The sequence below is a fragment of the Streptomyces sp. Act143 genome (genome assembly GCF_003143935.1).
GTDB lineage: Bacteria > Actinomycetota > Actinomycetes > Streptomycetales > Streptomycetaceae > Streptomyces.
In genome coordinates, this window is the sequence record NZ_QFRX01000001.1 from 4,451,957 (window position 1) to 4,565,277 (window position 113,321).

102 protein-coding genes and 1 tRNA gene (1 of these 103 cut by a window edge) are annotated in these 113,321 nt (G+C 72.2%); 51 read left to right on the forward strand and 52 right to left on the reverse strand.

Annotated features, from left to right (window positions below; all coding sequences use genetic code 11):
* Nucleotides 1-77 precede the first annotated feature (77 nt).
* The 3 genes from DI272_RS20010 to DI272_RS20020 all read left to right on the forward strand — a co-directional run bounded on the left by DI272_RS20010 (nt 78) and on the right by DI272_RS20020 (nt 2,423).
* The gene (locus tag DI272_RS20010) at nt 78-1,769 is read left to right on the forward strand and encodes an IclR family transcriptional regulator C-terminal domain-containing protein (RefSeq protein ID WP_109496687.1); all 1,692 of its coding nucleotides are present in this window, start codon (nt 78-80) and stop codon (nt 1,767-1,769) included.
* Between the two features lie 120 nt (nt 1,770-1,889).
* A tRNA-Arg gene (locus DI272_RS20015) sits at nt 1,890-1,962 on the forward strand.
* A gap of 110 nt (nt 1,963-2,072) precedes the next feature.
* Nucleotides 2,073-2,423, forward strand: coding sequence for a hypothetical protein (locus DI272_RS20020; protein WP_146238367.1), 351 nt, complete (start codon nt 2,073-2,075; stop codon nt 2,421-2,423).
* A 106-nt stretch (nt 2,424-2,529) separates the two neighbouring features.
* On the opposite strand, the gene DI272_RS20025 is transcribed toward DI272_RS20020, so the two are convergent.
* Nucleotides 2,530-4,539, reverse strand: coding sequence for a hypothetical protein (locus DI272_RS20025; RefSeq protein ID WP_109496689.1), 2,010 nt, complete (start codon nt 4,537-4,539; stop codon nt 2,530-2,532).
* 679 nt (nt 4,540-5,218) lie between these two features.
* On the opposite strand from DI272_RS20025, the gene DI272_RS20030 reads away from it, so the two are divergent.
* A complete protein-coding gene (locus tag DI272_RS20030; RefSeq protein WP_109496690.1) occupies nt 5,219-6,589 on the forward strand; it encodes a hypothetical protein in 1,371 nt (456 codons plus the stop codon).
* A gap of 577 nt (nt 6,590-7,166) precedes the next feature.
* Nucleotides 7,167-8,249, forward strand: coding sequence for a PP2C family protein-serine/threonine phosphatase (locus tag DI272_RS20035; RefSeq protein ID WP_181387254.1), 1,083 nt, complete (start codon nt 7,167-7,169; stop codon nt 8,247-8,249).
* A gap of 290 nt (nt 8,250-8,539) precedes the next feature.
* Here the strand turns inward: DI272_RS20035 and chvE are convergent, their stop codons facing one another.
* Nucleotides 8,540-9,637 carry a multiple monosaccharide ABC transporter substrate-binding protein gene (chvE, locus tag DI272_RS20040; protein WP_109496692.1) on the reverse strand — a complete coding sequence of 366 codons (1,098 nt, stop codon included), beginning with the start codon at nt 9,635-9,637 and terminating at the stop codon, nt 8,540-8,542.
* A gap of 915 nt (nt 9,638-10,552) precedes the next feature.
* On the opposite strand from chvE, the gene DI272_RS20050 reads away from it, so the two are divergent.
* The 3 genes from DI272_RS20050 (at nt 10,553) to DI272_RS20060 (ending at nt 13,131) form a co-directional block, all read left to right on the forward strand.
* On the forward strand, nt 10,553-11,290 hold the full coding sequence (locus DI272_RS20050; protein ID WP_258314610.1) for a glycoside hydrolase family 11 protein: 738 nt from the start codon (nt 10,553-10,555) through the stop codon (nt 11,288-11,290).
* A 43-nt stretch (nt 11,291-11,333) separates the two neighbouring features.
* Nucleotides 11,334-12,263, forward strand: a complete 930-nt coding sequence (locus DI272_RS20055; protein WP_109500936.1) for a polysaccharide deacetylase family protein — start codon at nt 11,334-11,336, stop codon at nt 12,261-12,263.
* A 103-nt stretch (nt 12,264-12,366) separates the two neighbouring features.
* Complete coding sequence (locus tag DI272_RS20060) at nt 12,367-13,131, forward strand: hypothetical protein (protein WP_109496694.1); 765 nt, start codon at nt 12,367-12,369, stop codon at nt 13,129-13,131.
* A gap of 21 nt (nt 13,132-13,152) precedes the next feature.
* Here DI272_RS20060 and DI272_RS20065 read toward each other — a convergent pair whose 3' ends face one another.
* Genes DI272_RS20065 through DI272_RS20075 form a run of 3 tightly spaced genes read right to left on the reverse strand, consistent with a single transcriptional unit; the run spans nt 13,153 to nt 14,412 of the window.
* Nucleotides 13,153-13,536: a peptidase inhibitor family I36 protein gene (locus DI272_RS20065; RefSeq protein ID WP_109496695.1), complete on the reverse strand. Its 384-nt coding sequence runs from the start codon at nt 13,534-13,536 to the stop codon at nt 13,153-13,155.
* A gap of 13 nt (nt 13,537-13,549) precedes the next feature.
* Nucleotides 13,550-14,047: a hypothetical protein gene (locus DI272_RS20070; protein ID WP_309221664.1), complete on the reverse strand. Its 498-nt coding sequence runs from the start codon at nt 14,045-14,047 to the stop codon at nt 13,550-13,552.
* Complete coding sequence (locus tag DI272_RS20075) at nt 14,044-14,412, reverse strand: hypothetical protein (protein ID WP_146238369.1); 369 nt, start codon at nt 14,410-14,412, stop codon at nt 14,044-14,046. The genes DI272_RS20070 and DI272_RS20075 overlap by 4 nt, the downstream gene beginning before the upstream one ends.
* Nucleotides 14,413-14,545: 133 nt before the next feature.
* Between DI272_RS20075 and DI272_RS20080 the strand changes: the two genes are divergently transcribed.
* Nucleotides 14,546-14,767: a cold-shock protein gene (locus tag DI272_RS20080; RefSeq protein WP_109496697.1), complete on the forward strand. Its 222-nt coding sequence runs from the start codon at nt 14,546-14,548 to the stop codon at nt 14,765-14,767.
* Here DI272_RS20080 and DI272_RS20085 read toward each other — a convergent pair.
* Together DI272_RS20085 and DI272_RS20090 are read right to left on the reverse strand one after the other, a co-directional pair.
* A complete protein-coding gene (locus DI272_RS20085) occupies nt 14,721-15,959 on the reverse strand; it encodes a DegT/DnrJ/EryC1/StrS family aminotransferase (protein WP_109496698.1) in 1,239 nt (412 codons plus the stop codon). The two genes, DI272_RS20080 and DI272_RS20085, sit on opposite strands and share 47 nt — an antisense overlap.
* An 85-nt stretch (nt 15,960-16,044) precedes the next feature.
* Nucleotides 16,045-17,166: a GNAT family N-acetyltransferase gene (locus tag DI272_RS20090; RefSeq protein WP_109496699.1), complete on the reverse strand. Its 1,122-nt coding sequence runs from the start codon at nt 17,164-17,166 to the stop codon at nt 16,045-16,047.
* Between the two features lie 212 nt (nt 17,167-17,378).
* Here DI272_RS20090 and DI272_RS20095 point away from each other — a divergent pair, with 212 nt between their 5' ends.
* The 5 genes from DI272_RS20095 to DI272_RS46005 are packed head-to-tail and all read left to right on the forward strand — an operon-like array spanning nt 17,379 to nt 21,193.
* Entirely contained in the window at nt 17,379-18,452 is a 1,074-nt protein-coding gene (locus DI272_RS20095; RefSeq protein WP_181387255.1) for a toll/interleukin-1 receptor domain-containing protein, read from the forward strand.
* 21 nt (nt 18,453-18,473) lie between these two features.
* Nucleotides 18,474-18,872 carry a hypothetical protein gene (locus tag DI272_RS20100; RefSeq protein WP_109496701.1) on the forward strand — a complete coding sequence of 133 codons (399 nt, stop codon included), beginning with the start codon at nt 18,474-18,476 and terminating at the stop codon, nt 18,870-18,872.
* A gap of 5 nt (nt 18,873-18,877) precedes the next feature.
* Nucleotides 18,878-20,152 (forward strand): toll/interleukin-1 receptor domain-containing protein, encoded by a 1,275-nt coding sequence (locus DI272_RS20105; RefSeq protein ID WP_109496702.1) that lies wholly within the window; start codon nt 18,878-18,880, stop codon nt 20,150-20,152.
* 31 nt (nt 20,153-20,183) lie between these two features.
* Nucleotides 20,184-21,017 carry a helix-turn-helix transcriptional regulator gene (locus DI272_RS20110; protein ID WP_109496703.1) on the forward strand — a complete coding sequence of 278 codons (834 nt, stop codon included), beginning with the start codon at nt 20,184-20,186 and terminating at the stop codon, nt 21,015-21,017.
* Nucleotides 20,978-21,193 carry a DUF397 domain-containing protein gene (locus DI272_RS46005; protein WP_309221695.1) on the forward strand — a complete coding sequence of 72 codons (216 nt, stop codon included), beginning with the start codon at nt 20,978-20,980 and terminating at the stop codon, nt 21,191-21,193. The genes DI272_RS20110 and DI272_RS46005 overlap by 40 nt, the downstream gene beginning before the upstream one ends.
* Here DI272_RS46005 and DI272_RS20120 read toward each other — a convergent pair.
* Entirely contained in the window at nt 21,089-22,327 is a 1,239-nt protein-coding gene (locus tag DI272_RS20120) for an MFS transporter (RefSeq protein ID WP_258314611.1), read from the reverse strand. The two genes, DI272_RS46005 and DI272_RS20120, sit on opposite strands and share 105 nt — an antisense overlap.
* Nucleotides 22,328-22,398: 71 nt before the next feature.
* Here DI272_RS20120 and DI272_RS20125 point away from each other — a divergent pair, with 71 nt between their 5' ends.
* The 3 genes from DI272_RS20125 to DI272_RS20135 all read left to right on the forward strand — a co-directional run bounded on the left by DI272_RS20125 (nt 22,399) and on the right by DI272_RS20135 (nt 24,832).
* Nucleotides 22,399-23,385, forward strand: a complete 987-nt coding sequence (locus tag DI272_RS20125) for a helix-turn-helix transcriptional regulator (protein WP_109496705.1) — start codon at nt 22,399-22,401, stop codon at nt 23,383-23,385.
* 9 nt (nt 23,386-23,394) lie between these two features.
* The gene (locus DI272_RS20130) at nt 23,395-23,901 is read left to right on the forward strand and encodes a glutathione peroxidase (protein ID WP_109496706.1); all 507 of its coding nucleotides are present in this window, start codon (nt 23,395-23,397) and stop codon (nt 23,899-23,901) included.
* A gap of 79 nt (nt 23,902-23,980) precedes the next feature.
* Nucleotides 23,981-24,832, forward strand: a complete 852-nt coding sequence (locus DI272_RS20135; RefSeq protein WP_375138051.1) for a MerR family transcriptional regulator — start codon at nt 23,981-23,983, stop codon at nt 24,830-24,832.
* A gap of 6 nt (nt 24,833-24,838) precedes the next feature.
* Here DI272_RS20135 and DI272_RS20140 read toward each other — a convergent pair whose 3' ends face one another.
* The gene (locus DI272_RS20140; protein WP_109496708.1) at nt 24,839-26,779 is read right to left on the reverse strand and encodes a hypothetical protein; all 1,941 of its coding nucleotides are present in this window, start codon (nt 26,777-26,779) and stop codon (nt 24,839-24,841) included.
* 216 nt (nt 26,780-26,995) lie between these two features.
* A complete protein-coding gene (locus DI272_RS20145; protein ID WP_109496709.1) occupies nt 26,996-29,440 on the reverse strand; it encodes a D-alanyl-D-alanine carboxypeptidase in 2,445 nt (814 codons plus the stop codon).
* Nucleotides 29,441-29,689: 249 nt separating this feature from the next.
* On the opposite strand from DI272_RS20145, the gene DI272_RS20150 reads away from it, so the two are divergent.
* From DI272_RS20150 to DI272_RS20160, 3 genes are all read left to right on the forward strand, one after another.
* Nucleotides 29,690-30,448 (forward strand): GPP34 family phosphoprotein, encoded by a 759-nt coding sequence (locus DI272_RS20150; protein ID WP_109496710.1) that lies wholly within the window; start codon nt 29,690-29,692, stop codon nt 30,446-30,448.
* Between the two features lie 363 nt (nt 30,449-30,811).
* Nucleotides 30,812-31,669: a helix-turn-helix transcriptional regulator gene (locus DI272_RS20155; protein WP_109496711.1), complete on the forward strand. Its 858-nt coding sequence runs from the start codon at nt 30,812-30,814 to the stop codon at nt 31,667-31,669.
* 238 nt (nt 31,670-31,907) lie between these two features.
* A complete protein-coding gene (locus tag DI272_RS20160) occupies nt 31,908-32,099 on the forward strand; it encodes a DUF397 domain-containing protein (RefSeq protein ID WP_059196003.1) in 192 nt (63 codons plus the stop codon).
* 162 nt (nt 32,100-32,261) lie between these two features.
* Here the strand turns inward: DI272_RS20160 and DI272_RS20165 are convergent, their stop codons facing one another.
* Nucleotides 32,262-33,101 (reverse strand): hypothetical protein, encoded by an 840-nt coding sequence (locus DI272_RS20165; RefSeq protein WP_109496712.1) that lies wholly within the window; start codon nt 33,099-33,101, stop codon nt 32,262-32,264.
* Nucleotides 33,102-33,181: 80 nt separating this feature from the next.
* Between DI272_RS20165 and DI272_RS20170 the strand changes: the two genes are divergently transcribed.
* The gene (locus DI272_RS20170) at nt 33,182-33,967 is read left to right on the forward strand and encodes an SDR family oxidoreductase (protein WP_109496713.1); all 786 of its coding nucleotides are present in this window, start codon (nt 33,182-33,184) and stop codon (nt 33,965-33,967) included.
* 128 nt (nt 33,968-34,095) lie between these two features.
* Complete coding sequence (locus tag DI272_RS20175; RefSeq protein WP_109496714.1) at nt 34,096-35,661, forward strand: sodium:solute symporter family protein; 1,566 nt, start codon at nt 34,096-34,098, stop codon at nt 35,659-35,661.
* Nucleotides 35,662-35,668: 7 nt separating this feature from the next.
* On the opposite strand, the gene DI272_RS20180 is transcribed toward DI272_RS20175, so the two are convergent.
* Together DI272_RS20180 and DI272_RS20185 are read right to left on the reverse strand one after the other, a co-directional pair.
* Entirely contained in the window at nt 35,669-36,784 is a 1,116-nt protein-coding gene (locus DI272_RS20180; protein ID WP_109496715.1) for an ADP-ribosylglycohydrolase family protein, read from the reverse strand.
* Between the two features lie 128 nt (nt 36,785-36,912).
* Nucleotides 36,913-40,182: an ATP-binding protein gene (locus DI272_RS20185; RefSeq protein WP_109496716.1), complete on the reverse strand. Its 3,270-nt coding sequence runs from the start codon at nt 40,180-40,182 to the stop codon at nt 36,913-36,915.
* A gap of 90 nt (nt 40,183-40,272) precedes the next feature.
* Here DI272_RS20185 and DI272_RS20190 point away from each other — a divergent pair, with 90 nt between their 5' ends.
* Complete coding sequence (locus DI272_RS20190; protein ID WP_109500938.1) at nt 40,273-40,779, forward strand: DUF2165 domain-containing protein; 507 nt, start codon at nt 40,273-40,275, stop codon at nt 40,777-40,779.
* A 1-nt stretch (nt 40,780) separates the two neighbouring features.
* Here DI272_RS20190 and DI272_RS20195 read toward each other — a convergent pair whose 3' ends face one another.
* The 4 genes from DI272_RS20195 to DI272_RS20210 form a co-directional block, all read right to left on the reverse strand.
* Entirely contained in the window at nt 40,781-41,320 is a 540-nt protein-coding gene (locus DI272_RS20195) for a hypothetical protein (protein ID WP_109496717.1), read from the reverse strand.
* A gap of 47 nt (nt 41,321-41,367) precedes the next feature.
* The gene (locus DI272_RS20200) at nt 41,368-41,919 is read right to left on the reverse strand and encodes a hypothetical protein (protein ID WP_375138052.1); all 552 of its coding nucleotides are present in this window, start codon (nt 41,917-41,919) and stop codon (nt 41,368-41,370) included.
* Between the two features lie 68 nt (nt 41,920-41,987).
* Nucleotides 41,988-44,579 carry a bifunctional FO biosynthesis protein CofGH gene (locus DI272_RS20205; RefSeq protein WP_109496719.1) on the reverse strand — a complete coding sequence of 864 codons (2,592 nt, stop codon included), beginning with the start codon at nt 44,577-44,579 and terminating at the stop codon, nt 41,988-41,990.
* A 44-nt stretch (nt 44,580-44,623) separates the two neighbouring features.
* Nucleotides 44,624-45,457, reverse strand: a complete 834-nt coding sequence (locus DI272_RS20210) for an LLM class F420-dependent oxidoreductase (RefSeq protein ID WP_109496720.1) — start codon at nt 45,455-45,457, stop codon at nt 44,624-44,626.
* A gap of 132 nt (nt 45,458-45,589) precedes the next feature.
* Here DI272_RS20210 and DI272_RS20215 point away from each other — a divergent pair, with 132 nt between their 5' ends.
* Both DI272_RS20215 and DI272_RS20225 read left to right on the forward strand, forming a co-directional pair.
* A complete protein-coding gene (locus DI272_RS20215) occupies nt 45,590-47,092 on the forward strand; it encodes a CehA/McbA family metallohydrolase (RefSeq protein ID WP_109496721.1) in 1,503 nt (500 codons plus the stop codon).
* Between the two features lie 107 nt (nt 47,093-47,199).
* Nucleotides 47,200-48,069, forward strand: a complete 870-nt coding sequence (locus DI272_RS20225) for a hypothetical protein (RefSeq protein WP_109496722.1) — start codon at nt 47,200-47,202, stop codon at nt 48,067-48,069.
* Between the two features lie 21 nt (nt 48,070-48,090).
* Here DI272_RS20225 and DI272_RS20230 read toward each other — a convergent pair whose 3' ends face one another.
* Nucleotides 48,091-48,588 (reverse strand): protease inhibitor I42 family protein, encoded by a 498-nt coding sequence (locus DI272_RS20230; RefSeq protein WP_109496723.1) that lies wholly within the window; start codon nt 48,586-48,588, stop codon nt 48,091-48,093.
* A 31-nt stretch (nt 48,589-48,619) separates the two neighbouring features.
* Nucleotides 48,620-49,447 (reverse strand): endonuclease/exonuclease/phosphatase family protein, encoded by an 828-nt coding sequence (locus DI272_RS20235; RefSeq protein ID WP_258314612.1) that lies wholly within the window; start codon nt 49,445-49,447, stop codon nt 48,620-48,622.
* A 37-nt stretch (nt 49,448-49,484) separates the two neighbouring features.
* On the opposite strand from DI272_RS20235, the gene DI272_RS20240 reads away from it, so the two are divergent.
* Entirely contained in the window at nt 49,485-49,877 is a 393-nt protein-coding gene (locus DI272_RS20240; protein ID WP_109496725.1) for a nitroreductase/quinone reductase family protein, read from the forward strand.
* Nucleotides 49,878-49,902: 25 nt separating this feature from the next.
* On the opposite strand, the gene DI272_RS20245 is transcribed toward DI272_RS20240, so the two are convergent.
* A complete protein-coding gene (locus DI272_RS20245) occupies nt 49,903-50,331 on the reverse strand; it encodes a DUF4267 domain-containing protein (RefSeq protein ID WP_109496726.1) in 429 nt (142 codons plus the stop codon).
* Between the two features lie 41 nt (nt 50,332-50,372).
* Entirely contained in the window at nt 50,373-50,819 is a 447-nt protein-coding gene (locus DI272_RS20250; protein ID WP_109496727.1) for a DUF1772 domain-containing protein, read from the reverse strand.
* A gap of 91 nt (nt 50,820-50,910) precedes the next feature.
* On the opposite strand from DI272_RS20250, the gene DI272_RS20255 reads away from it, so the two are divergent.
* Nucleotides 50,911-51,489, forward strand: coding sequence for a TetR/AcrR family transcriptional regulator (locus tag DI272_RS20255; protein WP_109496728.1), 579 nt, complete (start codon nt 50,911-50,913; stop codon nt 51,487-51,489).
* Between the two features lie 12 nt (nt 51,490-51,501).
* On the opposite strand, the gene DI272_RS20260 is transcribed toward DI272_RS20255, so the two are convergent.
* The 6 genes from DI272_RS20260 to DI272_RS20285 all read right to left on the reverse strand — a co-directional run bounded on the left by DI272_RS20260 (nt 51,502) and on the right by DI272_RS20285 (nt 58,885).
* A complete protein-coding gene (locus tag DI272_RS20260) occupies nt 51,502-52,995 on the reverse strand; it encodes an aldehyde dehydrogenase family protein (protein ID WP_258314613.1) in 1,494 nt (497 codons plus the stop codon).
* Nucleotides 52,992-54,716: an amidohydrolase family protein gene (locus DI272_RS20265; protein WP_109496729.1), complete on the reverse strand. Its 1,725-nt coding sequence runs from the start codon at nt 54,714-54,716 to the stop codon at nt 52,992-52,994. Before DI272_RS20265 ends, DI272_RS20260 begins: the two co-directional genes overlap by 4 nt.
* A gap of 15 nt (nt 54,717-54,731) precedes the next feature.
* Nucleotides 54,732-55,850, reverse strand: coding sequence for an LLM class flavin-dependent oxidoreductase (locus DI272_RS20270; RefSeq protein ID WP_109496730.1), 1,119 nt, complete (start codon nt 55,848-55,850; stop codon nt 54,732-54,734).
* 97 nt (nt 55,851-55,947) lie between these two features.
* A complete protein-coding gene (locus DI272_RS20275) occupies nt 55,948-56,718 on the reverse strand; it encodes an SDR family NAD(P)-dependent oxidoreductase (protein ID WP_109496731.1) in 771 nt (256 codons plus the stop codon).
* Between the two features lie 11 nt (nt 56,719-56,729).
* The gene (locus DI272_RS20280; protein WP_109500940.1) at nt 56,730-57,644 is read right to left on the reverse strand and encodes a TIGR03619 family F420-dependent LLM class oxidoreductase; all 915 of its coding nucleotides are present in this window, start codon (nt 57,642-57,644) and stop codon (nt 56,730-56,732) included.
* Entirely contained in the window at nt 57,644-58,885 is a 1,242-nt protein-coding gene (locus DI272_RS20285) for an amidohydrolase family protein (protein WP_109496732.1), read from the reverse strand. The genes DI272_RS20280 and DI272_RS20285 overlap by 1 nt, the downstream gene beginning before the upstream one ends.
* A 269-nt stretch (nt 58,886-59,154) precedes the next feature.
* Here DI272_RS20285 and DI272_RS20290 point away from each other — a divergent pair, with 269 nt between their 5' ends.
* The gene (locus DI272_RS20290; protein WP_109496733.1) at nt 59,155-62,112 is read left to right on the forward strand and encodes a BTAD domain-containing putative transcriptional regulator; all 2,958 of its coding nucleotides are present in this window, start codon (nt 59,155-59,157) and stop codon (nt 62,110-62,112) included.
* Between the two features lie 220 nt (nt 62,113-62,332).
* Nucleotides 62,333-62,530: a hypothetical protein gene (locus tag DI272_RS20295; protein WP_109496734.1), complete on the forward strand. Its 198-nt coding sequence runs from the start codon at nt 62,333-62,335 to the stop codon at nt 62,528-62,530.
* 235 nt (nt 62,531-62,765) lie between these two features.
* On the opposite strand, the gene DI272_RS20300 is transcribed toward DI272_RS20295, so the two are convergent.
* Entirely contained in the window at nt 62,766-64,349 is a 1,584-nt protein-coding gene (locus DI272_RS20300; protein WP_109496735.1) for a FadD3 family acyl-CoA ligase, read from the reverse strand.
* Nucleotides 64,350-64,444: 95 nt separating this feature from the next.
* On the opposite strand from DI272_RS20300, the gene DI272_RS20305 reads away from it, so the two are divergent.
* The 3 genes from DI272_RS20305 to DI272_RS20315 are packed head-to-tail and all read left to right on the forward strand — an operon-like array spanning nt 64,445 to nt 66,792.
* Entirely contained in the window at nt 64,445-65,593 is a 1,149-nt protein-coding gene (locus DI272_RS20305; RefSeq protein WP_109496736.1) for a lipid-transfer protein, read from the forward strand.
* A 12-nt stretch (nt 65,594-65,605) separates the two neighbouring features.
* Nucleotides 65,606-66,025 carry a Zn-ribbon domain-containing OB-fold protein gene (locus DI272_RS20310; protein ID WP_109496737.1) on the forward strand — a complete coding sequence of 140 codons (420 nt, stop codon included), beginning with the start codon at nt 65,606-65,608 and terminating at the stop codon, nt 66,023-66,025.
* Complete coding sequence (locus DI272_RS20315; protein ID WP_181387256.1) at nt 66,022-66,792, forward strand: enoyl-CoA hydratase/isomerase family protein; 771 nt, start codon at nt 66,022-66,024, stop codon at nt 66,790-66,792. Before DI272_RS20310 ends, DI272_RS20315 begins: the two co-directional genes overlap by 4 nt.
* Here the strand turns inward: DI272_RS20315 and DI272_RS20320 are convergent.
* The 3 genes from DI272_RS20320 to DI272_RS20330 form a co-directional block, all read right to left on the reverse strand.
* Nucleotides 66,779-67,270, reverse strand: a complete 492-nt coding sequence (locus tag DI272_RS20320; protein WP_109496739.1) for a hypothetical protein — start codon at nt 67,268-67,270, stop codon at nt 66,779-66,781. The two genes, DI272_RS20315 and DI272_RS20320, sit on opposite strands and share 14 nt — an antisense overlap.
* Before the next feature lie 212 nt (nt 67,271-67,482).
* Entirely contained in the window at nt 67,483-69,834 is a 2,352-nt protein-coding gene (locus tag DI272_RS20325) for a PQQ-binding-like beta-propeller repeat protein (protein WP_109496740.1), read from the reverse strand.
* Nucleotides 69,835-70,003: 169 nt separating this feature from the next.
* Nucleotides 70,004-70,765, reverse strand: a complete 762-nt coding sequence (locus DI272_RS20330) for a VOC family protein (RefSeq protein WP_109496741.1) — start codon at nt 70,763-70,765, stop codon at nt 70,004-70,006.
* 135 nt (nt 70,766-70,900) lie between these two features.
* Between DI272_RS20330 and DI272_RS20335 the strand changes: the two genes are divergently transcribed.
* The gene (locus DI272_RS20335) at nt 70,901-71,536 is read left to right on the forward strand and encodes a TetR family transcriptional regulator (RefSeq protein ID WP_079310070.1); all 636 of its coding nucleotides are present in this window, start codon (nt 70,901-70,903) and stop codon (nt 71,534-71,536) included.
* 198 nt (nt 71,537-71,734) lie between these two features.
* Here DI272_RS20335 and DI272_RS20340 read toward each other — a convergent pair whose 3' ends face one another.
* A complete protein-coding gene (locus tag DI272_RS20340) occupies nt 71,735-72,205 on the reverse strand; it encodes a nitroreductase/quinone reductase family protein (RefSeq protein WP_109496742.1) in 471 nt (156 codons plus the stop codon).
* Nucleotides 72,202-73,377, reverse strand: coding sequence for an acyl-CoA dehydrogenase family protein (locus tag DI272_RS20345; RefSeq protein WP_109496743.1), 1,176 nt, complete (start codon nt 73,375-73,377; stop codon nt 72,202-72,204). Before DI272_RS20345 ends, DI272_RS20340 begins: the two co-directional genes overlap by 4 nt.
* A gap of 83 nt (nt 73,378-73,460) precedes the next feature.
* On the opposite strand from DI272_RS20345, the gene DI272_RS20350 reads away from it, so the two are divergent.
* A complete protein-coding gene (locus tag DI272_RS20350) occupies nt 73,461-74,627 on the forward strand; it encodes an acetyl-CoA acetyltransferase (RefSeq protein WP_109496744.1) in 1,167 nt (388 codons plus the stop codon).
* Nucleotides 74,628-74,681: 54 nt separating this feature from the next.
* On the opposite strand, the gene DI272_RS20355 is transcribed toward DI272_RS20350, so the two are convergent.
* Nucleotides 74,682-76,013, reverse strand: coding sequence for a DUF11 domain-containing protein (locus DI272_RS20355; protein ID WP_146238372.1), 1,332 nt, complete (start codon nt 76,011-76,013; stop codon nt 74,682-74,684).
* Between the two features lie 131 nt (nt 76,014-76,144).
* Here DI272_RS20355 and DI272_RS20360 point away from each other — a divergent pair, with 131 nt between their 5' ends.
* Nucleotides 76,145-76,570: a pyridoxamine 5'-phosphate oxidase family protein gene (locus DI272_RS20360; protein ID WP_109496746.1), complete on the forward strand. Its 426-nt coding sequence runs from the start codon at nt 76,145-76,147 to the stop codon at nt 76,568-76,570.
* A gap of 35 nt (nt 76,571-76,605) precedes the next feature.
* Nucleotides 76,606-77,274: a pyridoxal 5'-phosphate synthase gene (locus DI272_RS20365; protein WP_109496747.1), complete on the forward strand. Its 669-nt coding sequence runs from the start codon at nt 76,606-76,608 to the stop codon at nt 77,272-77,274.
* Nucleotides 77,275-77,302: 28 nt separating this feature from the next.
* On the opposite strand, the gene DI272_RS20370 is transcribed toward DI272_RS20365, so the two are convergent.
* The 3 genes from DI272_RS20370 to DI272_RS20380 form a co-directional block, all read right to left on the reverse strand.
* Nucleotides 77,303-77,911, reverse strand: a complete 609-nt coding sequence (locus DI272_RS20370) for a GNAT family N-acetyltransferase (protein WP_109496748.1) — start codon at nt 77,909-77,911, stop codon at nt 77,303-77,305.
* A 123-nt stretch (nt 77,912-78,034) separates the two neighbouring features.
* Nucleotides 78,035-78,430, reverse strand: a complete 396-nt coding sequence (locus tag DI272_RS20375; RefSeq protein WP_109496749.1) for a Zn-ribbon domain-containing OB-fold protein — start codon at nt 78,428-78,430, stop codon at nt 78,035-78,037.
* Nucleotides 78,427-78,876, reverse strand: coding sequence for a DoxX family membrane protein (locus DI272_RS20380; protein ID WP_109496750.1), 450 nt, complete (start codon nt 78,874-78,876; stop codon nt 78,427-78,429). The genes DI272_RS20375 and DI272_RS20380 overlap by 4 nt, the downstream gene beginning before the upstream one ends.
* Before the next feature lie 224 nt (nt 78,877-79,100).
* Between DI272_RS20380 and DI272_RS20385 the strand changes: the two genes are divergently transcribed.
* The 5 genes from DI272_RS20385 (at nt 79,101) to DI272_RS20405 (ending at nt 86,969) form a co-directional block, all read left to right on the forward strand.
* Nucleotides 79,101-80,693, forward strand: coding sequence for a subtype B tannase (locus DI272_RS20385; protein WP_109496751.1), 1,593 nt, complete (start codon nt 79,101-79,103; stop codon nt 80,691-80,693).
* A gap of 249 nt (nt 80,694-80,942) precedes the next feature.
* Nucleotides 80,943-82,160 (forward strand): NAD(P)/FAD-dependent oxidoreductase, encoded by a 1,218-nt coding sequence (locus tag DI272_RS20390; RefSeq protein ID WP_109496752.1) that lies wholly within the window; start codon nt 80,943-80,945, stop codon nt 82,158-82,160.
* Nucleotides 82,161-82,340: 180 nt separating this feature from the next.
* Entirely contained in the window at nt 82,341-83,822 is a 1,482-nt protein-coding gene (locus tag DI272_RS20395; protein ID WP_109496753.1) for an FAD-dependent oxidoreductase, read from the forward strand.
* A 136-nt stretch (nt 83,823-83,958) separates the two neighbouring features.
* Nucleotides 83,959-86,184 carry an acetate--CoA ligase family protein gene (locus DI272_RS20400; protein WP_109496754.1) on the forward strand — a complete coding sequence of 742 codons (2,226 nt, stop codon included), beginning with the start codon at nt 83,959-83,961 and terminating at the stop codon, nt 86,182-86,184.
* Nucleotides 86,175-86,969 carry an enoyl-CoA hydratase/isomerase family protein gene (locus DI272_RS20405; protein WP_109496755.1) on the forward strand — a complete coding sequence of 265 codons (795 nt, stop codon included), beginning with the start codon at nt 86,175-86,177 and terminating at the stop codon, nt 86,967-86,969. The genes DI272_RS20400 and DI272_RS20405 overlap by 10 nt, the downstream gene beginning before the upstream one ends.
* Before the next feature lie 6 nt (nt 86,970-86,975).
* Here DI272_RS20405 and DI272_RS20410 read toward each other — a convergent pair whose 3' ends face one another.
* Entirely contained in the window at nt 86,976-87,917 is a 942-nt protein-coding gene (locus DI272_RS20410; RefSeq protein WP_109496756.1) for a hypothetical protein, read from the reverse strand.
* Between the two features lie 81 nt (nt 87,918-87,998).
* Here DI272_RS20410 and DI272_RS20415 point away from each other — a divergent pair, with 81 nt between their 5' ends.
* Entirely contained in the window at nt 87,999-88,595 is a 597-nt protein-coding gene (locus DI272_RS20415; RefSeq protein WP_109496757.1) for a flavin reductase family protein, read from the forward strand.
* 15 nt (nt 88,596-88,610) lie between these two features.
* Here the strand turns inward: DI272_RS20415 and DI272_RS20420 are convergent, their stop codons facing one another.
* Nucleotides 88,611-89,933 carry an MFS transporter gene (locus tag DI272_RS20420; RefSeq protein ID WP_258314614.1) on the reverse strand — a complete coding sequence of 441 codons (1,323 nt, stop codon included), beginning with the start codon at nt 89,931-89,933 and terminating at the stop codon, nt 88,611-88,613.
* Between the two features lie 185 nt (nt 89,934-90,118).
* Here DI272_RS20420 and DI272_RS20425 point away from each other — a divergent pair, with 185 nt between their 5' ends.
* Nucleotides 90,119-91,090 carry a GlxA family transcriptional regulator gene (locus DI272_RS20425; protein WP_258314894.1) on the forward strand — a complete coding sequence of 324 codons (972 nt, stop codon included), beginning with the start codon at nt 90,119-90,121 and terminating at the stop codon, nt 91,088-91,090.
* Between the two features lie 266 nt (nt 91,091-91,356).
* Here the strand turns inward: DI272_RS20425 and DI272_RS20435 are convergent, their stop codons facing one another.
* The 3 genes from DI272_RS20435 to DI272_RS20445 form a co-directional block, all read right to left on the reverse strand.
* On the reverse strand, nt 91,357-92,406 hold the full coding sequence (locus DI272_RS20435) for a Zn-dependent alcohol dehydrogenase (protein WP_109496759.1): 1,050 nt from the start codon (nt 92,404-92,406) through the stop codon (nt 91,357-91,359).
* Entirely contained in the window at nt 92,406-93,554 is a 1,149-nt protein-coding gene (locus DI272_RS20440; protein WP_109496760.1) for an acyl-CoA dehydrogenase family protein, read from the reverse strand. The genes DI272_RS20435 and DI272_RS20440 overlap by 1 nt, the downstream gene beginning before the upstream one ends.
* A 107-nt stretch (nt 93,555-93,661) precedes the next feature.
* Nucleotides 93,662-94,576: an SDR family oxidoreductase gene (locus DI272_RS20445; RefSeq protein WP_109496761.1), complete on the reverse strand. Its 915-nt coding sequence runs from the start codon at nt 94,574-94,576 to the stop codon at nt 93,662-93,664.
* Between the two features lie 85 nt (nt 94,577-94,661).
* On the opposite strand from DI272_RS20445, the gene DI272_RS20450 reads away from it, so the two are divergent.
* Nucleotides 94,662-95,588, forward strand: a complete 927-nt coding sequence (locus DI272_RS20450; protein ID WP_109496762.1) for a cyclase family protein — start codon at nt 94,662-94,664, stop codon at nt 95,586-95,588.
* 352 nt (nt 95,589-95,940) lie between these two features.
* Here DI272_RS20450 and DI272_RS20455 read toward each other — a convergent pair whose 3' ends face one another.
* The 4 genes from DI272_RS20455 to DI272_RS20475 form a co-directional block, all read right to left on the reverse strand.
* On the reverse strand, nt 95,941-96,429 hold the full coding sequence (locus DI272_RS20455) for an ATP-binding protein (protein WP_109496763.1): 489 nt from the start codon (nt 96,427-96,429) through the stop codon (nt 95,941-95,943).
* 508 nt (nt 96,430-96,937) lie between these two features.
* On the reverse strand, nt 96,938-97,804 hold the full coding sequence (locus tag DI272_RS20465; protein ID WP_109496765.1) for an acyl-CoA dehydrogenase family protein: 867 nt from the start codon (nt 97,802-97,804) through the stop codon (nt 96,938-96,940).
* 1 nt (nt 97,805) lies between these two features.
* Nucleotides 97,806-98,939: an acyl-CoA dehydrogenase gene (locus DI272_RS20470; protein WP_109496766.1), complete on the reverse strand. Its 1,134-nt coding sequence runs from the start codon at nt 98,937-98,939 to the stop codon at nt 97,806-97,808.
* Nucleotides 98,939-100,171, reverse strand: a complete 1,233-nt coding sequence (locus DI272_RS20475) for an amidohydrolase family protein (protein WP_109496767.1) — start codon at nt 100,169-100,171, stop codon at nt 98,939-98,941. The genes DI272_RS20470 and DI272_RS20475 overlap by 1 nt, the downstream gene beginning before the upstream one ends.
* A 99-nt stretch (nt 100,172-100,270) precedes the next feature.
* Between DI272_RS20475 and DI272_RS20480 the strand changes: the two genes are divergently transcribed.
* Nucleotides 100,271-101,788, forward strand: coding sequence for a class I adenylate-forming enzyme family protein (locus DI272_RS20480; RefSeq protein WP_109496768.1), 1,518 nt, complete (start codon nt 100,271-100,273; stop codon nt 101,786-101,788).
* Nucleotides 101,789-101,839: 51 nt separating this feature from the next.
* Here the strand turns inward: DI272_RS20480 and DI272_RS20485 are convergent, their stop codons facing one another.
* Nucleotides 101,840-102,352, reverse strand: coding sequence for an EF-hand domain-containing protein (locus DI272_RS20485; protein ID WP_109496769.1), 513 nt, complete (start codon nt 102,350-102,352; stop codon nt 101,840-101,842).
* Between the two features lie 159 nt (nt 102,353-102,511).
* Here DI272_RS20485 and DI272_RS20490 point away from each other — a divergent pair, with 159 nt between their 5' ends.
* Nucleotides 102,512-103,081 (forward strand): hypothetical protein, encoded by a 570-nt coding sequence (locus tag DI272_RS20490; protein WP_181387257.1) that lies wholly within the window; start codon nt 102,512-102,514, stop codon nt 103,079-103,081.
* Here DI272_RS20490 and DI272_RS20495 read toward each other — a convergent pair.
* On the reverse strand, nt 102,981-103,361 hold the full coding sequence (locus DI272_RS20495; protein ID WP_109496770.1) for an STAS domain-containing protein: 381 nt from the start codon (nt 103,359-103,361) through the stop codon (nt 102,981-102,983). The genes DI272_RS20490 and DI272_RS20495 overlap by 101 nt on opposite strands.
* A gap of 330 nt (nt 103,362-103,691) precedes the next feature.
* Between DI272_RS20495 and DI272_RS20500 the strand changes: the two genes are divergently transcribed.
* The gene (locus tag DI272_RS20500; RefSeq protein WP_109496771.1) at nt 103,692-104,273 is read left to right on the forward strand and encodes a sigma-70 family RNA polymerase sigma factor; all 582 of its coding nucleotides are present in this window, start codon (nt 103,692-103,694) and stop codon (nt 104,271-104,273) included.
* Nucleotides 104,270-105,709: a zf-HC2 domain-containing protein gene (locus tag DI272_RS20505; RefSeq protein ID WP_375138053.1), complete on the forward strand. Its 1,440-nt coding sequence runs from the start codon at nt 104,270-104,272 to the stop codon at nt 105,707-105,709. Before DI272_RS20500 ends, DI272_RS20505 begins: the two co-directional genes overlap by 4 nt.
* A 39-nt stretch (nt 105,710-105,748) precedes the next feature.
* On the opposite strand, the gene purU is transcribed toward DI272_RS20505, so the two are convergent.
* Together purU and DI272_RS20515 are read right to left on the reverse strand one after the other, a co-directional pair.
* Nucleotides 105,749-106,630: a formyltetrahydrofolate deformylase gene (purU, locus tag DI272_RS20510; RefSeq protein ID WP_109496772.1), complete on the reverse strand. Its 882-nt coding sequence runs from the start codon at nt 106,628-106,630 to the stop codon at nt 105,749-105,751.
* A gap of 46 nt (nt 106,631-106,676) precedes the next feature.
* Nucleotides 106,677-107,177 carry a hypothetical protein gene (locus tag DI272_RS20515; protein ID WP_079310506.1) on the reverse strand — a complete coding sequence of 167 codons (501 nt, stop codon included), beginning with the start codon at nt 107,175-107,177 and terminating at the stop codon, nt 106,677-106,679.
* Nucleotides 107,178-107,294: 117 nt separating this feature from the next.
* On the opposite strand from DI272_RS20515, the gene DI272_RS20520 reads away from it, so the two are divergent.
* Nucleotides 107,295-108,602, forward strand: a complete 1,308-nt coding sequence (locus tag DI272_RS20520; protein ID WP_109496773.1) for an ABC transporter substrate-binding protein — start codon at nt 107,295-107,297, stop codon at nt 108,600-108,602.
* Between the two features lie 24 nt (nt 108,603-108,626).
* On the opposite strand, the gene DI272_RS20525 is transcribed toward DI272_RS20520, so the two are convergent.
* Both DI272_RS20525 and DI272_RS20530 read right to left on the reverse strand, forming a co-directional pair.
* The gene (locus DI272_RS20525; protein WP_109496774.1) at nt 108,627-110,273 is read right to left on the reverse strand and encodes a hypothetical protein; all 1,647 of its coding nucleotides are present in this window, start codon (nt 110,271-110,273) and stop codon (nt 108,627-108,629) included.
* Nucleotides 110,274-110,475: 202 nt separating this feature from the next.
* A complete protein-coding gene (locus DI272_RS20530) occupies nt 110,476-111,861 on the reverse strand; it encodes a transcriptional regulator (protein WP_109496775.1) in 1,386 nt (461 codons plus the stop codon).
* Nucleotides 111,862-112,145: 284 nt separating this feature from the next.
* Here DI272_RS20530 and DI272_RS20535 point away from each other — a divergent pair, with 284 nt between their 5' ends.
* Together DI272_RS20535 and DI272_RS20540 are read left to right on the forward strand one after the other, a co-directional pair.
* Nucleotides 112,146-112,808 carry a bifunctional DNA primase/polymerase gene (locus tag DI272_RS20535; protein WP_109496776.1) on the forward strand — a complete coding sequence of 221 codons (663 nt, stop codon included), beginning with the start codon at nt 112,146-112,148 and terminating at the stop codon, nt 112,806-112,808.
* 38 nt (nt 112,809-112,846) lie between these two features.
* Nucleotides 112,847-113,321, forward strand: partial view of an ABC transporter ATP-binding protein gene (locus DI272_RS20540; RefSeq protein WP_109496777.1) — the 5' portion only. Its footprint extends 299 nt past the window's final position; 475 of the gene's 774 nt are visible here — the first part of the coding sequence; the start codon lies at nt 112,847-112,849; its stop codon lies off the right edge, out of view.

Consider the following 113,321-nt stretch of genomic DNA (forward strand, 5'->3'; position numbering starts at 1 on the left):
GGGCCGTACGGGGTACGACCTGGATGGCGCGCGCCGGATTACCGTAGGGCTCCCGTGCCTGCCGTACCGGAGACCGAATGCCCGCGAAGACGACCACCACCACGGACGACGCCGTGGCTGCGACGGACCCCGCCGCCGTGCCGGCGGAGGCGGTCACGCCGTTGATCCGCGGGATCGCGGTGCTGCGTGTGCTGACCGAGGCCGGCGGGACGCTGAGCCCGAGCGCGCTGGAGCGGGCGACCGGCCTCGCGCGCTCCACGGTCGACCGCATCACCGCCACCCTCGCCCGTATGGGATACGTCCGCCTCGACGGCCGGGACGTGGTGCTCACCCCCCGCCTGATGGAACTCGGCAACGCCTACCTGGCCGCCCTGCGGCTGCCCGCGCTGCTGGACGCGCGCGCCGACGAACTCGCCGACGAACTGGACGAGTCGGTGTCCCTGGCGGTCGCCGACCGGGACGGAATCCGCTTCATCCACCAGGCCACCCGGCGCCGCGCGATGTCCCTGAGCTTCCGTATCGGCGACCTGCTCCCGGCCGAACGCACCGCGCCGGGCGCCCTGTTCGCGACGGAGTGGACGGACGCGGACCGGCGGGCGTGGCGGGAGCGCCGGGCGGCGGACCCCGAGGACCGGGGCTTTCCGGCCGTACCGCCACGCGAACACCCCTGTCCGGACGCCGAGTTCGAGAGCCGGGTGACACAAGCGGCGGCGGACGGCTGGGCGTTGGACGACCAGCTCATCGAACCGGGTTTGGTGGCGGTCGCGGTCCCGGTACGCGACCCGCGCACCGGGCGGATCGCCTGCGCGGCGAGCGTCGTCAGCCACACCAGCCGGCACACGGCGTCCGGTCTGCGCGAGACGCTGCTGCCCCGGCTACGGGCGGCGGTGGCGGACATGGAGCGGGAACTGCGGCAGGCGTCCGCGCCGGAGCCGGTGACCGGCCCGTCGGATCTGGCGCTCTGGACCGGCGCCTCCAAGCAGGAACTCGGCAGGGGGTTCGTGGAGTCCCTGGCACGCGGGCTGACCGTGCTGACGGCGTTCGGCGAGGGCCGGGCCGCCCTGACACTGACGGAGGTGGCGAAGGCGACGGGGCTGGCGCGGGCGACGGCCCGCCGGGCCCTGATCACCTACGAGCACCTGGGCCTGGTCACCGCGACCGCGCACCGCACCTTCACCCTCACCCCGCGGGTGCTGTCCCTGGGTTTCCCGGCGCTGGCCCGGACCTCACTGGCCGAGATCGCGACCCCGCACCTGTCGGACCTCGCCGCCCGCATCCACGAGTCGGCGTCCCTGGCGGTGCTCACCCCGGCCGGCGACGAGATCCAGTACACCGCCCGCGTCGCCACGAACCGGGTGATGAGCGTGAACCTCACCGTCGGCACCCGGCTCCCGGCGTACGCCACCTCCATGGGCCGGGTCCTGCTGGCCGACCTCCAGCCGACGCGCCGCACCCTCGGCGCGCTGCGCCCGCTGACCCCGCACACCCTCACGGACCCCGCGGCCCTCGACCGCGTCCTGACCGAGGTCCACGCCCAGGGGTACGCCCTCGTCGACGAGGAGTTGGAGGCGGGCCTGCGCTCGATCGCGGTCCCGGTGCGCGACCACCGGGGCCGGGTGGTGGCGGCCCTCAACACCGCCATGCACATCACCCGCCGCACCCCCGCGGAGTGCGTGACCGATCTGCTGCCCGAGCTCCGGGCCACCGCGACGGCGATCGAGCGGGACTTCCACACGGCGGACCGCTTCACCCGCGTCCCGACCACCTGACCCACCCACGCCCCCCGTCCCCTCCCCCACCAGCCACACCTGACCTGCGAGAACGGGAACCTTCCCATCCCCCATCCCTTATCCGCTAGGCTGGTCGCGGATCTCACCGAGATCTTTGTCGCCTTCGTAGCTCAGGGGATAGAGCACCGCTCTCCTAAAGCGGGTGTCGCAGGTTCGAATCCTGCCGGGGGCACGCGACCAAGGGCCGGTTCAGGGGCTTGATCCCCTCGAACTGGCCCTTTGCCGTGATCGCGGCCGTTGGCCGCCTCGCGCGGCGCTGATCAACCAGCACATGGTGTCCGTGTGTCGAAGATCGCGGGAGTGCGCTGGGGCGGGTGGCGCGCCTCAGCGCCCTCTGTATGCGCCTTCACTCCTCTTTGGGGGAACGACCGTTCGGGTACGGAAGAGCCAGGGAGGTTCTTCATGTGGAGTGCGATGTTCGAGGAGTTCGGTAAGGGGCTCGTGAACGGCGTGGGCCGGGAAGTTGCATCGGCTGTCGCCGAATGGGTCAAGGCTGCTGAGAACCGGGAGACGGTCAAGAAGGTGGCCACATACTCGGCGATAGGCGTAGCGGGGCTGGCCGCCGGGGTGCTGATCGTCAGCGCCGTGGCCGTTGTCCCGGTCGAGGCCGTGGTCATCGTGGTCTTCGCGTGAAGTTCACAGTTTGCGGCGAACGGGTCGGGCAGTTGGAGGTCCCCCGTTCCTGGTGGACGGGGGCCTTCGTCTGTCGTGGGGGTCTGCGCGGGGGTGTGGGGCGTGGTCAGCCGGGGGTGGGGAGGGTGGGGTCTGTCGCGTAGGTCATTCCCTGTTCGTACGACAGGGCGCGGCCCGCGTCGTAGGTGCGCTCGTAGGCCGGGGCGCCGATCGTGTGGCGGATGGCGTGTTCGCAGGCCTGGCGGGCGGCGATCAGGTCCGGGGAGTTGAGCTGGGCACGGCCCCCGGCGCGGTCCCACAGGCGCTGGGCGATGCCGAGGAGGCCGGCCGCCCGGTGCGCTTCGCCCGCGGCGGTGGTGGCGGACGCCAGGGTGTCGAGGGCCAGGGCCGCGAGGCTGCCGGCGCTGTGCAGCAGCCGGTGTGCGGCGACGGCGCGGGCGGCGTTGCGGACACCCGAGGCGATGTCGCCGTGGGCGAGGTCCAGCATCGCCACGATCACGTCGGCGGTCGAGCGCGTCCACTGCTCGCCGCGTCGGGCGCACTCGTCGCGGACCTCCTCGGCCACCTCGCGGGCCGCCTTGTGATCGCCGCTCATCAAGTGCGCGTACGCCAGGGCGCCGATCGTCTGGAGCTGAGCGGAACCGAGCCAGTCGTCACGGACGGGGAGGCGGGCGGCGACGGACATGGGGCCGATCGCCGCGGCCGGCCGGCCGCGAAGGGAGAGCTGGCCGCCCGTGAGGAAGACGGACACGGACCGGACGACCGGGTCCTGCTGCCGCCCGGCCAGCTCGGCGAACCGCCGGCCGCACTCGGCGGCGGTGTCCAGATCGCCCTGCATGATCGCACCGGCGCCGCGCGTCCACAGGGCCCGCAGCAGGTCGGGCCCCGGAGCCGGGTCGCCGGCGAGCGCCCGGTCGAGACAGTGGTGGGCGTCGCGCACATGGCCGCAGTGCCGCCACAGGAAACCCGCGGTGCCCGCCATCTCCAGACCGGCGCCGCGGTCGGGCCGGTCTAGGGACCAGTCCACCGCGGCGCGCAGGTTGGCGTGGTCGACCAGCACGCGTTCGCACCACTGCACCTGGCGGCCGGTGTTCCACTCGGCGCAGCCGTCGCGGGCCAGGCGCCGGTAGTACTCGCGGTGGCGCAGCCGTACGGCGTCCTCCTCGCCCAGCTCCCGCAGCCAGTCGGCACCGTACTCGCGCACCGTGTCGAGCATCCGGAAGCGGGGCGTGCCCGTGCTCCGGACGCGCTGGACGATGGACTGCGCGGCGAGTTCGCCGAGCAGGACGGGAACCTGTCCCGCCGTCAGCGGGCCGCCGGCGCACACCTCCTGGGCGGCCTCGGCGTCGAAGCCGCCGGTGAACACCGAGAGCCGGGCCCACAGCAGCCGTTCCAGCGAAGCGCACAGCTCATGGCTCCAGCCGATGGTGGTGCGCAGGGCCTGGTGGCGCGAGGCGTCCTCGGTGCCGCGGTCCGAGTCCAGCAGGGCCAGCCGGTGATCCGTCCGGGTTCCGAGGTGATCGCCCAGCTCGGAGAGCGACAGGGATGACAGCCTGGCCGCGGCCAGTTCGACGGCCAGCGGGATGCCGTCCAGGTACCGGCAGACGGAGACCGCGGTCGGCCGGGTGGTCTCGTCGAGCACGAAGCCGGGGTGCACGGCGGCCGCCCGGTCGGCGAACAGGACGACCGCGTCGTCCCGCGCCTCGGTACCGGGCCCGTCCACCGGCAGCGGCTCGACCTCCAGGCACTGCTCCCCGGGCAGTCCGAGCGGGCGGCGGCTGGTGGCCAGGACGTGCACGTGCGCGGCGAGGCGCAGCGTGTCGACGAAGGCCGCGCTGTCCTCCAGCAGGTGTTCGCACGAGTCGAGGACCAGCAGCAGTCGCTTGTCCGCGAGCCACGCGGCCAGCGCGTCCGTCGCCGAGCGCGTCGTCTGGTCGGCCACCCGCAACGCCTCCATCACCAGCAGCGCCAGCGTGTCGGGGCCGGTCAGGCCGCTGTTGTGCAGGCAGGAGAGCTCCACCAGCCACGCACCGTCCGGGTAGGCGGGGCGCATCCGGTGCGCGGCCCGCACCGCCAGCCGTGTCTTGCCGACCCCGCCCGGCCCCAGCAGAGTCACCAGCCGACGCTCCACACCGCCCCCGCTCGGCTTCCCCTCACCGCCCCCGGTCGGCCGACCGCTCCCGCCGTACTGCCCTCGGCCGCCCCCGGTCAGCCGACCGCTCCCGCCGTACTGCCCTCGGCCGTCCCCGCCCGACCCGCCGCCCCGGCTCAACTGGCCCTCGCCCGGCCCGCCGTCCCCGCCCGGCTCGCCGCCTTCACCCGGCCCGCCGGGTGGGCGCAGTAGGTTCTCGAGGTGGGTCAGTTCGGTCTGGCGGCCGACGAAGCTGCGTGTCTCCGGTGGCAGGTTCCCCGACCACTCGCCCGTCTCCGTCTCCCCCGGCACCTCATGTGGCACGGTGCTCCCTCCCCGATCCCGGTCCTGTCAGGACCCGGCACAGTGTGCTCCGGCGGCACTCCGCGCGTCGGGAGCACCGGGTACGGAGACAGAAACACGGCGTCGTCCTGCCTTCGCTGTTCACTTCGGAGCCGGTGGCGATCGGTTCGCTGACGTGCCTCGACCGGTAGGGCCGCAGTACCACCGGCGCACATCTCGGAGTGTTGTCGACGGCGCGCTCCGGCGCCCGGACAGCGCGCCCTGTCGCACCTCCGGGCGCCGCCGCCGCACCGGTTGTGCGGGGGGTGCGGAGCGCGCAATTGTGCCCGCCTCATCCCGGCAAACAGGAGGAGTTGCGCTCATGACCATAGGTCTCCTGCCCTTCGAACGCCGCCCGGCGTGGAGAGCGCACCTGGCAGTGGTGTCCGCACTGGCCGTCGGCCTGGTGATGGCCCTCGCACCCGCCGCGGCGGCCGCACCCGGCGACCTGGACACCGGCTTCGGCACCGGCGGCAAGGTCACCACCGACTTCGGCGCCAGCCCGTCGGAGCCGGAGATCGGCAACGATCTGCTGCGTACATCCAACGGCTCCCTGTTCGTCACCGGCCGCCGCGGCTTCAACCCGCCCGGCACCGGCCTGAACAGCACCTTCGGCATCGCCAAGTACACCGCCGGCGGGGCGCTGGACACTGGCTTCGGCACCGGCGGCAAGGTCGCCACCAGCTTCGGCGACACCGTGGCGGTGGCCCGCACGATCATCGAGGCGGGCAGCGGGAAGCTCCTGGTGGGCGGGTTCACCAAGGGTGAGCAGATCGCCGACCTCGCGCTGGCGAGGTACAACTCCGACGGCAGCCTCGACACGTCGTTCGGCGGCGGCGACGGCAAGGTCACCACCGACGTGTCCGGCGGACTCGGTGACGGCATCCGCGGCCTGAGCCTGACCAGCGGCGGCAAGATCCTCGCGGCCGGGGCGGCCGGGGCGGACTCCTTCATCGCCCGCTACAACTCCGACGGCACCCTGGACACCGGCTTCGGCGGCGGCGACGGCATCGTCACCACCGACTTCGGCACCGGGGACCACCTCTTCGCGCTGGAGGAGCTGTCCAGCGGGAAGATGATCGCGGCCGGCAGCGCCAACAGTGACTTCCTGCTGGTCCGGTACAACTCCGACGGCACCCTCGACACCGGCTTCGGCGGCGGCGACGGCATCGTCACCACCGACTTCAACGGGTTCTCCGACCTCGCGTTCGGCTTCACCCAGGCGCCCGGCGGCGACTACGTGATCGCGGGCGCGGTCGACGCCCCCGAGCCGTTCGGCGTCACCGGCCCCATCAAGGTCGGCGTGGTCCGCTACAACTCCGACGGCAGCCTGGACACCGGCTTCAGCGGCGACGGCAAGGTCACCACGGACGTGAACACCTTGCTCGCCGACGAGGCACGCGATGTCGCCGTGGACGGCAACGGCAAGATCGTGATCGCCGGGGTGACCGGCGAGTCCGTCGTGTTCCCCGTCGACCCCGTCGACGGGGACGTCCTCGTCGCCCGCTACAACTCCGACGGCAGCCTGGACACCGGCTTCAGCGGCGACGGCATCGCCACCGTCGACTTCTCCGGCGGGGCGGACGCCGCGCGCGGCATCGCACTGACCGGCAGCAACGACATCGTCATCGCCGGCGGCGCGACATCGAGCACGACCGGGCTCGACTTCGCCCTGGCCAAACTCCAGGGATAGGTGGCCCCGGATGACGGCGGCGGTGATGCGGGGCAACGGCCCCGACTCACCGCCGCCCTTGCGCGCGCCGGACGTGGCGGGCGTGACGGGCGTGACGGGCACCGCCGCACCCGCGCGTCACGGTGGCGTCTCCGTCCGAGTCGCTCCCCACCAGTCCCCACTACTTCCGGTCGCTCCCCACCACTCCCCACCACTTCCGGTCGCCCCCCACCACTCCCCACCACATCCGGCCGCTCCCCACCACTCCCCACCGCTTCCGGCCGCTCCTCACCACGCCCCACCACTTCCGGCCGCTTCCGGCCGCTCCCGGTCGGCCCCCGGGCCTCGCACGCCGCGAGACGCCCTCTTCTTCGCGCAAGGCGCTCATATGGCCGCACCACGGAAAACATGTCCGATCACCTCTGAGCACGCTCCGGTCAACCAGCCCTGTCCGGTCACGCGTTGGGCCATAGTGGCCGTCCTCTGTCGCAACCTCTCAAGACGCCGGGGGAGGCAGGGGCCGCACATGACCGTCAGGACAGCCGGGAGTCAGAGGTGGAAGACGAGCACACGGAGTCGGCGCGGCAGGTACCGGCCGGTGCTCGCGCTGGGCGCGAGTGGTCTGCTCGCCGTTCTCAGCGGACTGGACAGCCGGCGGCTGGGCGTCGCCGTACTGGTCATCGGCCCCGTACTGGCCTGCGCCCGGCTGAACGCATGGCGCACCGCGGTGGTGTCGGGGTGGGCGCTGCTGCTCGCTCTCGGGGTGGGCGCCGCGAGGGGCCTGCTGGCGACCGCGGGTTTCGGGATCGAACTCCTCGTCCTGCTGACCGGCTGCGCACTGGCCGTCCTTGACGCCGCCCGGCACACGGGCGACGCGGACGCACTGGCCCGGGCCACCGAGGTCGCCCAGGCCTCGCAGAACGCGATCCTGCGGCCGATGTCGGCGCAGCTCGGCGGCATCGAGGTGTGCGCCCGGCCCCGCTGCGCCGTCGAGGGGGCGACGGTGTGCGGGGATCTGTACGACGTCGTCCACACCCCGTACGGAGTGCGGCTGCTCGTCGGGGACGTACGCGGTCACGGCCTGGACGCCCTGCGGACCACCGCGGCGACGATCGGGGCGTTCAAGGACCTTGCCTATCTCACCCCCGGCCTCGCCGATCTGGCGACGGCGCTGGACGCGAGGCTCACCCCGGAGCTGGGGCCGGAGGACTTCGTCACCGCCGTGCTCGCCGAGTTCGCCCCCGGCGAGGTCCGCCTCGTCAACTGCGGGCATCCCGCGCCGATCCGGGCCGGGAAGCAGGTCGGGCTGCTGGAACCACTGGAGCCGGCGCCCCCGTTGGGCCTGCATCCGAGACCCCGGCTGTACCGCTTCTACCTGCAGAGCGGGGACCGGCTCCTGTTCTACACGGACGGCCTGAGCGAGGCACGCGATGCGAACGGCGCCGACTTCCCGCTCCTCGAACGGGCCGGTGCCGCACTGGCCGAACTCGCTCCCTGCGACGTGCTCGACGCGCTGTACGCCATGGCGGCGGCGCACGCGGGCCGCACGCCGATGGACGACATCGCGCTCGTCCTGTGCCAGCCGACCAGCATGGTCGCGCCCTCGCCCGCCGTCCGGCCGCCGACGCTGGCCAGGGGAACGGGTGGCGCTCCGGGGAACTGCCACCACGAGACCGGCTGACGCACCGCCTGCGGGTCAGCCACCCGACGGCGGGGGGAGGGAGGACGGTCGTGAACCACTTCGGCGACGGGTGGCCCGGCACCCGACCGCGGACACGGGCCACGGACACGGGCCACGGACACAGGCCACGGACACGGACCACGGGCCACGGGCCACGGACCACGGACACAGGCCGCGCGCGGTTCAAGAGCGCCCGCGGCGGCCCGTGGGCGCTCTCGGTGAGGCGGGCGGGTGGGTTCTCAAGTCCGCTCTCCGGAGCGCTGCTTGAGGCCGCCCCCCTCCCCGGGACGCTACTTGAGCTCGTCCTCGGTGAAATAGTCGTCCTTGACGAGGACGTCGTAGTTGGTCTTGTCGACGCTCGTCGGCTGGAGCAGGATCGCGGGGACCGCCTTGACGCCGTTCTTGTAGCCCACGGAGTCGTCGACCCACGGCAGCCGGTCGTTGAGGATGTCGTCGACCACGGTCACGGCGGCGTCGGCGAGTTTGCGGACGTCCTTGTAGACGGTCTGCGACTGCTGGCCGGCGATGATCGACCTGACGGACTCCAGTTCGGCGTCCTGACCGGTGACGATCGGGAGGGGCTTGGCGCCGGTGCCGTAGCCGGCGGAGTGCAGGGCGGCCAGCACGCCTCTCGATATGCCGTCGTACGGCGACAGCACCGCGTCGACCGTCTGGCCGCTGCCGTAGTCGGCGAGGATTCCCTTCATGCGCTTCTCCGCCGTGGGGCCGTCCCAGCGCAGGGTGGTTATCTTCTCGAGCTGGGTCTGGCCGGACGGGACGACCAACTCCCCCTTGTCCAGGAACGGTTGGAGCAGTGCCATCGAACCGGCGAAGAAGTACTTGGTGTTGTTGTCGTCGGGGGAACCGGCGAACAGCTCGATGGTGAACGGGCCCTTCTCGCCGTCCTCCAGCCCCAGCTTCTCGATGATGTAGTGGGCCTGCATCCGGCCGACCATCTCGTTGTCGAAGGAGACGTAGTAGTCGACGTTCTTGGTGCCGAGGATGAGGCGGTCGTAGGCGATCACCGGGATCTTCGCGTCGGCGGCCTTCTGCAGCACGCCGCCCAGCGACTCGTTGTCGATGGCCGCGATGATCAGCGCGGCGACGCCCTTCTCGACCAGCTTCTCGATCTGGGCGACCTGGGCCTTCGGGTCGTCGTCGCCGTAGACCAGCTCGGTCTTGTAGCCCTTGGCCTTCAGGTTCTCGACGACGCTCTTGCCGTCGGTGAGCCAGCGGTCGGAGGCCCGCGTCGGCATGGCGATGCCGATCGTCGCGCCCTCGGCATCGCCCCCTGAGCCGGCCTCGGAGGCATCGCTCTCCAGTCCGCAGGCGGAGAGGGTGAGGGCCAGGGAGGCCACTCCGGCAAGCAGGGCTCTTCGATCCAACACGGTGATGGTCCTTGTCGTTCTCGTCGTTGAGGGGTGACGGCGTATCAGGTGTCGAGGGGGGTGTGGTTCTTGGCGCCCTGGGCCGAGCCCTCGCCGGTCCGCGCTGCCGCTGCCGCCGCCGAGGTCATCGGGGCCTGGTGCGCGGATTTCGAGGCCGGGTGCACGGACATCACGGTGCTGGACAGCCGGCCGGGGCCGCCCGGAGGGTGCGGGGCGGCTCGGTCCGGGACGGTGCCCGAGTCGGTGTTCTGGTGCCTCGGCGCCCTGGGGTCGCCGAGCGGTGCCTTGCAACAGCCGGACGTCCGGGGCCGGTCAGCCCCCGTGATCCCGGTGCCGGGAGTGCGCGTGTCCCCGTACGCCGGGCGGCGCCTCGGCGTTCAGGCCGTCTAAGTGCTGATCCCGGCAGTGCACAGGGCAGTCGCCTTTCGGGTGTTCGAAATCTCGACAGACGTGCGGAATATTGGCGTGACGGTAAGGGGAGGTGTGCATGGTGTCAACGGTGCGAACTGGAACGGTTACAGAAAGGCGTGAAATGCGGGGAGCGTGTGAGGGAGGCGGACCGGGAGGCGGGCCGGAAAAACCACGCGGCACCCGGACATTCCGCGAGGCGACCGGAGAAACGCCGACCAGAGAAACATCGACCGGAGAAACACCGATCAGAGAAACGCCGACCGGAAAACACCGACCGGCGCACAACCGGTAATTACTCGAAACATTCGACGGTTGCGATCGAAAGTTGATCTCCATTCGCGCCAGCTCGGTCAGCGGCTCCGCACTTCAGCTAACTGCGACTGTTTCGCCAACCGAGCCGAAACCATTGACACTTGACGGGGACAGACCAACACTGCATGCGTTGACGGGGCTCCCCCCCTCCGGCCCCCACCGCCCTCTCCGAGGACGAGGAGGAACACGTCCATGAACGACGCACCCGCACCCGCAACCACCGCCGCAACCGCGATCACGCCCGCGGACACCCCCGCCCCCGCATCCCTCACCCGCAGGAGCCTCTGCGGCCTGCTGCTCGGCACCGGTGCCGCGCTCACGCTGCCCGGGGCCGTCGGGACCGCCAACGCCGCCACGGTCGTCACCACGAACCAGACCGGGACCAACAACGGCTACTACTACTCCTTCTGGACGGACGCCCAGGGCACGGTCTCGATGACCCTGAACTCCGGCGGGAACTACAGCACTTCATGGCGCAACACCGGCAATTTCGTCTGCGGCAAGGGCTGGAGCAACGGCGCCCGCAGGAACGTGACGTACTCGGGCAGCTTCAGCCCGTCCGGCAACGCCTACCTCGCGCTCTACGGCTGGACCTCGAACCCGCTCGTCGAGTACTACATCGTCGACAACTGGGGCACCTACCGGCCCACGGGCACGTACAAGGGCACGGTCACCAGCGACGGCGGCACGTACGACATCTACCAGACCACCCGCTACAACGCCCCGTCCGTCGAGGGCACCAAGACCTTCAACCAGTACTGGAGCGTGCGGCAGTCGAGGCGGACCGGCGGCACCATCACCACCGGCAACCACTTCGACGCCTGGTCCCGCGCCGGGATGCCACTCGGCAGCTTCAGCTACTACATGATCATGGCGACGGAGGGCTACCAGAGCAGCGGAAGCTCCAACATCACCGTCAGCGGAGGGTGATGTGAGCCTCCGTTCCCTGTTCACGAGATTGGCCGTCCTCGCCATGGCAGCAGCGAGCACCCTCACCGTCCAGGCCGCCGCCCCGGCACAGGCCGCCGCCTGCACCGGATACGTCGGCCTCACCTTCGACGACGGCCCCTCCGGCAACACCTCGGCCCTGCTCAACGCGCTCACCCAGAACGGGCTGCGGGCCACCATGTTCAACGAGGGCCAGTACGCCGCCGCCAACCCGTCCCTGGTGAGGGCCCAGGTCAGCGCCGGCATGTGGGTCGGCAACCACAGCTACACCCACCCCCACCTGACCACGCTCAGCCAGTCCCAGATCGACTCGGAGATCTCCCGCACCCAGCAGGCCGTCGCCGCGGCCGGGGGTGGCACGCCGACGCTGTTCCGGCCGCCGTACGGCGAGACCAACGCGACCGTGAAGGCGGTCGAGGCCAAGTACGGGCTGACCGAGGTCCTGTGGAACGTGGACTCGCAGGACTGGAACGGCGCCAGTACGGACGCCATCGTCGCCGCCGCCGGACGGCTCACCGACGGCCAGGTCATCCTCATGCACGACTGGTCCGCCAACACGCTCGCCGCGATCCCGCGGATAGCGCAGGGGCTGGCGGCGCGCGGCCTGTGCGCCGGGATGATCTCGCCGGCCACCGGCCGGGCCGTCGCCCCCGGCGGGGACACCGGAGGCGGAGGCGGCAGCGGAGGCTCCGGCTGTACGGCCACCCTCTCCGCCGGGTCCTCCTGGAGCGACCGGTACAACCTCAACGTCTCGGTGACCGGGTCCAGCACCTGGACCGTGACGATGACCGTGCCCGCCCCCGCGAAGATCCTCTCCACCTGGAACATCACCGCCAGTTACCCCAGCGCCCAGGTGCTGACCGCCAGGCCGAACGGCAGCGGCAACTCCTGGGGCGTCACCATCCAGCACAACGGCAACCGCACCTGGCCCACCGTTTCCTGCAGTACGGGCTGACCCGCGCGAAGGGCGCGGCGGTGTCGTATCCTCACGGCATCCGCCGCGCCTGTGACCTGGGGGGATCCAGGGTCGTGGGCCGGCTCGAACCACATGGGGATTCATGCGTGCAGCATCCTGGGGGGCCGTGTTCACCGGCGCCCTCGTCCTGTCCGGCGCCGCTCTCACCGTCCCGTCCGCGTCCGCCGCGGAGACCGGCGTGGTGATCGAGAAGGTGTCCGTGAACGGCGGCAAGTCCATCGTCCTCGGTACGTCCCGGACGGAGAAGTTCACCATCTCGGCGACCGTCTCCGACGACTCGGGGATCAGCCAGAACCTGGCGTTCCTGCAGATCGACCGCGAGAAGGGCGACGACTACTGGTCCTTCCACGGCGAGCCGACCTGCACCGCCGTCAGCTCCACCACGTCCACCTGCAAGCTCACCGTGCAGCTGGAGAAGGACATCGACCTGCCCCGCAACACCCTCGCGGGGCCCTGGAACGTGTACGTCCAGTTCAAGGCCAAGGACGGTGACTACTACGGCGGCGACTGGGGCACCCACCCCGTCAAGCGCCGCGGCACCGTCTCCGTGGACGCCTCGCCCGAGCCGGTGAGCAAGGGCAAGGCGATCACGGTCACGGGCAAGCTGGCCCGCGCCAACTGGGACAAGTACGTCTACGCCGGCTACACCGGGCAGTCCGTGCGTCTTCAGTTCCGCCCGGCGGGCAGCGACACCTACACCACGGTCAAGACCGTGACGAGCGACAGCACCGGCAGGCTCAAGACCACGGTCACCGCCTCCAAGGACGGCTACTGGCGCTGGAACTTCGCCGGTACGGCCACCACCTCGGCGGCCAAGGCCACGGGCGACTTCGTCGACGTACGCTGAGCGGACGCGGCGCGAGCCGGGTCAGCAGCCCGTCGCCCACACATGTGCGTCGCCGCGGTCGTTGGCGGTGGCGTTGTAGCCCACCTCGTCGCCCGGGCGGAGGCAGATCGTCATGTCGCCGCCCGTGGACGGGAACTGGATGGCGGACTCGTAGACCTTGACGTGGTCCTTGACGCCGGGGCCGGAGATGCCGTGGTTGGCCCAGGAGGAGTCGCTGTCGGCGATCCAGCTCTCCCACCACTCGTCGTCGCCGGACGCGTTCATCCGCTGCCCGCCGAAGTTGGCGTCCGTCCAGGCGCAGAAGTTGCCGCTCGGACACTCGGCGGCCGCCGCGGGCGAGGCGGTCGCCAGACCCGTGCCGGTGGCGAGGAGGGCGGCGACGAACAGGGAGACGTACTGCTTCACAAGTAGTGCCTTTCTAGTGGTGGTTGTACGACGCGCTGAGCAACGCCCGTGCCTCGGTGAGGCCGTGGGCGCGCAGCTCCTGGTAGGCGGCGCGGTCTGCGCGCGGCGCCCGGGACTTGAGGTTGTTCACGAGCGTGACCGCCCGGAACCAGCGCCGCTGGTCGCCGTAGAGACGGCGTTCCGCGGCGGCGAGACAGCCGTCGGTGTGGTGGCCGACGACATGGCCGCTGGGCAGTTCGAGGGTGAGTTCGGCGCGGCCGGTGCCGAACAGGGCGCGGTCCACGGCGTCCGACGCGGGCGGCCCGCCCGGACGCGGCGGGGTGAGGCCCTGGCCGGTCAGACACCGGTCGGTGAGCAGGAGTTGGGCCGCCTTGAGGGTGTCGGCGGGGGTCAGGTTCACGGCCGGTTCACGGGACGCGCCGCAGCCGGTGGCCGCCGTGGCCGTCGTGGCCGCCGCGAGCAGGCAGAGCGTGGCGAGTGCGCGCCGGGGGCGGCGGGGGCCGCGGTTCACCCCGGCTGGCAGTCGGAGTGCGGGGTGGTGTCGATCGCGTCGACCTTGTCCGCCCACTCCCAGTTCTCCGAGTAGTCACCGCCGTAGACCGTGCGTTGCAGGCAGCCGCCCGAGCGGGGGAAGTGCAGGACGTAGGTGGTCCGGTTGACCTGGGAGCTGAAGGACTTCGCGTTTCTGCGGACCGTGGCGTCGAGTTCGGCGTATCCGCCGCGGTTCGCGTCGTAGCACCAGCCGCCGCCCATCTCGCCCGGCTGCGGCCAGAAGCAGACGTGCCCCGGCTGGACGGCGGCCGAGGCGGACGGGGCCGGGGTCAGGGTGAGCGCGGCGAGCGCGGCGGACAGGGCGAGAGTGACGGTGCGTCGCAAGAGGACCTCGAAGGAAGGCGGTTGGAGGATGCACGCGCTGCCTTCCCGCCCCCTGACCTGCGCAAGCGCGAGGAGTCCGGACGTCACTCGTAACAGTGAGTAGTCATACAGGGGAGCCGGTAGGGTCCGGTTCATGGTGACTGCGATCGTCCGCGACTGGTACGACGAAGAAGGCTGGGGCGTCCTCGACTCCCCCGAGACCCCGGGCGGCTGCTTCGCCCACTACTCCGACATCCGGACGAAGGGCCCCGACTACCGCAACCTCACGCCCGGCCAACGGGTGGAACTCGCCTGGGAGGCACCGGGCTTCAAGCAGGACGGATACGACTACCGCGCGGTGTCGATCGTGCCGTGACCGCCGGACCCGGCTCGGCCGGGACCGCCCGTCCCTTCGTCAGCGCCTTGGTCACCCGGCGGGCCAGCAGCGGGTCCACCGGCAGCACATGGGAGGCGAACCAGCGGGCGGGCGCCGGGTCCGGGGCCGGGTCCACGAATTCCGCGCCCGCGTAGTCGTCGAGCGGCGGGTCGTAGAGGTAGCCGGAGACCACGCCGTGCCCGATCAGGCGCTCCACCAGGGTGTCCCGGTCGTCCACCAGCAGCGGCACCCGGAAGAGCGGCAGCGGACTCTCGTGGCCGCCGCGCTCACGCACCGCCGGGGAGGCCCACGGGGTGCCCGCGAGGAGCGTGACGCCCGCCCTGCGGTGGGCGAGGTCGGTGTCCAGCCGGGACAGCCGCACACTCAACTGGGCCCGCACGAAGGCGCCCTGCCGGATGCGGTAGTCGTGCAGGTCGACGCGTATCCAGGGGTCGTACGGCGGCAGGCTCGGCGCCTCGTGCGCGGCCAGCGTCAGCCGCGGCGCGTGCAGCGGCATCCGGAAGGAACCGGCGTCGCGTTCGAGGAGGCCGAGGCGTTGCATGGCGCGCCAGGTGGGGCGGACGAGGTGCAGGGCCTTGACCGTGGAGCGGGCCAGGGGGCGCAGCGTGACCGCCAGGTCGGCGCGGAGCCGGGCCGGGGTGAGCAGGTCGTCGCGCAGGATCTCCAGCTCCCGCCTGGTGCGGGCGTCCGGGACCGCGAGGAAGCCGCCCGCCATCGCCGCCACGTGCTTGGAGAGGCTGAAGGCGGCGGCCTCGCCGAAGGTGCCGATGGGCTGCCCGGCGACGTGCGTGCCGATGGCGTGGGCCGCGTCCTCGATCAGCGGGATGCCGAACTGGTCGCAGCGGCGTCGGAGTTCGGTGACACGGTCCGGGATGCCGTAGAGGTTGGTGGTCAGGACGGCGTCCAGGGTGCGCCAGGTGGACTCCGGTACGGCCGCGGGGTCGATGTTGCCGTCCCAGGGGGAGACCGGGGCGGTCACGGGGCGCAGGCCCGCCGCCAGGACGACGAAGAGGATCACGTCGTCGTTGACCGGGGACATCAGGACCCGGCCGCCGGGGCGGCACCAGCGCCGCAGGGCCAGGTAGAGGGCGAGCCGGGCCGAGGGCGTGTACACGCATTCCCGGCCGAGCCGCCGGGTCATCGTCCGGGCGAGCCGAGCTCCGTACGGCATCGTCACCTCGTCTGTTGAGGGGTCGCTGAGAGAGGGGCGGAGGGGACGCCGAAGGAGGCGCCGGCCCTCCGCAGGGCGCCGGGGCTCAGCCGCTCTTCGGGTGCGCCGAGGTGCGCAGGCCGCCGACCGTCTTCAGCAGGCGGTCGGCCGGGGCGCGGAGCCGGGGGTGGGCCAGGACCGTGTTGCGCAGGCCGCGGACCGGCCGGCGCCACATGCGGTGGGCGGTCGCCACCGGGTGCGGGCGGGCCGCGAAGCCCTCGCCGACGCGCAGCTCACGGGTCTTGAGCCAGTCCTTCCACTCCTTGTCGCCGCGCCCCAGGTCCATCAGCCGCACGCCCTGCCGCCCCGCGGCCTCCGCCATGCGCAGGTGCATGATCAAACCGGGTGAGTAGTAGCGCAGTTCGGGGTCGTACGCGGTGAACCAGGCGGCGAAGACGGTGCGCGAGGTCGGCCCGAAATGGGCGGCGACGGGGCGGTCGCCGGCGTAGACGACGGACATCACCCCGGTGAAGTGGTCCTCGCGGACCTCGAAGAGGTGGTCGACGAGATCGACGATCCAGGGCCGGGCGAACCGGTCCATGCGGCCCGTCCTGCGGTACTGCGCCGACTTCCACCGCATGAGCGTGCGCAGCGCCTTCGGGTCCCGCTCGTCGTACACGAACCGCAGCTCGCCGAGGTCGCGGGCCAGCCGGCGTTCCTTCTTCAGGACCGTCTTGGCGAGGCCCGGGTAGGCGCCGCGCAGCCACTCCGGGTAGGTGCGGTCGGAGTCCTTCAGATCGATGACCGGGGAGGCGAACATGCCGGTGACATAACGGGCGAAGGGTTTCTGCTCCTCGACGAGATGGTCGAACTCGAAGACGGACAGCCCGCTGGCCCGGAGCAGCTCCCGGGGGTTCCAGGTGACTCCGGGCCGGTGGACGAGGGCCTGGCAGTCGGACAGGCCCAGGCCGATGGCCCGGCCGACGCCGAGGGCGGTGCGCTCGTACGGGAAGAAGCCGACGGGTTCCGCGCCCCGGTGCAGGACGGCCACCCGGGCCCCGCCGCGATGTCTGCCGACGCCGGCGGCGAACTCCGGGGCCAGGAACGGGTTCTGGTAGTCCGGCGACTCGTCCATCACCTGGTGCCAGGCCGTGCGCAGTTCGTCGCTGAGTGCCTCGGGTCTGTGGATCGTGATCTCGTTGCTCGTGGAGTTGTACGTGGATCGCATGGGCGACCGCTCCCCCTCAGTTCCCCCCAGAGACGCGTAGGCCGCGCCCCTCCCCTTCCTCCGCCGTGCGTCGGGTGCGCATGGTGGTGGGGCTCAAACGTCGCGAAACAGTACGCACGCTGTCAAGGGTGCCTGTCGCAACGGAAGGGTGCGGATTGGCCGGATCGGCCCGTTCCGCTCCGGCTCCCGGTGCCGCGATCTACATTGACGGCATGGCCGTGCCCCCCGCCTCAGGCGTTCGCGTCTTCATCTCGTACTCGCACGACAGCGACAGCCATCGCGCGGCCGTCCTCCGCCTCGCCACCCGGCTGCGCCAGGAGGGCGTCGACGCCTGGATCGACCAGTACGAGGAGCACCGGCCGCCCGAGTCGTGGCCGGACTGGATGCGGCGGGAGCTGAACCGGGCCGACTTCGTCCTGCTCGTCATCACCGCCGAGTACGCGCGGCGCTTCAACCGGGAGTCCCCGCCGGGGGCCGGGTCCGGGGTCCGGTGGGAAGGCACGCTGATCACGGCGGACATGTACTACGGGCGGCGGACCAGGGCCCGGTTCCTGCCGGTGGTGGGCCGCCCCGAGGACCAGGGGCTGGTCCCGGCGCCGCTGAACCTGACGACGTCGTACGTCATGGGGCGGGACGGGGACGCGGACCTGACGGGACTGCTGCGGGTGCTGCGCGCCCGACCGGCGGCGGTGCCCGCGCCGCTCGGGTCCGCGCCCGACGCCGCGCGAGCCGTGGCTCCGCCGCCGGAGACCGGGGTGCGCAGGCCGGCCGAGTACCAGAAGGAGTTCGAGGCGCGCCACGGCCCGGAGGGTCCCGTCGCCGCCGCCCGCGCCTGGCTGGAGTGCGTGCGGGGCGGGTACCGGCGGGAGATCTGGAGTGGCCTCGACCCGGACCTGCGGCTGTCGCTCGCCCAGGACTGGATCCTCGCGAACAAGGACCACCCCGACATCGCCCGGCGCCCCAGGGACGAACTCGCGAACGCCCTCGCCTCGCGCAGCCCCGAACACCCCCTGGCGGACCCTCTCGTGTCCAGCAGGGCGGAGCTGCTGTACCAGCACTTCGCCGCCTGGGACCCGTGCACGTGGGATGTCAGCGGCACATCGCGCCCGGTCGGCCGGGACTACCAGGTGGTGCTGCCGACGCCGGTCGACGGACCGCCGTCGAAGGAGATGCCCCTGTTGATGAGACGGGTGGACCGGATCTGGCGGGTCGCCAACTTCCGTCCCGCGTACGTGATTCCGGGATGGCCGCCCCGGCACGAGGACATCCCGGCATCCTTGCTCTGAACGAGAACTGGGGGCAACGGCATGGCGAGTGCGGGGTTCGTGCAGACGATGGGCCCGTTCCTGACGGAGGCGCTGAGCGCGTACGGGGACGGCCTGCTGGACGGCGGGGAGATCGCCACGGCGAGCGAGGCGGCGGGCATCGGGCGTCAGCTGGTTCGCACGGCCTACCGGCGGACCGACGACCTGGGGCGGGCGCTGCTGGCGGAGGCGGTGGCGGAGGGCGCCTCGGCGGAGGTACTGGGCGACCCGATCCGGCGGGCCCTGCGCAAGGACCCCGAGCTGGAGCGGGAGTTGGCCGCGCTGCTGCCGGGCGGCGCGGGAGGCACGACGGTCATCGCCTCCGGCGAACGGTCCGTCGCCGCCGGCGGGAACATCGGCATCGCCATCACCGGCGACGGCCCGGCCGGGAGCAGGACTTGACCGGGATGCGCACCCTCTACCTGCAGCGGTCGCTGAGCATGAACGGCAGGGGCGCGCTCGGTGGCCGGGTCCTGGTGGACCGGCTCCGCGCCGAGTCGGAGGAACTGCTGCTCGGCCATCTCGTGCACCCGGAGGACAAGGTGCCCCCGGCGCACTCCCCCGTGCGCCGCGACGTCATCTCCGAGACCGAGTTTCTGGGATTCGCGCCGAACGTCGTGGTGATGGAGGACGGTCTGTTCACCGGACGCGACGGCTTCTGGCGGATCGAGCGGCACCTCGCCGAGGAGTTCGTGGCGGACGGCGGGACCCTCGTCGTCGCGGACGCCGACCGGACCGTCCTCCAGGAGCAGCAGGCCGGCTACCTGGACGCGGCCTCGTTCCTGGGCGCGAGGCCCGCCTATCTCCAGGGCCGATGGCCGCTCGAAAGCGTCGACACCAAGCGGTGCTGGGGCTCGCACAAGCAGATCCGCTGCCTGCCCGAGCAGATGTACGTCAGCGACTGGCTGCGCCCCGTCTACGACGGCATCCCCGAGATCGTCTGCGGATGGCCGGTGCGGCACACCTCGACCGGGAGCCTGCTCGCCTCGTGCAACAAGGACTCCACCATGGTGTACGCCGCCGGAGGACCGGAGCCCGACGCCGTGCCCTGGGCGTCGGTGCGTCAGGCCGGGGCGGGGTTCGTGGTGCTGATGACCGGCGGGGTGACCCACGACGCGTGGCTGCGGGGGAGCCCTCACAACACCGCCTGGATGGTCAACGTATGCCGGTTCCTCACCGCTGAGGCCGACGTCGAGCGGCGGCGGACCCAGGCGGTGACCAGGTCCCCGGAGTCGCTCTTCCTGAGCCACGCGCACCACGACAAGGATCTCGTGTCCGCGACGTACCGGCTGCTGAAGTCCGAGCATGCCGTGGGTTCCTGGATCGACGCGGAGGAGCTGCTGCCGGGGGACTCCCTGCCCGAGCACATCACCGCTGCCGTCGGCCGCGCGACCGTGTTCGTGCTCTTCTGGTCCGAGGCCGCCGCCGCTTCCTCCTGGGTCCGGCGCGAGCTCGACATCGCGCTCGGTACGCCCACGCCGACACTGATCGTCGTACGGCTGGACCGCACGGCCGTTCCCGACCCGGTGGCCGAGCTCGTACGGATCGAGGCGGCGGACATGTCGCCCCTGGAGATCGCGGGAAGGCTGTCGGAGGCGATCCGGAAGCGGCGCCGCCGGGAACGTGTCGAGGAGGCCCGGCGGCGACCCGTACAAAATTCTTGTACGGGTGAGAACGGGTGAATGTACGTCCCCTGGCGGGGAGTTCCTCCGCATGAGCAACAAGAGCCGCACCACGCGGCAGCGGAAGAACGCGTCCGCCGTGAAGATGGTCGGGAGTCTCGTCGGCACGTTCCGGCGGGCGGCCGGGCTGACCCAGCGGGCCCTCGCCGACGAAGTGGGCGTGGACGACGAGACCATCGCCTCCGTCGAGCAGGGCAGACGGACCCTCAAGGAGGACCTGGCGGCCCTGCTCGACGACGTCCTCGACACCAAGGGGGCGCTGTGTGTGGCGCTGGCGAACATGCCGGAGATCGACCTGTTCCCCAGGTGGGCGGAGGAGTACATCGACCTGGAACAGGAGGCGCTGGCGCTGTCCTGGTACGACAACCAGGTGCTGCCGGGGCTGCTCCAGACGCCGGAGTACGCGCGGGCCGTCTTCCTCAACGACGTGCCCGCGCTCACCGAGGACGAGATCGAGCAGCGGGTCGCGGCGCGGATGGAGCGGCAGGAGATCCTCCACCGGCGCGAGCCTCCGACGATCAGCTTCGTCATCTCCGAGGTGACGGTGATGGACCGCCTCGGGGGCGAGGAGGTCCATCACGAGCAACTGCGGTGCCTGCGCGCACTGGCCGACCTGGCGGCGATCACCCTCCAGATCATGCCGGTGGGCCGGGAGTTCCACGCCGGGCTCGTCGGGCCCTTCACGGTGATCGAGACCGTCGATCACCAGCGCATCGTCTACACCGAGGCCCCGCGCCGCGGCTGGTTGATCGCAGACCCGGACGACGTGTCCTATCTGGAGCGGAGGTATGCGATGCTGCGGACACAGGCTCTCAACCCGGTCGAATCCAAGGGCCTGTTGGACCGTTTGCTAGGAGACGCATGAGCACCGCACCTCAGTGGGTCAAGTCCAGCTACAGCAGTGACCAAGGCGGTCAGTGTCTCGAAGTCGCCACCTCACCCCACACCATCCACATCCGCGACTCCAAGAACTCCAGCGGCCCCACGCTCACCGTCACCCCCGACACCTGGACGTCGTTCCTCGCGCTTGCCCGCCGCTGACAGCGCGAGCGTCACCGCGATCGACGCGGTCGCCGTCGCCGTCATCGCCGTTGCCGGCGACGTCAGTTGGGCCGCCGTGCCCGCGATCGCCGCCGCCACGCCCTGCATCGTGAGCATGCCCGCGGAGCGCAGACCGAGGGCGTGGCCCGCCATGTCGTCCGGGGTGAGGGTCATCAGGCGTTCCTGCTGGACCAGGCTCGCGGCGAAGCCGACGTTGGACAGGAACACCGCCGCTGCGGCCACGGGCACCTCCGGGCGCAGCGCGAAGATCAGGTACGGCGTGGCCAGCAGCAGGAGCAGGGGCGTCGCCAGCCGGGCGCGCAGCTCGGGCCGTACGAAGCGGCCCACGACCACGTCACCGGCGAACATGCCCAGCGCCCCGCTCGCGAAGAGCGCCCCCGCGGCGCCCGGCGCGTAGGAGACGTAGAGGGAGTCGCAGCCGACGACCAGGCCGTTGGGGAGCCACAGGCCCAGGTAGGTGAGGCGGCGGGGGCGGGAGCTCCACAGGATGGCGTTCGTGCGCCAGGTCGCGGCGACCGAGAGGCGGCCCGCGGAGCGGGCCGGGCGGGCGGTCAGGCCCAGGCGGTAGCCCAGCGCCTCCACGGCGTACAGGGCCGCCGCGAGCAGCAGGCAGGTGCGCGGGGACAGGAGCGCCAGAAGGGCGCCGCCCAGCGCGAAGCCCATGACCTGCATCAGACCCGAGGCCATGTTGAACACCGAACGGCCGAGCACGAAGCCGGACTTGGGGAGGATCTCGTTCAGCAGGCCGCCGACCACTCCCCCGCCCAGCGAGGCGATCAGGCCCTGCAGGAGGACGACTCCGAAGACGCCCCAGACCGGCAGTCCGGGTACCGCCAGCACCGCCGTGAGGGCCGCGAAGGCGAGACCCATGCCGACCAAGGTCGAGCGCGGGCGCAGCCGGTCGGCGCCGGAGAGCAGGAAGGTCGCGCCCAGCACCTGCGCCAGCTGCGGTCCGAACATGCTCAGCGCCGACAGCAGCGGGGAGTCGGTGGCCCGGTACACCAGCGTGGCCAGGGACAGTCCGCCGATGGTCAGGGCCGCGTTGTAGGCCGCGTAGGAGAGGAAGAAGGGGGTGAACTCCGGGGTGCGGAAGAGCTCGCGGTAGCTGCGCATGCAGGGGAGTCTCGGAGTGATCGGCGGCCGGTCGTTAATCTTTCGCGCAGACACGAAAGGTCGTGGGACGCATGGGATTGTGGCTGATCGACGCCGACACCCTCGCCCGCAGCCGGTTCCTGGTCTCCCCGTTCGCCGAGACCTTCGCAAGTCTGAAGCTGCTGCACGCCGGGGTCGGGGCGCATCCGGGCGAGGAGGGGTGGCTGCGCGCCCACCTGCCGGGTTATCGCGCGCTGCTGGCCGCCGACCCGGTGACCGGGCCGCTCGTCGCCGCGGGCGTCGGCACGTCCTGGATCGCCGACTTCTTCTGCCCCACGCCGTGCGCCGGGGAGACCTTCGCGGAGACCGTGCACCGGGTGCGAGCCGCCGCCCCCGAGGAGGCGCGCGCCAACCTCCGGGTGTCCCTCGCCGGCCCGCTGCCCGCGCTTCTGGACCGGGACGACCTGCCCGAGCGGGCGACCGCGGTCCTCACGCACGTCTGGGAGGAGACCGTACGGCCGTACTGGGAGCGCCGGCGGCGGGTCCTGGAGGCCGACGTGGTCGCCCGGACCGCGCGGGTGAGCCAGGGCGGCTGGGCGGCCGTGCTGGACTCGCTGCGGCCGTGGACGCGGTGGCTCGGGGAGAGCCGGTTCCAGGTCAACACGCACGCGTATCCGCCCCGGGAGCTCCCCGCCGGGGCCGATCTGGCCTTCGTGCCGGTGACGGTGGGGACCGGCTGGGTGTCGTGGGAGGGGCGGGAGCGGTACGCCGTCGTCTACCCGTGTCTCGGGGTGCTCGCCGAGGACCATGGACGGCGGCCCGTGCCGGCCGGGCTCGGCGCGCTCGTCGGGACCGCGCGGGCCCGGATTCTGGTGCTGCTCGGCACGCCCATGAGCACCACCCAGGTGGTCGCCGTGACCGGGCAGGGGCTCGGGTCGGTGGGCCGGCATCTGCGGGTGCTGCTGGACGCGGGGCTGGTGGAGCGGCGGCGGGCGGGGCGGTCGGTGCTGTACGAGCGGACGGCGGCCGGGACGGTGCTCGTCGAGGCCTCACGCCGGCCCGACACTTACCGGAGTTAGCATCCGCTTATGACGACTGCTGACAGCACCTCCCCCCTCTCCGTCGAGATCGGCACCCTCCAGGGCGGCCCCGCCGACCTCTCCCGCTACGCGGGCCAGGCCGTGCTGGTCGTGAACGTGGCCTCCAAGTGCGGGCTGACCCCGCAGTACAGCGGCCTGGAGAGCCTCCAGAAGCAGTACGCCGACCAGGGCTTCACCGTCCTCGGCGTGCCCTGCAACCAGTTCCTCGGCCAGGAGCCCGGCAGCGCCGAGGAGATCGCCGAGTTCTGCTCGGCGACGTACGGCGTGAGCTTCCCGATGACGGAGAAGGTCGAGGTGAACGGCGAGGGCCGGCACCCGCTCTACGAGCGGCTGGTCGACTTCGCCGACGCCGACGGGCACACCGGCGACATCCGCTGGAACTTCGAGAAGTTCCTCATCGGCCGGGACGGCACAGTCGTCGCCCGCTTCTCCCCGCAGACCGAGCCGGAGTCGGCGGAGCTGGTGGCCGCCGTGGAGGCCCAGCTGGCCCGTTGACCTTGCCCCTGGGGCAGGGCCGAGCCTCCTCGTCACCGGGCGGAAGAGCCGCCCGGTGACGGAGGACGAGGATGGTCCGGTGACTGACGACGACCTGCTCACCATCGGCGCCTTCGCCGCGCGGGCCCGCCTCTCGGCCAAGGCCCTGCGGCTGTACGACCGTCTCGGACTGCTGGCCCCGGCGCACGTCGACGAGGCCAGCGGCTACCGCTACTACCGGGCGGGCCAGGCGGAACGCGCCCGGCTCGTCGCGATGCTGCGGCAGCTCGACATGCCCCTGGCGCGGATCGCCGAGGTGGTCGAGGCGGGCGGGGCCACGGGTGCGGAGCTGCTGGCCGCGTACTGGGCGGACGTCGAGGCGCGGGTGGCGGGACAGCGGACGCTCGCCGAGTTCCTCCGTGGACGACTGTCGGGGAGGAGCTCCGAGATGTACGGGAAGTTCGTGGTGGAGACGGTGGAACTGCCGGAGCAGGTGGTGATCACCGAGACGCGGCACGTGCTGGCGGACGAGCTGCCGGCCTGGATCGGCGCCTCGCTCGGCCGCCTGGAGGAGGCCGCGCGGGAGTGCGGGGGCGTGACCGCGGCCCCCTTCGTCCGCTACCACTCCGAGGTGTCCATGGAGAGCGACGGGCCCGCCGAGTCCTGCATGCCGGTCGCCGACGAGGCCGCCGCGCAGGCGTGGGCCACGGGGCCGGGCCGGGTGCGCGGGACGGAGGTCCGCGTCGAGCCGGCGCAGCGGTTCGCCTACACCCGTATCACCAAGGCCCAGGTGGCCCATCCGCAGATCATCGCCGCCTTCGAGGCGGTGGAGGAGTGGATCGCCGGGCAGGGGCTGGAACAGGCGGGGCCCTGCCGGGAGATCTACTTCGCGGACTGGGAGGCCGCCGGGCCGGACGACGCGGTGTGCGACGTGGCGTTCCCGGTCAGGTAGGCGGTCCTACTTCAGCTCGTCCGGACACGGCGTCCCCCGCGGCACCTGGTAGGGCGCCGCCAGCCGGTACGTCCCCGCCTTCGGCGCGATCAGCTCCGTCCACTGGTCGCCCTGGGCGTCCTCCTCCGTCTCCAGCAGGCAGCCGTTGACGTTGTCGTACGTCTTCGGCTCCCCGTCGGCCCGGTCCTTGGACGCCTCCGTCTCCTGCGGCGGCTTCAGGCTCTTGCCGTCCGCGTCGACGAGGCTCAGCCACGGCGAGTAGGGGATGCGGATGAGGATGCGGCCGGCCTTGCGCACCTGGAGGGTCATCTCGCCCTGCTCGGCGCGGTCCACGACCGCGTTGGGCTCGGCGAGCGGGGTCGGGTCGGTCACCTGGAACAGCTGCCAGTTGGCGTCGCCCCAGATCTGCTTCAGATAGGGCATCCCGCGCTGCACGAGGTCCCGCTCCCGCTTGGCCCCGTCGCCGTCCGGCTCGTCCTTGGAGACGACGACGAAGTGCACCGCCCAGCGCTTGACCCACTCGTGGTAGTTCGCCGAGTTCAGGGTGTCGTCGTAGAAGAGCGGGTTGCGCTCCATGTCGGCCTGGCGGTTCCAGCCGCGGGCGAGGTTGACGTACGGGGCGAGCGCGGACGCCTCCCGGTGGGAGCGGGCCGGCACGACCTCGACGCGGCCCTTCTCCGCGCCGACCTCCTGGAGCTCGTTGACGAGCGGGGCGAGCTCGCGGGCCCAGGAGGCGGCCGGGGTGGTGTTGAGGACGTCGTCGACCGACTTGAAGCCGACCCAGCCGCCGAACCCGGCGATGGCCAGCACGATCGCGTACCACTTGCGGCTGCGCGGCACCGTGAACGGCAGCGCCGCCACCAGCACCGTCCCGCCGAACAGCATCGGCAGCCGGGAGATGTTGGAGCCGATCTGGGAACTGATCAGCCACACCAGGACGACGGCGAGCGCGTACACCGCGGCCGTCAGCCGGACCGTCGTCCACTCCTTGGGGACGAGGACGAAGACGAGCGCGCCGTAGAGGAACGGCAGGATCACCGAGCCGAAGATCATCGGCTGGGTGCCGGAGAACGGGAACAGCCACGCCGACACCGCGACCACCGCGCTCGGCGCGAGCCCCAGGGCCCAGGCGCCGGGCCGCCGCTTCTGCAGGAACAGCGCGACCGCGACGAACCCGACGAACAGGCCCGCGACCGGCGACGCCATGGTGGCGAGCGCGGCCAGCGGGGCGGCGCACAGCGCCTTCGCCCACCGCTTGTAGCGCCAGCGGTGCGGCCAGCAGAACACCACCGCGACCGCGCCGAGCCCGAACATCGTGCCGAGACCGAAGGTGACCCGCCCCGAGACGGCGTTGCAGAAGAAGGCGACGAGACCCGCGAACGACGCCCACAGGGGGTTCTTCACGGACCGGCTGCGCAGCAGGACCAGCGTGAGCAGCCCGGCCGAGACGGTGCCGGCGATCATCATCGTCGTCCGGACGCCGAGGACCGACATCAGATACGGCGAGACGACGCTGTACGACACCGGGTGCATGCCGCCGTACCAGGCGAGGTTGTACGCCGAGTCCGGGTGCCGGCCGACGAACTCCGCCCAGGCGTCCTGCGCGGCGAGGTCGCCGCCGCTGTTGGCGAACAGGAAGAACCACATGATGTGGAGCCCGCCGGACAGCACGGTGAAGGAGAGCACGGGATGCCGCAGGATGCGCTCGCGCAGGGCGAGGAACGCGGTGAGATAGCGGGCGGGCACCGGGGGCGACGGCTCAGCCGACGTGCCGGTACGGCTGCTGCCGCGGTCGCCGCTGCTGCCGCCGGCCCGGCTGCTGCTGTCGCCGGCCTGGCTGCTGCTGTCGCCGGTGCTCTCTGTGCGCGGTGCGGGTACGCGTATTCGCGGGCTCATGTCCGAGCCCGGATCGGCGTCGTCTGCGCGTGTCGGCTCCGCAGTGGCCACCTGAAGGCAACTCCCCGTGTCCCGTCTTCTTTTCTCGGCCGTGTGGTGTTCCGGCCTCGTTCACGGTCGCGTTGTGGGCGACCGGCGACCTGCCCCTTTCGTGACGCTAGCACGCTCCCCCTCTCTCGACTCCGCCCGAGCGGGAGGGTCCGGGCCCCCGCCGCCGACGGGCGCCCGGGCGGGGGCGTCGGCGGCGGGGTGCGTACGGGACTTTCGTCAGGCGACGCGGGTCAGCTTGTCCGTGAAGCCCGGTTCGACGAGGTCCTTCTGGAGCGCGACCGGGACCGTGACGGCACCGGCCGAGGCGTCACCGACCGTGAGCGTGCCGACCTTGGTGCCGGCCTTCGCGGTGTGCGGTACGTCGTCGGCGGCGAAGGTCAGCTTCACGGTGAGGCCGGACCAGCCGACGGCGGTGACGTCCTTGGTCGCGACCACGGCCGTGTGGCCGCCGACCCCGTCGTCCACGTACCCGACGACATCGCCCTTCTTGATGATCGTCGCGGACTTCAGGGCGCCCTGGGCGGCGCGGATCAGCTGGTCGCCCGCGGTGAGGGCGGCGCTGAGGATGGTGTTGTCGACGCCGCCGGGGGGCTGCCGGAGGACCGCGCCGACGATGGTGCGGGTCTCGCCGTTCACCTCCTTCTTCGCCGCGAAGACGAGGTTGCCGAGGGCGGAGGTGGTGGTGCCGGTCTTGATGCCGACGACGTCGTTCTTGCCGACGAGCTGGTTCCAGTTGGGGTGGTTCTGGCCCTTGTAGTCGTCGTACGACATCATCGCGGCGACCTCGCGGAAGGCCGGGTACTCCATGGCCTTCTTGGCGAGCTTCACCTGGTCCACGGCGGTGGAGACGGTGGTGTTGTTCAGCCCGGACGGGTCGGTGTACGTCGTGTTCGTCATCCCGAGGTCGTCGGCGGCGGCGTTCATCTTCTCGACGAACGACTTCTCCGAACCGGCGTCCCAGCGGGCGAGGAGGCGGGCGACGTTGTTCGCGGACGCGATCAGGATGCTCTCCAGGGCCTCGCGCTGGGAGATGCTGTCGCCTGCGGTGACGGCCACCTTGGACTCGTCGCTCTTCGCGGCGCCCTCGTCCTGCGCGGTCTGGTCGATCTTGATGTTCGGGCCCTTGGCGCCGCTCTTCAGCGGGTGGTCGCGCAGGATCAGGTACGCCGTCATGACCTTCGCGACGCTCGCGATCGGCACGGGCTTCTGCTCGCCGGACGAGCCGAAGGAACCGATGCCCTGGACGTCGAGGGCGGCCTGGCCGTCGGAGGGCCAGGGGATGTCGACCTTGCCGCCGTCGAAGGAGTAGGTCTCCTCGGCGGTGAGCTGGAGGGCGGGGTCGGGCAACGGGCGCAGGGACTGTACGACCGCAAAGATGATCGCGAGGAGGACGACGAGGGGCGTCCAGATCTTCACGCGGCGGACGGTGGTGCGGAGGGGGGTCTCCGGGGGCGGGGGCGTGTTGGTCAGCTCGGCCAGCAGGTCCAGCGGGGGCTTCGGCGGGAGCGGCTGCTGGGTGGTGCGCTCGGGGCCGACCTGGGGGACGGCGGTGGTGACGTCCGGCTTGAGGGGGACGAACTTGCTGGTGGGGTGGTCGGGAGTGGGGGTGCTGCGGGGCAGCTTGAGCATGGTGGTGGGCTGGTCCACGGGCCGCTCGGCTTCGGGCTCGTCGGCCGCGACGGCGGCACCCGCACCCGCTCCGGCGACCGCGGACTTGCCCTTCGGCTCGTCCTTCGGCTCGTCCTTCGGCTCGTCCGCGGACTCGACGGGGACCACCGCGTCGCGGGGCTCGTCGCTCGGCTCGACGGCGTCCTCGGGCTCCGTCCGGTCCGTCGGCTCCTCGGACACGGCCGGCTCCGGCGTCTTGCGCTCGGCCGCCTTCGGCTCGGCGTTCTCGTCGGCGTCGGCCGTCACGGGCTCGTCCGCCCGCTTCCCGGCATCGGCGGCCTCGGCGGGCTCAGTGGTCGTCTCCGGCGCTTCCGTGGCCCCGGAGGCGCCCTCGGGCCCTTCCGCCGCCTCGGGGCCGCCCTCGGCCTCCGCAGCGTCGTCTCCGGCGTCCGTACCGGCGTCTCCGGCGTCCGTACCGGCGTCTCCGGCGTCCGTACCGGCGTCTCCGGCGTCCGTACCGGCGTCTCCGGCGTCCGTCGCCGCGTCGGCAGTGTCCGCCCCGGCCTCGGCCCCACCGTCGGCGTCATCCCCGGTGTCGGCACCGGCGTCGGCATCGGCATCGGTGTCGGCGTCGGCGTCGGCGTCGGCCGAGGGCTCCCCCTCTGCCCGGTCCCCCGTCGCGTCGCCCGAGCGGACCCATGCCGCCACCGCGGCCCGCAGGCGCGCGTCGCCGCCCTCGCCGGGGCTTGTGGCGTCCGGCGCGTCCTCCGGGGTGCCGGACGCCGCGGCCTCGGGCTCGGGGGGCGTCTCCGCGCGTGCCGCGGTCTCCCTGGCCTTCGCCACATCCCGTACCGAGAACACGCGCGTCGCCGTGTCCACGCCGCCGGCGCCGCGGGACTCCCCGCCCGCGCCGGGCGCGTCGGCATCCCGTGCCACCGCCAGCCGCGGATCACGTACCTCGGTCCTGGCCTCGGGAACCGGACCCGCGCTCCCCGACGTCGGTTCTGCCGACGACTCGCGCTGCTTCGACCTGTCGGGGGACTCGCCCGCCACCGATGCCTCCTAAACCGTGAACCCGTTGACCCGTGAAGCCGTCAACCGATGAATCCGACTGTGACCGCCTGCCCGGGGCACGGTCCACCGCACTGTCCGAACCGTGTACCAGTGTCCTGTGTGCGGGCTTGGCTCCTGCGGTAGACGAGAACGACATACCTACCGGTTCCCTCACAAACAGGTCACGCACCCTCGACAGACCAATGTGAGAGGGGTCACCCTGTCATTCATCCACGCGGGGAGGCATGGATGGGCAGGAGCCGCAGAACACTTCCGGAGGAGCTTCTGCTGCTGGCGTTGGACCCGACCACGGGAACCACCGCACAGCCGCAGTCGCTCGACCTCGGTCTGGCCGGAGCACAGCTAGTGGAGCTGGCGCTGGCCGGACGGATAGCCCCAGACGGGGATCGTATCGCCGTGGTCGTACCACGGCCGACTGGAGATCCGACACTGGACTGCGCGTTGGAGTTGCTGCGAAGGCGTGGCGCTCCCGTGCGGGCAGTGAACTGGATCGGCGGGCCCCGCCTGGGGCTGCGCCAGACCTACCTCTCGCATCTGGAGCGGTGCGGCATGGTGCATGCCGTGGCCGGTCAGATGTGCGGGGTGTTGCCGACGACTCGCTATCAGGCGACGGACAACGCCATCAGCCGGGAGATCAGGGCCCGGCTGGACTCGGCGATCCGCACCGGCGTGCCGCCGGACCCGCGGACCGCGGCGCTGGCCGCTCTGGCGCACGCCGTGGGCCTCGGCAAGCATCTGTATCCGGGGAACGAGGGACGCTCCTCTCGCTCCCGGCTGCGGGACCTGATCAGGCACGACCCCATGGGCGGTCTCGTCGCGCACGCCGTGATGGACGTCCAGAACGGTGTGGCGGCCCAGCCACGCCGTAGCCCCGCCCCGGCGACCGGCCGCCCGGCCGCACCCGGCGGCAGGGCCGCAGCGGAACCCGCTCGCGGTGTTCCGGCGCAACCGCACCGCGGTTCCATGGCGCGTGTCGTGGCTCACTGAGCCGCGGGCCCCACGACACCACCTCAGGAACCGAGCCGCACCACACGCACTGCCGGCGCAGCCCCAGACCCGGAATCGGGAGCCGCTGGTCCGCGCGGGGCGGCGGGACCGTGTGTCCGGACGACACCACGGTCCCGCCGTCCCGCGCGTTTTTTCGCGCCCGCGCGCTCTTTCCCGTCCCCACCGGCAGTCCACACCGTCACCAACGTCACGCGGCCGGGCCGCGTTCACCGCGAACCGGCGCCTGTGCAGCGCATATACACGGTTTCCCAGCGGTAGAAAGCACCTTGGTGGCAGTCTGCTCAACAGCAGATACGCAAAGTGGCAATTTTCGAAGGCACGCAGCCGGAGGTGCACGTTCTCGTGGCGTCCAATGTCAATCCCACCGTCAGGCGGCGCCGGCTGGGCCAGGAGCTGCGCCGGCTCCGCGAGCTCAAGGGCATGACCGCCGAAGAGGTCGCCGAACGGCTGCTGGTGTCGCAGTCGAAGATCAGCCGTCTGGAGAACGGACGGCGCAGCATCAGCCAGCGCGACGTCCGCGACCTGTGCGGGGTGTACGAGGTCGAGGACCACCGGATCGTCGACTCGCTGATGCAGATGGCCAAGGACTCGCGGCAGCAGGGGTGGTGGCATTCGTTCGGCGACATCCCCTACAGCGTCTACATCGGGCTGGAGACGGATGCGGCGAGCTTGCGGGTGTACGACCCCCAGGTGGTGCCGGGGCTTTTGCAGACCCGTACCTACGCCGAGTCCCTGATCTCCGGCGCACTCCCCGAGGCGACGCCGGGCGACATCGACAAGCGCGTCCAGGTGCGGCTGCGCCGACAGGAACGTATCTCTGCCGCCGACAACCCGCTGCGGCTGTGGGCGGTCCTCGACGAGGCGACCCTGCGCCGCGAGGTCGGGAACCGGCAGGTGATGATCGAGCAGCTGGAGCATCTGATCGAGATGTCCCAGCTGCCGCACGTCACCGTGCAGTTGATCCCGTTCACGATGGGCGCGCACCCCGGGGTCAGCGGCCAGTACGCGATCCTGGAGTTCCCGGACGCGGCCGATTCCAGCGTGGTCTACATCGAGGGCGTCACCAGCGACCTGTACCTGGAGAAGGCGCAGGACGTGCAGAAGTACAGCGTGATGTACGAGCATTTGCGGGCACAGGCCCTGAACGCGGACCAAAGCCGGGACTTCATCTCGAAGGTGGCGAAAGAGTACGCCCGCTGACGGCATAACGGCCCACTCTGTAAGGCGGGCGCCGAAAGGTACACCTAAGTCCGGCCATGATGGAAGACCCCACTGAATATGCCACCCGGGCGGGTGAATACCCCCTCCGCACTCCGATGTTGGCGAGTAGCGTCGATCACGCCATCAAGCAACAACGTTGGCGCAAACCGTGCCGTGCAGCCGGAGACAGACGCACACCACGGTGACAGCAACTCAGCAACTGGCTATCGGAGCGAACATGGCAATCAAGCAGGGCGTCACGGACGAGTGGGTCAAGTCCTCCTACTCGCAGGGCAATGGCGCGTGCGTCGAGATCAAGTCCCCGGTTCTCGCGGCGATGGCCGTCCGGGACTCGAAGGTCACGGACGGCCCCACCCTGGCCTTCCCCGCGGACGCGTGGACCGCCTTCGTCGGCTCGGTCAAGGCGTAGGGCAAGTCGGCCGTTCGGTACAGAAGATCGAGCCATCGGGCATCGAGTGATCGAGTGATCGGTTACGACACAACTTCACAAGCACCGTCCAAGAGCCCTCTCGTCCAGCTCGCCGTCCTTGCCGAGGGGGCTCGGCTTGTGCCCTGACCCGGCCGGTCCGGGTCAGCGCAGCCGGTCCACGTACTTGTCCGTTCCCGGCACCGTCGGAATGAACGGCGCGACCAGTTCCACCCTCCCCAGACCCGCCTCCGCCACCGGCCCGTCCAGGCCCGTGAAGTACTGCTCCCAGCAGTCCCGCGGGTCCGCCTCCAGGAACCACAGCAGGGTCAGCCGGGTGTCGACGCCCTCGACCTGCTTCACATAGGTCATCCGGTCGCCGGGCAGCGGCGTCGGCCGGAAGACGGTCACCATCGCGGCCGGTGATCCCGCGATCCGCTTCGGCAGGTGCCGGGAGCGCAGCCACTCCAGCAACTCCGCGCGCTGCGCGGCCGATTCGGCGTCGATCACCTCGACCACCAGGCCCGCGTAGGGGTGATCGAGCGCGTGGTGGTCGCGCGGGCCCGCGGCCCCGTCCCGGTACACGGTCGCCTCGTGGTCCTGGAACGCCGTGAAGACGTGTGTCCGGTCCTGGTAGACCCGTCCGTCCCGGTTCAGCCGCTTGTTGATCCCGACGGTCCATTTCATGTGGTCGGCGTAGCGGCCGTCCGTGATCCAGTACGTCGAGAGGTAGCACCCGGCGGTCACCGGCTGGGCCACCGCCGACTTCTCCGGGTAGCGCAGGAGCTGGAGGTCCCGGGTGGCGACCCAGCGGCGCCCGGCGTACATCCAGGGCATGGCCATCGCGCCGGCGTAGTAGTGGTCGTCCTCGTACCAGCGGTTGTAGGCGTACTCGTGGCCCGGGTGCGGTTCGACCATGGTGATCAGGGCGTGGCCCGGGCGGACCCCGTAGGGGCCTACGGCGGCCAGCTCGGCGTACGTCTCGCTGCGGGTGTCGTCGCTCATGCGGTTCCCCTTTCCTCCGGTCGCCCATACTCTGACGCTCCGTCAGATGATGCGCCAGAGCCAGGACCGGAGGGACGTCGATGTCATTGCTCTCGGGGAAGACCGTCGTGGTGTCGGGTGTCGGGGCCGGCCTCGGTCACCAGGTCGCCGCCGCCGTCGTACGGGACGGCGGGAACGCCGTGCTCGGGGCGCGCACGGAGGCGAACCTGGCGAAGTCCGCCGCCGGCATCGACCCGGACGGCGCGCACACCGCGTATCTCTCCACCGACATCACCGACGAGCAACAGTGCGCGGCGCTCGCGGAGTTGGCGGAGGAGCGGTTCGGGCAGATCGACGCGGTGGTCCATGTGGCGGCCTGGGACAGCCACTTCGGCGGCCTGGAGGACGCGGACTTCACCACTTGGCAGTCGGTGATCGACGTGAACCTGCTCGGGTCGCTGCGGATGACGCGGGCCTGTCTGCCGGCGCTGAAGCGGTGCGGGGGCTCGGTGGTGTTCATCGGCACGCAGTCCTCGGTCGCGGCACCCTCGCAGGTGCGGCAGGCGGCGTACGCGGCCTCGAAGGGTGCGCTGACGAGTGCGATGTACTCGCTGGCGCGGGAGCTCGGCCCGTACCGCATCCGCGTGAACACGGTGCTGCCGGGCTGGATGTGGGGGCCGCCGGTGCAGGCGTACGTGCAGTTCACCGCGCACACCGAGGGGGTCGGGGAGCCCGAGGTGCTGAAGCGGCTCACCGAGCGGATGGCGTTGCCCGATCTCGCCACGGACGGGGATGTAGCGGACGCGGCGGTGTTCCTGGCGTCGGACCGGGCACGATCGATCACGGGGCAGTCGTTGCTGGTCAACGCGGGGGAGCTGATGCGGTGACGTTCATGTAGATGAACAGAGGCCAGTATGCCGAATGAATTTACCTCCCCTTGACCTTACGCACGCTTGTCGTGTTCACGCGGCAGCGCCCACGATGAGCGCCGGGTCGAACCCCTGGGAGGGCGCACATGAACGGTCTCGACTGGGCCGTGCTCATCGGCTATTTCGGCGTGATGGTGGCGATCGGCGTGTGGTCGCACAAGCGTGTGGACAACGTCAGCGACTTCTTCACGGCCGGCGGCAAGATGCCCTGGTGGCTCTCCGGCATCTCGCACCACATGTCGGGCTACAGCGCGGTGATGTTCACCGGGTACGCGGGCATCGCCTACACCTACGGCGTCACCTCGTTCGTCACCTGGTCCTTCCCCATCGCCCTCGGCATCGCCATCGGCTCGAAGCTGTTCGCGCCGCGCATCAACCGGCTGCGCTCCCGGCTCCACGTGGCCTCCCCGCTGGAGTACCTGAAGAACCGCTACGACCTGAAGACGCAGCAGGCGCTGGCCTGGTCCGGCATGCTGCTGAAGATCGTGGACGTCGGCGCCAAGTGGGCCGCGATCGCGACCCTGTTGTCCGTCTTCACCGGGATCTCGCTGAACCAGGGCATCCTCATCACCGGCTCCATCACCGCCGTCTACTGCACGATCGGCGGTCTGTGGGCGGACGCGCTGACCGAACTCGGCCAGTTCGTCATCCAGTTGCTGGCCGGTGTGGCCATGCTGATCGCCGTGGTCCTGGAGCTGAACGACAAGGGCATCGGCTTCTGGGGCGCCTGGGACGAGCCGCAGCTGAAGGGCCACGGCGAGCCGCTGGTCGGCCCCTACGGCACGGTCTTCCTGCTCGCCTTCCTCTTCATCAAGCTCTTCGAGTACAACGGCGGCATGCTCAACCAGGCCCAGCGGTACATGGCCACGGGCAGCGCCCACGAGGCGGAGCGCTCGGCGCGGCTGTCGGCGGTGCTGTGGCTGGTCTGGCCGGTGGTCCTCTTCATCCCGATGTGGCTGTCGCCGCTGCTGGTGCAGTCGCAGAAGCCGGACGGCTCCGACGCCTACGGCCTGATGACCGAACAGCTCCTGCCGCACGGCCTGCTGGGCCTCGTCATCGTCGGGTTCTTCTCCCACACCATGGCGATGTGCTCCTCCGACGCCAACGCCATCGCCGCCGTCTTCACCCGGGACTGCGCGCCGGTGGTGTGGCGGCGGGCGCGGGCCTGGAGCGAGGGCCAGGGGCTGCGGGTGGCCCGGATCACGACGGTCGTCTTCCTCGGCCTGTCGATGGCGGCGGCGACCCAGGTCAACTCCCCCACCTTCAAGGACATCATCACCGTCGTCATCAAATGGGTCGCCGGTCTGATGGGCCCGATGGCCATCCCGATGATGCTGGGCCTGCTGCGCCCGTTCCGCCGCTCGGGCCCGACGGCCGCGCTGACCAGCTGGTCGATGGGGCTGCTGGCCTTCTGGCTGGTCAACTACCCGATCAACTGGAACGTGGACGGCGGAGTCCCGCTCCAGTACCAGGTCTCGGTCCCGCTGGCGGTGTCGCTGGTCCTCTACATCCTGATCGGCTTCCTCAAGCCGGAGGACACCCCGGAGCGCCTCGCGATCATCGAGAAGATCAACACGGACGGCGACGGCACGATGGCGGCGGCGATCCCGACACCGGCGGGCCCTGCGGACCGTATGCCGGTGAAGGACTAGGTCCGGCCTAGCCCCGCGGATACCGGGCCAGCCAGCCCGGCGACGATCCCGCCGGGCCGTGCAGCGCCGGCCCCTGGGTCATCTCCATCGCGAAGTCGTCGGCCAGCTCCAGCAGCGTGGGACGGCCCTCCAGCTCGGCCAGCCAGGCCGGCGGGAGGGCCGTTTCGCCGTGCAGGGCGCCGAGGAGGCCGCCGGTGAGGGCGCCGGTCGCGGCGGAGGGGCCGTCGTGATTGACGGCGAGGCAGAGCCCGTGCCGTACGTCCTCGCTCACCAGGGCGCAGTACACGGCGGCGGCGAGCAGCCCCTCGGCGGTGCCCGCCCCGATGAGCTCCCCCACCCGGACGGGGGTGGGCATCCCCTGCCGGACGGCGCCCAGCGCGTGCTGCAACGCCTCCGACACGGGCTGGTGCCCGGGCCGGGCGGCGATGAGGACCAGGGTCTGCTGGACGGCCGCGTCCAGACTCTCGCCGCGGGCCAGTCCGTGCACGACGGCGGCGTACGCGCCCGCCGTGAGACAGGCGACGGGGTGCCCGTGGGTCTGCGCGGCGCACTCCACGGCGAGCTGGACGACGAGCTGCGGCTCCCAGCCGACGAGCAGCCCGAAGGGCGCGGAGCGGGCGGCGGCCTCGGGCCCGGCCTCGCCGGGGCTCTTGGGCGCGTCGAGGGTGCCCATGATGTCGTCGCCGAAGCCGATGAGGAGGGAGCGGGCGGGATCGCGCCGGGCGTACAGCCACTCCTCCCGGGCCAGCCAGCCGTCGTCCTTGCGCCGCTCGTCGGGTCCCCAGTCCCGCTGGGTGGCGGCCCACCGCAGATAGGCGCGGTGCAGGTCGGTCGGCGGATGCCAGGCGCCGGTGTCGCGGCGGACCTGGGCGCGGATGAGCCCGTCGACGGAGAAGAGGGTGAGCTGGGTGAGATGGGAGACGGCGCCGCGTCTGCCGTAGGCGGCGGCGAGGTCGACGACGCCTTCCGCGCCGTGGGTCTCCTGGATGGCGGCGAGATCGAACCGGTCGACGGGCACCCCGAGCGCGTCACCGACGGCGGCCCCGAGCAGGGTGCCGCGGACCCGGCTCCGGAAGTCCTGCTGCTCCACCCGCCCCCAGACGGCCCCGGCTGTCACACCCACCAAGACCTCCCCACGGCACCGCTCGGACGCACGACAGCTCAGCACTGTAATCGACCGGGAACGGTCAGTTCAGGGGGCGAATCGGTATGCGGAGTGTGTGCCGAGTGGTCGGTATTGGGCTCGGGTGGTCAGGTATCGCCCCCGGCCCTGTCGCACCCGTCGTACCGCGCCCGCACCGCGTCCCTGGCCGCGACGACCGGCTCCAGACAGGCGGTGACCGCGGGGACGTCCGCGCCCTCGCTGTCTCTGAGGTCGGTGAGGATGGACGCCAGGCTGGCCAGGGACTCCCAGTCGGGGTTCAGCGCCAGGACCTCCGCGACGCCACGCTCGGCGGTGGGCCGGTCGGAGAGGGCGCAGCCGGTGAAGCAGCGGGCCTCTGCGTGCTGCAGAGGGCTCAGACCGGTGCCCTCCTCCACCAGGCGGACCAGCTCCCGCCACAGCGGGGCCGCCGCCGGCAGGCCTTCCGCTCTGCTCACGGTCAGGGCGGCCTCGAAGGTGCCCGCGACCGGTTCGTCACCGGTGCGCATCCGTTCGGCGACGCGGCGGGCCTCCGCCCAGCGGCCCGCGTGGCGGTGCAGCTCGAGGGCCAGGTCGTCCATGCCGTCGGTCAGGCGGGCCTCGGCCTCCTCCCAGCGCTCGCAGAGCATCAGCAGCTCGACGGCCGTACGGCGGGCCCAGTCCGGTTCCCTGCCCAGGTCCACGCAGCGGTCGAGGTCCGCGAGGGTCTGGTCCGTGCGGCCCGTCGCGAGTCCCACGCGGGCCCGTTGGGCGTACGCCCAGCCGTAGTCGGAAGCCAGGGCGATCGCACGGTCCAGGTGCCGCAGCGCCTCGGCGTGGTCCTCGCGGACGCGGTGGACCATGCCGAGGATCGCCCAGGAGCTGGCGTCCTCGGGGTCCTGGTCCAGGCAGTGCCGCAACGCGGTGATCGCCTCCTCGTGGCGGCCCGCGTCCAGGTACTCCGAGCCGAGTTCACGGCGGATCCACAACGCGTCCGGGGCCGCCGCCGAGGCCGCCTCCAGGTCGGCGAACCTGCCGGCCTCGTCGCCGTTCACATACCTCGCCCGCGACCTCATCACCAGCGCCCAGGCGTATCCGGGCCGCAGTGCGATCGCGCGGTCCAGGTCCGCCAGCGCCTCCTCCGCACGGCCGAGTTCACCCAGCGCCGTGCCCCGGCTCGCCCACGCCGAAGCATGGTCCGGGTCCACGGCCACCGCCCGGCCCAGCTCGGTGACGGCGTCCTCGTAGCGGCCCGCCAGCCGGTAGGCGTCGCCCCGCTCCGAGGCGACCCAGGCCACGTCCGGGGCGCGCGAGACGGCGAGGTCGAAGTCGGCGAACGCCTGCTCCGGCTCGCCCCGGTCGCTGCGGAGCCGAGCCCGGCGGATCAGCGTCCACAGGTTGTCGTCGATGGCGAACGAGCGGTTGAAGTCGGCGAGGGCCTCGTCGTACCGGCCGAGGGCATGCCGGCACACGGCCCGCCCGGTCAGGGCGCCCGCATCGGTCGGGTCGAGGGCGATGGCCCGGTCGAAGCCGGCGACGGCCTCCTCGACCCGGCCCGCCAGCCGGTGGGTCTCGGCGCGCTCGGCGATGATCCAGCCGGTGTCGGGAGACAGTGCGTCGGCGCGGTCGAGGGCGGTCAGGGCGGCCGGGTGGTCGCCCATGAGCTGGAGGGTGAGGCCCCGGCCGTAATGGGCGAGGACGGTGTCGGGGGCGAGCTCGATCGCCCGGTCGTACTCCTCCAGCGCCCGCCCGTACTGCCGGTCATGACGCCACTCGCGGCCGCGCAGCGCATGCGCCGCCGCCCGGCCCCGCGGGTCCAGACCCGGGCGGGTCAGCAACAGGTCCAGTGCGCGGCCCAGGCCGCCCTCGCCGTCGAGCGCCCCGCCCAGCTCCGCGCCCCAGTCGGCCGACGGGGTGTGGTCCGTGGCACCCCCCGCGTCCTGGAGCATGCGGGCCCAGCGGCGCCCTTCGACCTCGTCCTCGCGGCAGGCCTCGACGAACAGCCGCAGCGCGCCGGCGAGGGTGGCCGCCGGCCGGGCGCACAGCAGGTGGTACGTCTCCTCCAGGCGCAGGGCCCGCCACTCCTCGTCCGTCCAGAGACCGTCGGGCTCCAGTCCGTCCGCCACGTCCTGCCGCCATGCGGCGAACGCCGCCGCCAGCCGCCGGTGCCGCTCCCGCCACCGGTGCGGGAAGTGCAGCCGCTCCTGGCGCAGCATCGGCTCCCGTACGACGTCGTGGTACCGGACGCGTCCGCCGCGCTCCCCGACGAACGGCAGCCCCCGCAACCACCGGTACTGGGCGCCGAGTTCACCGTCCGGCAGGTCGACCAGGACCCGGAAGACGTCACCGTCCAGCCAGCGCGGCAGCGCGCAGAGCAGGGCGACGTCGTGCCGGGCGAGGGGCTCGGCCCGGAGGAACCGCTCCACTGCACCGGCGCTCGGATCCTCGACCTGATCCAGGCCGTCCGGCCGCTTCTCGGCGAGGGTCGAGACGAGGACGGGCAGGCCGCCGGTCACCCGCAGCACCTCGGCGACCACCGGCTCGGCCACGACCCCTTTCCCGGCGAGGAGCCGACGCGCCTCGGCGTCGGTGAACGGGGCGAGCGGCAGCTCCACGCAGCCGTTCCAGCGGCCCGTCGGCAGGGGCAGTTGGCCCGCGGTGACCACGACGACCTCGTCGGGCAGGCCGCCGTGCTCGTCCGTCTTGCGGAACAGGCCGTGCAGCCACGGGTCCAGGAAGGGCCCGGTCCTCTCGTAGGTGTCGAAGAACAGGACGATCCGCGACACGGCGGAGGCAGCGGCGCGCAGTTCACGCAGCAGCACCGGGGTGAGCGCGGCCTCCGGGTGCAGGACCAGGTCGATGTCGTCGGCGTTGCGGAAGCGGGTGCTGAGGCCGGCCCGCAGCCGGTCCGCGCCCTGGGCGATCAGGTCGGCGGGCAGCGCCCGGGTGAGCAGGGCGCCCCCCGGCACGGCGGTCTCCAGGACACCCAGGCCCAGTCCGACGGCGGCCCGGCTCCCGGCGGACGTGGGCTCCGGCTCCTGCGCCCGCAGCGCCGCCTCCGCCTCCCGCCGCCGCTCCCGGTACACGGCCAGCCGGCGCTCCAGCGGCTTCAGCCTGCGACCCTGTGCCGCGAACTGACGGCAGATCACGTCCAGCGCGTCCGGCACGCTCCCGGTGTCCTCGTCGACGTACGCCGTGAGCGCTCCGCGGTCGCGGGCGAGTCTCTTCAGCTCCTCGACGAGGAAAGTCTTCCCGACACCGGAGTCGCCGCGGACGTGGAAGCGGCGGCAGTGGTCCGGGGCGTCCGGCGGCAGGTCCAAGTTGCCCAGGAAAGCGGCCCGTTCGGCCTCCCGGCCGACGAACCCGTCGTCATCCGGCACCCATCCCGGCGGCTGCGCCATCCCCGTGTGTCCCCTCGCTGCGGCGGCTCCCCGTCATTCTGGCTCAATGCGTACGGCGGGGTCCCGCCCCCACAGGGAAAAATGATCGCCATGGCCACCACACCCCCACGCTCCGCACTGCACCTCACCAGCACCCTCCTCACCGCGACCGTCGCCCTCTACATGGCCCTCGTGGCCTTCGGGAACATCACGGACTTCGGGACGAACCAGCAGTTCGTCCGGCATGTCCTGGCGATGGACACGACCTTCAGGGACGACGACCTGATGTGGCGGGCCGTCACCACCAAGGGACTTCAGGACGCGGCGTACGTCGCGATCATCGTCTGGGAGACGGTCTCGGCGCTGGTCCTGGGCTACGGCACCTGGCTCCTCGCCCGGCGGGATGACCTGCGTGGCCGCCGTTTCGCCACCTACGGCCTGCTCATGGTCATGCTCCTGTTCGGCGCCGGGTTCATGGCGATCGGCGGGGAGTGGTTCGCGATGTGGCAGTCGGCGGACTGGAACGGGCTGGACGCCGCCCTGCGGGTGTTCGTGCTGAGCGGGGTGGTGCTGCTGGTCGTCCAGCTGTCCGCCGGGGCGCAGGCGCGGGACGCCTGAGTCAGGTCAGCCCGCGGGTGCGTCTGCGCCGGATCTCGGTCATCCGGTCGCGGACGTGCTCCGGCGGCAACTGCGCCGCCCGCCCCGCCAGCTCCTCGAAGATCGACAGGTACGTTCCGCCGCCGCCCTCGCCGCGCAGCTCCCGCTCGCGTTCCACGAACGGCCGGACCGCCTCCCACACCGAGACGATCCGGGTGCGCAGGACCGTGGCCAGCAGGGTTTCGTCGAGCAGCCCGAAGACGGCGAGGTTGGCGAAGGACTGGTAGTAGTACACGACGCCGTAGAAGGCCGTTTTCGCCTCGTCGGGCAGCCCGCGCACGCCCGCCTGCGGGTCGTGCTCCGCGCCCAGCCTCATGGTCACGTAGTCGTGCTGCCGGTGGAAGTCCGCCGACCGGAACTCCGCGAGCAGGTCGATCATCACGGAGATGTGGTTGGCGTGCTTCGCGATGCGGGCCTGCCGGGCACTGAAGACGACGGAGGTCACCACGGCGACGACCGCGATGGCCGTGGTCACGATGTTGAAGACGACGGAGCTGTCCATCCGGTCACCGTACGGAGATCGGCGGCCCAAGTGCAGTCCCTGCGGGGCTACTTGACCACCACGACGGCCGTGCCCGTCTCACCGAACGTCCACAGCGCCGAGCCGTCCGCCTTCTTCGTGCGGATGCCGCTGGTCCGCGTGCCCGAGGCGACGGCGGGCGGCGACGAGCCGTCCACCGCGTTGGAGAAGGCGATCGACAGGCCGGACTTGCTGGCGAAGTAGACGATGTGCTCGATCTTGACGCCGTCGGAGCCGGTGGTGGCGTCACGGCGGACGTCGACCTTGTAGGTGCCGGGGTCCGGGCTGACCGTCCCGGGCCACACCGTGAAGGTGCGGCGGGGCGCGTCGCTCGCGTCGACCAGCCACACCCGCTTCTCGCCGAGCGAGTAGACGATGCGGCGGCCGGTGCCGGAGCCGTCCGGCACCGCGGTCGCCGCCGGCTTCGTGGGCCCGGCCGAGGGCCGCGCGGACGCCGAGGCGGTCGGGCGGGTGGCCGTGGCCTCGGGCTTGGCGCCCTTGTCCGCCTGCACGGCGAGAGCGGCGACCACGGCTATCGCTCCCACCGTCAGACCGGTCACCCAGACCTTCGAGGCAGGCACGGCACGTATCTCCTCAGCTCACCGACAGGGTCGGATCATCGTACTGCCGTGCGCCCGCCCCCTTCTCCTCAGTCCAGCACCGGCAGCAGCTCCGGCAGGTGCCCGTCGGAGACCGCCGCCGCCTGCTGCCGCTCCTGCGGGACCTCGCCGTACAGCGTCGTCCGGGGCTTCGCCGGCCTCCCCGCCGCCTCCGCCACCGCGATCAGGTCCTTCACCGACTTGTAGGAGCCGTACGACGAGCCCGCCATCCGCGAGATCGTCTCCTCCATCAGCGTGCCGCCCAGGTCGTTGGCGCCCGAGCGCAGCATCTCCGCCGCGCCCTCGGTGCCCAGCTTCACCCAGCTGGTCTGGATGTTCGGAATCCAGGGGTGCAGCAGCAGCCGGGCCATCGCCGTCACCGCCCGGTTGTCCCGCATGGTGGGGCCGGGGCGGGCGATGCCCGCCAGGTACACCGGGGCGTTGGTGTGGATGAAGGGCAGCGTCACGAACTCCGTGAACCCGCCCGTGCGCTGCTGGATGCCCGCCAGCGTGCGCAGGTGGCCGAGCCAGTGGCGGGGCTGGTCGACGTGGCCGTACATCATCGTCGACGACGAGCGGATGCCCACCTCGTGCGCCGTCTCGATCACCTCGATCCAGGTCGCCGTCGGCAGCTTGCCCTTGGTCAGGACCCAGCGGACCTCGTCGTCGAGGATCTCGGCGGCGGTGCCGGGGACGGAGTCCAGGCCCGCCTCCTTCGCCGCCGTCAGCCACTCGCGGATCGACAGGCCGGTGCGGGTGGCGCCGTTGACGACCTCCATGGGCGAGAAGGCGTGCACATGCATGCCGGGGACGCGTTCCTTGACCGCCCTGGCGATGTCGAAGTACGCCGTGCCGGGCAGGTCGGGGTGGATGCCGCCCTGCATGCACACCTCGACCGCGCCGACGTCCCACGCCTGCTGCGCGCGGTCCGCGACCTGGTCCAGGGACAGGGTGTAGGCGTCGGCGTCGGTGCGGCGCTGCGCGAACGCGCAGAAGCGGCAGCCCGTGTAGCAGACGTTCGTGAAGTTGATGTTCCGGGTGACGATGTACGTCACGTCGTCGCCGACCACGGATTTCCGTACGTCGTCCGCGATCCGCGTCAGGGCGTCCAGCGCCGGGCCGTCCGCGTGCAGCAGCGCGAGGGCCTCGGCGTCGGTCAGCTTCGTCGGGTCGTCGGCCGCCGTCGCCAGGGCCGCGCGGACGTCCGTGTCGATGCGCTCCGGGACCATGCCCGGCGCCGCCGCCTCCCGCAGGGCGCCCCAGTCGCCGTAGACGACGTCGAAGTCGTCGCGGCGGTCGGTCGTACGGCCCTCGGTGTCGATGGTGGTGTGCAGGTCGGTGCGGCCGGAGGGGACGAAGACCTCCTCCGGCTCCTGCCACGGGTGGCCCTCGACGACGGCGTTTTCGCGCGCCAGGCCGGTCCCGGGGTCCGCCAGCGCCCGCACGTGCGGCAGCAGCCGCGGGTCCAGCCAGGGTTCGCCGCGCTGCACGAACTCCGGGTAGACGCACAGCCGTTCGCGCAGCTCGAACCCGGCCGCGCGGGAGCGCTCGGTGAGTTCCTCGATCTGCGGCCAGGGTCGTTCCGGGTTGACGTGGTCGATGGTGAGGGGCGAGACCCCGCCCCAGTCGTCGATGCCCGCCGCGATCAGGCGCTCGTACTCGCTGTCGACCAGGTTCGGCGGGGCCTGGATGTTGCCCGCCGGGCCCATGACGAGGCGGGCCACCGCCACCGCGGCCACCAGCTCGTCGAGTTCCGCATCGGGCATGCCGCGCATCGCGGTGTCCGGCTTGGCGCGGAAGTTCTGGATGATCAGTTCCTGCACGCCGTGGTACGAGCGGGCCACGCGGCGCAGCGCGAAGAGGGACTCCGCGCGCTCCTCGTAGGTCTCGCCGATCCCGATGAGGATGCCGGAGGTGAAGGGGACGGAGGAGCGGCCGGCGTCCTCCAGCACCCGCAGGCGGACGGCGGGTTCCTTGTCCGGGGAGCCGTGGTGGGGGCCGCCGGGCTCGGACCAGAGGCGGGTCGCGGTCGTCTCCAGCATCATGCCCATGGAGGGCGCCACGGGCTTGAGGCGCTGGAAGTCCGTCCAGGACATCACCCCGGGGTTGAGATGGGGCAGCAGGCCCGTCTCCTCCAGGATGCGGATCGATATCGCGCGGACGTACGCGATGGTGTCGTCGTAACCGTGCGCGTCGAGCCACTCGCGCGCCTCCGGCCAGCGGTCCTCGGGCTTGTCGCCGAGGGTGATGAGGGCTTCCTTGCAGCCGAGGGCGGCGCCCTTGCGGGCGATGTCCAGGACCTCGTCCGGGGACATGAACATGCCGTGCCCGGCCCGGCGGAGCTTGCCGGGGACGGTGACGAAGGTGCAGTAGTGGCACTTGTCCCGGCACAGCCGGGTCAGGGGGATGAAGACGCTCTTCGAGTACGTGATGACGCCGGGGCGGCCCGCGGCCTGCAGACCCGCGTCCCGGACGCGGGCGGCGGTCGCGGTGAGGTCGTCCAGGGCCGCGCCGCGGGCCTGGAGCAGGACCGCGGCTTCGGTGACGTCGAGGGCCACGCCGTCACGGGCGCGTTTGAGGGCGCGACGCATCGCGTTGTCGGTGGGGCCTGAGCCGTTTCCGGAGGTCGCGGAAGTCGTCATCCTTCGAGGATACGTTCGGTTTGATCAGGGGAACGGCGGGTGGGTCACAGGTACTCGGCGTACCCGTCCAGTACGCGCAGCACCTCCTCCTCGCCGACCGGCGGCAACTGCACCACCACCTCCTCGATGCCCAGCTCCGCGTAGTGCGCGAGCTTGCCGGGAGTCGGGAAGACCGCGTACGGCACCACCTGGAGCGCCGTCCCGTCACGCCCCGCTTCCTCCCATGCCGCCCGCAGCGCCGGCAGCGTCTCCGACAGCCCCCGCCCCCCGATCGGCATCCAGCCGTCGGCGTACTCGCAGATGTGGGCGAAGAGCTTCGGTCCGGCGGCGCCGCCGACGAGGGTGCGGGGGCCCAGGTGTCCGCGCACCGGCTTGGGGTGGGCGTGGCTGGCCCGGACGCCGCCGAACTCCCCCTTGTAGGCGGTCGGTTCCGGAGCCCACAGCGCCCGCATCAGCGCCATCCGGTCCCGCACCAGCTCCCGCCGGGTACGCCACTCCACACCGTGGTCGGCGGCCTCCTCGACGTTCCAGCCGAAGCCGAGGCCGAGCGTGAAGCGGCCCCCGGAGAGGTGGTCGAGGGTCGCGATCTGCTTCGCGAGGTCGATCGGGTCGTGCTGGGCGACGAGGGTGATGCCGGTCCCGAGCCCGAGGCGGTCGGTGACGGCCGCCGCCTGGCCGAGGGCGACGAAGGGGTCGAGGGTGCGGCCGTACTCGGGCGGCAGTTCGCCGCCCGCCGGGTACGGGGTGGTCCGCTCGACCGGGATGTGGGTGTGCTCGGGCAGATAGAGACCGGCGAACCCGCGCTGTTCCAGCTCACGGGCGAGCCGGGTCGGGGTGATGGTCTCGTCGGTGAGGAAGATCGTGGCGGAGATTCGCATGAGGGCATCTGTACCGCGCCGGACGCGATAAGTCCATACCGACTGGTCGGCATCCGACCTCGGAAGACGCCGGTCATCCCTGATTCCCTTTTCTTCCACGGGAGTTCACTGTCGTCCCCGAGAGTGGAGCGCATGGGTGGTGACGAGCAGCACATCAAAAGACGCACACTCGTCGTGACGGGAGCAGCCGCCGCGCTTACGTTGGGAAGCGTGACCTTCGCTTCAGCGGCGGACGGCGGGACGGAGACGAGGACGATCCGGGGCACGCTGCCCACCGGGTCCCCCGATTTCGTGTACGTCCCGGTCGAAGTCCCCTCCGGCGTACGGGAGATCAAGGTCGCCTACACCTACGACCGCCCGACCGTCCCGACGGGCACTGCCGGGAACGCCCTCGACATCGGCATCTTCGACGAGCGGGGCACCGAGCTGGGCGGCGAGGGGTTCCGGGGCTGGTCGGGCGGGGCCAGGAGCGAGTTCTTCATCCGGGCCGACGACGCGACGCCGGGGTACCTTCCGGGGCCGGTGCGCGAGGGCACCTGGTCGATCGCGCTCGGCCCGTACACGGTGGCGCCGCAGGGCCTGTCGTACGAGCTCACGATCACGCTGACGTACGGCGAGCCGGGTGACGTCGTCGAGCCGGTCTATCCGCCGGGCCGGGCGAAGGGGCGCGGCCGGGCCTGGTACCGGGGCGACTGCCACCTGCACTCCTGGTACTCCGACGGCCGCCGCACCCCCGCCGAGATCGGCGCGCTGGCCCGGGCCGCGGGCCTGGACTTCATCAACACCTCCGAACACAACACCCATGCCGCGCACGCCCATTGGGCGGACGTGGCCGGGGACGACCTGCTGGTGATGCTGGGCGAGGAGATCACCACCCGCAACGGCCATGTCGTCGCGCTCGGCACCGACCCCGGCACCTTCGTCGACTGGCGCTACCGGGCCCGCGACCACCGCTTCGGCCGTTTCGCCCGCCGCATCCGCAGGGCCGGGGGCCTGGTCGTCCCGGCCCATCCGCACGCCACCTGCGTCGGCTGCAACTGGAAGTTCGGCTTCGGCGAGGCGGACGCGGTGGAGGTCTGGAACGGGCCCTACACGCCCGACGACGAGGTGGCGCTGGCCGACTGGGACAGCATGCTGGTGGCGTCCGCGCGGGAGGGACGGGACTGGATTCCCGCGATGGGCAACAGCGACGCGCACCGGGACCCGGACGTGGTGGGCTCGCCGCAGACGGTGGTGCTGGCCGACGACCTGACCCGGGAGGCGATCCAGGAGGGCATCCGGGCCGGGCGGTCGTACATCGCGGAGTCGAAGAACGTCTCGCTGGCGTTCACGGCCTCCGACGCCAAGGGACAGCACGCCGGTGTGGGAGGGCGGTTGGCGGCGGACGCGGACACCCCGGTGACGGTACGCCTGGAGGTCTCCGGAGCGCCGCGCTGCACCGCGCGGTTCGTCACCGACCAGGGGGTGCTGTTCACGAGTGCGCCCCTGCCGGTGACGGGGTCGGGGGTGGTGGAGTGGCGGACGACCCCTGCCTACGCGGCGTACGTACGGGCCGAGTTGCGGCACGAGACGGCGGCGGGGCCGCTGCCGGGGGCGCTGGCGGCGTTCACCAACCCGATCTTCCTGGGCAGGTGAGGGCGGGGAGGACAAGAAGGACGGGGAAGACGGGGAAGACGGGGAGGACTGGGAGGACTGGGAGGACTGGGAGGACGGGGAAGACGTGAGGATCTAGGGTCGCCGGCATGATCCTCACCACCGGCCCCGCCTCCCACGACCCCGCCCGCGACGTCCCGGAGTTGGCGCCGTACGCCCGTCCGACGGTACGGCTGCACCCACGCCGGGGCGCACCGGGGCCGCGCGACAGCCACCTCGGCGGCCCGCTGTGGTGGCCGGCCGCCGAGCCGTGGCCGTCGTGCGGTGAGCACCGGGACGTCAAGGGGCGGCAGTTGGGCCCGTACCCACTGGTCCCGGTGGCCCAATTGACGGCGGCGGACTTCCCGGAGCTCCGCTTCCCGGACGGTACGGATCTGGTGCAACTGCTGTGGTGCACGGACTGGCACGACCAGCCGCATCCGGAGGGGTGGGGGCAGGCGTGCGTACTCGTCTGGCGCCGGGCGGCGGACGTCACCGACCCGCTCGGCGCGGACGGGCAGCCGCTTGCCGGTGAGGACGAGGACATGGTCCCGAGGGCGTGCGTGCTGCATCCCGAGCGGCTGACGGAGTACCCCTGGCACGAGGAACTCCCGCCGGATCTCGCGGCCCGGTACGAGGCCTGGCGGGAGGAGCGGGGTCTGCCGGACGACGTCTCGACGATCCCCGGCTGCAAGCTCGGCGGCAGCATGAGCTGGGGCGTGACGGATCTGCCGGAGACGATGGAGTGCGGGAAGTGCCGGGCGCCGCTGGAGCTGTTCCTCCAACTCGACACGTACGAGTACGACATGGCCGGGGAGGACCGCTTCCGGCCGCTGGAGGAACGGGGACTTGATCCGATGAGCGAGGCGGGACGGGCGGCGCGCGAGCCGCTGGGGATGACGGTCGGACGGGGCGGGCACGCGGGGTTGTACGTCTGCTCGGGCGATCCCCGTCACCCGGCGTCGCTCTTCACGCAGTGACGCCGGCGTCGCCGCCTCCGGTCAGCGGACGGTGATCTCGTACCGGAAGTAGGCCGGTTCGTCGGCGGGTTCGTCCGTCGCGCCGGCCGTCGGCACCGGCGGGCTGGTCTCCCGGGCCGACGCGACGCCGCTGCACCGGGCCATGGGGCAGTGCAGCAGGGTGACGGTGGTGGTGCCCCTGGCGCGGGCGGTGAAATCGAAGTACGCGGTGCCGTCGCCGCCGCCCACGACGTCGTCGTCGGCGCCCTCGATCTCCTCGCGGGTGCCCTTGTAGTCGAGGACGTCTGCGTCCGGCTCAGCGGCCAAGTACCAGTGCTCGCCCATCCAGGGCCTGGCGGGAACGGTGAGCGTGAAGTCGTCGCCGGCCTCGACGCCGATGGTCCGCTCGTCGGTGCCGTATTCGGCGGGGCCGAAGAAGCCGGTGAGGGCGAGCACGGTCACCAGGGCGAGGGCACCGAGCGCGGCGACGGCCAGGGCTCGGGCGGTCTTCGACCCGGGGATGAGGCGGCGGCTGATCATGGTCGCGGGAAGGTAGCACACGGGCGGTGACTCAGCCCTGGAGGTCGGCCACGACGGCCGCGTGGTCCGACGGCCAGACCCCGGCCACCGGCCCGTGCCCGACCCGTCGTACCCCTCGTACCGTGCCCTCCCCCGCCGGGCCCGCCGGGCCGCCGACGTGGATGTAGTCGATGCGGGCGGCGGGGCCGAGGCCCGGGTGGACGTACGGGTTGGCCGGGCCCCATGTCGTGCCGTCGGCGGCCTGGTCGGCGTACTCCCACGCGTCGAAGAAGACCTGGCCGGGGACGACCGGCGTGGTGCGCATGCCGCCGAAGAGGCGGAGTTCGTCGGAGTCGGGGCGGGCGTTGAAGTCGCCGGTGACGACGGGCGGGAAGGGGGTGCCCGCGCTGTGCGTGGCGGTGAACTCGGCCAGGGCCCGGACCTGTCGGCAGCGGGCCGCCGACGCGTGGAGGGGGGAGGTGAGGTGGGTGGTGAAGAAGGGGACCGGGGCGCCGCCCGGCGGTTCGACGCGGGCGTACAGGGCCAGTCTGCCGTCGTCCAGGTCCTGGGGTGCGGGGAGGTGCAGGGTGGCCCGGTCCGTCACCGGCCAGCGGCTCAGTACCGCGTTGCCTATGTCCACCGAGTCGTCGGCTATGCGGCGCCGCCAGCGTTCGGGGGCGGGGGACGGGGCCCAGGTGCAGTGCAGGTTCAGCTCGGTGGCCAGCCACTGCGCGAGGTTCTCGCCGGTGCGGCGGTCCGACCAGACCTCCTGCAAGCCGACGACGTCCGGGCGCAGTTCACGCAGGACGGCGAGAATCGCCTTCTGCCGGTCGGCCCACGGTCCGAACCGCCACCACAGGTTCCATGTCACGACCCGCACGGCCACCTCACCCGCCCCTCCAGCAGACTTGGTAACCATGCCCCGTCACAACGAACGCAAGTACCGGATCGTCGCCGCCTTCCAGCGCAGGCTCAACGCCGTCATGCGCCGGCTGCCGACCCAGACCCTGCTGGAGACCACCGGCCGCACCTCCGGCCTCCCGCGCCGGACGCCGCTGGGCGGGCGCCGGGTCGGTGACTCGTTCTGGCTGGTCTCGGAGTTCGGCGAACGGTCGCAGTACGTGCGCAACATCAAGGCCGATCCGCGGGTACGGGTCCGGCTGCGCGGTCGCTGGCACAACGGGGTCGCCCATCTGCTGCCCGACGACGATCCGGTCGCGCGGCTGCGCGGCCTGCCCCGGGTGAACAGCGCGGGAGTGCGGGTGATGGGGGCGGGGCTGCTGACGGTGCGGGTCGATCTGACCGACTGACACGCGGCAGCGTGGCGTCGCTGCGTCAGGCGGGCTGCGGGGCGGGCGTCGCCGCCGGGGCGGCCACGGCCTTGCGGGTCTCGCGCAGGAACAGCAGGCCGGTGCCGGCCATCACCGTCGCCGTGAGGGCGTGGACGCTCAGCGCGGTGGCCACGGAGCCGTGGTGAGCCAGCACGGTGGCCATGTCGCCGTACGCGGCGAACGCCTCCACCAGCAGCGCCCAGCCGAGCGCCCGGCGGTGGCCCGTCAGCAGCAGGACGGCCAGGACCAGGGCCAGGACGACGTCGCGGATTCCCTTGATGACCAGGAAGCCGCCGCCGTCGCCGGACGGCCAGGCCGGCAGGCCGAAGGTCGGCGCCACCGCCTCCGGGGTCAGGATGAACTCCGTCCCGAACCAGAGGATGAAGAGGACGAAGGCGGCGGCCAGAACGGTGTTGATCTTCCTCAGCGACATTGTTTTTCTCCTTGCTTGTCAGGGACGGGACGCGGGCCGGCTCAGACGAGGGCGGTGACCAGCAGGGCGAAGGCGGCGATGATGACGGCGAGGCGGACGTAGTGCCAGCGGAGCCAGCGGTTGAGCTGCTGCTTCCAGTCGGCGGGCCGGTTCTCGGGGGTCCACGTCTTGTTGCGGTTGTTGATCGGGACCAGCAGCAGGATCGACATCACCACGCTGAGGACCAGCAGCGCACCGGCGGTGACGACGAGGCCGGTGCCGTCATGGCTCCGTGCGGCGACGGCCCAGACGCCGACCAGGACCAGCGAGCCGATGTACCAGACCGGCATCACCGCGCCGAGCATCCGGCCCCCGTGGGCATGGCCTTGCTGGCCGCTCTCCTCGGGGAGGGCGTTGAGGATCGGGTTCATGACGAAGGCGACGGCGAACTCCACCCCCACCATCACCCCGACGACCACGGTGGTGACGACCTCAAGCGTGCTGAGCATGATGACCCCCTGCTGGATCTAGCGTTGCTAGCTGTTGATGCAACGCTAGTACTACTGCCGCTCGATTGTCTAGCGGTGCTAGGATCGAATCATGTCGGTACAAGAACGCAAGCAGCGCGAACGGGCCGAGCGCGAGCGCCTCATCGTGGCGACAGCCCGCGAACTCGCCGAGCAGCAGGGCTGGGACGCGGTCACCACCCGCCGCCTCGCCGAGCGCATCGAATACAGCCAGCCCGTCCTCTACAGCCACTTCCGCGGCAAACGGGAGATCATCGGCGCCGTCGCCCTCCAGGGCGCCACCGAGATGGCCCTCGCGATGCGCGCCGCGACCGCCTCCGCCGACGGCCCGCGCGCCCGGGTCACCGCCCTCGCCCGCGCCTACCTGGACTTCGCCGAGCACAACCCGGCCGTCTACGACGCCCTGTTCCAGCTCGACGGCGGCCTCGCGTACGCGCAGGAGGACACCCCGGAGCAGCTCAAGGACGCCTTCGCCGCCCTGCTGGAGTGCCTCGGCGAGGTCGCCGGGGACGGCATCGCCCCGGGGCTGTTCACCGAGCTGTTCTGGGCATGCCTGCACGGCATCGCGACCCTCACCCGCACACGGAGGCTGCCGCCGGAATACACCGAACAGCGACTGGAACTGCTGGTGGACCGGCTCGCCGCGCTCTGAATCAGCCGGACCTCACCCGGGCCACACGATCGCCTGCACCTCGCTGTACGCGTGCAGCGCGTAGGAGCCGACGTCCCGTCCGACCCCGCTCCTCTTGAACCCCCCGAACGGCGCCTCCATGTTCCGCCCGACCGTGTTCACACCGACCCCGCCCGCCCGCAGCCGCCGGGCCACCCGGAAGGCGCGGGCCACGTCGGCGGACCAGACGTAGTCGATGAGGCCGTAGTCGGAGTCGTTGGCGAGGGCGATGCCCTCCTCCTCGTCGTCGAAGGGGACCACGGAGACGACCGGTCCGAAGATCTCCTCGCGGACGACGCGCATGGTGGGGGTGCAGTCCGCGAGGAGGGTGGGGGCGACGTAGAAGCCGTGCTCGTACGACGGCCGCTCCCCGCCCGCGACGACGGTCGCCCCTTCCTTCCGCCCCAGCTCCACATACGACTCGACCCGTTCCCGGTGCGCGGCGGAGATCACCGGCCCCACCACCGTGTCCGGCTCGCGCGGGTCCCCGACCTTCAGCCGCCCCGCGTATCCGGCCAGCCCGTCCACCAGGCGGTCGTACACCCCCCGTTGGGCCAGCACACGCGTCGGTGCCGTGCAGATCTGTCCGCTGTAGAAGGAGAAGGTCGTGCCGATGCCGGCCACCGCCGAGGCGAGGTCCGCGTCGTCGAAGACGACCGCCGCGCCCTTGCCGCCCAGCTCCATCAGCTGCCGCTTCATGCCGCGCCCGCACACCTCGGCGATGCGCTGTCCGACCGCCGTGGAGCCGGTGAAGCTGACCATGTCGACGTCCGGGGAGTCCACCGCCGCCTCACCGACCCCGGCCGAGCGGCCGGAGACGACGTTCAGCACGCCCCTCGGCACCCCGGCCGCCTCCAGCGCCTCCGCCATCCGGTACACCGACAGCGGGTCCTGCGGGGCCGGCTTCACGACCACCGTGTTGCCCATCGCCAGGGCGGGGGCGATCTTGCCGGCCGGGTTGGCCCACGGGTTGTTGTACGAGGTGATGCAGGTGACGACCCCGACGGGCTGGCGGACGGCCAGCGCGCCCATCACCCCGGCCCTCCCCATCGGACCGGCCTCGTTGATCTGCGGCGGGATCGCCCACTCGGCGCTCTCCACGCGCGCGTACCGCCGGAAGCGGGCGACCCCGACACCGACCTGCATCGCCCGCGCGGTGCCGGTGGTGGCACCGGTCTCCGCCTGGGCGAGTTCGGCGTACGGCGCGAAACGCTCGGCGATGACCCCGGCCGCCCGGCCCAGGATCGCCGACCGCTCCTCGGGAGACGTGCGCGACCACGGCCCGAGGGCCTCGCGGGCCGCGGCACACGCCGCCCGCACCTGGTCCCGCGAGGCCTCCGGCGCCCACCCGACGGTCTCCTCGGTCGCCGGGTCGACGACCGCGTAGTGGCCGCCCTCGGGCTCGGTCCACTCACCCCCGATGAACAGCCGCTCACTGACCGCCCGCCCACCGCCCGGTCCCGCCGGGTGCCCGCCGCCCGAGCTCACCGGGTGCTCACCGTCCGGGTGTCCCGTCCCGAGCGCAGCACCTTCCCGGGGACCGCCCCGCTCACCACGTCGTCCCGGATCGCCTCGATGCCGTTGACCCACACGGCCCGTATCCCGATGGCCTTGGAGTCCAGCCGCGGACTGTCGCCCGGCAGGTCGTGCACCAGGGTGGCCGTGCCCGCGTCGATCCGTTCCGGGTCGAAGAGCACGAGGTCGGCATGCCAGCCCTCCTGTATCCGTCCGCGTTCGCGCAGCCCGAAGAGGCGGGCCGGATCGTCGGTCAGCATCTTCACCGCCTGCTCCAGCGTCGCGAGCTTCCGCCCCCGCAGACAGTCCCCGATGAACCGGGTCGTGTACGGCGCCCCGCACATCCGGTCCAGATGCGCCCCCGCGTCCGAGCCGCCCAGCAGCACGTCCTCGTGCTGCCAGGTCTCGGCGCGCAGCGCCCAGGAGGCGGGGTCGTTGTCGGTGGGCATGGGCCACAGGACGGTACGGAGGCCGTCGGCGGCGCAGATCTCGACGAGGCAGTGGAAGGGGTCCTGTCCTCGCTCCGCCGCGATGTCCCGTACGACCCGCCCGCTCAGCCCGCGGTTGGCCTCGCTGTACGTGTCGCCGATGACGTACCGACCGAAGTCGGCGAGCCGCCGGAAGACGCCGGCCTCCTTGGACCGGGCACGCTCCAGCATCCCCGCCCGTACCTCCGGGTCGCGGAGCCTGTCGATCCGCTCGGGGACGGGCAGGCCGAGGACCGGTCCCCAGCCGGGGATGAGGTTGAGCGCGCAGAAGGTGCCCAGGGACATGTTCATCGGGGTGAGGATCGGCATGGTGAGGGCGACGATCCGGCCGCCCGCCTTGCGCGCCCGCTCGCTCGCGAACAGCTGGCGCGGCACGCGCTCGGGGACGGTGGCGTCGACGGTGAGCACGTTCCAGTTGAGGGGCCGCCCGGCCGCCGCGCTCATCTCCACGAACAGGTCGATCTCGGCGTCGCTGAACTGGTCGAGGCACCCGGCGACGATGGCCTCGATCTGTGTGCCCTCGTGTTCGCCGACCGCCTGGGAGAGCGCGACGAGTTCGGCGGGGCGGGCGTGCCGGGAGGCGACCGGCTTGCCGTCGCCGTCGGAGTGGGTGGTCGACTGGGTGGTGGACAGTCCCCAGGCACCGGCGTCCATGGCCTCGTGCAGGAGCCGGAGCATGGCGTCGAGTTGCTCGTCGCTCGGCTGCCCGCCGACGGCGTCCGGCCCCATGACGTACCTGCGCAGGGCGCAATGCCCCACCATGAAACCGGCGTTGACCGCGATCCGCCCCTCCAGGGCGTCCAGGTACTCCCCGAACGACTCCCAGCTCCAGGGTGCCCCCTCCTCCAGGGAGACCAGGGACATGCCCTCGACCTTGGACATCATCCGGCGGGTGTAGTCGGCGTCCCCCGGCCGCAGCGGGGCGAGGGTGAAGCCGCAGTTCCCGGCCGCGACGGTGGTCACGCCGTGGTTGAGGGAGGGGGTGGCGTACGGGTCCCAGAACAGCTGGGCGTCGTAATGGGTGTGGGGGTCGACGAAGCCGGGGGCGAGAACGAGGCCGGTGGCGTCCTCGGTGGTGGCGGCTTCGGCGGTGATCCCTGCACCGATCGCGACGACCCGGCCGTCGCGGAGGCCGACGTCGGCGATGCGGGCGGGCGCACCGGTACCGTCCACGACGGTCGCGCCCTTGATGAGGTGGTCGAGCATGCTGCCTGAACCCCCTTACGCGCTCTGCCGGAACCTCGTCGTCCGGTGCACCGGGTCCGTGTCGATCTTCGGGATCACGTGCTCCCCGATCAGCCGGATCGTCTGCAGCGTCTCCTCCTTCGGCACCCCCACCGGCAACCCGAAGCTCAGCTGGTCCGCGCCCGCCTGCTCCCACCGCTTGCACTGGGTGAGCACCTCGGCCGGGTCCCCGCAGATCAGCAGCTCCTCCTCGATCAGCAGCTCCACGAACTCCGGCGTGTACTCCGGCAGGGTCTCCGGCCACACCGGGAACCCCTCGGGCCGCGGGAAGGTGTCGTGGTAGCGGAAGACGAGCGAGGGCAGGTAGTGCAGCCCGCCGTTGACCGCGATCTCGATCGCCTCGGCGTGCGTGGGCGCGCAGATGGCCGTGGTCGTCACCATCACGTTGTCGTTGACGAAGTCGCCGACCGGTTCGGCGTTCACGACGGAGTTCTTGTACTGCTCCAGCACCCACTCCATGTCGGACACCTTCTGGATGCTGAACCCCAGCACCCCGAGCCCCTTCTTCGCGGCCATCGCGTACGACGGCGGCGACCCGGCCGCGTACCACATCGCCGGGTGCGACTTGCCGTACGGCTTGGGCAGGACCTTGCGCGGCGGCAGCTGCCAGTGCTTGCCCTGGAAGCCGACGTACTCGTCCTGGAGCCACATCTTGGGGAACTCGGCGATGGTCTCTTCCCAGATCTCCTTGGTGTAGTTCATGTCGGTGATGCCGGGCAGGAAGCCGAGGATCTCGTGCGAGCCGGCGCCGCGGCCGGACCCGAACTCGAAGCGCCCCTCGGAGAGATGGTCGAGCATGGCGACCTTCTCGGCGACCTTCACGGGGTGGTTGACCTGGGCGAGCGGGTTGAAGATCCCGGACCCGAGGTGGATGCGTTCCGTGGCGTGCGCCAGGTACCCGAGGAAGACGTCGTTGGCCGACAGATGCGAGTACTCCTCCAGGAAGTGGTGCTCGGAGGCCCAGGCGTACTTGAAGCCCGACGTGTCCGCCTGGATGACGTACTCGGTCTCCTCCATCAGCGCCTTGTGCTCCGCGAGCGGATCGGTCTCGGCGCGTTTGCCCACGTATCCCTGTACAAAGAGCCCGAATTCCAAGGCGGTTCACCGTCCCCAGTCCAGGTGAGTCCTACTAGTCCTGTGAGTCCTAAGACTTTCTGACGTCCCGTCAGAAAGGTCAATAGCTGACGGCACGTCAGATGACGCTGACCCCCGCCAGCCACCCGCCGTCGATCACGAACGGCTGTCCCGTGATGTACGAGGAGTCGTCCGACGTCAGGAACAGCGCCAGCCGCGCCACCTCCTCCGGCCGTCCGATCCGGCCGAGCGGCACGAGCTTGCGGTACAGCTCGTCGAGGGCCCGGCTCATCCCCTCCGCGTCGGCGTCCGGGTCCAGCTGGGCCGGGTTGGCCATCGCGGTGTCGACGGCGCCGGGGCACAGGGCGTTGACGCGGATGCGGCGGTCCGCGAGTTCCAGGGCTGCGACCCGGGTGAGACCGAGGACGGCGTGCTTGCTGGCCGTGTAGCTGCCGACGGCCGCCATGCCGGTCAGGCCGGTGTAAGAGGCGGTGTTGACGATGGTGCCGCCGTCCTCCATCACCGGCGCGACGGTCTTGATGCCGAGGAAGCAGCCGACCTGGTTGACCCGGACGACCTGCATGAACTCGTCGAGGGGCGTGTCCACGAGGGAGTTGAAGCGCAGGATGCCGGCGTTGTTGACGAGGCCGTCCACGCGCCCGAAGGCGTTCTTGACGACGCTCACCGCGGACCGCCACTGCTCCTCGTCGCCGACGTCGAGATGGACGTACCGCGCCCCGATGTCCCGCGCGAGCGCCTCCCCCGGCTCGTCGAGCACATCGGCGACCACGACCTCGGCCCCCTCCGCCCTGAAGAGCCGGGCCTCCTGCTCTCCCTGTCCGCGCGCCGCGCCGGTGACGATGACGACGCGTCCGTCCAGCTTGCCCATCCGGCATCTCCTCAGAGGTGGGGCGCCACTTCGGCGCCGAAGGCCGCTATCTGGTCGGTGAGTTCGGTGCGGGCGCGGCTGCGGAACCGCACCTGGATCTGGTGGACGCCCATCGCCCGGTAGGCGCGCAGGGACTCGGCGAGTTCCTCGGCGGTGCCGGTGAGGGTGCGGCGGCCGACGTCCCAGCCGGGCCTGCCGATGTACAGGGGTTCGGCGATGGCGCCGACGGTCAGCGGCTCCCCGATGCCGGCCTCCTCGCGCAGCCGGGTCAGCTCGGCGATCTGCGCGGGCAGCCGGTCCCTGGGGTCGCCCTGCGGCAGCCAGCCGTCGCCCTTGAGCGCGGCCCGCCGGACGGCGGCGGGCGAGGAGCCGCCGACCCAGACCGGGACGTGCGGCTGGGCGGGGCGGGGCCGCTGGCCCAGGCCCTGGAAGTCGTAGAACTTGCCGTGGTGCTCGGGGAACTCCTCGGGCCCCAGCGCGGCCCGCAGCGCGTCGACGCACTCGTCGAGCAGGGCCCCGCGCTGCCGGAAGTCCAGCCCCAGCGCCGCGAACTCCTCCGCCACGTGCCCGGCCCCGACCCCGAGGATCAGGCGACCGTTCGACAGGTGGTCGAGGGTGGCGTACTGCTTGGCGGTGAGCAGCGGGTGCCGCAGTCCGACGACGGCGACATGGCTGAGCAGCCGGATGTCCTCGGTCGCGGCGGCCAGATAGGCGAGGGTGGCGACGGGGTCGTACCAGACCGTGCTCATCGCGGGGGCGAGGCGGCGCGGGATGGCGACGTGGTCGCAGCTCGCGACGTAGCCGAACCCGGCGCTCTCGGCGGCGCGGGCCACGGCGACGAGGTCGTCCGGGCCCGCGGCGGCCTCCCAGGGCTCGGTGTAGAGCGTGCTCTGGGACTGGACGGGGAGCTGGATGCCGTACTCGATCACCGGGGACCGCCCCACAGCCCGTCCGGCGTGAGCCCGAGCAGTTCGATGGCGTTGCCGCGGACGATGCGGTCGACGACGTCGGGGGCGAGGTGCCCCATCTGCGCCTCACCGACCTCGCGGGACTTCGGCCAGGTGGAGTCGGAGTGCGGGTAGTCGGTCTCGTACAGGACGTTGCCGACGCCGATGGCGTCCAGGTTCCGCAGCCCGAAGGCGTCGTCGAAGAAGCAGCCGTAGACGTGCTCGGCGAAGAGCTCGGACGGCGGGCGGTGGACCTTGTCGGCGACCCCGCCCCAGCCGCGGTTCTCCTCCCACACCACGTCGGCGCGTTCGAGGATGTACGGGATCCAGCCGATCTGCCCTTCCGCGTACATCACCTTCAGGTCCGGGAAGCGCTCGAACTTGCCGCTCATCAGCCAGTCCACCATGGAGAAGCAGCAGTTGGCGAAGGTGATGGTGGAGCCGACGGCGGGCGGGGCGTCGGCGGAGGTGGACGGCATACGGCTGGAGGAGCCGATGTGCATGGCGATGACGGTGCCGGTCTCGTCGCAGGCGGCGAGGAAGGGGTCCCAGGCGTCGGTGTGGACGGACGGCAGGCCGAGGTGCGGGGGTATTTCGGAGAAGGCGACGGCCCGGACGCCCTTCGCCGCCATGCGGCGGACCTCGGCGGCGGCGAGCTCGGCGTCCCAGAGCGGGATGAGGGTGAGGGGGATCAGCCGGCCGCGGGCGGCGGGGCCGCACCACTCCTCCACCATCCAGTCGTTGTAGGCCTGGACGCAGAGCAGCCCGAGCTCGCGGTCCGACGCCTCGGTGAAGGTCTGGCCGCAGAAGCGCGGGAAGGTGGGGAAGCAGAGGGCGGACTGGACGTGGTTGACGTCCATGTCGGCGAGGCGGGCGGGGACGTCGTACGACCCCTGCCGCATCTGCTCGTAGGTGATGATCTCCAGCTTGATCTCGTCCCTGCTGCAGCCGACGGCGGTGTCGAGGCGGGTGAGGGGGCGATGGAGGTCCTCGTAGACCCACCAGTCGCCGATCGGGCCGTCCGTCTGCCCCGGGGTGCCCATGACGGGCTTGAACCGGCCGCCCAGGAAGGTCATTTCCTTCAGCGGGGCGCGGACTACGCGCGGACCGACGTCCAGATACTTCTTCGGAAGCCGGTTCTGCCAGACGTCGGCGGGCTCAACGGTGTGGTCGTCGACGGAGATGATCAACGGGAAGGTGTTTCCGGTGGCGGTCTCCATGGGGGCCACCGTAGCGCCGATCTGACGACCCGTCAGCTACGGCGACGGCGCCTGCTCGTGGTGGTTTCTGCGCGGAAAACGCCCCGGACCGCACCCGCACGTGTGCGGAGGGGGCGTGGGGGGCTTGTGATTTACCGCGCGCCTACCTGTGATCACTCTCTCCAGAGCTGACGCATCTGCCATGAACAAGGCAAACTGGCGGGGTTGCCCACTGTGTCTGGCGGGGTTGCTCACTGTGTCTGACCGGGTCTGTGTCTAAGGGGACGGCGATGGAAGGTGTACCGCGGGTGCCTGAGCAGCGGCGTCCCGGCTCCTCGACGGAGTCCGTGCCGCCGCTGCGCTTCAGCGTGCTCGGACCGGTGCGCGCCTGGCGCGGCCAGGAGCCGTTGGCCATGGGCTCCCCCCAGCAACGGGCCCTGCTCGCGGCCCTGCTGCTGCGCGAGGGCCGGACGGCCACCGCGGCCGAACTGATCGACGCCCTCTGGGGCGAGGAACCCCCGTCGCAGGCCCTCGCGGCCGTCCGGACGTATGCGTCCCGGCTGCGGAAGGTCCTCGACCCCGGCGTCCTGGTGAGCGACGCGGGCGGTTACGCGATCCGCTCCCTCGGCGAGGGCGCGCTGGATGTGACGGTGGCCCAGGAGTGGGCGGCCGAGGCGGAGAAGGCCCGCGGCGCAGGGGACCTGTGTCACGCGCGCGAGGTGCTCGGCCGCGCGCTGGCGCTGTGGGACGGCGAGGTGCTGGCGGGGGTGCCGGGACCGTACGCCTCCTCGCAGCGGGTCCGGCTGGAGGAGTGGCGGCTGCAACTGCTCGAATCCCGCCTCGACATGGACCTGGAGCAGGGCTGCCACGCGGAGGCGGTCTCGGAGCTGACCGCCCTGACGGCCGCGCACCCCCTGCGGGAGCGCCTGCGCGAGCTGCTGATGCTGGCGCTGTACCGCTCGGGGCGCCAGGCGGAGGCCCTCGCCGTGTACGCGGACACGCGGCGCCTGCTGGCGGACGAGCTGGGCGTCGACCCGCGGCCGGGGCTGAAGGAGCTCCAGCAGCGCATCCTCCAGGCGGACCCGGGCCTGGCGGAACCGTCGTCGCCGCGTACGGAGCCCTCGGCGGCCCCGGTCCGCCCGGCCCAACTTCCGGCGACCGTACCGGACTTCACCGGCCGGGCGTCCTTCGTCGCCGAGCTGGGCGAGGTGCTGGCGTCCTCGGAGGGCCGCGTGATGGCGGTGTCGGCGCTGGCGGGCATCGGCGGCGTGGGCAAGACGACCCTCGCCGTCCACGTCGCCCACCAGGCCCGTTCGGCCTTCCCCGACGGCCAGTTGTACGTCGACCTCCAGGGCGCGGGGCAGCGGGCGGCGGAACCGGAGACGGTCCTGGGCTCGTTCCTGCGGGCGCTGGGCACGGCGGACTCGGCGATCCCGGACTCGCTGGAGGAGCGGGCGGCGCTCTACCGCTCGGTGCTGGACGGCAGACGGGTGCTGGTCCTGCTGGACAACGCGCGGGACGCGGCGCAGGTCCGCCCCCTGCTGCCCGGCACGGAGGGCTGCGCGGCGCTGGTGACGTCCCGGGTGCGGATGGTCGACCTGGCCGGCGCCCACCTGGTGGACCTGGACGTGATGTCCCCCGACGAGGCGCTGCACCTGTTCACGAAGATCGTCGGCGAGGAGCGGGTGGCCTCGGAACGGGACGCCGCGCTGGACGTGGTGGCGGCGTGCGGCTTCCTGCCGCTGGCGATCCGCATCGCGGCGTCCCGGCTGGCGGCCCGCCGCACCTGGACGGTGTCGGTCCTGGCGGCGAAGCTCGCGGACGAACGCCGACGCCTGGACGAGCTCCAGGCGGGCGACCTGGCGGTGAAGGCGACGTTCGAGCTGGGCTACGGCCAGCTGGAGCCGGCCCAGGCCCGCGCGTTCCGGCTGCTGGGACTGGCGGACGGCCCGGACATCTCGCTGGCCGCCGCGGCGGCGATGCTGGACCTGGACGTCGAGGCCACCGAGGACGTCCTCGAGTCCCTGGTGGACACCTCACTGCTGGAGTCCGCGGCTCCCGGCCGCTACCGGTTTCACGACTTGGTGCGGCTCTACGCGCGTGCGTGCGCGGAACGGGACGAGTGGCCGCCGGAGGAGCGGGGGGCGGCGCTGTCGCGGTTGCTGGACTTCTATCTGGCGACGGTCGGCGGGGTGTACCTGATCGAGCGGCCGGGAGACCGGCTGGTGGAGCACCTGGAGCCCGCCGGATACCCGGGGCTGGTCTTCTCGGACCGGCACGCGGCCCAGGACTGGCTGTACGCGGAGGCGATCTCACTGCTGGCGTGCGTACGGCAGTCCGCCCAGGCCGGTTCGCTGCGGCGGGCCGTCGACGTGCTGTGGGCCGCCGTCGACCTGGCGGAGTCCGGCACCAACTCCAAGGAGTACGAGGCCGTCGCGGCGCTGCTGCGCGAGGTGGCCCAGAAAGCCGGTGACACCCGCACGGAGGCGCGGTCCTCGGTGGCGCTCGCCTTCGTGCACCAGCACTCCGACAGCAGGTTCGACACCGCCTCCCAGGAGGCGGAGCGCGCCTCCGAACTGGCCCGCGAGGCCGGCGACCCCCTCACGGGGTGCTGGGCCGCCAACATCGGCGGGGTGATCGCGCTCTACCAGAACCGGAACGAAGAGGGCATGGCGTACTTCACCCATGCCATCGAGAGCTTCCGGGCCCTGGGCGACCGCCCCGGCGAGGCGAGCGCCCTGTGCAACCTGTCCCGCATCCATCTGGCCACCGGGCGGACGGAGAGCGCGGTCGAGCTGGCACAGCAGGGCACGGCCATGTACGACGACATGGACCACGCCTTCAAGGGAGCCAACGGCCGCTACGCCCTGGGCCTCGCCCTCACCCAGAGCGGCAGGCTGGCGGAGGCGACCGAGTGCCTTCAGCAGGCCCTGCGGATCTTCCGCGACAGCCGCCAGCGCCTCTGGGAGGGCATGACCCTGTTCCGTCTCGCCGAGCTGGACCTCGCGGCCCGGCGTCCCGCTCAGGCGGCGGCACACGCCGAGACGGCGCTCAGCCTGCTGCGCGGCATCGGCGGCGAGTGGCGGCACGGCAACGTCCTGACGGTGCTCGGCCGGGCCCTCGCCGGGATCGGTCAGCTCGGCCGGGCCCAGGTGTGCTGGCGTGAAGCCCTGGAGATCTTCGAGACGTTGGGCTCGGCGGAGGCGGGCGAGGTGCGAAGCCTGCTGCAACCGCAGGCGGTTGCCTGAGCCGGATGCCGCTGACCGGCACAAACACGCGTTCATCATTCGTTTATCGCCACCCGGCACTCTCAACTGTGTCGAGCCGTCGCGTCGGGGGGCAGACGGAGCGACGACGGGCCGGACCTCTAGGGTGAACCGGCCCAGCTGATCCGCCCGGCAACCCGCGGGGGAGTTGCCGGGCGGATCCAGTTCATCCATCGCACCACACTGTCAGGGGAGCCAGGACATGAGCGACGAGACCACCACGGACAACGTGCACGCCACGGGCGAGCCGACCGGCGACGCGACGACCGACAACGTCCACGCCACCACCGAGCCCGTCACCATCAAGAACGTGCACGCCACCAGCGACCCGCTCAAGCTGAGCGCGGACACGGGCGAGGCCACCACGGACAACGTCCACGCCACGGACAACCCGGCCTGACCCACAGGAACCTTTTCCCGCACGGGGATCGGCCGCGGCGGCGCGGAGGGGGAGCCGCCGCGGCCGAGGTGTGTCGGGGCTGGTTGCCCGCCGTGCGCCGCGTCCACAGCCCCGCCGTTGTCCACACCCCCCACCACCTGATCACCCAGGTCCGATCGGCCCCAGGCGAGTGGTGACTTTGTCTCAGGCACGGCCCGCAAAAGCGCAGGTCGGCGGAGTCCGCGGCGTAACAGAGTCACCACTCGCCGGTCTGCGCCTGGCGGCGGAGGGTGGGTTTCGTCAGCTTGCCGGCTGCGTTTCGGGGGAGTTGTGGCAGGAACTCCACCGAGCGCGGCACCTTGTAGTTGGCCATCTCTCGGCGGGACCAGGCGATCAGGGCTTCCGCCGTCAGCGCCGCGCCCTTTCGGCGCACCACGTACGCCTTGCCGACCTCTCCCAGGCGCGCGTCCGGTACGCCGATCACCGCCACGTCGGCCACGTCCGGGTGCAGGGCCAGCAGTTGCTCTATCTCCGCCGGGTACGCGTTGAAGCCGCCGACGATGAACATGTCCTTCAGGCGGTCGGTGATGCGGAGGTTGCCGTCGGGGTCCAGGACGCCCACGTCGCCCGTGCGCAGCCAGCCGTCCGGCGTCAGCGTCTCCGCGGTCGACGCCTCGTCCTCGAAGTAGCCCCGCATGACGTTGAAGCCGCGGACCAGGACCTCGCCGGGTTCGCCGGGCGGGGCCGCCACGCGGACCTCGGTGCCCGGGATCGCCCGGCCGGACGTCGAGGCGATCACCGGGAGCGGGTCGCCGCGGCGGCACATCGTGACGATGCCGCTCGCCTCCGAGAGGCCGTACGCGGTCAGGACCGTGCCCACGCCCAGCTCGTCCCGCAGGCGCTCCACCAGCGTCAGGGGGATCACCGCCGCGCCCGTCACCACCAGCCGCAGGGCCGAGAGGTCGTACGACGCCCTGGCCGGGTGGTCCAGGAGCGACTGCAACAGGGTCGGCGGGCCCGGGAGGACCGACACCGCCTCCGACGCCACGTTCGCCAGCACCGTGTCCACGTTGAACACCGGCTGCGGGATCATCGTCGCGCCCCGCATCAGGCAGGCGAGCACGCCGGCCTTGTAGCCGAAGGTGTGGAAGAAGGGGTTCACGATCAGATAGCGGTCGCCCGGCCGCAGCCCCGCCAGGTCGCTCCAGATCTCGTACGCCCGGAGCGTCTGCGCGTGGGTGATCACCGCGCCCTTGGGGCGGCCCGTCGTGCCGGACGTGAAGACGATGTCCGACGGGTGGGCACCCCCGACCGCGCCCGCCCGCTCGCGCACCTCCGCCGACCCCACCCCCTCCCCGCTCGCCAGGAAGTCCTTCCAGGTGCGGTACTCGGCGGGGGCGTCGTCCGAGAGGACGACCACCTGTTGCAGGGCCGGCAGGCCCGGGCGGCCCTCCCCCACCGCCCGTCGCAGCGACGCCACGTACGACGTCCCCAGGAACGTCCCCGTCACGAACAGCAGCCGCGCCCCGCTGCGGCGCAGCACGTCCGCCGCCTCCGTGCCCTTGTAGCGGGTGTTCAGGGGGACGAGGACCGCTCCCGCCGACACCGCGCCGAGCGCGGCCACGATCCAGTCGAGGGAGTTCGGGGCCCAGATCGCGACCCGGTCGCCGGGTTCGACGCCGTTCGCGAGACAGGCCGCCGCCGCGCGTTCCACGCGGGCGCCCAGTTCGGCGTACGTCACCCGGGTGCGGCCCTCCACCACCGCCTCGGCCTGCGGGTACCGCTCGACCGCGGACCGGACGAGTCCCGGAATACCGCCCCACTCCAGATCACCGCGCACAGCACGCCTCCCAACCCCGGAGCTGACTACCCGTCAGATTAGCTGTACCCTGACGGCCTGTCAGCAGCCCTTCAGCAGTGCGGAGGTGTGTGCGCATGGCCGGGATCAAGGACGCCACCGCGATCGTCGGGATAGGACAGACCCCCTTCGCCAAACAGCTCGCGGAGGACGAACGCGCCCTCGCCTGCCGTGCCGTGGTCGCCGCTCTCGACGACGCCGGGATCGATCCCGGCGAGGTCGACGCCCTCGCCTCCTTCACCATGGAGGAGACCGACGAGGTGGAGCTCGCGAAGGCCGTCGGGTTCGGGGATCTCACCTTCTTCAGCCGGGTCGGGTACGGGGGCGGCGGGTCCTGTGCCACCGTCGCGCACCTCGCCGCCGCCATCGCCGCCGGGCAGGCCACGGTCGGGGTCGCCTGGCGGTCCCGCAAGCGCGGCTCAGGGCCCCGCCCCTGGCGCAACACCGTCACCCAACTCCCCACGCCGGCCCAGTGGACCCGGCCCTACGGACTCCTGCGGCCCGTCGACGAGATCGCCATGCTGACGCGCCGGTACATGCACGAGTACGGCGCGACCCGCGACCACCTCTTCAACGTCGCCCTCGCCTGCCGGAACAGGGCCAACCAGAATCCGGCGGCCGTCATGTACGAACGGCCCCTGACCCGCGAGATGTACATGACCTCCCGCTGGATCAGCGAGCCGCTCTGCCTCTTCGACAACTGCCTGGAGACCGACGGAGCGTTGGCGTGTGTCGTCGTCAGCCGGGAGCGGGCCCGGGACTGCCGGCAGGCCCCCGTCTACGTCCACTCCGCCGCCCAGGGGCTGCCCGCCCAGCACCACGGCATGGTCAACTACTGGAACGACGACCCCCTGACCGGCCCGTCCTGGGCCACCGCCCGACACCTGTGGAAGCACGCCGACTTCACCCCCGAGGACGTCGACGTCGCCCAGATCTACGACGCGTTCACCGCCCTCGTCCCGCTCTCCCTGGAGGGGTACGGCTTCTGCGGGCGCGGGGAGGGCGGCGCCTTCACCGAGCAGGGGGCCCTGGAGATCGGCGGGCGGCTGCCGGTCAACACCGGGGGCGGCGGGCTCAGCGAGGCCTATGTCCACGGCTTCAACCTCATCAACGAAGGGGTGAAGCAGCTCAGAGGCAGCAGTACCGCCCAAGTCCCGGGCGCCGCCACCTGCCTGGTCACCGCCGGTGAGGGTGTCCCGACGTCCGCGCTCCTGCTGAGGAACTGAAGGAGACACACCATGCTCTCCCCCGTCATCGACCCCGAAGGCGCGCCCTTCTGGCAGTACGCCGCCGAGGGCGAACTCCGCGTCCAGGCGTGCGCCGGCTGCGGCGAGTTCCGCTTCCCGCCGCGCCCCTGCTGTCCGCACTGCCGGTCCTTCGACGCCGAGTGGCGGCCCGTCTCCGGGCGCGGCCGTGTCTGGTCGTACGTCGTCCCGCACCCGCCGCTGCTGCCGGACTACGCCGCGCTGGCCCCGTACAACGTGATCGTCGTCGAGCTGGAGGAGGCGCCGCGCGTCCGGCTGGTCGGGAATCTCGTCGCCGAGGCCGGGGCGGCGGTCAACTCGCTGCCCGCCGACCGGGTGCGCATCGGCGCCAGGGTGCGGTTCGTGTGCGACCCGGCGAGCGGGCTGCCGCAGTGGGTGCCGGAGCGGTCATGAGCCTTCGGGTCAGCGCCGACGACGACACCGGCGTCGCCGTCGTCACCCTCGACCGGCCCCACCGCCTGAACGCCATCGACCTCGGACTGCGCGACGAACTCCGCGCCGCCTGGCGGGCGTTGCGGTTCGACGACGCCGTGCGGGCGATCGTCCTCACCGGTGCCGGGGAGCGCGCCTTCTGCACCGGGCTCGACCGGGACGCCGAGGTCCCGCAGCCCGACTCGCCCTACATGGCGGACGATCCGCTCCTGCGGGTCGGCCCCAAGTCCAACGACCTGTGGAAGCCCGTCGTCGCCGCCGTGCGGGGCATGGCCTGCGGGGGCGCCTTCTATCTGCTCGGCGAGAGCGAGTTCGTGGTCGCCGACCCCGACGCCACCTTCTTCGACCCGCACACCACCTACGGCATGGTCAGCGCGTACGAGTCGGTGCTCATGGCGCAGCGGATGCCGTACGGGGAGGTCGCCCGGATGATGCTGATGGGGACGGCGGAGCGGATGTCCGCGCGGCGGGCGTACGAGATCGGGCTGGTCTCCGAACTCAGCGAGCCGGGTGGGGTGCTGGACGCGGCGGTCGCGCGCGCGGCCGTCATCGCCGAGCAGCCCTCGGCCGGTGTGCAGGGCACGGTGCGGGCTCTGTGGGCGGCCAGGGAGGCCGCTCTGGCCGCCGGGTTCGCGCAGGCACCGCATCTGATCGCGCTGGGCAACCTGCCGGACGACCGGCAGGCGGAGCTGTTCTCCGCCCGCCGGCCGGGGTTCAGGACGCGCTGACGGCCTGCGCCTCGCCCAGTTCGCAGGTGCCGTCGGTGACGGTCGTGCCGGCCGCGGTGACGAGGACGGAGTCGGAGGCGCCGGGGGCGACGCCGAAGAGGCCGCTGTGCTCGGTGGCCACCGTGGTGCCGGAGGCGTCCTTGAAGACGACCTCGATCATGTAGTCGTTCGTCGCGGTCGTGCTGCTGTTGGTGGCGCGGACGTCGGCGACCAGGCCCTGGTCCTCGACCCGGCACTCCTTGATCGTCACGTCCTGCGTCGACTGGCCCAGCGTGGTCTCCGGGACACCGCCGCCGCCCGGGAGGGAGTCGTCGTCATCGTCGTGGTGGCTGCCGCTGCCGCCCGTCGAACTGTGCGACGAGCTGTCCGAGTTGGAGCTGTGACCCGAGCATCCGGCACCGGACGAGTGCCGCGCGCCGGTCAGCGCGACCACCACTCCGACGAAGACGGCCACCGCGCGGACATGGCGAAGCTTCACCACTGTTCCCCCGTAGAAAAAGGCGACAAAAGCGCCTGCTTGATCGTGAACACGTCACGTTAGCAGTCGTCCCGTGGCGCCCCTCCCGCCCCGGGCGTAGCGTCGGGTGTGAGAGCGGTGAAGAAGGCGTGCACCCTCTCGCCGAATCGACGGCCGCCGTCCGGAACCCCTTCCGAGCGCTCGGTACGACGGCCGTCCCGGGCTGTGCCCCGTCAGGCCGTGCGGGCCGTCCCCGTGCCCTTCTCCGCGTCCAGCGCGTACACACAGCGGTCCTTGCTGCACGCGTACACGACGCCGTCCCTGACCACCGGGGCGCCGGTGATCTCGCCGCCGGTCGCCAGCTTCCAGCGCAAGCGGCCGTCGTCGGCCTTCAGGGTGTAGAGCAGGTGGTCGGTGGAGCCGAAGTGGATACGGCCCTCCGCCACCGCCGGGGCGCCCACGATGTCGCCGCCCGCCTGGAACCGCCACTTGGGCGTACCGGTCACCGCGTCCAGCGTGTAGAGGCCCTTGCCGCTGCCCACGTGGACGTGGCCCGCGGCCACCAGTACCGGCTCGATGGAGGAGCGCGCCTCGGTGGCGATGCGCCAGCGGTCGCGGCCGTCGGCGGCGTCGAGGGCGTACACCGTGCCGAGGTAGTCGGCCAGGTAGACCCCGCCGCCGGTGACCGCGGGGCCCGGCACGAAGGCGGGCGGGCACAGGAACACCGCCGGGGCCTCGAAGTGCCACTTCACATGGCCGCTCGCGACGTCCAGGGCGAGGACGCGGGTGCCGGCGGAGACGTACACATAGCCGTCCGGCGCCTGTGTGACCCGGACCGGCACCCCGCCGCAGGAGGCCGCGTCGCCGATCGGGTACGACCAGCGCTCGTCGCCGGTGCGGGCGTCCAGGGCGCGCAGCCGGGCGTCCTGCCAGACGTAGACGGTGCCCTCGTGGAGGGCCGGGCCCGCCTCGGGGGACTCGAAGTCGGTCTGGGCGCCGGTGATCTCCCACAGCTTCTGGCCGGTGGAGGCCTCCCAGCCCTGGACGCCGCCGCCCCGGGTGCCGGTGACGACGGTGCCGCGCTCGGCCTTGAGCGAGTACACCCAGGCGTCCGTCTGGAGCCGCCACAGATCGCCGCCCTCGCGGGCCTCCAGGGCGAACAGGGTGGGCCCGTCGGAGGCGTGGATACGGCCGTCCGCGACCGCCATCGACCAGGCGACGTCCCGTGTCTTGAAGCTGCGCCGCCCGGTCGCCACGTCCAGGGCGTGCACCTCGAAGGAGGTGACGTAGACGAGGTCACCGGCGACGGACGGGGTGCCCCACACGTCGTTCGACATGCGGAAACGCCAGGGGCGCCAGCCGGACGCCGTCTCGGGGGCGAGCGGGGGCGGTGCCGGTACGGCAGGGCCTACGGCACCGTCCGTGCCGTTGACCCCGGGGCGCGGCTTGGACCAGCTGGCCACCAGGCCGGCCTCCGGCGGCGGCGCCTTCACGGCGGCGGCGCGGGCGTCGGCGACGCGCGGGCCGGGCCCGATGGGCACCGGGGCGCCCGCCAGGCGCACCGGGCCGGTGTCGGGGGCGCCGACGGGGACGCGGGCCGGGACGACCGGGTCGTGCGAGGGCGGCGGGGGCACGGGGGCGACCCGGCCGCCGCCGCTGCGTCCGGCCTGGCCGGGCTTCACGGCCGGGCGGCCGTTGCGGCGGGCCTCGATCAGGCCGACCGCCCGCTCGGGCAGCCAGGCCGAGGCCGTGCCGCTGTCGTCGGAGCCGGAGCCGAAGAGGTGCGGGGCCAGCTGGGCCTGGAGGTCGGCGGGGTTGGGGCGGGCCGCGGCCTCCATCTGCATGCAGGACTCGATGAGCGGGCGCAGCTCGTCCGGGAGGCCTTCGAGGTCCGGGCCCTCGCGCAGCAGCATGAAGACCGTCTCGACCGGGTTGGCGCCGTGGAAGGGCGGGTGGCCGGTGGCGGCGAAGACCAGCATCGAGCCGAGCGAGAAGACGTCGCTCGCGCCGGTGACGGACCGGGAGTCCTTGGCCTGCTCGGGGGACATGTAGGCGGGGGTGCCGACGGCGACGTTCGTCATCGTCAAACGGGTGTTCGAGACGCCGGAGGCGATGCCGAAGTCGATCACCCGGGGGCCGTCCTCGACGACGAGGACGTTGGAAGGCTTGAGGTCACGGTGGACCAGGCCCGCGCCGTGGATCGACTGGAGGGCCTCGGCCACGCCCGCGGCCAGCCAGCGCACCGCCTGGGCCGGCATCGGCCCGCACTCGTTCACTATCTCCTCGAGCGAGGGCGCGGGGACGTAGGCGGTGGCCAGCCACGGCACGGCGGCGCGCGGATCGGCGTCGACCACGGCCGCGGTGTAGAAGCCGGAGACGGCCCGGGCCGCCTCGACCTCGCGCGTGAAGCGGACCCGGAACAGCTGGTCCTCGGCGAGCTCCGTCCGGACCGTCTTGATCGCCACGCGCCGGCCGGACGCCGAGCGCGCGAGATAGACCAGCCCCATGCCGCCGGCACCCAGCCGTCCCAGCACCTCGAACGGCCCGATCCGCCGCGGATCGTGCTGCGTCAGCTGATCCACCACTTGCCTGCCACCTCCCCGTACGGGCCACGTCACATCCTTATGTACGCGACCCCGTGCAGCGTCTCACCACCGCACCGCCATGGCGGCACGCACCCCGATTCTTCCTGGCCGACGGCCTGGTGGCGAACCCGGGTACCTATCGGGATGTCTCACGCCAAAACGCCCGCCCTCACGGTCCGGACTCCCGGGCCGGGCGCTCCAGCAGCGCGAAGGACGCCCCCTGATTGTCGGTGACGACGGCCGCTCTGCCGTAGGACGTCTCGAAGGGTGGCGCCTGGACCCGCCCGCCGAGCCGGCTCACCGCCCCGAGGGCCGCGTCGCAGTCCGCGACCCCGAAGTGGACGAGGAAGTGCGGCGGCATCTCGGCCGGGAAGACGTCGGAGACCGGGGCGCGGCCGAAGTCGGGGTCGGCGTCCGGGCCGAACAGGGCGTCGTGGAAGAGCCCGCCGTAGAAGGTGTTGGCGGCCTCGGTGTCGCGGGCGTACAGCTCGGCCCAGACGAAGGTGCCGGGCTCGTGCCGGGCGCCGAAGCCGGGGTGGGTGTCCGGCTCCCACAGGCCGAAGACGGCGCCGTCCGGGTCGGTGACCAGGGCGCCGGTGCCGAGGTCGGCGACCGGCATGGGCGCGGTGACCACCTGCCCGCCGGCCGCCCAGATCCGGTCGGCCAGGCCCTCGATGTCGGGGGTGGCGAAGTACACCGTCCACACGGTGGGCATCCGCCCGTCCGTCTTGCGGGTGAGCGCGGCGGCCGGACGGCCCTCGTGCAGCGCCCATACGGCGCCGTGGCGCCGCTCCTCGAAGGTCCACCCGAAGAGCTCGCCGTAGAACCGCTTGCCCGCCTCGACGTCGGGGAGCTGCGCGTCCACCCAGCACGGGACGCCCTCGCCGTACCCGCCTGCGGATCTGTCTGCGGATGCCCTGTTTTCGGCCATACCGCCAAGTTAACGGCGACCCACGCACCCCGCAGGACCAGGCACACCCGCCTCCCGAAGCTCGTGCACCCCATTTGCAGTCGGCCGAATCGCGCTCCGATCACCCCTCGGTAAGCTGACGGCATGACAGGACAAGTGCGTACCGTCGACGGCCGCGTGGCCGGCCGGCGTGGGCAGGCGACCCGGCAGAAGCTGCTCGACTGCCTCAGCGAGATGCTCAGCTCCTCCCCTTACCGGGACGTCAAAGTCATCGATGTCGCCCGGAAGGCGGGCACTTCGCCCGCCACCTTCTATCAGTACTTCCCGGACGTCGAGGGCGCCGTCCTGGAGATCGCCGAGCAAATGGCCACCGAGGGCGGGCAGTTGACCGCTCTGCTGGAGGGCCGTTCATGGGTCGGCAAGGCGGGCTGGACGACCGCGCAGGAACTCGTCGACGGTTTCCTGGAGTTCTGGCGCAAGAACGACGCGATCCTCAGGGTCGTCGACCTCGGGGCCGCCGAGGGCGACAAGCGGTTCTACAAGCTCCGTATGAAGATCCTGAACTCCGTCAACAACTCCCTGGCCGATTCGGTGGCCGAGTTGCAGTCCAAGGGCAAGGTCGACAAGGACGTGAACCCGGCGGCGGTCGCCGGTTCGCTGGTCGCGATGCTCGCGGCCGTCGCCTCGCACCAGAAGGGCTTCCAGACCTGGGGCGTCAAGCAGGCCGAACTCAAGCCGAACCTGGCGCTGTTGGTGCACCTGGGCGTGACCGGCAAGAAGCCGACGAAGTAACCGTCCCTCCGTCACCGGACCCCAAGTCCTGTCTGGCAGGCGGCTGTCCACTTCCGTGGGCGGCCGCCTGCCGCGCTGTGACGGCCGCGGCAGACCGCGCCATGACCCGGCGCAGCAGACCGCGCCATGACCCGGCGCAGCAGACCTCGCCATGACCCGGCGCAGCAGACCTCGCCATGACCGCCGCGGCAGACCGCGCTACGACCGCCGCTGCAGCCGGAACACCCGGATCTCCCGCTCCACCCGCGCCTGGTACGTCGCGTACGGCGGCCAGAAGACCAGCAGCCGCTTCCACACGGCCGCACGCTCCTCCCCCTCCAGCAGCCGGGCGGTCACCGCGATGTCGGCGCCCTTCCAGCTGATCTCGGCGTCGGGGTGGGCCAGCAGGTTGGCGGTCCAGGCGGGGTGGCCGGGCCGGCCGAAGTTGGAGCCGATGAGAATCCAGCTGCCGTCCTCCTCGGGCATGCAGGCGAGGGGCGAACGGCGGGCCTGGCCGCTGCGGGCGCCCGTCGAGGTGAGGATGACGCCCGGCAGCATCTGGGCGCTGAGGATGACCCGGCCCCGGGTGAGCCGGTGGACGGCCCGGTCGAGGGCGGGGATGACATGCGGGGCGACCTTGGCGAAGCCCCGCGTGGACGAAATGCGCTGCACCGTCTTCTCGCCGATCACACCGGCACCTCCGTCGCCGTGAACAGGGCCGCCGCGTCGGCCGCGTGCGCCCGCAGCCGGTGCACCGGCCCGAACAGCAGCTCGTCACCGGCGGCCCGCTTGAAGTACAGGTGGACGTCGTGCTCCCAGGTGAAGCCGATGCCGCCGTGCAGCTGGATCGCCTCACCGGCGGCGGCGCGCAGCGCCTCCAGTCCCTGGGCGAGGGCGAGGCCCCCGACGCGTTCCCCGCGGGCGGTGGCCCAGGCCGCGTAGTACGCGGCCGACCGGGCCGCCTGCACCTGGACGTACACGTCGGCCAGCCGGTGCTTGACCGCCTGGAAGGAGCCGACGGCCCGCCCGAACTGCTCGCGCTGCTGCACGTACTGGACAGTCCGCTCCAGCACCCGGCCGGCGGCCCCGACGGCCTCGCAGGCGAGGACGGCGGCGGCGCCGTCACCGGCCCGGGCGAGGGCGCCGGGCACGTCCGCGCCCCCCTCGTCGCCCAGCACCTCGGCCGCCACCTGGCGCAGTTGGACGCCGCCGAGCGGCCGGGTCGCGTCGAGGGCGGTCCGCCGGGTGCGGACGAGTCCGGCGGCGTCGCCGGGGACGAGGAAGAGAAGGATGCGGGAGCGGGCGTATCCGCCGGTGTGCGCGGCGACCAGCAGCAGGTCCGCGCTGTGCCCGTCCGGCACCGGCCCGACCTCCCCGTACAGCGTCCACCCCGACTCCGCCCGCCGCGCCTGCACGCCCCCGGCGCGCCCGCCTCCGGCCCAGTCCCCGCGGTGGTCGCCGGTCAGGGCGAGGCCCGCGGCGGGGGCCGCGAGGGCGGCGGTCAGGGCGCCGGACGCGATGCGGGGCAGCAGGTCCGCACGCTGGGCCCCGGTGCCGAGGGCCAGGATCAGCGGGGCGGCGAGGACGGCGGTGGCGAGCAGGGGCGAGGGCGCCAGGGCCCGTCCCGTCTCCTCCGCCGCGAGGGCGAGCTCGGTGACGGAGCAGCCGACCCCGCCGTACGCCTCGGGCAGGGCGAGTCCGGGCAGGCCGAGCTGGTCGGAGAGGGCCGCCCACAGGGCCGGGTCGTGCCCGGCGGGGCTGTCGACGGCGGCCCGCAGCTCCTCCGGCCCGCACCGCTTCTGGAGCAGTTCGCGCAGGGTACGGCGGATCTCGTCCTGCTCGGCGGTGAAGCCGGCGTCCATGGCGACCCCTTCCCTCCGGATCTGACGGTCCGTCATATTAGGAGCGGCGGGTCGATAAGCACAGAGCGAGGGAGAGGTCATTCATGGCTGCCGCATTCAGGACGGCCGGCACCCGGAAGGTCGCCGTGGTCGGCGTCGCCCTCTCCGACTGCGGCCGGGTGGACGACGCGACTCCGTACCGCCTGCACGCCCAGGCGGCCCGGCGCGCGCTGGCGGACTCGGGGCTCGACCGGTCCGTGGTGGACGGCTTCGCGTCGGCGGGCACGGGGCTGCTGGCGCCGGTCGAGGTGGCCGAGTACCTGGGCCTGCGCCCCACCTGGGTCGACTCCACATCGGTGGGCGGCTCGACGTGGGAGGTGATGGCGGCCCACGCGGCGGACGCGATAGCCGCCGGGCACGCGAACGCGGTCCTGCTGGTCTACGGCTCGACGGCGCGGGCGGACATCCGCGCCGGCCGACGCACCGGGAACCTCTCCTACGGCGCCCGCGGCCCGCTCCAGTTCGAGGTCCCCTACGGCCACACGCTGATCGCCAAGTACGCGATGGCGGCCCGCCGCCACATGATCGAACACGGCACGACGATCGAGCAGTTGGCGGAGGTGGCCGTGCAGGCGCGGGCGAACGCGGCGCTGAACCCGGAGGCGATGTTCCGCGACCCGATCACGGTCGACGACGTGCTCTCCGGCCCGATGATCGCGGACCCCTTCACCAAGCTGCACTGCTGCATCCGCTCCGACGGCGGGGCGGCGGTCCTGCTGGCCGCGGAGGAGTACGTACGCGACAGCCGCGGGGCACCCGTCCGCATCCTGGGCACCGGCGAGCACGTCTCGCACGCCACGATGTCCGAGTGGCCGGACTTCACGGTGTCCCCGGCGGCGGTGAGCGGACGCCTGGCCTTCGAGCGGGCCGGGGTGCGCCCGGCCGACATCGAACTGGCCGAGATCTACGACGCGTTCACCTACATGACGCTGGTCACCCTGGAGGACCTCGGCTTCTGCAAGAAGGGCGAGGGCGGGGCGTACCTCCAGTCCCGGGCGCTCCCGGTGAACACGGACGGCGGCGGCCTGTCGGCCCAGCACCCCGGAATGCGGGGCCTGTTCCTCCTGGTGGAGGCGGTACGGCAACTGCGCGGCGAGGCCGGGGAACGTCAGGTCCGCCGCCCGGACGGATCACTGCCGGAACTGGCGGTGGCGTCCGGCACCGGGGGCTGGTTCTGCTCGTCGGGGACGGTGGTGCTGGGGCGGGGCTGATCCGTCACCGCGCCCCCCTGCCCTGACCGTCACCGCGACACCCCGACCGGACCGTCACCGCGACACCCTGACGACGGCCGTGTCATTGCCCGTATCCGGGTCCCGGCGGCCCACGTCCCAGGGGCTGGACGGCTTCTTGTCCTCCAGGGTCAGGGTGCCCGCGCCGGGTTCGCCGAGGGTCACCGTGAACTCGAAGGGGTGCGTCTGCCCCGGCTCCAGGGCCTGCACGTCACAGGTGTAGGCGGAGCCGTCGCTCTTGCAGTACGGCTCGTAGACGCCGTCGTCGTACTCCGTCATGGGCTGCTCGACGACCGACGTGCCGAGCGGCGGCTCGAAGACGAGCCGGACCGGGGAGCCCACGTCGGCGGGGCCGTTGTTGCGGACCTCGATCTCGAAGGTCTTCCTGTCGCCGGGGGCGCCCTTCAGGTTCACGGCGGACACCTCGTAGTCGGCGTGGGTGTCGAGGACGACGTAGGTGGAGCCGCCGCCCGCCACGAAGGCGTCGCCGCTGTGCTTGCCGGTGGGCTCGGGTCTGAGCGCCGGGCCGTCACCGTGGTCGCCGCCCTCGTGGACCGTCGCGTAGTGGCCGGGGCCCATGTCCAGCGCCCAGACCGCCCTGCGGTAGGAGGTGTACATCTGCGCCCGCGGTGTGCGCAGGCGCAGGGCCGGGCTGAGGGTGACGGTCTGGCCCGGTTCGAGCGTCAGGTCCGGGAACTCGCAGACGGCGACGTGGCCCTTCTGGAGCCGCGGGTAACGGCAGTTGGCGTACCGCTCGGTGAACTCCGAGCCGTCGACGGTCAGTTCGAGCCCCAGGCCGCGGACGGGTACTTCGCCGGTGTTGCGGACGACGACGGGCGCGGTGAGGCGGGAGCCGGGGCGCACCCCCTGCACCGACTCCGGCGCCACCGCCTCGACGACCGGCTCGCCGACGACGAACCGGGTCCGCGCGGTGAGCTTCTTGCCGCCCTTCGTCGTGTACGTGTACGTCACCACGGCCGAGTCGCCGGTCTTCGCGCCCTCGGCGGCGACGACCTTGGCGCGGGGCGCGTCGGACCAGTTGCTGTAGTCGGCGTCGACCTCGCAGGTGACACGGGTCGAACTGCCCTTGCAGCCGCCGTACTTGCGGAGCACCACGGTCTTCTCGGCGCTCTTCGGCACCTCCGCGGTGAGCGTGCGCGCACCGGACCCCGCGGTGTCCTCGGCGACCAGGGAGTACGGCATCTTGTCGCGGGGTCCGGCCTTGTCGCCGTGGGGACGCAGATAGAACACCTCGGGCGCGGTGATGAAGGGCTTGTCGGGCGCCCCGCCGGCGGCACCGCCGCACGCGGTGAGCGAGCCCGCGAGCACGACGGCTCCTATCGCCGCACCGCTCCACCGTTTCCCCATCGCCTCTTCCGCCTCTTCCGCCTCTTCCGCCTCTGCGCCGTCATCCGCTCGGAATGATCCGAGCCGTCGAACGGTTGTGGCTTCTCAGGAGTTCCGCAGGAGTCACTTCCGAGTCGCCCGAGGAGTCCCGCATGGCCCTGACCCGCGAAGAACGTGCACAGTTCCTGGCCGAACCCCACATCGCCGCGCTGGCGGTGGACGCGGGAGAAGGACGAGCGCCGCTCACGGTGCCGATCTGGTACCAGTACGAGGACGACGGCACCGTGTGGATTCTGACGGGCCGGGATTCCCGCAAGAACGAACTCATCGGCGCGGCGGGCCGGTTCTCCCTCATGGTCGACCGGCTCGAACCCACCATCAGGTACGTGTCCGTGGAGGGACCGGTGACCGGCTCCGAGCCCGCCACCGTCGAACGGCTCCGGGAGATCTCGGCCCGCTATCTGCCCGCCGAGAAGGTGGACGAATACGTCGACTTCTCCTGGAAGAACCACGGCCCGATGGTGGTCGTACGGATGCGTCCCGAGCGGTGGGTGTCGTCGGACCTCGGCACGGTCTGAGCGGCCGGGCCGCCCCGCCGCGCGACAATCGGCCCATGGGAACCGATCTTCACGAGCTGCTGAGGTCGCTGCGGGTGTGGGACGACGCGGTCACCGAGCTGCGGGCCTTCGACCCGGCGACCGCGCCCCCGGCGCCCCTGGGCCTGTTCACCGCCTGGTTCGCCGAGGCGGTCGCGGCCGGGCAGACCGAGCCGCACACCATGTCCCTCGCGACGTCGGACGCGGAGGGCCGGCCGGACGTACGGACGGTGATGCTGCACGGCGCCGACGCGGACGGCTGGTCCTTCGCGAGCCACTCCCACAGCCGCAAGGGCGGCCACCTGGCGGCCCGCCCGTACGCCGCCCTCGGCTTCTACTGGCCGGTGCTGGGCCGCCAGGTGCGGGTGCGCGGGGCGGTGGCCGCCGCGCCGTCCGCGGCGGGGCAGGCGGATCTGCACGCCCGCTCGACCGGCGCCCTCGCCGCCGCGCTGACCGGCCGGCAGAGCGAAGTCCTCGGTTCGGTGGCGGAGTTGGCAGACGCATCGGAGGCGGCCTGGGAGCGGGCTCAGCGCGAGCCCGCGGCGCCGGTGGCGTCGTGGACGCTGTACCGGCTCGTCCCCGAGGAGGTGGAGTTCTTCCAGGGGGACGCCCGGCGACGGCACGTACGGCTCCGCTACCGCCGGGCGGACGACGGCGGCTGGGTGCGGGAGCTGCTGTGGCCCTGAAGGGCGAGGTCCCCGGCGAGGTGCCGGGTCATCGTGGTTCCGCCGGTTGCGGGTCGGTCGCCAGGCGGGCGTGCAGGTGCACGTCCCGGAAGGCGTCCAGCCTGCCCGCCTCGAACATCGCGCCCCGCAGGGTCCCCTCGTAGGGGAAGCCGCTGCGTTCGGCGACCCGGCAGGACGCCTCGTGACCGAGGGCGTGGCCCAGTTCCAGGCGGTGCAGGCGCAGCTCGGCGAAGGCCCAGCGGGAGGCGAGGGTGAGGGCGCGGGCGGCGACGCGGTGGCCGCGGGCCTCGGGGAGCACCCAGTAGCCGACGCGGGCGACCCGCATGACGGGGTCGATGGCGTTGACGCCGAGGTGCCCGAGGGTCGTGCCGCTCGCCGCGTCGTCGATGCGGAACGACACGCTGTCGCCGTCCGCGACGCGCTCCGCCACCGCACGCAGCGAGGCGCGGGAGCCGGCGAGATCGGTGACCGGTTTCAGGGGGGTGTTCCAGCGCCGGAACTCGGGGTCGGCGCGGGCGCGCAGCCAGGTCGCGGCGTCGGCGTCGGAGTCCGCGTCCCAGGGACCCAACCGCAGGCCGTGACCGAGCAGTTCGGGGGCGGTACGGAGATCCGGGGACCGTTCGCTTGCAGATGCCATCGGACCATTGAATACCGAGGGGACAGTCGATCACCTCGCGGGGGCAGGCCACTGACCGGCAAGACGGGCCGACGGCTGATCACCCCGCCGGGGCAGGACGCCGGCCGGCGAAGCCGGCGCTGATCAGTCCGTGGGGTGGAACACCGGGATGCCGTCGCGGAAGCCGACCCGCAGGTCCATGCCGGGGCGCAGGTCCGTCGCGGCGCAGTCCACGACCTCCGTCATCATCCGCGGTCCTTCCGCGAGCCGGACGACCGCGGCGACGTACGGGACGCGTTCGCCGAACGGCGGCAGGTCGTTGCGGTGGACGACGGACCACGTGTAGAGCTCGGCCCGGCCGCTCGCCGGCCGCCACTCGCCGTCCTCGCTCCAGCAGTGCGGGCAGAACTCCCGGGGGTAGTGGTGCGGGCGGTCGCAGGCGCGGCAGTGGCGCAGGAGGAGGGTTCCTCCGGCCGCCGCGTCCCAGTACGCGCGGGTGAAGGCGTCGGTCTCGGGGACGTCGTGCCTCGCCGTGCTCATCGGAACCACCCCAGGACGCTGTCCAGCGACCACGTCTGCCAGGACATCCCGAACAGACCGACCGCCGAGATCAGCGCCATCATCGAGTTCTGCCCCTGCTCGGCCCAGTCGTGGATCATGAGCGTGAAGTAGAGGGCGTTGAGGAGCAGCCCGCCGACCAGGGCGACAGGGGTCAGCAGGCCGAGGACCAGGCCGAGGCCCAGCGCCAGTTCCGCGTAGACGACGACGTACGCCATCGTCTTCGGGCGCGGCTTGACGACCACGTCGAAGCCGCTGCGGACCGGGGTCCAGCGGTGCTTGGCGGCGATGTCCGCGGCCCAGGTGATCCCGCCGCCCTCGAACCACGTCTTCTTGTCCTTGTGCCGCCAGCTCTCCAGCCACCACAGCCCGAGACCTATGCGCAGGACGGCCAGCCATTCCGCACCGGTGAGCCAGATCGTGTCCATGAGATCTGACGGTACGTCAGATGAGGTGGGCCCGGAAGACCGGGGTGCGGGTGAGAAAGCATGAGAGGAAGCTGTGCGGCCGCTGGGAATCTGTGGGGTCCCTGAGAATGCGCGCAGATTGTTGGCAATTTTGTCTGCACTCGGACTACGTTCACTGGCGCAAGCAGAAACCGCCGAGGGAGCCAACCGTGAAGCACAGGGCAGTCAAGCGCAGGAGCGTCGTCATGGGCATCGGCGCGACGGCGGGCGCCGCCGCGGTCGGGGGCATCGCCCTGACCGCCAACGCGTCGGCCGACAGCACCTCGGCGTCCGCCGCCGACAGCCTCGTCTTCGACCCGGACGCCCACACCGAGCTGACCACGACGGTCACCGACACCGCCGGCGACGAGCACAGCATCACGTACCGCTTCTGGAAGGCCATCACCTACGTCGCCAAGCCGGTCGACGAGGCCTACCAGTCCCTGAACATCAGCGTGCCGGTCGAGATCGACGGCACCGCGGTGGACGCGAGCGACGCCCCGATCCTGTTCGCGAACTCCGTCGGCGGCTACATGCCGTCCTCCGTGGCGGACGCCACCGGCATCGGCGCGGGCGGCATGGGCGGCGCGGGCGGCGCCGGTGCGCCCGGCGGCGCGCCCTCCGGCAGCGCCTCGCCCAGCGCCTCGGCCGCGGTGCCCGGCGCCAACGAGAACACCAACGCCAACGGCGGCGCCACGAGCAGCAACCAGCTCCTGGCCCTGGCCGCCGGCTACGTCGTCGTCGAGCCCGGCGCCCGTGGCCGCACCCTGAAGAACTCCGCCGGCGAGTACTACGGCACCGCCCCGGCCGCGATCGTCGACCTCAAGGCGGCGGTGCGCTACCTCAGGCACAACAAGGGCCGCGTCCCCGGCGACACCGACCGGATCGTCTCGGCCGGCACCAGCGCGGGCGGCGCCCTGTCCTCGCTGCTCGGCGCGTCCGGCGACAGCGGGCTCTACGACACGTACCTGAAGGAGATCGGCGCCGCCGACGCCTCCGACGCGATCTTCGCGGTCGGCGCCTGGTGCCCGATCACCGACCTGGAGCACGCCGACGGCGCCTACGAGTGGAACTGGGGCGCCAACGCCACCGGCTCCGGCTCGACCGTCGACGGGACCGTCTCCAAGGCTCTCCAGGCCCAGTTCGCCGAGTACCAGGCGTCCCTGAAGCTGCGCGGCCTGAACGGCTTCGGCACGCTCACCGCCCGCAACTACGACGCGTACCTGCTCAAGCAGTACCTGCAGCCCTCGGCCACCGCCTACCTGGCCGCACTGTCGGACGCGGACCGCGCGGCGTACCTGGCGAAGAACACCTTCATCACCTGGTCCGGCGGCAGGGCCACCTTCAGCTGGGCCGACTACCTCGCCCACGTCGGCGCCCGCAAGAAGACCGCCCCCGCCTTCGACGCCTTCGACCTGTCGGCCGGCGAGAACAACCTGTTCGGCGCGGGCACCACCGAGAGCCGCCACTTCACGGCCTACGGCGCCGCGCACGACACCACGGGCCTGAGCGGCAAGCGGGTCGCGAGCGACATCCCCGAGAAGCTGAAGCTGATGAACCCGATGTACCACCTGGTGGAGAAGGTCAACGGCCGGCGTGCCAAGCACTGGTGGATCCGCCTGGGCACCAACGACTCCGACACCTCGCACACCGTCTCCGCCAACCTCGCCGCCGCCGCGAAGGGCCTCGGCGACAACGTGAACCACCTCTACTACTGGGACCAGGGCCACGGCGCCAACACCGACCCGGGCGACTTCATCACCTGGATCGCCAAGGTGACCGGCTACAAGAAGAAGTGACCGCCAGGGCCTTCGGGCCCCCTGAACGCGGTGCCGGTTTCCCGTCATAGAACCAGGCCACCGCACCCACGGCGCCGGGCCCCTCCGCGAGCAGCGGGCTCGGCGCCGTGCCCGTGCCCACCGGACCGCCACAACCAGGCGCCCTACGCCACGAGCCCCACCCACTCCTCCTACAGGCGTGATCAATCCGCAACCAATTCCGGTCTTGACCGAGACCCATCAACCCAGTGCGTGATTACGCTCGCGCACATGGCCGACTCCACAGCGTCCTCCGCGCCCTCACCCGCCGGTGCGGAGCCGAACCCCGCCGCCCGCCCCGTCTACGTCATCGGCGGCGGCCCCGGCGGACTCGCCGCCGCGTACGCGCTGCGCGCCCAGGGCATACGCGCCGTCGTCCTGGAGAAGTCCGACCGCGTGGGCGCCTCCTGGCGCCGCCACTACGACCGCCTCCACCTGCACACCACCCGCCGCCTCTCCGGCCTGCCGGGACTTGCGATGCCGCGCCGCTTCGGACGCTGGGTGTCCCGCGACAACGTGGTGCGCTATCTGGAGAAGTACGCCGAGCACCACGAGCTGGAGATCGTCACCGGCGTCGAGGTCTCCCGCGTCGAGCGCTCCGCCGACGGCACCGGCTGGCTGCTGCACGCCACCGGCGGCCGGGAGCTGACCGGCGCCGCGGTGGTCGTCGCCACCGGCTACAACCACACCCCGCGCCTGCCCGACTGGCCCGGCCGGGACGGCTACAGCGGCGACCTCGTGCACGCCTCGGAGTACCGCAACCCCGAGCCCTACGCCGGCCGTGACGTCCTCGTCGTCGGGGTCGGCAACACCGGCGCCGAGATCGCCGTGGACCTGGTGGAGGGCGGCGCCTCCCGGGTCCGGCTCTCGGTCCGCACCGCCCCGCACATCGTCCGCCGCTCGACGGCCGGCTGGGCCGCCCAGTACACGGGCGTGCTCGTGCGGCGCCTGCCCGTCCGGCTGGTCGACAGGCTGGCCGGACCGATGGGCAGACTCAGCGTCCCCGACCTCTCCGCCCAGGGCCTGCCCCGCCCCGACACCGGCCTCTACAGCCGGGTCAACGAGGGCTCCATCCCGGTGCAGGACGTGGGCCTCATCGACGCCGTCCGGGCGGGCAAGGTGGAGATCGTCGCCGCCGTCGACGGCTTCGAGGACGGCAAGGTCGCCCTCGCCGACGGCGACCGCATCGCCCCGGACGCGGTGATCGCGGCGACCGGATACGTCCGTGCCCTGGAGGGCCTGGTCGGCCACCTGAAGGTGCTCGACGCCCGCGGCAGGCCGCTGGTCCACGGCGCCCACACCCCGCCGAACGCCCCCGGCCTCTACTTCACCGGCTACACCAACCCGATCAGCGGCATGTTCCGCGAGCTGGCGATCGACGCGCAGAAGATCGCGAAGGCGATCGCGCGGACGGGGTCGGCGGCCCGCCTGGACGCCGTGCGGACGTAGAAGTCCTCAACCCCCTGCAGTACGACGGCTGTTACTCATGTGTCCGATGTGACTCACTGGTCAGCCAGGAGAACTGTTTCGCGCCACCGTGCGGGGCCAGAATGCGAGCACTGCTCATCTTTCGTCGAGCAGGCGCTCCTCTTTCCGGCTCCACCCCACCCCTCTCCTCGGAGGACGCACGTGGCAACCGAAAGACAGCTCTCCCGCCGTTCTCTGCTCGGTGCCGCCGGCGCCGGTGCCGCCGGGCTCACCGTCTCCGCCGCCGGTCCGGCCGCCGCGGCCTCCCGGACGGCCGACGTCTGTGTCGTCGGTGCCGGGCTCGCCGGCCTCACCGCGGCCCGCGATCTGGTGGCGGCCGGCGCGTCGGTGGCCGTCCTGGAGGCCCGCGACCGCGTCGGCGGCCGGGTGCTCAACCTCCCGCTGGCCAACGGCGGTGTCACCGAGGGCGGCGGCGAGTTCATCGGCCCGACCCAGGACCGCATCAAGGCCCTCGCCGACTCCCTGGGCATCGCCACCTTCGCCACCTACAACACCGGCAAGAACCTCCTCTACAAGGACGGCAGGAAAACGCCCTACGCCACCGACGGCATCCTCGGTTCGGTCCCGCCGATCGACGCGGCCGGCCTCGCCAACGCCGCGATCGTCCAGGCCACCCTCGACGACCTGGCCAAGCAGATCCCGGTCGACGCCCCCTGGACCGCCGCCAAGGCCGACGAATGGGACCGGCAGACCTTCGAGACCTGGCTGCGCGCCAACGCCGTGATCCCCTCGGCCAAGTTCCTCTTCGACGTGGCCTGCACATCGATCTTCTCCGCCGAACCCCGGGAACTGTCCTTCCTGTTCGTGCTCTTCTACATCGCCGCGGCGGGCAACTCCTCGACCCCCGGCACCCTGGAACGCCTCACCGAGACCGCGGGCGGCGCCCAGGAGCTCCGCTTCGTCGGCGGCTCCCAGCTCGTCCCGATCAGGCTCGCCGCCGCCCTCGGCGACCGCGTGGTACTGAACGCGCCGGTGCGCTCGATCGCCAAGTCCGGCTCCCAGTACGCCGTGACGGCCGACGGCACCACGGTCACCGCCCGCCGGGTCGTCGTCGCCGTGCCTCCGCCGATCGCCGCCCGCATCACCTACGCCCCGGCTCTCCCCGCCGCCCGCGACCAGCTCACCCAGCGCCTGCCCATGGCGTCCGTCGGCAAGGCGATCGCGATCTACGACACCCCCTTCTGGCGCGCCGACGGCCTCAACGGCCAGGTCGTCAGCGACACCGGCGTGGTCAGCTCCACCTTCGACAACTCCCCGCCCGACGCCTCCTACGGCGCCCTGATGGGCTTCATCGAGGCGGACGAGGCCCGTAAGTTCGACGCGGCGAGCGAGGCGGAGGTCAGGGCCGCCGTGCTGAAGGACTACGTGACGTACTTCGGCGAAAAAGCCGCCTCCCCTTCCTCCTTCGTCCTGCAACGCTGGAACAACGAGGTCTGGACCCGGGGCGGCCCCGTCTCCGTCGCCGCGCCGGGCGTCCTGACCCAGTACGGTCCCGCCCTGCGCGCACCGGTCGGCGGCATCCACTGGGCGGGGACGGAGACCTCCACGTACTGGACCGGGTTCATGGACGGCGCGGTGCGGTCGGGCGAGCGAGTGGCCAAGGAGGTGCTGGCGGTGCTGTGAACCCGCGGCGCGGATCCCCCTTCCTTCCTGCACAGCCATTCCTGTTCTTCATGCACAGCCATTCCTGACACAGCGTCAGTTCCTTTAATCTGACACTGCGTCAGTTAATCGCTGTCACACAGGAGCGGGCGGACCGATGCTTGGATCAACCCACGGCACCCTCACCACCGACTCCCGCCGGGCCCGGGTCGTCGCATGCGGCGAACAACCCGGGCCCGCCGTCCACGGCCGGCCCGCCGACGTCGGCGACCTCGACGTCAGCGGCCGTCCGCTGTACTGCGACGTCCCCGATCTGGACCGCTTCTTCCGGCCGGAGTCCGTCGCCGTGATCGGGGCCTCGGACACCGAGGGCCGGCCCAACACCGGCGTCACCCGGCAGCTCCTCGGCTGGGCCGAGCGCGTCGGGGCCCGGCTGCACCCGGTGCACCCCAGCCGCCCGACCGTGTTCGGCATCCCCTGCGTGGCGTCCGTCGCCGACCTGCCCGAGCAGGTCGACCTCGCCGTGCTCCTGGTCGCCGACCCCCTTCCCGTGATCGAGGAACTCGCCGGGGCCAAGGTGAAGTTCGCGGTCGTCTTCGCCTCCGGCTTCGCCGAGACCGGCGACGCGGGCGCCGCCGCCCAGGACCGGCTGGCCGCCGCCGTGGGGGAGTCCGGGATGCGGCTGCTCGGACCGAACACCAACCTCAACGCCTTCGAGCGGTTCCGCGACGACCTCGACGGACCGGCGATCGCCCTGATCACCCAGTCCGGCCATCAGGGGCGCCCCGTCTTCGCCCTCCAGGAGCTGGGCATCCGCCTCTCCCACTGGGCGCCCACGGGCAACGAGGCCGACCTGGAGACCGCCGACTTCCTCTCCTACTTCGCCGAGCAGCCGGACGTGGGCGCCATCGCCTGTTACGTGGAGGGCCTCAAGGACGGCCGCTCCTTCCTGCTGGCCGCCGACCGGGCCGCCCGCCGCAAGGTGCCGGTGGTCGCCGTCAAGGTCGGGCGCACCGAGACCGGCGCCCGCACGGCCGCCTCCCACACCGGCAAGCTGACCGGCGCGGACGCGGTGGTGGACGCGGCGATGCGGCAGTACGGAGTGATCCGCGTCGACGGCCTCGACGAACTCCAGGACACCGCCGCCCTGCTGGCCCGCGCCCGCCCGCCGCAGGCCGACGGGGTCGTCGTCTACTCGATCTCGGGCGGCACGGGAGCGCACTTCGCCGACCTGGCGACGGAGGCGGGGCTGCGGCTGCCGGAGCTGTCGGCGGCCAAGCAGGCCGAGCTGCACCAGTGGATACCGGAGTACCTGAGCGTGGCCAACCCGGTCGACAACGGCGGCCACCCCGTGGGCGACTGGCGCGGCCGGAAGATCATCGACGCGATCCTCGACGACCCGGCGGTCGGGGTGCTGATCTGCCCGGTCACCGGCCCCTTCCCGCCGCTCAGCGACCGGCTGGTGCGGGACCTGGTGGACGCGGCCGAGCGGACGGACAAGCTGGTGTGCGTGGTGTGGGGGTCGCCGGTGGGCACCGAACCGGCCTACCGCGAGGTCCTGCTGGGCTCCTCCCGCGTGGCCACCTTCCGCACGGTCGGCAACTGCATCACGGCGGTCCGCGCCTACCTCGACCACCACCGCTTCACCTCCGCCTACCGCTCCCCCCTCGACGAGGCCCCGCGCACCACCTCGCCGTCCTTCCGCAAGGCGCACGCCCTGATGCGCCCGGGCCGGCAGCTGAGCGAGCACGCCGCGAAGCAGCTGCTGCGGGCCTACGGCATCCGGGTGCCGCGCGAGCAGCTGGTGACCAGCGCGGCGGCGGCCGTGCGGGCGGCGGGCCTGGTGGGCTACCCGGTGGTGATGAAGGCGTCCGGCGCGCAGATCGCCCACAAGACCGAGCTGGGCCTGGTGAAGATCGGGCTGACCTCCGCGAGCCAGGTCCGCGACGCCTACCGGGAGTTGACGGACATCGCCCGCTACGAGGGCGTGTCCCTGGACGGCGTGCTGGTCTGCCAGATGGTGGAGCGGGGCGTGGAGATGGTCGTCGGCGTCACCCACGACGAGCTGTTCGGGCCGACGGTGACGGTCGGGCTCGGCGGCGTGCTGGTGGAGGTGCTGCGCGACGCGGCCGTGCGGGTGCCGCCGTTCAGCGAGGAGCAGGCCCGGGACATGCTGGGCGACCTGCGCGGGCGGCCCCTGCTGGACGGGGTGCGGGGACGGCCGCCGGCCGATGTCGACGCGCTCGTGGAGGTCGTGCTGCGGGTGCAGCGCATGGCGCTGGAACTCGGCGACGAACTGGCCGAGCTGGACATCAACCCGCTGCTGGTCCTGCCGCGCGGGCAGGGCGCGGTGGCGCTGGACGCGCTGGTGGTGTGCCGGTGAGCGCGGAGGTGCTGCACACCGTCACGGACCAGGTCTCGTCGATCACCCTCAACCGGCCCGAGGCCCTCAACGCCCTCACCCCCGGCCAACGCGACCTGGTCACAGGGCTGTTGGCGGACGCCTCCGCCGACCCGGACATCCGGGCCGTGGTCATCACCGGGACCGGGCGCGGCTTCTGCGCGGGCGCGGACCTGCGGCGCGGGGCGGGGGCCGGTGAGCGCGTCGCCGGCGATGTGGCGCGCCTGCTCCGCTCGGGCGCCCAGCGCCTGATCGCCGCGGTCCTCGACTGCGAGAAGCCGGTGATCGCGGCGGTGAACGGCACGGCGGCGGGCCTCGGCGCCCATCTCGCGCTCGCCTGCGACCTCGTACTGGCCGCGGAATCGGCGAGGTTCATCGAGGTGTTCGTCCGGCGCGGCCTCGTCCCCGACGGCGGCGGCGCCTATCTGCTCCCCCGCCTGATCGGCCCCCAGCGCGCGAAGGAGCTGATGTTCTTCGGCGACGCGCTCACCGCCGCCGACGCCGAACGCCTGGGCCTGGTCAACCGGGTCGTCCCGGACGCGGAGCTGGACAAGACGGCCCGCGAGTGGGCGGCCCGCCTCGCCGCCGGCCCGACCCGGGCGCTCGTCCTGACCAAGCAGCTCGTCAACGCCTCCCTCGACGCCGACCGCGCCACCGCCTTCGCCGCGGAGGCCGCCGCGCAGGAGATCAACATGACGACGGCGGACGCGCGGGAGGGGGTGGCGAGCTTCGCGGCGCGGCGGAGCGCGGAGTTCAAGGGGCGCTGACCAGCATCATCTCTTCTTGAGAATCCGCAGCTCACCCGAGTCCGGGTCACCGAACACCACGAACAGCTCCGGGTCGTCCCGCGTGCCGCCGATCGTCCAGTACGTCTGCGCGCCGCATCCGCCGTCCAGGCGCAGGACGACCCCGTCCCGCTCCTCGGGTCCGTCCTCGGCGTAGGCGTCGTCGCGGCCCTCGCGGTCGACGCTCCAGGTGCCGGTGCCGTCGCAGCGCACGTACGTGAAGTCGCCGGGGTCCTGGAGGGGCAGGTCGGTGAACTCGGCCCGGCCGCCCGCACGCAGGTTCAGGAGGGCGCCGCCGTCGCCGCGCCAGACGCCGGTGCGCTGCCCGGTGGTCAGGGTCGGAGGCTCGTACTCCTTCAGCAGCCCGGCGAAGGTCGCCGCGATCGCGCCGCCGACGATCAGGACGCACAGACCGAAGGTGGCGCCCGCCGAGCGCAGCCAGACGCCGAAGAACCCCCAGGTGCGCTTCCCGGCACGGGCACGCCGACGGACGTGGGCGACGGCCAGGAGGGGCAGGAGGCCGAACGCGGCCAGCATGCCGGCCGCCGCGAGCAGCACCGGCACGGGCGCGGACCACCTGGTCATGGCGGCCGCCCAGAAGACGCCCAGCACGATCACGGACCCCAGCTGCCAGAGCCACTCCGGCCCGCGGGTCCGGCGGGCGGCCACGCGCGCGAGGACGACCGCGGGCATCGTGAACAGGGCCGCGTGCACGGTCGTCAGGAGCGGCAGCACGAAGAGGACCAGCAGGAAGAAGCCCGCCGCGAGCGCACCGCCCAGCCCGCTGCCGTAGTCGTCGTCGTTGACGCTCGCGATCCAGGCGATCGTCCACAGCACCGGTACCTGGAGGGCCGCCGTCGCCGCCGCCGTGTGCAGCTCGGACCACTTCCAGGCGTCCGCGAGCTGCCGTCGTGTCTCTCCCCACCCCATGTCCGCAGGGTACGGAGGCCCTCGGGCGCCCGCGCACCACCCCTTCCCATCTGACGCCCCGTCAGCTTCAATGAAGGTGTGATGGGACAAGCAGGCATGGCCGAGGCCGCCGTCCGCTACCTCAGGTCGACCCGGCCGGCGGCGCCGGTGGAGCCGCTGCCGCGCCCCGAGCTCCGGTGCGTCGGCGAGGACGAGCGCGTACCGGTCGGACAGGCCGAGTTCCGGCGGGTGCTGGGGAACTTCGCGACGGGCGTGGCCGTGATCACGGCCCCCGCCGCCGAGGGCGAGTGCGGCCCCGCCGGCTTCGCCTGCCAGTCCTTCTCCGCGCTCTCCCTCGACCCGCCCCTCGTCGTGTTCATGGTCGGCCGCACGTCGACGACCTGGCCCCGCATCGCCCGCGCCGGGGTCTTCTGCGTCAACGTCCTGGCGGACCACCAGGGCGCGCTGTGCCGCGGCTTCGCGGTCAGCGGCGCGGACAAGTTCGCGGGCGTGGCGTACGACGCGGCGCCCCGCTCCGGCGCCCCGCGCCTGGCGGGCGCGCTCGCGTGGATCGACTGCACGATCCACGCGGTGCACACCGGCGGCGACCATCTGATCGTGGTCGGCCGGGTGGACGCGCTGGGCACGGGCGACGAGGAAGCGGCGCCCCTGCTGTTCCACAAGGGGCGCTTCCGCTAGGACCTGCCCCGTGGTTCAGGCCACCGCGACCACCGGCGCGGCCGTCTGCCCGCGCCGGATCACCAGCGCCATCAGCGCCGCCGCCGCGCACAGCGCCCCGGAGAAGTACCAGACCATGTCGTACGACCCGAAGACGTCCCGCGCCACGCCGCCGAGGAAGGCCACGAGCGCCGCCCCGACCTGGTGCGAGGCCAGCACCCAGCCGAAGACGATCGCGCTGTCCTCGCCGTACTGCTCCCGGCACAGCGCCACGGTCGGCGGCACGGTGGCGACCCAGTCGAGGCCGTAGAAGACGATGAAGAACAGCATCGGCGGGTGGACGCTCGGGGCCAGCAGCATCGGCAGGAAGAGCAGCGAGATGCCGCGCAGCGCGTAGTACACCGCCAGCAGGCGGCGGGCGTCGAAGCGGTCGGTGAACCAGCCGGAGGCGATCGTGCCGACCACGTCGAAGACGCCGATGACCGCGAGCAGCGAGGCCGCCGCCTGGACCGGCATGTGCGCGTCGTGGGCGGCGGGCACGAAGTGGGTCTGGATCAGGCCGTTGGTGGAGGCGCCGCAGATCGCGAAGGTGCCGGCCAGCAGCCAGAAGGGGCCGGTACGGGCGGCCTTGGCCAGGACGGTGACCGCGCGGCGGGCGGCGCCCGGCACCGGTTCCGGCTTGGGAACGAACTCCGTGGCCCCGTACGGCTTCAGGCCGACGTCGGCCGGGTGGTCGCGCAGCAGCAGCCAGACGAAGGGGACGACCGCGAGGGCGGCGAGGGCGACCGTGACGGCGGCCGGACGCCAGTCGTGCGTCTCCACCATCCAGGACAGCACCGGCAGGAAGATCAGCTGCCCGGAGGCGGAGGCGGCGGTCAGGATGCCGGTCACCAGGCCGCGCCGCTCGGTGAACCAGCGGTTGGTGACGGTCGCCGCGAAGGCCAGTGCCATCGAGCCGGACCCCAGCCCGACCAGCAGACCCCAGCACAGCATCAGCTGCCAGGCCGCCGTCATCCACACGGTCAGCCCCGACCCGACCGCGATCACGGTCAGCGCGACGGCGACGACCCGGCGGATGCCGAAGCGGTCCATCAGGGCGGCCGCGAAGGGGGCGGTGAGGCCGTAGAGCGCGAGGTTGATCGAGACGGCGGCGCCGATCGTGCCGCGTGACCAGCCGAAGTCCTGGTGCAGCGGGTCGATGAGCAGACCGGGCAGCGACCGGAACGCGGCGGCGCCGATGATCGTCACGAAGGTGACGGCGGCGACGAACCACGCCCGGTGGATACGCGGCTTTCCGGGGCTCGGGGTGTCCTGTGCGGCGGCTGCGGCCGGTGTCGTCTGAGTCACGTCATAGAGCATCCCGGCCGGATCACGCCGCATCGAGTGGCCCGAAGGACAGCATTCGTTAGGATCGGGCCATGAGCAGTCAGCCTGAGCCGAGCGCCGAGCCGAGCGCCGAGCCGAGCAGCGAGTCGAGCAGCGAGCAGGGCGCTGAGCCGAGCAGTCGGCCGGAGTTCCGTCCGCACCGCATCGTCGTCCTCGCCATGGACGGCCTGCTGCCCTTCGAGCTGGGCATCCCGCACCGCATCTTCGGCCGCCCCAGGGATGCCGAGGGCCGGCCGCTGTACGAGGTCGTCACCTGCTCGATCCGGCCACCGGGCTTGGTCCGCACCGACTCCGACTTCGACATCCTGGTCCCGAACGGCCCGGAGACCCTGGCCACCGCCGACACCGTGATCGTCCCGGCCTCCTACGAGTTCGGCCCGATCTACGACGAGGGCGTCCTCACCCCGGAGCTGGCCGCCGCCCTCGCCCACATCCGGCCCGGCACCCGGCTCGCCTCCATCTGCACGGGCGTCTACGTCCTCGCCGCCGCCGGCTACCTCGACGGCCGCCCGGCCACCACGCACTGGGTCGACGCCGAGCGGTTCCAGCGGCTCTTCCCGAAGATCAAGGTCGACCCGGACGTCCTGTACGTCGACGACGGCGACGTGCTGACCTCCGCGGGCGTCGCCGCCGGGGTCGACCTGTGTCTGCACATGCTGCGCCGCGACCACGGCACCGCGGTCGCCAACGCCGTCGCCCGCCGTACGGTCGTACCGCCGCACCGGGAGGGCGGGCAGGCGCAGTACATCCAGCGTCCGGTGCCCGAGCCGCAGCTGGCCACCACGACCGCGGCCCGCGCCTGGGCGCTGGCCCGGCTGCACGAGCCGATCCAGCTGCGGGACATGGCCGAGCAGGAGTCGATGTCCGTACGGACCTTCACGCGCCGCTTCCGCGAGGAGGTCGGCATCAGCCCCGGCCAGTGGCTCACCCAGCAGCGGGTGGAGCGCGCCCGGCACCTGCTGGAGTCCTCCGACCTGACCGTCGACCAGGTGGCCCGGGACGCCGGCTTCGGCACGGCCCAGTCGATGCGCCAGCACCTGCAGGCTGCGCTGGGCGTCACCCCGACCACCTACCGGCGCACCTTCCGCGCGGGCACCGAGGCCGCCGACCGTGCCGCGGGCCGCACGTGACGCCTGCGCCCGGGCCTCCGCCGTGACCAGCGGCCCCAGCGCCACGGCCTTGAGCAGCCCACCGGCGAGGGAGCCGGTCGCGGCGTACCCGGCTTCCGCCGCCGCGTACATCACGGAGTACCCGGCGGCCACGGCACCGGGCGGCACGGCCTCCCGCGGGGACAGGCTGCGGTTGATCAGCGCGCCCGGCCGCAGGGCGGTGACGGCAGGCGGCGGCGCCGGCAATCCGGCAGGGGTGCTCCCCGCCCGTGGAGAACCCCGCGCGATCAGAAGGTCAGCACCCCGCGCGCCACCTTCCCCGCCTCCGCGTCCGCCACCGCCCGCTCGAACTCCTCCACGGGATAGGTCTGCGTCACCAGCTCGTCCAGCAGCAACCGCCCGTCCCGGTACAGCTCGGCGTACAGGGCGATGTCCCGCTGGGGCCGCGACGCCCCGTACCGGCACCCGAGGATGGACTTGTCCAGGAACAGGGAGGAGACGACGAAGGCCGCCTCGGCCCCGGCCGGCGGCACCCCGAGCAGCACGGCCTGCCCGTGCCGGTCCAGCAGGTCGATCGCCTGCCGGATGAGCTCGACCCGCCCGACGCACTCGAAGGCGTGGTCCGCCCCGTGGGGCAGCAGCTCGCGCACCCCGTCCGTGGACGTCAGGAAGTCCGTCGCCCCGAACTGCCGCGCCACCGCCTCCTTGGCCGGGTTGGCGTCCACGGCGACGATCCGCGACGCGCCCGCGATCCGGGCCCCCTGCAGGACGTTCAGCCCGATCCCGCCGGTCCCGATGACGAGCACGCTGTCCCCCCGGTCCACTCTGGCCCGGTTGAGCACGGCCCCCACCCCGGTGAGCACCCCGCAGCCGATGAGCGCGGCCGAGGTCAGCGGGATGTCCTCCGGTATCCGCACCGCCTGGACGGCCTTCACCACCGTCCGTTCCGCGAAGGCGGAGTTGCAGGCGAACTGGAACACCGGCCGCCCCCCGCGCGTGAACGGCTGCCCCGGCCGCCCGATGGCCTTGCGGCACATGGTGGGCCGTCCCCGGTCGCAGTCCGCGCAGGTACCGCAGTTGGCGAGCGTGGACAGCGCCACATGGTCCCCGGCCGAGACGTGCGTGACCCCGTCCCCCACCGCCTCCACCACACCCGCGCCCTCATGCCCCAGCACCACGGGCACAGGAAACGGAATCGTCCCGTCCACGACGGACAGGTCGCTGTGGCACAGCCCGGCGGCCGAGATCGCCACGAGCACCTCCCCGGGCCCCGGCCGCCGCACGTCCAGGTCGTCCACGACCTCGACCCGCTTGCCGTCGAACAGGACACCGCGCATCACACAACCCCCTTGGGTTCCCTGGGCAGCCCGAGCACCCGCTCGGCGATGATCGTGCGCTGCACCTGATCCGAGCCGCCGTAGATCGTGTCGGCCCGCGAGAACAGGAACAGGTGCTGAAACGCGTCGAGTTCATAGGGCGCCGACGCCGACCAGTTCGCCGGCCCGACCCCGGCGACGGCCCCCCGCACCTGCATCGCCAGCTCCCCCAGCCGCTGATGCCAGCCGGCCCACAGCAGCTTGGCCACACTCGGCGCCCCCGCGTCACCGGCCCGCCCGAGCGTGCGCAGCGCGTTCCACCGCATCACCCGCAGCTCGGCCCACTGCCGGACGAGCCGTTCCCGTACGACCGGATCGTCGACCGCCCCCGACGCGACGGCGGCCCGCACCACCCGTCCCAGCTCCTCGGCGAACCCGATCTGCTGGGCCAGCGTGGACACCCCCCGCTCGAACCCGAGCAGACTCATCGCGACCCGCCACCCGGCGCCCTCGCCCCCGACGACATGCTCCGCACGCGCGCGTGCCCCGTCGAAGAAGACCTCGTTGAAGTCACTGGTCCCGGTGAGCTGCCGGATCGGCCGCACCTCGATCCGCCCCGGCTGGTCCATGGGCACGAGGAGAAGCGACAAGCCGTGATGCCGCCGCGACCCGGCCTCGGTACGGGCGAGCACGAAGCACCAGTCGGCTTCCTGCGCGAGGGAGGTCCAGATCTTCTGGCCGGTGACCCGGTAGCAGTCCCCCTCCCGCACCCCGGCAGTCCGCACCCCGGCGAGGTCCGACCCGGCCCCGGGTTCGCTGTATCCCTGGCACCAGAGCTCGTCACCGGCGGCGATGGGCGGCAGGAACCGCTCCTTCTGCTCCGGGCTGCCATGGGCGATCAGGGTGGGCGCCAGCAGGTTCTCCCCGATGTGCCCGGACCTGGGAGGAGCCGAGGACCGCGCATACTCCTCGGCCCACACGACCTGCTGGGTGAGCCCGAGGGTCCGGTTCCCGTACCCCCTCTCCGCCCACCCGATCCCGATCCACCCGGCGGAGCCGAGTTCCCGCTCCCAGGCACGACGATCGATGTCAGCCTGGGCATGTGCACCGAGCCAGGCTGTCGCCTCCGCACGGAACGCCTCGTCATCGGCGGTGAACCCAAAGTCCACGAACCTCTCCTCTCCACACCGGGGATGCCGACGCCCCTCAGGGGCGCGGGGAACTGCGCGACAAGCCCCAACGGACCCGCAGCCGCCACACCACAAGTCCCCCAGGGCTACTGGGCGTTAGGCCGATCCCCGCCCCGCGCCGCCTCCTCCATCTCCGCCACCCGCGCCAGCATCGGCATAGGGTCCGTCCCGACCGACCCCGGCAAGAACTCCGCAATCGCTTCCGGCGTCCACCCACCCACCGCATACGCGGCGCGCAGCTCCCGCGGCTGGGCCCACACCGCCAGCTTCGCCCCGGCGACCGTGTACACCTGCCCGGTGATCCCGGCCTCCCGGGACCGGTCCGACAGCAGGTACACCACCAGGGCCGCCACATCCTCCGGCTCCCCGATCTCCGCCAACTCCATGGGAACCCCCGCGGACATCCGCGTACGGGCCACCGGCGCCACCGCGTTCGCGGTCACCCCGTACTTGTGCAGTCCCAGCGCGGCGCTGCGGACCAGCGAGATGATCCCGCCCTTGGCCGCGCTGTAGTTCGCCTGCGACACGGACCCCTGGTGGTTGCCGCTGGTGAACCCGATCAGCGTCCCGGCACGCTGCTTGCGCATCACCGCCGACGCCGCGCGGAACAGGGTGAACGTGCCCTTCAGGTGCGTGGCGACGACCGGGTCCCACTCCTCCTCGGTCATGTTGAACAGCATCCGCTCGCGCAGGATCCCGGCGACGCACACGACCCCGTCGAGCCGCCCGTACGACGACAGCGCCACGTCGACGATCCGCCGGCCGCCCGCCATGGTGGACACGTCGTCGGCCACGGCGACGGCCTCGCCCCCCGCGGCCACGATCTCCTTGACGACCCCTTCGGCCACCTCGCTCGTCGGCGAGGTGCCGTCCACGGACACCCCGTAGTCGTTGACGACGACCCGCGCCCCCTCGGCCGCCGCCGCCAGCGCCACCGCCCGTCCGATGCCGCGCCCCGCCCCCGTCACGGCGACGACCTTGCCTGCCAAGAAGTTCCCCACGACCGGCCCCTTCCCGCGGTTTCTGACGGACCGTTAGATTTTATGACCCGTCAGATACCCGGAGACAAGCCCCTGGGGAGCGCCGATGACATTGCCGGCCGAGTTCCACGACATCGCCAAGCGCGTGAACAACTGGGGGCGTTGGGGCGCCGACGACGAGATCGGCACCCTCAACCTGATCACCGACGAGGTGGTGCGCCGGGCCGCCGCCGAGGTCAGGTCGGGTCGCCGCGTCCCGCTCGCCCTGCCGCTCCAGCAGGACGGCGTGCAGACCGGCATGATCCCGGGCCGGGTCAACCCGCTGCACGCCATGGTGCAGATCAACCAGGAGATCTTCGGCCCGGGGACGGTCGCGTGCAGCGACGACGCGGTGACCATGGGGCTCCAGGCGGCCACGCACTGGGACGCGCTGACCCATGTCTCGCACTCGGGCCGGCTCTACAACGGCCGCCCCGCCGGCACCATCACCCCGCACGGCGGCGCCGAGTTCAGCGGCATCGACAAGGCGCGGCACATCGTCTCGCGCGGGGTGCTCCTGGACGTGGCCCGCGCGCGGGGCGTCGCCCGGCTCGACGGCGGCCACGCCGTCACCCCGGAGGACCTGGAGGCGGCCGAGGAACTCGCGGGCACGCGGGTGCGGTCCGGCGACATCGTGCTGGTACGGACGGGCCAGATACAGGTCTGCCTCGCGGGCGACAAGCACGGGTACGGCTATCCGTCGCCCGGCCTGTCGATCCGTACGCCGGAGTGGTTCCACGCGCGCGATGTCGCGGCCGTCGCGAACGACACGCTGACCTTCGAGATCTTTCCGCCCGAGATCGAGGACCTGTGGCTGCCGGTGCACGCGCTGGACCTGGTGGAGATGGGGATGCTGCAAGGCCAGAACTGGAATCTCGAAGAGTTGTCCACAGCCTGTGGAGAAGAAGGGCGCTACGCGTTCCTGCTGTCCGCGATGCCCGAGCCGTTCACCGGCGCGACGGGAACCCCGGTGGCCCCGGTCGCCGTTCTCTGACGCCTGGACCGCGCTCCGGACCGGCTCGCGGACAAGGCCGGACGGCGGCACCGCGCGCCACCGTCCGGCTCCGGCGCACCCGCCCCGGTCCCCGGCCCCGAGGGAACCGACGCCGAACCAACGACCCACACTCGCCAAGGGCTCCCGTCACCGAAGCCCTCGCCGTCCCCTCGCGGCGAATCGCTGACCACAAGCGTGAGCAAGCGGATACGCGGCGTCAACACCTGCCAGGGTTTTTATTACTTACGCCCGGTTTGCCATGGGCGCGCATCGAAGCACGTCACGGCGCACCGCCCCGCACCAGGCGGCGTCGGCCAGGCCGTTGTGCGGCCGTGCCCCGCTCGCGCGGCCCCTACACCGCCTCGTACGCCAGACCCTCGTAGCCCAGACCTTCGTAGCCCTCGAACGCCGAAGTCCCGCCGCCGAAGGCGGAGGTGGCTTCCCGGCCGCCCTGCGCGCACCGGTCGATCTCGCACCAGATGCGCTTGCCCGCACCCTCGGGACTCCAGCCCCAGCGGTCGGCGAGGCCGTCGACCAGGGCGAGCCCCCGGCCGCCCGTGGCGTCCCCGTCGGCGCACCGCGGCACCGGCGCGCAACTGCTGGAGTCGGCCACCTCGAGGCGGACGGTGGCCCCCTCGGTCGCGGCGCCGGGCAGCGACAGCCGGAGCACGGCCGGGCGGCCGGTGTGCACCACGGCGTTGGTGACCAGTTCGGACACGAGCAGGATCAGGGTCTCGGCGAGCGGCTCGTCGGCCCCTATGCCGGACCCGGCGAGTCGCGACCGCGCCCACCTGCGGGCTCGTCCCACCTCAGCGGGGTCGGGCCGGATCTCCAGCTGCACTTGAAGCACCTGCACCGCTCACACCATCCGAACCGGCAGACACATAGCCTCGCGCCTCACGAGGGCCACGATCGTAGCCATTTTTTGCATGGCCAGAACAATGGCCAGCACCGGGGTCACAGAACGTGAGTCCCTTACGAGACAGCATGGTTGACGTACAGTCACCCCAACAAGCGCTTCGGGCATATTCCAGCGCGAAGGAGTACGCGTGCGGCATACTGTGCGACGCTCGTGGCGGGGAGTCGAACAGGCGAGAGCCGACACCCCTCCGACCCGGCGAGAAGCGGCGCGCACCGCCGCATCCGGAGCCGCCTCGGAGGCAACACCGGCACGGCTCGTGCTCGGAACCACTCGCATCCCACAGAAGGTACCGGAGCGGGACACCGACTCCAGGCCGTGACGGGTCACGCATAGGACACAACCCGATATCAACGCTCCGTGATTCCGGTGTGCCACAGTCCGCGACATTTCCGGGGCGGGCTTCCGGGCACCCGCGGGCGCGGCCCCGTCAGGCCGCCAACTCGGCCGCGAGCAACTCCTCGCTCTCGGCACGTCCGCCGCCCCGCTGCGCCCGCACCCACGCCCGCTTCAGCAGCAGATGCACCTCGGACTCCCAGGTGAAGCCCATGCCGCCGTGCACCTGGAGGCAGTCGCGGGCCCCGCGGACGGCGGCCTCGTCGGCGAGCAGCCGGGCCGCGGCGATGTCGGCCGCGTCCGCGGTGACCGCCGCCGCGTACACCGCCGCGCGGGCCACCTCGACCCGCACCAGCAGGTGCGCGCAGAGCTGCTTGACGGCCTGGAACGCCCCGATGGGCTGCCCGAACTGCTCGCGGGTCCGGGCGTGTTGCACCGCCAGCTCGCACGCGCGCGTGGCGGTGCCGAGCTGCTCGGCGGCGGTGAGAAGGACGGCGACGGGGTCCGCGGCGGCCGACCCGGGCACCCGGTGCAGCGGGGTCAGCGGGTCCACGGACCGCAGCTCCACCGCTCCCCCCGCCTCCCCCCGTACGACATCGGCGGCCGCCAGCCACTCCACCAGCCCGCCGTCCACGCCGGCCACGACCACCTCCCCCTCGGCCGCCCCGGGCACCTCGCCCGCCGCCAGCTGCGTGGCGACCAGGGGCCCCGGCAGCAACGCCCGTCCCGCCTCCTCGAAGGCCAACACCGCCTCGGGCAGCCCGAGTCCGACCCCGCCCCGCGCCTCCGGCAGGCGCAGGGCGAAGAATCCGGCCGTCCCCAACTCCCGCCACAGCGCCCGGTCCAGCCGTCCGGGTGCGGCAACGGCGGCCCGCAGCGCCTCGGCCCCGAAACGCCGCGCCAGCAGCTCGCGCACGCCGTCGCGCAACGCCCGTTGGTCATCGGTCAGTTGAAAGCGCACGTCATCGCCCCTTCGGCAGCCCCAGAATCCGTTCGGCCACGATGTTCTGCTGGATCTGCGAGGTGCCGGCGGCGATGGTGTACGACAGCGACGACAGCCGGTCGAGCACCCAGGGCCGGTCGAGATCGAGGGCGTCCGGACCCAGGACGTCGGCGGCGGCGTCGTACAGCGACTGCCGCGCCTGCGAATACCTGAGCTTGAACACCGAACCCCCGGCCCCCGGCACCCCGCCGCTCAGCTCGGCCTCGCTCACGTTCCACTGCGTCAGCCGCCACAGCGCCCGGAACTCGGCGTTGAGGGCCCCCAGGCGGCGCCTGAGGACCGGATCGTCCCAGCGGCCGTTCTTCCGTGCCTCCGCGGCGAGTTCGCGCAGCACGCGCCGACAGGCGACGACCTCGCCCACAAAGGCCGTGCCGCGCTCGAAGGAGAGCGTCACCATGGTCACGCGCCAGCCGTCGTTCTCGTCCCCGACCCGGTTGGCGACCGGCACCCGCACCTCGTCGAGGAACACCTCGGCGAACTCGGCGGACCCGGCGAGGGTCCTCAGGGGCCGTACGGTGATGCCCGGCGCGTCCATCGGCATCGCGAGCCAGCTGATGCCGCGGTGTTTGGGCGCGGTCGGGTCGGTGCGCACCAGCAGCTCGCACCAGTCGGCCACTTCGGCGTGCGAGGTCCAGATCTTGGAGCCGGTCACCACGTAGTCGTCGCCGTCGCGCCACGCGCGCGTGCGCAGCGCCGCGAGGTCGGACCCGGCGTCGGGCTCGCTGAACCCCTGGCACCACACCTCGTCCCCGCGCAGGATCGGCGGCAGCCAGCGCGCCCGCTGCTCCTCGGTCCCCTCGGCGGCTATGGTCGGCCCGGCGTGCAGCAGCCCCACGAACCCGGCGCCCACATAGGGCGCCCCGGCCTTCTCGGTCTCCTCCAGGAAGATCAGCCGCAGCGTCGGCGAGGCGTCCCAGTGGACGTCCGCGTACCCCGCGTCGTACAGCATCCGCTGCCAGCCCATGTCGTAGGCGCGGCGGCCCGGCCAGTCGTCCGGGGACGGCTTGGGCGGCAGCGCGGGCAGCACGGTGCCCAGCCAGCGCCGCAACTCCGCCCGGAACGCCTCCTCTTCGGGGGTGTGCGACAGGTCCATTACCGGCCGAGGCCCTTGTCGCGGTCCTTGTCGCGGTCCTTGTCGAAGCCGAGGTCGAGCATGCGGATGGCGTTGCCGCGCATCAGCTTGTAGACGGTCTCGTCGTCGAGGCCCTTCACATGGTCGAGGGCGACCTCCTTGGTGTGCGGGAAGGTCGAGTCGACGTGCGGGTAGTCGGTCTCGAAGGTGGCGTTGTCGCGGCCGACCACGTCCAGGGACGCGACGCCGTGCTTGTCGCGGAAGAAGCAGCAGTACATCTGCCGGTAGTAGTACGTGGACGGCGGCTCGGGGACGGTGCCGCGCACCCCGCCCCACGCGCGGTGCTCCTCCCACACGTCGTCGGCGCGTTCGAGGGCGTACGGAATCCAGCCCATCTGGCCCTCGCTGTAGGCGAGTTTGAGCGTCGGGAACTTCACCAGCACGCCGCTGAACAGGAAGTCCATCATCGAGGCCATGGCGTTGTTGAAGCTCAGGGCCGCCTGGACGGCGGGGGGCGCGTCGGGTGAGGCGGCCGGCATCTGCGAGCTGCTGCCGATGTGCATGTTGACGACCGTGCCGGTCTCCTGGCAGGCGGCGAAGAACGGGTCCCAGTAGCCGGAGTGGATGGAGGGCAGCCCGAGACAGGTCGGGATCTCGGAGAAGGTCACGGCCCGCACCCCGCGCGCGGCGTTGCGCCGGATCTCGGCGACCGCCAACTCGATGTCCCACAAAGGGATCAGGCACAGCGGGATGAGCCGCCCGCCGCTGTCCCCGCACCACTCCTCCACCATCCAGTCGTTGTAGGCGCGCACACAGGCCAGCGCGACCTCCTTGTCGTGTGCCTCGGCGAAGGTCTGGCCGCAGAAGCGGGGGAAGGAGGGGAAGCAGAGGCTGGCCTCGACGTGGTTGAGGTCCATGTCGGCGAGGCGCGCCTTGGGGTCCCAGCAGCCGCGCCGCATCTCCTCGCGGGTGATGCCCTCCAGGGTCATGTCGTCACGGTCGAAGCCGACGGCGGCGATGTTGCGTTTGTAGGGGAACTTCAGGTCCTCGTAGATCCACCAGTCGGTGGGCGGGCCGTCCGGGTCCATCGTGATCTGGTACTTGCCGCCGACGTAGGCGAGTTCACCGATCCCGGCGGTGAGCGGCTGCGGGCCGCGGTCGCGGTACTTGGCGGGCAGCCAGGTCTCGAAGAGGTGCGCGGGCTCGATCACATGGTCGTCGACGCTGATGATGCGGGGCAGTTCGGTCGGCATGATCCCCTCCGCCGGACGGTGTTCACCTGACAGGCACTATCTGATGGATCGTCAGATAGCATGGCACCTGACGAGTCGTCAGCCAAGCAGGGGGCACCCGTGAACGAGACCGCGCACTCCCTGAGTTCCGCCCGCACCCTCTGGGACCTGGTCGCCCGCCGCGCCGCCCTCACCCCCGACCGCCCGGTCCTCCTCCAGGACGACCGCACCCTGACCTTCGGGGAGCTGCGCACGCGTGCCGAGCGGGTGGCGGCGGGCCTGTACGACAGGGGCGTACGTCCGGGCACGGTCGTCGCCTGGCAACTGCCCACCCGCATCGAGACGGCCCTGCTCTCCTTCGCCCTGGCCCGCCTCGGAGCCGTCCAGTCCCCGGTCATCCCCTTCTACCGCGACCGCGAGGTGGGCTTCGCGCTGCGGGAGTCCAAGGCGGAGTTCTTCGCGACCCCGGGCACCTGGCGGGGCTTCGACTACCCGGCGATGGCCCGGCGACTCGGCGCGAAGGGCGTCTTCACGGCCTACGACGACCTCCCCGACGGCGACCCGGCCGTACTGCCCGCCCCGCCCGCCGAGGGCACCTCGGTGCGCTGGATCTACTGGACCTCCGGCACCACCTCCGACCCCAAGGGCGTGCTGCACACCGACCGTTCTCTGATAGCCGGCGGCTCCTGCCTCGCCCACGCCCTGCACCTGTCCGCGGCCGACGTGGGCTCGATGGCCTTCCCGTACGCGCACATCGCGGGGCCCGACTACACGGTGATGCTGCTGCTGTACGGCTTCCCGGCGGTGATGTTCGAGCAGTTCGCGCTGCCGGACGCGCTGGAGGGGTACCGCAGGCACGGGGTGACCGTGGCGGGCGGGTCGACGGCGTTCTACTCGATGTTCCTGGCCGAGCAGCGCAAGCAGCCGGGCACCCCCGTCATCCCCACCCTCCGGCTCCTCGCGGGCGGCGGGGCGCCCAAGCCGCCGGAGGTCTACCACGCGGTCGTGCGCGAGATGGGCGTCCAGCTCACCCATGGCTACGGCATGACCGAGGTGCCGATGATCACGATGGGCTCACCGGACGACACGGCGGAGAACCTCGCGACGACCGAGGGGCGCCCGCCGGAGGGCATGGAGATACGGATCGTGGACGGCGAGGTGCGGCTGCGCGGCGAGGCCGTGTGCCAGGGCTATCTGGACCCGGCGCAGACCGCGGAGGCCTTCGACGAGGAGGGCTTCCTGCGCACCGGCGACCTGGGCTTCCGCACGGACTCCGGGCATCTGGTCCTCACCGGCCGCCTGAAGGACGTGATCATCCGCAAGGGCGAGAACATCTCGGCGAAGGAGATAGAGGACCTGCTGGCCGCGCACCCGGCGGTGGCGGACGTGGCGGTCGTCGGGCTGCCGGACGAGGAACGGGGCGAGTTGGTCTGCGCGGTGGTGGAACAGCGGCCTGGCGCTGCGGAGTTGACCCTGCCCGCCCTCACGTCCTACCTGCGCACGGAAGGGCTGTCGGTCCACAAACTGCCGGAACGGCTGGAGGTGGTGGACGCCCTTCCGCGCAACGAGACGCTGCGAAAGGTACTCAAGTACAAGCTGCGGGAACGCTATGCGGGCTCCACCGTCCCGGAACGGTGAAACGACGCAGCAGCCCTGCGCGGGCACGGCGAGGCAGCGGGCGAAGGCGCCCTATTCGGGCACGGTGAAGTAGCGGGCGAAGGCGGGGACGATCTCGTCCTCGGCGATCTTCCCGTCGCCGTCGGCGTCCAGGGCGGTGGCAGCGGCTTCGGCGACGTCCTGCTCCGCACCTAGGGCCCGGAGCACGCGCGCGGTGTCCTCCACGGTGGCCGTCCCGTCGCCGTCCCGGTCGGCCACGGCGAGGGCCGCGTGCAGGAAGGGCCGGGCGATCTCGGCGAACCGTTCCGGGTTGTCCCGCAGCCGCTTGACCGCACCGCCCACGAACTCGTCCCGGGTGATGCGCTGATCGCCGTCCCGGTCCGCTATCCCCGCCATGCCCTGCCAGAACGCCTCGGCGCCGCCGTACAGGGCCTGGCCCTTGTCCGACCGGGCCGCCGTGCCGAACTCCGCGAGCAGCGCCTTGGCCGCCGCGCTGAAGTCCTCCCGGTCGATGTAGCCGTTGCCGTCCTGGTCGAAAGTGGCGAACCGGGCGGCGATCCTGCGCTCGTACTCGCTGCTGACCATGTCTTTTCCCGCCGCCTAACGTCACGTGGGGGTGCGTTCGTGCATCTCGCTCGGAGCGTACGACGCGCGGCCGGGTCCGGGCGGCGGAAAGCGGCGGTTGTGCCAAGACCGGGGGAATTTCGGGACAACGGTGTGGCAGAAAGGGGGTGCACTGTGCGTATGGAGGCAGTGGCGGCGAGTGTCGTGGCGGTTCTGGGGACCCTGCTGGGTGCGGGGGTGACGCATCTCTTCCAGCAGCGGACCCGGCTCCGGGCAGAGGAGTTCACCCGGGACGAGCGGCTGCGACAGGAACGGCTCGACGCGTACTGCGCGTACGCGGGGCTGGTGGTGAGCTACCGGCGGGTGCTGGTCACCCGGTGGTTCTGCGCGCACGAGAACCGTCCCGCGGAAGAGGCGAAGGACGCCCGCCTCCGCTCGTACGATCTGCGCTCCGAGGTCCAGGAGGCCCTGTTCCGCGTCCGCATGCTCAGCGGCAGTCCCGACGTCGCGCTGCTCGCGCAGGAGGTCTTCGACGCGGTCTCGGACGTGCACCGGGGCGCCGACGCCGCGGAGTTGGACATCCGTCGACGGGACACGATGTCGCTGATCGACGCGTTCGTCGCGGCGGCCAAGGCGCACGTCGGCTGCCTCAGGCCGACAGCGGTCCCGCCTCGTCCTCCGTCGCCGAGTCCAGGTCCAGGTGGACGTCGAAGAGGCGCCGTACGCCCAGCGCACCCAGCACCCGGTTGACGTGGGACCCCTCCGTCGCCCCCTGGGCCGGGAGTATCAGTCGCAGACGGCCCTGGCAGGAGCGGATCAGCCGGCGGGCGGCGATGAGGACGCCGACGCCGCTGGAGTCGCAGAAGAAGACCTCCGAGAGGTCCAGGACGAGACTGTGACGGCCCTCGGCCACCGCGTCGTGCACCCGCTGCCGCAGCACCGGCGACGTCACCAGGTCCAGCTCGCCCGACACCCGCAGCACGGCCCAGTCCCCGTGCTCGTCGCCGGTCACGTTGAACGCCACCACCACGCCCTTCGCTCGCCGGAAACGGAAGCGATTCCTACGCTTCCTTGCAGCGCGGCTGCCCACGGGCGGTTCCCTGAAACCCAGCACCGGAAACGGAAACTGATCAGAAGAGGCTTGTTTTAGTCGCCTTCGATCCTGTTCGATCGGGGATGAGCACGAAACGGCGGGGTAGGCGAAGGTCCACTATCACCCCCCACTCCCCGGGGGGCGCGCATTGCGACAAAGGGGCGTGCGCTGTCAGACGTGCCGACTACATTCGAGGAGACGGCGGGTTCAGGCTTGACGGGCGCCCCGCCCGACATGACGGGCAGGCGCAAAGGGTGAGGGGGTCGCATGGCGAAGAAGGACGCACCGCCCCGCTGGGACCGCAAGATGCAGCAGCGGCTCGCACGCGGTGAGGCGGCAGCCCTCGGCGAGCTCTACGACCGCTTCGCCTCCCTGGTGCACGGCCTGGCCCACCGCGTCCTCGGCGACGAGCGCGCCGCCGACGGCATCACCCGCGAGGTCTTCGCCCACGTCTGGCAGCACCCCGACGCCTACGACCCCAAGCAGGGCCCGCTGCGCACCTGGGTGGCCGGGCTGACCCACCGCCTCGCCGTGCAGCGCCTGCGCGCCACCGAGACCGCCGCCCTCGCCCAGGGCGGCCCCGGCTCCACCGAGGAACTGGAGCGCAAGGTCCGCCACGCCTCGGTCGCCGCCCGCGCCGACTACATCGTCACGTCCATGCCCACCCCGCTGCGCGCCGCCCTGGAGCTGGCCTACTTCCAGCGCCGCGACTACCGCCAGACCGCGGCCGACCTCGGCGTCACCGAGGACGAGGCCCGCCGCCGCCTCCGCCTGGGTCTGCAACTGCTCTCCACGGCCCACGACGCCGGCACCCCCGGAGCCCCTCCGGGGTACGGGGGTGCGGCGTGAACGAGGCGAACCGCTTCGAGGCGTACGACGAACAGGACGGCCAGGGAGGCGAGCGAGGCGGGGAGAACCGGGAGGAGCGCGAAGCGGGCGCAGGACACCCGGGCGACGATCGGCACGGCGGCCACGGGCGACACGGGACCCACGAGCGGCCCGGGACCACCCCACCCGCCGCCGGCGGCCCCGGCACGCCCGGCGGCCCCGGTGCCGCCACCGGCTCCGACCCCGCCCACCCCGACCAGCCGCCCCGCATACCGCTCCCCCGCGCCTCCGTCGAGGACACCGGACAGCCGCTGCCCTCGCTGGAGGAGCTCCCGAAGCCCCCGCTCGTCCTGGAGCACCGGGTACTGAAGTCCCTCCTCGGTGCCTGGGCGCTGGCCGCCTGCTCGGCGGAGGAGACGGCCGCCGTCGAGGACCACCTGGGCGGGTGCGGCGCCTGCGCGGACGAGGCGTTGCGGCTGCGCGAGGCGGTCGGGCTGCTCCACCCGCCCGAGAGCCTCGACCTGGACCCGGGCCTGCGTACCCGCGTCCTGGAGGGCTGCCTGGACCGGCGCCCGCCCCGCATCCCCGTCCCCGAGTGGGCGATGCCGTACGACGCCGAGACCGCCCGCCTCGACGCCCTGCTCCGCGACATGGGCGACGCGGAGTGGCACGCGCCCGTGCGGCTGCGCTGGTTCGAGGCCGACACGGCGACGAGCCGCCGTACGACCGTCGCCGGCGTCATCGCGCACCTGCTGACCGTCGACGGCCTGGTCGCGCTGGCCCTGGGCCTCGACGACCCGCTGGGCGACGTCACCGCGCAGACGCCCACGCCGACGGCCCGCACCGAGGCGTACTGGCGCGGCACGCACTTCCCGCCCACCCGTTCCGTGCGCGCGCCGTGGCGCGAGCAGAGCCACGACCTGGTGCGCACCGTGTCGTTCACGGGCGGCGGCGCCGGAAAGCTGTCCGTCCCCTACGGCGACTTCGAACTCCCCCTGCACGACGCGATGCTGGACCGCGCCTTCGAGTGCTGGGTCCACGCGGAGGACATCGCCGAGGCCGTCGACTACCCGTACGAACCCCCGTCCCCACGCCACCTCAACCGCATGATCGACCTCGCGGCCCGGATGCTCCCCGCGGCGCTTGCCACGCGGCGCCGGAACGGGCTGGCCTCACCCGGCCACGGCCGTCACCTCAGCGTCGCCGGCGAGCCGGGACGCAGCCTGCGGCTGGAGATCGAGGGCCTGGGAGGCGGCGAGTGGCTGATCCCTCTGGACTCCCCGGCGGCGGTGGGCTCCGCCGAGCACGAGGTGGCGCATGTGGCGCTGGACGGCGTGGAGTTCTGCCGGCTGGCGGCGGGCCATGTGTCACCGGAGGAAGCGGCGGCGGGTCAGGTCGGTGACCGGGAGGCGATCAGGGACGTGCTGTTCGCGGCGGCGAGCTTGAGCCGGATGTAGGGGCGGTTCCGTTCGCCGCTGGCACAATGCCCCGAGCGATCAGGCGAACACCACCGTGCGGCGCCCGTTGAGCAGAATCCTCCGCTCCGCATGCCACTTCACGGCCCGCGCCAGCGCCTGGCACTCCACGTCCCGCCCGATCGCGACCAGCTGGTCCGGCGTGACGTCGTGCCCCACCCGCTCGACCTCCTGCTCGATGATCGGCCCCTCGTCGAGGTCGGCCGTCACATAGTGCGCGGTCGCACCGATCAGCTTCACACCGCGCGCATGAGCCTGGTGATACGGCTTCGCGCCCTTGAAGCTCGGCAGGAACGAGTGGTGGATGTTGATGATCCGCCCGCTGAGCTGCTTGCACAGGTCGTCGGAGAGCACCTGCATGTACCGGGCGAGCACGACCAGCTCGACGTCCTGCTCCCGCACCAGCTCCAGCAGCCGCGCCTCCGCGTCGGCCTTGGTCTCCTTCGTCACCGGAATGTGGTGGAAGGGGATGCCGTACGACCCCACGAGCTCGGCGAAGTCGGTGTGGTTGGACACCACGGCCGCGATCTCCACCGGCAGCGCGCCGATCCGGGCGCGGAACAGCAGGTCGTTCAGGCAGTGCCCGAACTTGCTGACCATCAGCACGACCCGCATCTTGTCCTCGGCCCGGTTGATCTGCCAGTCCATGTGGAAGGAGTCACCGATCGCCGCGAAGCTGGCCCGCAGCTTGTCCACGGTCACCGGAGCCTCCGCCGAGAAGTGGACGCGCATGAAGAACAGACCCGTGTCGTGGTCGCCGAACTGCTGGCTGTCCTCGATGTTGCAACCGGTCATGAAGAGGTAGCTCGACACGGCGTGCACGATGCCCTGCTTGTCGGGGCAGGAGAGGGTGAGGACGTACTGCTCGGCGGGCGCCGCGGCTCGGGTGGACTGCTCGTTCATGCAGGACAGGGTCCCATATCCACCGGAGACGCAGTGACCGAGTCCGTCACGCGGACCGCGTCATGATCTGGAGCACGTGCAGGGTGCGCGGCGGGGCGTCCGGGTCCTCCCCGTCGGCCGTCGCCATGCGGACATGCGCGTCCCGCGCCGCCCGCACCGCCTCCGGCCAGCCCGGGTTCTCCATGTACACGGAGACCGGGGCGTCCGGCCCGACCTGGTGCATGATGCGCAGCACGCGCAGCACGGCGGTGTCGACGAGGGCCGCTTCCTGGGAGTCCCGGAAGATCGTGCCGACGTATTTCTCGGCGGACCAGTTGTCCAGCCAGGTGTCCTCGACGAGGCGGTACACGGCGTCGGTGACGTCCCCGTACCCCTCGACACCGGCCAGCCAGACGTCCCGCTGGAACCCTGGGTCGGAGAGCATGTGCAGCGCGGAGCGCACATTGCTGCGCCAGCGCCACCACGGCATGTCGTTCAGTGGCATAGCGCCCATGGTGGATGAGCGACGGCCGCGACGGGAAGAGTTCTCCGAACCTTGCACGGTCATCGATCGTACGTTCCCCCTCACACCGGCTTCACCGACCCCCGCAATTCACCTGCACGTCACCAGCCGTTGACCGTACGTCACTCCCAGGTTGGCGGTGTGACGGAAACGTGTGTGCCCATGACCGGCAGGCGACGCACCCGCACCACCTTCCTCCCCACCTTCGCGCGGCCCGTCAGAGCCACCGCCCTCGCGGCGGGGGCCCTGGTGGGGTGTGCGTCACTCATAGCCGGCTGCGGGGTCGTCCCCGGTGTCACGGGGGGCTCCGGGGACGACCCGATCAAGGTCATGACCTGGGCCCCGATGGACACGAACGCGACCAACAAGCCCGGCATGCCCGCCCTCGCGCAGGCCTACGCGCGCTGGGTCAACTCGCACGGCGGCATCAACGGCCGCAAGCTGTCCGTCCTGGTCTGCAACGACCAGAACGACACCGTCACCGCCGCCAAGTGCGCCCAGCGCGCGGCGGACGAGGGGGTCGTCGCGGTCGTCGGCTCCTACAGCCAGCACGGCGACGCGTTCTTCCCGACCCTGGAGAGCGCCGACATCCCCTACCTGGGCGGCTACGGCATCACCAACTCCGAGCTGGAGAGCCCGCTGTCCTTCCCCGTCAACGGCGGCCAGCCCAGCCTGCTGGCCGGCCTCGGCGAGGAACTCGCCGGCGCCTGCGGGCCCGTCGCCCTGGTCCGCCCCGACTCCATCGCGGGCGACGAGCTGCACGCCATGATCGACTCCGGGCTCGAGGCGGGCGGCCATGCCACCGCCGCGGACCAGCTGGCCGACGAGGACGCCACCGAGTACTCCGCCCAGGCCGAGCGCGCGCTGAAGCACACGACCACCGACCCGGCGAAGAAGGGCTGTGTCGTACCCGCCCTCGGCGACCACACCGGCATCTTCATGGACTCCTTCCGGCGCGCCCGCGAGGACTACCCGGCCGTGCGCACGGCCACCGTGCTCGGCAGCGTCGACCAGACGGTGATCGACGCCTCCGGCGGCCAGGCCGGGCCGTACGAGGGGTCGTACATCACCAGCTGGTACCCGGTCGCGAGCGACAAGCGCTGGAACGCCATGAAGCAGGTGATCAAGAAGGAGGCCTTCGGCGACAACCGCATCGACCCCGCGGACGCCGGAGTGCAGACCACCTGGATCGCCTACACCGTCCTCAAGGCCGTCCTGGAGTCCCTCGGCGACGGCGAGCTGACCGGCACGGCCATCCGCAGGGCCCTCGACGGCGGCCTGAAGGTCGGCACCGGCGGCCTCACCCCGACCCTGAACTGGGAGTACGAGAACGGCCTCGCCGGCATCGGCCTGACCCGCCTGGTCAACACCGACGTGACGCTCCAGGTCGTCCGCAAGGGCCGCCTCGTGGCCGCGCACCCGGGCTTCACCGACGTCCGCAGGACCCTGTCGAACGCCGACGTCGGCTGACCCGGCCGCACCCGGCCGCCGCGGCTACAGCTGGGTGTAGGTGCGCTCGGTCAGGCCGTACTTCCTCGCGATCGCGTTCCACAGCCGGGCGGCCGTCTTCTTCTGGGCGGTCGCCTCGCCGCTCGCCGCGTTGCCGGCCAGGGTCTGCGGGGTGGAGCGGGCCTGGCCCTTCTTGCAGCCCTTCTTGTTGGCGGCGACCTGGTCCGCCCAGGCCGCGTAGTGGTTGTCGGCCGACGCGGACGCCTTCCACGCCTTGGTGAGGGCGGTGGTCAGCTCGCTGTTGTTCGGCAGCTGATCGACGGACAGCCCGGACAGGCTGGTGACCAGGCCGTTGCGCTGGGTCGCGGCACTGCGCAGGTCGGTGGCCGCCTGGCCGAGGTCCTTGCAGGCCTTCACATTGCCCACCGCGCTGATCACGGACGCCCGGCTGTCACCGCTGTCGGCGAGCAGCTTGTCCAGGGCGACCGCCTGCTCCTTCGCCGCGTCGGTGGACGGGGAGGCGGAGCCGGTCGCCGGGGCCGTCGCGGAGACGGGCGTGTTGTCGTCGCCCTTGTCGCCGCCACCACCGCTCGCCATCAGCGCGCCCGCGCCGATGCCGAGCACCGCGATACCGATGCCGATGGCCGCGATGGCGGGCACCCGCGACCGGGTGGGCCCGCTGCGGTCCCGCTCGTCCGCCTGCGCCGCCCGCCGCCCGGTGCCGACGGGCGGGATGTACGACGGCTGCGGCTGGGCCTGCCCCGGCTCGAAGCGGGGCAGCTGCTGTGTGGCGCCGGCCGGGTTCTCCTCGCCCGCGCTGCGGAAGAGGTTGTCGAACTCGGCGGGCGGCTGCCGCTCCCCGCCGTGCTGCCCGGTCACGGGCGCGATGAACTGCGTCGCCTCGGCGTCCGGCCCCGTGACCGGCGGCAGCGGCCCGGCCGCCTGGGCCTGCGGCGCCTGGCCGTGGGGCGCTTGTCCGTGGAGTTCCTGACCGTGCGGTGCCTGGCCCAGGAACTGGGTGCGCTCGGCGGGCATCTCGGGCGGCAGGGCCCCCGGCGCGACCGGCGGGATGTACTGCGTGGCGCCCTCGTCGACGGGGGGCGCGGCAGGCGTCTGCGGCGGCAGATAGTACGAGGTCGCCCGATCGGCCTCGAAGCCGGACGACTGCGCCGCGACGCCCTCCTGCGGCAGCGGCTGGGACGCGGGCGGCAGGTAGTAGGAGGTCGCCTGATCGGCGTCGTAACCGGAGGGCTGCGCCGGGGTGTTCTCCTGCGGCAGCGGCTGGGACGCGGGCGGCGTCTGGGCGACCGGCGGCAGGTAGTAGGAGGTGGGCTGGTCGGTCTCGTAACCGGGCGGCTGCGCCTGGTACGGGGACGGGGCCTGGCCCTGGTCCTGCGGCTGGTACGGGTTCGGCGGGGCGTCCCACGGCTGTCCCTGCGGCGCTCCCCAGCCCTCACCCGGGCCCGGCTGCCGCGGGGCCGGTGGCTGCTGGTCGGGCCCCCACGGGGTGCCCCATGCCTGGGCACCGGGCGGCGCCGCGGGCGGTGCGGCGGGCGCGGGCGTCGGTATGTGACCGCCCGCGGGAACGCCGGTCATGCCCGGCAGCAGCGGTTCGCCACCGTCCGAGGGCAGCACGATGCCTTCGCGCGCCACGCGCGACGAGGGCTCCTCGCCCTGTCCACTCTGCGTCACCGGGACTCCTACTAATGGGGGACCTTGTGAATCGTCGGCTCACGCTACCGGGTCCCCCGAGCCCGGTGCCACGCAGCACGGGACGTGACCTGCATCCCTGTGACCGCGGTAACAGAACCGGGCTCGCAACCTCTCCGTACGCCCTCCTTTCACCCCAACTGCCGTCGTTTCCCGGGGGTTCACCCCAGCGTGGCGCCTGGTTTCACGCGGCGGCCTGCAACTCCAGCCGGGCCCCGAACTCCCTTACCACAGGCTCGTCCCGGAAGGGTTCGAGGCGCTGCTGGAAGTCGTCGAGGTACTCGGCGCCGCGGTTGGACCGGACGGTCTCCAGGAGCTCCACGGCCTTCAGCCCGGTGTGGCAGGCCTGTTCGATCTCGCGCTGCTGCACCTGGGCGGTGGCCAGCAGGACATAACCGATGGCCCGGCGCCGCGCCTTCGTCTCCGGCAGCCCCGCCAGCGACTCCTGCGCCCGCCGCGCCGCCGCGTCGGCCTGCCCGAGGTCGCGGTGGCAGTGGGCCAACTCGTCGGCCAGGTAGGCCTCGTCGAAGTGCGCGATCCACGCCGGGTCGTCCCCGGAGTCCGGGTCCGCCGACTCCAGGGCGTGCACCGCCCGCCCGGAGGCCGTCTGTGCCGCCCGCGCGTCGCCCATCAGCGCGTGCCCGCGCGCCTCGGCCGCGTAGAACATCGACTCCGCGCGCGGCGTCACGCGCCCCCGCGCCCCTTCCTGCGCCGCCCGCGCCAACTGCGCGATCTCCCGCGGATTTCCGAGCTGTGCGGCGAGATGGCTCATGGACGCGGCGAGGACGTATCCGCCGTACCCGCGGTCGCCCGCGGCCTGTGCGAGCCGCAGCGCCTGGATGTAGTACCGCTGGGCGAGGCCCGGTTGGCCGGTGTCGATGGCCATGTACCCGGCGAGTTCCGTCAACCGCGCGACGGCGGCGAACAGTTCCCGCCCGACGGCCTCCCGGTAGGACCCGGCGAGCAGCCCGGAGACCACGCTGTTGAGGTAGTGCACGACGACCGGCCGCACATGACCGCTGCCGTACTGGTGGTCGAGGTCGACGAGGGCCTGGGTCATCGCCTTGACGGCGGCCACGTCCGACTGCCCCACCCGGGGCCCCGCCGAGCGCGCCACCTGCGAGTCCGGCGAGGAGATCAGCCAGTCGCGGCTCGGCTCGACGAGCGCGGAGGCGGCCACGGACGAGCCGGACAGGAAGTCCCGCCGCCCCACGTCACTGCGCCACAGCTCGCAGACCTGCTCGATGGCCCCCAGTACGGTCGGCGAGAACTGGAGACCCACGCCCGAGGCGAGGTTCTTGCCGTTGGCCATGCCGATCTCGTCGATCGTGACCGTACGGCCGAGCTTGCGGCCCAGGGCCTCGGCGATGATCGCCGGCGCCCGGCCCCGCGGCTGCTGACCGCGCAGCCAGCGGGCCACGGACGTCTTGTCGTAGCGCAGGTCGAGGCCGTGCTCGGCGCCGCACATGTTGACGCGGCGGGCCAGCCCGGCGTTCGAGCAACCCGCTTCCTGGATGAGCGCCTGCAGCCGTTCGTTCGGCTGCCGCGCGACGAGAGGCCTTGCGGCCATGGCGTACCCCCTGTGGCTGCGGTGCCTGCCCACGCACCGAGTTGACGTGTCTTCCACCGAAAAAATCCGGCCGTGAAGATCGATGCCCCGCGAACCGACCGAAAATGCGAGGCTTGTGAGGATTGCCGGGGTAAAGGCGGTTGCCGCCCCCACAGCTGGCTACCCCGATCACGCCGTCGTTCCTCCCGCGCGCCCCCACACGTGCATCCATGCGCCCCAGATGCGGAATCGATGCCCCTCCCCCGCGCGCGTTACCCCCGTAACTCCAGGTGGGTGCGGGAGTTGTGTTCATCGTGGAAGAGACGATCGCGGGCACCGAAGCCGCTCAGATTCCGAAGCAGCGCGGCGAATCGCTGCTGGAGACAGCCGTACGCTACGCCGAGGAGCGCCACTGGGACGTCTTCCCCGGCACCTGGCTGGAAGCCGTCGACGGGGTGCAGCACTGCTCCTGCGGCGACGCGGCGTGCGCCGCACCCGGCGCGCACCCGGCGCGGGACGACTGGGCGACGCAGGCCACCGGCAGTGCGACGGTCGCGCGCCGGTTGTGGCAGAAGCAGCCGCTGGCGTCGATCCTGCTGCCGACCGGGCGGACCTTCGACGCGGTGTCCGTGCCGGAGACGGCCGGGTTCCTCGCGCTGGCCCGTATGGAGCGGATGGAGCTGACGCTCGGGCCGGTGACCTTGTCGCCTGATCGCCGGATGCACTTCTTCGTGTTGCCGGGGGCGTCGGTGAAGGTGCCGGAGCTGGTGCGGAAGCTCGGGTGGGCGCCTTCTTCCTTGGATCTGGTGGCGCTGGGCGAGGGCGCGTATGTCGCCGCTCCGCCTACTCGGTACGGGTCTCGCGGGGCTGTTCAGTGGGCTTGCCGGCCCACGCCTGCGAATCGGTGGCTGCCGGATGCCGAGGAGTTGATCTCGCCGCTTGCCTATGCGTGCGGTCGGGATCGATAGCGTGCGCGGTTCCCCGCGCCCCTCATAGGTTGGCTTCCATGACGTCGGCCGTAAGTGTGCGTGGGCTCTGGAAGCGATTCGGGCAGCAAGTTGCCGTTGCCGGGATCGATCTCGAACTGCCCGCCGGGAAGTTCATCGGGCTCGTGGGGCCCAATGGCGCCGGGAAGACCACCACCCTCTCCATGATCACCGGGCTGCTGCGGCCCGATCAGGGCACCGTCGAGGTCGTCGGGCACGACGTCTGGCGGGACCCCGTCGAGGTCAAGGCCCGGATCGGGGTCCTCCCGGAAGGGCTCCGGCTCTTCGAGCGGCTCTCGGGCCGCGAACTCCTCGGCTACTCCGGGCGGTTGCGCGGGCTGCCCGGGGCCGAGGTCGACAAGCGGGCCGGGCAGCTGCTCGACGTCCTCGACCTGGCCGGGGCCCAGCACAAGCTGGTCGTCGACTACTCGACCGGTATGCGGAAGAAGATCGGGCTCGCCGCCGCGCTCCTCCACAACCCCGAAGTCCTCTTCC

What these genes read in the sequence shown, in the direction of transcription:
- DI272_RS20010 (WP_109496687.1), top strand. Translation starts at nt 78, where the DNA reads ATGCCCGCGAAGACGACCACCACCACGGACGACGCCGTGGCTGCGACG.
- DI272_RS20030 (WP_109496690.1), top strand. Translation starts at nt 5,219, where the DNA reads ATGACCATAGGTCTCCTGCCCTTCGAACGCCGCCCGGCGTGGAGAGCG.
- DI272_RS20050 (WP_258314610.1), top strand. Translation starts at nt 10,553, where the DNA reads ATGAACGACGCACCCGCACCCGCAACCACCGCCGCAACCGCGATCACG.
- DI272_RS20055 (WP_109500936.1), top strand. Translation starts at nt 11,334, where the DNA reads ATGGCAGCAGCGAGCACCCTCACCGTCCAGGCCGCCGCCCCGGCACAG.
- DI272_RS20060 (WP_109496694.1), top strand. Translation starts at nt 12,367, where the DNA reads ATGCGTGCAGCATCCTGGGGGGCCGTGTTCACCGGCGCCCTCGTCCTG.
- DI272_RS20080 (WP_109496697.1), top strand. Translation starts at nt 14,546, where the DNA reads ATGGTGACTGCGATCGTCCGCGACTGGTACGACGAAGAAGGCTGGGGC.
- DI272_RS20085 (WP_109496698.1), bottom strand. Translation starts at nt 15,959, where the DNA reads ATGCCGTACGGAGCTCGGCTCGCCCGGACGATGACCCGGCGGCTCGGC.
- DI272_RS20090 (WP_109496699.1), bottom strand. Translation starts at nt 17,166, where the DNA reads ATGCGATCCACGTACAACTCCACGAGCAACGAGATCACGATCCACAGA.
- DI272_RS20095 (WP_181387255.1), top strand. Translation starts at nt 17,379, where the DNA reads ATGGCCGTGCCCCCCGCCTCAGGCGTTCGCGTCTTCATCTCGTACTCG.
- DI272_RS20100 (WP_109496701.1), top strand. Translation starts at nt 18,474, where the DNA reads ATGGCGAGTGCGGGGTTCGTGCAGACGATGGGCCCGTTCCTGACGGAG.
- DI272_RS20105 (WP_109496702.1), top strand. Translation starts at nt 18,878, where the DNA reads ATGCGCACCCTCTACCTGCAGCGGTCGCTGAGCATGAACGGCAGGGGC.
- DI272_RS20110 (WP_109496703.1), top strand. Translation starts at nt 20,184, where the DNA reads ATGAGCAACAAGAGCCGCACCACGCGGCAGCGGAAGAACGCGTCCGCC.
- DI272_RS20120 (WP_258314611.1), bottom strand. Translation starts at nt 22,327, where the DNA reads ATGCGCAGCTACCGCGAGCTCTTCCGCACCCCGGAGTTCACCCCCTTC.
- DI272_RS20125 (WP_109496705.1), top strand. Translation starts at nt 22,399, where the DNA reads ATGGGATTGTGGCTGATCGACGCCGACACCCTCGCCCGCAGCCGGTTC.
- DI272_RS20130 (WP_109496706.1), top strand. Translation starts at nt 23,395, where the DNA reads ATGACGACTGCTGACAGCACCTCCCCCCTCTCCGTCGAGATCGGCACC.
- DI272_RS20150 (WP_109496710.1), top strand. Translation starts at nt 29,690, where the DNA reads ATGGGCAGGAGCCGCAGAACACTTCCGGAGGAGCTTCTGCTGCTGGCG.
- DI272_RS20160 (WP_059196003.1), top strand. Translation starts at nt 31,908, where the DNA reads ATGGCAATCAAGCAGGGCGTCACGGACGAGTGGGTCAAGTCCTCCTAC.
- DI272_RS20165 (WP_109496712.1), bottom strand. Translation starts at nt 33,101, where the DNA reads ATGAGCGACGACACCCGCAGCGAGACGTACGCCGAGCTGGCCGCCGTA.
- DI272_RS20170 (WP_109496713.1), top strand. Translation starts at nt 33,182, where the DNA reads ATGTCATTGCTCTCGGGGAAGACCGTCGTGGTGTCGGGTGTCGGGGCC.
- DI272_RS20175 (WP_109496714.1), top strand. Translation starts at nt 34,096, where the DNA reads ATGAACGGTCTCGACTGGGCCGTGCTCATCGGCTATTTCGGCGTGATG.
- DI272_RS20185 (WP_109496716.1), bottom strand. Translation starts at nt 40,182, where the DNA reads ATGGCGCAGCCGCCGGGATGGGTGCCGGATGACGACGGGTTCGTCGGC.
- DI272_RS20190 (WP_109500938.1), top strand. Translation starts at nt 40,273, where the DNA reads ATGGCCACCACACCCCCACGCTCCGCACTGCACCTCACCAGCACCCTC.
- DI272_RS20195 (WP_109496717.1), bottom strand. Translation starts at nt 41,320, where the DNA reads ATGGACAGCTCCGTCGTCTTCAACATCGTGACCACGGCCATCGCGGTC.
- DI272_RS20205 (WP_109496719.1), bottom strand. Translation starts at nt 44,579, where the DNA reads ATGACGACTTCCGCGACCTCCGGAAACGGCTCAGGCCCCACCGACAAC.
- DI272_RS20210 (WP_109496720.1), bottom strand. Translation starts at nt 45,457, where the DNA reads ATGCGAATCTCCGCCACGATCTTCCTCACCGACGAGACCATCACCCCG.
- DI272_RS20215 (WP_109496721.1), top strand. Translation starts at nt 45,590, where the DNA reads ATGGGTGGTGACGAGCAGCACATCAAAAGACGCACACTCGTCGTGACG.
- DI272_RS20225 (WP_109496722.1), top strand. Translation starts at nt 47,200, where the DNA reads ATGATCCTCACCACCGGCCCCGCCTCCCACGACCCCGCCCGCGACGTC.
- DI272_RS20230 (WP_109496723.1), bottom strand. Translation starts at nt 48,588, where the DNA reads ATGATCAGCCGCCGCCTCATCCCCGGGTCGAAGACCGCCCGAGCCCTG.
- DI272_RS20240 (WP_109496725.1), top strand. Translation starts at nt 49,485, where the DNA reads ATGCCCCGTCACAACGAACGCAAGTACCGGATCGTCGCCGCCTTCCAG.
- DI272_RS20245 (WP_109496726.1), bottom strand. Translation starts at nt 50,331, where the DNA reads ATGTCGCTGAGGAAGATCAACACCGTTCTGGCCGCCGCCTTCGTCCTC.
- DI272_RS20250 (WP_109496727.1), bottom strand. Translation starts at nt 50,819, where the DNA reads ATGCTCAGCACGCTTGAGGTCGTCACCACCGTGGTCGTCGGGGTGATG.
- DI272_RS20255 (WP_109496728.1), top strand. Translation starts at nt 50,911, where the DNA reads ATGTCGGTACAAGAACGCAAGCAGCGCGAACGGGCCGAGCGCGAGCGC.
- DI272_RS20265 (WP_109496729.1), bottom strand. Translation starts at nt 54,716, where the DNA reads ATGCTCGACCACCTCATCAAGGGCGCGACCGTCGTGGACGGTACCGGT.
- DI272_RS20275 (WP_109496731.1), bottom strand. Translation starts at nt 56,718, where the DNA reads ATGGGCAAGCTGGACGGACGCGTCGTCATCGTCACCGGCGCGGCGCGC.
- DI272_RS20285 (WP_109496732.1), bottom strand. Translation starts at nt 58,885, where the DNA reads ATGGAGACCGCCACCGGAAACACCTTCCCGTTGATCATCTCCGTCGAC.
- DI272_RS20290 (WP_109496733.1), top strand. Translation starts at nt 59,155, where the DNA reads ATGGAAGGTGTACCGCGGGTGCCTGAGCAGCGGCGTCCCGGCTCCTCG.
- DI272_RS20295 (WP_109496734.1), top strand. Translation starts at nt 62,333, where the DNA reads ATGAGCGACGAGACCACCACGGACAACGTGCACGCCACGGGCGAGCCG.
- DI272_RS20305 (WP_109496736.1), top strand. Translation starts at nt 64,445, where the DNA reads ATGGCCGGGATCAAGGACGCCACCGCGATCGTCGGGATAGGACAGACC.
- DI272_RS20310 (WP_109496737.1), top strand. Translation starts at nt 65,606, where the DNA reads ATGCTCTCCCCCGTCATCGACCCCGAAGGCGCGCCCTTCTGGCAGTAC.
- DI272_RS20315 (WP_181387256.1), top strand. Translation starts at nt 66,022, where the DNA reads ATGAGCCTTCGGGTCAGCGCCGACGACGACACCGGCGTCGCCGTCGTC.
- DI272_RS20330 (WP_109496741.1), bottom strand. Translation starts at nt 70,765, where the DNA reads ATGGCCGAAAACAGGGCATCCGCAGACAGATCCGCAGGCGGGTACGGC.
- DI272_RS20345 (WP_109496743.1), bottom strand. Translation starts at nt 73,377, where the DNA reads ATGGACGCCGGCTTCACCGCCGAGCAGGACGAGATCCGCCGTACCCTG.
- DI272_RS20350 (WP_109496744.1), top strand. Translation starts at nt 73,461, where the DNA reads ATGGCTGCCGCATTCAGGACGGCCGGCACCCGGAAGGTCGCCGTGGTC.
- DI272_RS20355 (WP_146238372.1), bottom strand. Translation starts at nt 76,013, where the DNA reads ATGGGGAAACGGTGGAGCGGTGCGGCGATAGGAGCCGTCGTGCTCGCG.
- DI272_RS20360 (WP_109496746.1), top strand. Translation starts at nt 76,145, where the DNA reads ATGGCCCTGACCCGCGAAGAACGTGCACAGTTCCTGGCCGAACCCCAC.
- DI272_RS20365 (WP_109496747.1), top strand. Translation starts at nt 76,606, where the DNA reads ATGGGAACCGATCTTCACGAGCTGCTGAGGTCGCTGCGGGTGTGGGAC.
- DI272_RS20370 (WP_109496748.1), bottom strand. Translation starts at nt 77,911, where the DNA reads ATGGCATCTGCAAGCGAACGGTCCCCGGATCTCCGTACCGCCCCCGAA.
- DI272_RS20375 (WP_109496749.1), bottom strand. Translation starts at nt 78,430, where the DNA reads ATGAGCACGGCGAGGCACGACGTCCCCGAGACCGACGCCTTCACCCGC.
- DI272_RS20380 (WP_109496750.1), bottom strand. Translation starts at nt 78,876, where the DNA reads ATGGACACGATCTGGCTCACCGGTGCGGAATGGCTGGCCGTCCTGCGC.
- DI272_RS20385 (WP_109496751.1), top strand. Translation starts at nt 79,101, where the DNA reads ATGGGCATCGGCGCGACGGCGGGCGCCGCCGCGGTCGGGGGCATCGCC.
- DI272_RS20390 (WP_109496752.1), top strand. Translation starts at nt 80,943, where the DNA reads ATGGCCGACTCCACAGCGTCCTCCGCGCCCTCACCCGCCGGTGCGGAG.
- DI272_RS20400 (WP_109496754.1), top strand. Translation starts at nt 83,959, where the DNA reads ATGCTTGGATCAACCCACGGCACCCTCACCACCGACTCCCGCCGGGCC.
- DI272_RS20410 (WP_109496756.1), bottom strand. Translation starts at nt 87,917, where the DNA reads ATGGGGTGGGGAGAGACACGACGGCAGCTCGCGGACGCCTGGAAGTGG.
- DI272_RS20415 (WP_109496757.1), top strand. Translation starts at nt 87,999, where the DNA reads ATGGGACAAGCAGGCATGGCCGAGGCCGCCGTCCGCTACCTCAGGTCG.
- DI272_RS20420 (WP_258314614.1), bottom strand. Translation starts at nt 89,933, where the DNA reads ATGCTCTATGACGTGACTCAGACGACACCGGCCGCAGCCGCCGCACAG.
- DI272_RS20425 (WP_258314894.1), top strand. Translation starts at nt 90,119, where the DNA reads ATGGACGGCCTGCTGCCCTTCGAGCTGGGCATCCCGCACCGCATCTTC.
- DI272_RS20435 (WP_109496759.1), bottom strand. Translation starts at nt 92,406, where the DNA reads ATGCGCGGTGTCCTGTTCGACGGCAAGCGGGTCGAGGTCGTGGACGAC.
- DI272_RS20450 (WP_109496762.1), top strand. Translation starts at nt 94,662, where the DNA reads ATGACATTGCCGGCCGAGTTCCACGACATCGCCAAGCGCGTGAACAAC.
- DI272_RS20470 (WP_109496766.1), bottom strand. Translation starts at nt 98,939, where the DNA reads ATGGACCTGTCGCACACCCCCGAAGAGGAGGCGTTCCGGGCGGAGTTG.
- DI272_RS20475 (WP_109496767.1), bottom strand. Translation starts at nt 100,171, where the DNA reads ATGCCGACCGAACTGCCCCGCATCATCAGCGTCGACGACCATGTGATC.
- DI272_RS20485 (WP_109496769.1), bottom strand. Translation starts at nt 102,352, where the DNA reads ATGGTCAGCAGCGAGTACGAGCGCAGGATCGCCGCCCGGTTCGCCACT.
- DI272_RS20490 (WP_181387257.1), top strand. Translation starts at nt 102,512, where the DNA reads ATGGAGGCAGTGGCGGCGAGTGTCGTGGCGGTTCTGGGGACCCTGCTG.
- DI272_RS20500 (WP_109496771.1), top strand. Translation starts at nt 103,692, where the DNA reads ATGGCGAAGAAGGACGCACCGCCCCGCTGGGACCGCAAGATGCAGCAG.
- purU (WP_109496772.1), bottom strand. Translation starts at nt 106,630, where the DNA reads ATGAACGAGCAGTCCACCCGAGCCGCGGCGCCCGCCGAGCAGTACGTC.
- DI272_RS20515 (WP_079310506.1), bottom strand. Translation starts at nt 107,177, where the DNA reads ATGACCGTGCAAGGTTCGGAGAACTCTTCCCGTCGCGGCCGTCGCTCA.
- DI272_RS20520 (WP_109496773.1), top strand. Translation starts at nt 107,295, where the DNA reads ATGACCGGCAGGCGACGCACCCGCACCACCTTCCTCCCCACCTTCGCG.
- DI272_RS20530 (WP_109496775.1), bottom strand. Translation starts at nt 111,861, where the DNA reads ATGGCCGCAAGGCCTCTCGTCGCGCGGCAGCCGAACGAACGGCTGCAG.